Here is a 111,236-nt window from a genome sequence, read left to right as displayed (position 1 = left end):
GAGAACAAGCGCCTGACGACGGCCCTTGGCGCCGAGAGCGTAAAAGGAGACGGCGGTCGCATGGCGGCGGCGCTCGACCTGGCGACCAAGTCGCCTGCCATGACCGGTGAAGATGTCGCCGCGTTCGTCGTCGCCAACGTCGCGGCGTTCAAGCCGGTAGACGCAGGCGCCGAGGTCTATGAGAAATCGCGCCTTGCCGCGGCCGGCCTCGCGCAGCCCGGCGCTGGAAAGTCCGCGGCGGCATCGCAGGAAGCGGCCAACCGGATCCTGGCCAATTACCGCGCCTCGACGGGGGCACCGGCCAGGCAGGGCTGATGCCTCGCACCATCCAACCGCAACTACTCACCTGAAAGGGTCGATCATGACCAGCATTCCCTTTGCGCAGCCGAGCATGGCGGCACGTGAAGTATCCGAGACGTTCACCTCCGCCGAAATCTTCAATTCGGCCATACCGCACCCTGTCACCGAGGACTTTCCCGTGGCAGGGGATGTAGCGCTGCCGGCTTTCTCGGTTGTCGGCCTCGCGGCCACGGACACCCTGGCCATGGCGACTTTTGTCCATGTGCCCGGCAGCAAGGCGACCGGCCGACTGGTGTTCTCCGGTGTCGGAGCAGTTGACGACGCCATCACCATCGGCGCGACGGTCTATACCTTGAAGGCTGGGCCGACCACTGTCGCCGGTCAGGTCAAGATCGGTGCGACGGCGGCGGAGACCGCCAGCAATTTGATCGCGGCGATCAACGGCGGAGCTGGTGCCGGCTCCGCATACGGCTCGCTCACCACGCCCCATCCCGATGTCAGCGCTCAATCTGATGCCGCCGGCATCGTCGGTATCGTCGCCAAGGCCGCAGGAGCGCCCGGCAACGCGATCGCAACCACCGAGACCGGCGCGGCCATCGCATTTTCGAACACCACCCTCGTCGGCGGGGCGGATCAGATCGGTGTGGCGCCGCTCGGCATCACGACTGCTCCGGTGGTCGACACCGATGTCGCGCAGCGCGTCGCGATCTACCGGGCCGGCAATTTCAATCCGGATGCGCTCAATTGGGATGTCTCGTTCAACACGGATGACAAGCGCGAGGCGGCTTTCCGGAGCGCGCCGGCGCCCACCAACATCCTCGTCCGCAAGCGGCTCTGAGCGCAGGGCGCAAACCCTCAACCCAATCGCGGCCCCGGCCGCATCTTTCACAAGGGCCACGACCATGGCGGATTTCGACAACTACGAACTTTGGGATACGCACACCCTGCTCGGTGTGTTCCGCGAACTCGACATCGTGCCGAGCTACTGGCTCGATCTTCTCTTCCCCCACCAGATGTCATCGACCGACGAATATATCGACCTGGAGAAAATTCCGCGTTCGGGGCGGAAGCTCGCGCCCTTCGTCGCCCCGATGGCGCAGGGCCGGGCGATCTACGAGGAAGGCGCGCGCGTCGAGCGCTTCAAGCCGGGTTATGTCAAGGCCAGCGATCCGGTGTCGCCGCTGCGGGCTCTCACCCGCCGCCCGGGCACCTTGCTCGGTCCCAATGCGCAGAGCCCCGCGGCGCGCTACGATGCGGTCAAAGCCGACATCCTGCAGTTCCATCGCGTTGCGGTCGAAAGGCTCTGGGAATGGATGGCCGCCAAGGCCGTCATCGACGGCAAGGTCGTCATTGAAGGCAAGGACATGCCGCAGCGGCTGGTCGACTTCGGTCGCGCCGCCGGACACACCGTGGTGCTCGGCGCCGGCGCGCGCTGGGGCGATCCCGGGGTGTCCATCCTCGACGACATCCAGGGCTGGGCGGACACGATGCATTCGGCCGAATTCGGCGGCGCGCCGAACCGCATCACCGTCGGCACGGATGCCTGGGGTGTCATGCGACGCGACAGCGAGATCCTTGCCGAGATGGACTTGACCCGGCGCGGCAATGCCGACCTGACGATCAAGACCGGCCTCATGACCACCGGCGAGGTCCGCTATGGCGGCACGCTCGGTGGCGGTATCGAAGTCTGGGTCTATAAGGACTACTACACCGTCAACGGCTCGGTCACTCCGTTCATGTCGCCCAAGGATGTCGTGCTGACCGGTCCGAACGTGCAGGGCTATCGCTGCTTCGGAACGATCGTCGACGTGCATGCGCAGTTCGAGGCGCTGCCGATCTTCCCGCGCAACTACATCCCTGAAGGCGATGTGGCGATCGAGCAGATCCTCACCCAGTCGGCGCCGCTGATGGTGCCCGTCAATCCGAACGCGACGCTGAAGGCGACCGTCCTCGGCTGATTGCCCCGGTCCGACATCTTTTCTCGGCAATTCAACACAATTGGAGAAAGCATCATGGTCAAAGCCGTTGCTTTGAGCACCGTTCACCTGTGCAAGTCGCCGGGCGAGAAGAGCCTGGAAGGCAAGACAATCAAGCGCGCAGAAATCGAGGTGAAGGCGCCTGGATCAATCATCGACGTCGACAAGAAGCAGCTCGACGATCTTGTCGCAAAGGGTGCCGCGCGCCCAGCCAGCAAGGTTGACCTCGTGAAGGCGGACGAGGCCAGCCAGATGGACCTCGGCCAGGCCTGAGGCCTCACCTTTTCGGAGCCTTTCATGGATATTCGTGCAGCCCGATCGCGCCTTGTCCATGAGACGCGCTCCCGCATGGGCGACCTGATCACCATCCGCGCCAAGCTGCGTGGCGAGATGTCGGTGGCCGACGATCCGTCGCGCCCGGCCATGGTCGACCTGAAAGGCCGGTTCGACATCGACCCGGACCTTGAATTCCTCGGCGGCCGCGATCGCGGCATGGCCCCGACCCGCTACGCCGGCCGGCTGTGCACCGTTTCGATCCCGCGCGCCCACATGGCCTGGCTGCCGAAGGCCGGCGATCAGTGCGAGGTCACCAGCCGCCCGGCCGAGCCGATCTATTCGATCGAGCGCGTCGTCGATGACCTGCCCGAGGTCATCGTGTTCTATCTGTCGAACCTGAAGGCGGCGTCGTGATCTCCGCCGAAGGCGGCAACCGCGCGTCGGGCACGTTTGCCCGGCCGTCCGCAGCGAGCGGCGAAGCCGCGGCGAGCCAAGAACAGAACGGATGAGCCTGGTCAACGCCATGCTGCGCATGCTGGCCGTCCAGGCGCTGCGCGGCAACACCATCGCCGCCGACGGCGTCACCGATTCCTCGATCGAGGCGTTGTCTTCGATCATGAGCGACCGGCAGGCGCCGGTCATCCTGGTGCGCATCGACGAAACCAAGTATGCCGCCCAGAACGAAGGCTTCTTCGTCACCTCCGGCACCGTGACCTTCGCGCTCGACCTCATCGTTGCCTCGAGCGTCACCTATCAGACGACCGACGGCCAGGCGGTCAACCAGATCGAGATCGCGCCGACCGATGCCGGTCTTGAATTCTCGCTCGACATGCTCGACCGGCAGTGGCGGCGCGTGCTGTCCGATCCCAACAATGCCTTCGCGGAATGCTTTCGCTCGCTTGTCGCCGCGATCGGGCCGGTGAAGGCCGCTCGCGGCGTCGATCCGGAGGGCGGCCGCAAGCACGCCATCCGCATGGTCGAGATTGAGATCGAGCCGGTCTGCGATCCCGCTCCGGGCGCCGAGCTGCCTCCCGTCATTGACGCGGCACTGACCAAGCTGGCGACGGTCGCGGACTACCAGTCTGCGGTCGTCATCATGCGCGGCGAGTTCGCCAAGGGCGTCGACCTGATGAGTTGGCAGAAGATCCAGTCGACCCTGATGACGACGGCCGCGGTGCCGGCCATGCTGGGCGTCGCACCGCCCGATGCCGGCGAAGTCGTCGGGTTCGACCAGGTCGGCACCGTCATCAACGGCGAGCAGACCGAACTGACGGACGATATCCTGCCCGATCCCGATCTCGGCGGGTCCGCCTGATGCATGACACGGAACTGGTGAAGGTCATCCTCGGCCTGCAGGCCGATATCGCCGCGCTAAAGCGCATGGTCGCCGGCAACCTGCGGTTCGGCACGGTGAAGAAGGTCGATCACGACGCCAAGCGCGTGCAGCTCTTGCTGTCGGACGCCAATGGCCGCGAATTCCTGTCGCCGCTGCGGCCGTGGGGCGAGATCGCCGGCACCGAAAAGTCCTGGCGGCCGCCGACGCAAGGCCAGCAGATGATGCTGGTCGCGCCGCATGGCGACATGCGCCAGGCGGTCGCGCTGCCGATGACCTATTCGGACCAGAACGCATCCCCGTCGTCCGATCCGGGGACGCGGATCCTGTCGACCTTCGGCGGGGCGACGATGCTGTTCGACGGCGGCGGCTACCGCGCGGAACTGTCGGCATCCCGCGTCGACCTCGGCGCGGCCGAGGGCAAGAAGGTCGCCCGCATCGGCGATCGCGTCCATGTCATGTCGGGATCTTCGACCGGCCTTTGGCCGATCGTCGAGGGCTCCTCGAAAGTATTCGCCGCCGACTAGGAGGCCCCCATGAAACTCGTTGTCACCAAGCGCGCGCCGCACCTTGGCGTGGCCGGCACCGCCGTCGAAATGACGCCGTCGCAGGCGGCTTATGAGCGGCTGCGCGGCCATGTCGTCGAGCCGGCGCAGCCGAAGGCTGATGGATCGGCCGACGCTCCGGCGAAGGGCAGACGCGGGAAGCGCAAGTGACGCAATTCGGCATGGACCGCTCGACCGGGCTGCGGCAGAGCGGCTGGGACAACGTCATCCAGGCGATCGAGATCCTGCTGACGACACGCTATTTCGAGCGCGTCTTGCGTGAATATGTCGGCAGTCCGGTCCCGGCGCTGCTCGGCGAGCTCGCCAACGTCCAGACCGTCATCCGCTTCCAGTGGTGGGTCGCGGCCGTGATCCTGCTTTTCGAGCCGCGCCTCACGCCGACGCGCATCTCGCCGCTGACACTCGACCGCGCCGGCGCTTCCGCCTGGGTCATCGAAGGCATTTACCGGCCGCGCGCCCATCTCGGCGACTTCACGCCGGCCGGCACCGTCTCGCTGCGCCTCGGTCAGGCCGGCGGCCAACTGATCGTAACGGGGTAGCGATGCTCGATCTTTCCACGCTCGAGGGATTGCCGACACCGCAGGCGATCACCGTCACGTCGGAGGCCGACGCTCTCGCCGCGATCAAGGCCGTCTTCATCGACCTGGCGACCAGCTACGGGCTAGACGTCACCGGCATCATCGATCTCGAGGGAGAGCCCGGCAGCATCCAGCTGCAGGTCGGCGCCTTTCGCGAGGTGCTCTACAGGGCGGCGATCAACGACGCGGTCAAAGCCAACCTGCTGGCCTTCGCGGCCGGCGCCGATCTCGATCACCTGGCTGCGTTCTATGACGTCATCCGCCTGACCGGCGAAACTGATGCCAGGCTGCGCGCCCGCACTGTGGTCGCCATTTCCGGCCGCTCAACAGCCGGCTCCGAAGACTGGTACAAAAGCGCCGCCTTCCGGGCCAGCATCCGGGTCAAGGATGTCGCCGTCTATCGCGTCGGCACCGGACCGGACATCCGCATCGCCGTGCTTGCGACCGACAATTTCGGCGAGCCCGACGCAGCGCTTCTGGCGGGCGTGAACAACGAGGTGCAGAAGAACAGCGTCCGCGTCATTTCTGACCGCGTCACCGTGGTTTCCGCCACCAGCGCCACGGTCAATGTGGCGGCCGACATCTGGCTTCTGCCGACGACGCCGATCACAGTGTTCGACAGTCTCGAAACCCTGCTTCGGCAGGCGATGGCCGAGGAGGGCGGTCTCGGCTTCAACGTCACGCGCTCCTGGCTGACAGCCAAGCTGCAGGCGCCGGGCGTGCAGAGAGTGTCGCTGACCGTTCCGGTGACCGACACGACGGTGGATGACGGCGCCGCGGTGAAGCTTGGCACGGTGACGCTCACCTTCAAGGGCCGCGACCGGTGAGCGAACGGCAGAACCTGCTGCCGCAGAACGCGACGGCCTTCGAGCGCGCGCTCGCGGAATCGCTCGACCGGCTGCCGGAGCTTGAGCCCGGTTTCGACGAGCTGCGCGGCTTCAAATTCGCGCCGGTGCAGCCCTCGATCCTGCCCTGGCTCGTCGTGGAATACGGGCTCGGCGCGATTACGCAATATCTTCCCGATCTCGCCTCGGTTATCGAATACGGTCTCCGCTGGCAACGCGTGAAAGGCACGCCGCAGGGTGTGGCCGAAAGCCTGACATGGGTCGGCTACGCCTTCTCGACCTTCTACGAGGCGCCGGTGCGCCGCACGCGCTGGCACCTCTATGAGCTCGAGCTCGACCGTTTTCGCGACAACGAGGACGATCTCGGCACGATCGAGGCCGTGGTGCGCCTGTCGGACCCGGTCCGCTCCGAGTTCTACCGCGCCTGGAACGGCTAGAATGTGCGCGAGCACGACTGGGCCTACACCAGGTGGGGCGACGGCATCTGGGGCGACAACTCCGGCGTGTTCCTCCACGCCGGCGGCGTCAAATGGTCCTTCGGCCGCACCTTCGATGCCGGCCAGCACGATCTGACGGAAGCCGAGCTGACCGCGCTTGGCGCCTGGATCGAGCCGGTCGAGGGCGGGTCGATCGGCTGGGGACCGTTCCCCTGGAACACGCCCGGCCTGAAATGGGTCTCGGACGCCGCTCTGTCCCGGGCGCAGATCATCGCCACCGCGCTGCTCGCCAAGTCGTGCTGGATCGGCGTCTATCGTGAGGACGGCTCGCCGATCGGTTTCCGCAGGGCGCGAGTCTATAGGCCGGTCAGCGCTTCCTTCGGCGGCTACTACCATGCCGCCGGGCAAAGCTGGGTCGTGGCAAGTGGCGCCGGTCCGAACCTTTATGTCGAAGCCATGATGGATTTCGGCGAAGGCGAGGGCGAGACCATCCAATCCTGGAGCGTCACGCTCGGCGGCGCGCCCGTCGGCGCACACCCCGCCGGTATCCGGTGGCTGCCCGGCGCCGCAATCGCGGGTGGCGCCATGGTCGGCGGCTTCGATATCGCGCCGGCGCTTCTCGGCAAAACCTCGCGCGAACGCTTTCGTGCGCTCTTGAAAATCAGCTGAGGCAAAATGGCTTACGAGCACGAGTCGAACCTGACCGGCGCCTATGACCGCGCACCGCAGTTTCCGCTGTGGGACAGCGTGCTCAACCGTGAAGGCAAGATTGGTCAGGCGGCCGAGATGGTCGAGGCCCAGACCATCCTTCAGCGGAAGATCCGTTCGATCGGCAATCTGGTCGCGCGCGACGGCGACCGCGTCGAAGGCGCCGACATCATCATCGACGTTGAGGCGCAAACCGTCACGCTGATCGCCGGCAAGCTCTATGTGGCGGGCCGCGTTCTCGACGCGCCGGCGGCGGTGCTGACAAACGTGCCGATGACAGGTGCCGTGCACATCGGGGTGCGCCTGCTCAAAACCTATGTGACCGAACTGGAGGAGCCCGCTCTGCTGGGCCTGATGCCTGGCTCGCTCTCCGAGGGGGAAGCCGGCGCCGCGCGCGTCGTGTACGCGCTCGCCTGGGGCTTCTCCGGTGACGGCGGCGTGGGCGACCTCTACTCGGTCTACCTGCTCAAGGATGGCGTCGCGATAGACCAGACGCCGCCGCCGAACCTGACGGGCATCAACGCGCAGCTCGCGATCTACGACTTCGACGCCAACGGCAACTATATCGTCTCGGGCTGCTCGGTCTCCGCGCTTGGCAAGGATGGAACGGACCAGGTCTTCTCGATCGCCGAGGGCGTCGCCAACATCAAGGGCCAGAAGCGGACCCGCTATGCGGCGCTGCGCCACCGCGAGACGGAAACCTTCGATCTGTTCCGCATCCCGACCGAGGTGCATACATTCGGCGCGAACCCGACGATCGTCACCCTCAATCACGGGCCGATCGCCACGATCCGCGAAGTCCTGGTCCGAAGGAAGTCACCGAGACAGTCGTGCGCGGCGGCACGCCGAACGGCTCGGACGCGCTCACCAACACCGGCGTCACCGCGATCCTGGAAGTGAAGCAGGGCGCGACGACCTATGCGACGCCGGCCGACTATACCAAGGCCGGCGACCTGGTGTCCTGGGCGGCCGGCGGCGCCGAGCCCGCGACCGGGTCGAGCTACACCGTCAAATACCGCTATCTAGGCATCGTCTCGGCAACGGATATCACCGCAACCACCATCACCGTCGCCGGCGGCGTCAATGGCGGGCAAATCCAGGTCGACTATGACTTCAAGCTGCCGCGCGTCGACGTGCTCGGCTTGGATAGCGACGGCAATTCAGTCTACCTGAAGGGCGTTTCGAGCCGCACCAACGCGCTGCCGCCGACGGTGCCCGCCGACGTGCTGCCGCTCGCTTTGGTCGAGAACATCTGGACTGGCACGCCGAACGTCACCAACATCGGTGTGCGCGCCTATACCATGGCCAAGATCGACCGGATGTATAACAGCCTGGTCGACGCGCTTGATCTGATCGCCCTCGAGCGCCTGCAACGCGACATCGACAGCCGCGAGCCGATCTCGAAGAACGGCGTCTTCGTCGATCCCTTCACCTCCGATCGCTACCGTGACGAGGGCGAGCCGCAGACCGCGGCTGTGTTCGGCGGCCTGCTGCGGCTGGCGATCGACCCCAGCTTCCATTCGATCAACCTGGCGGGCGTGACGCTGCTCGGCTGGACGGAAGAAGTGGCGGTCGAGCAGGCGCTGGCCACTCGCTGCACCAAGATCAATCCCTATCAGAATTTCACGCCCCTGCCGGCGTCGATGACAATCAATCCGCCGGTCGACTACTGGACGGAGAGCGCCACCGAATGGGCCTCCGACAGCGCGGCGGCTCTGTCGTCGCCGGTTGTCATCACCACGTCGAGGTCGACCGCCGGCCGCACCACGACAACCACGACGACCACGCAGAAGGAGACCATCGAGAGCTCGACCCGCGAGGAGACGCTGGCCTATCTGCGCCAGATACCGCTGCAGTTCACGATCAAAGGCTTCGGTGCGGGCGAGAACCTGACCAAGCTCGAATTCGACGGCATCGACGTCAACCCTGGCGGCCTCGGCGCCGACGGCTCCGGCCAGATCGTCAGCAGCTTCACCATCCCGGCCAATGTGCCGGCGGGCTCAAAGGGACTGGTCGCGCAGGGCGCCGGCGGCTCGAAGGCTGCCGCCATCTTCGTCGGGCAGGGCACGATCGACATCGAGACGCTGCGTCGCGTCGTCACTACGACCGTGCAGCAGACCTCGGTGACAGCGCCGCGCGAGACCGGAGGTGTCGGCGGCGGTGGCGGCGGCAATGGCGGCAGCCGGTCCGACCCGCTGGCCCAGACCTTCACATTGACCGAAGGCCGACACATCGCCGGCGTCAACCTCAAGGTCTGCCTGGTCGGCGACCCGGACAGCCCGATCGTGCTCGAGCTGGTCGAGGTCGCCAACGGCATCCCGACCGTCAACGTGATCGCCCAGGCGTTCTACGACATGAACGACGCGGTGATCGGGCACTGGACCGAAATCCGCTTCCCTTACCCCATCTGGCTGGCCGGCGGCATCGAATACGCCTTTGTCGTGAAGACAAACGACGGCAATCATTCAATCAAGACCGCCAAGCTCGGCGACTTCGACGCCGACCTTCAGCAGCCAGTCGCGGCGCAGCCTTATTCGGTCGGCGTCATGTTGTCGTCGTCGAATGCCGTCACCTGGACGCCGCATCAGGACGAGGACATCTGCTTCCAGTTGATCGCCGCCAAGTTCGCGCCGACGACCAAGACCGTGAATGTCGGCACCTTCGCCGCCGCCGACATGAGCGATCTGCTTATTCGAGCCGAGGTCGAGCTGCCGACCGCCGCTGCCGCACTTCACTTCGAGGTCGAGCTCGATGACGGTTCGGTCACTCTGCTCAATCCGGGCCAGGCCTGGGAATTGCAGTCCTTCTACACCGGCAATGTCGAGGTCCGCGCCGTGCTCTCCGGTTCGGCCAAGGTCTCGGCTGTCGTCTTCCCGGTCATCCTGGCGATCGAGGGCGAGCTGCAGACGTCCGGCACCTATGTCACCCGCGCTTTCGACATGGGCACCGGCGTCGACATCCTGTCCTATCTGAAGACCAAGATCCCGACCGGCGCGACGATCGTAATGCACGCCGATGCCGCGAACGACGTCTGGACAGCGGTTCCTCAGGTGACGCAGACGCCGCTTCAGGATGCCGGCTGGGTCGAGCGCAAATACAGCGTCATTGGCTTCAACGCCAATCCCGTCGGCCGCATCCGCATCACGCTGACCGGCACGCCGGCGGCGCGGCCGATGGCCTACGACTTCCGGGCGATCTCCGCCCCGTAACCCTCGCCGAGGATCGCCATGCCAGTAGAAAACACGACGCCGAACCGGGGGTACCAGCTTCCCTTCGGCAGCAACGAGCTTGCGAATGACGTTCTTCGGCTGGTCGCGGCCTTCTCTGCGATCGACGTCGATGTTGCGGGGATCCTGGTCTCAGTCGCGAACCGGGCGCTCCTGTTGCATCAACACACGATTGCAGACACGACGGGGCTGCAGGCCGCTCTCGACAGCAAGCAGGACGCATCCGAAAAGGGCAACGCGAACGGCTATGCCGCTCTCGACGGGACCGGAAAGGTTCCGGCAGCTCAGCTTCCGTCGACGATCTTCGGCTCGCTCTCCTATCAAGGAACTTGGAACGCGAACACCAACACGCCAACCATCCCGGCGGCGTCGGCTGCGAACAAGGGCCAGTATTACAAGGTCGCCACGGCCGGCGCGACAATTGTCAGCGGTATCACGGATTGGCAAGTTGGCGACTGGATCGTTTCCAATGGCATCGGTTGGGACAAGATCGACAACACTGACCAAGTTTCTACCGTGGCCGGGCTTGTGGGCGTGATCACGGCCGCCGCGCTGAAGGCCGCGCTCGCGATCGCGGCGACCGATATCACCGACGCATCTGCCAACGGCCGGTCTCTTATCCAGGCAGCGAACTACGCGGCGATGAAAACGCTGCTCGCCATCACCGCCGCTGACATCACCAACGCGTCGGCCAACGGCCGATCGCTGATTACGGCCGCCGACTATGCCGCAATGCGCAGCCTTCTCGGGCTTGTGATAGGCACCAACGTGCAGGCGTTCGACGCCAACACTCTGAAATCGGACGCGGATAAGACCTTGACCGCAGGTTACCTCGGAACAGACGTTCCGGACGGAACGAAATCGTCAGGAACATACACGCCTACGCCGGCCGGCGGCAATTTCCGGTCGGCTACCAACAACGGCGCACACACCTTGGCGGCACCCACCGTCGCAGGTTCGTATTCGATTATCATCGACTATACCAATGGGGCCACGGCGGGAGTGCTCACGGTGTCCGGCTTCACGAAGGTCACCGGAGATGCCTTCACCACAACCAGTGGATCGAAGTTCCGTCTCTTCATTTCGAAGGGCCAGGCCGGAACTCATCTCCATGTGCAGGCCCTGCAATGACATTTCCAATGCCCGGCTTTTGTCCTGCAGCGGTCGTGGCCGCTGCGACCCAAGGGTCGAGCCTCAATGAAATTGTAACCGCAGACAGCACGTCTTTTACCTTTACCACGCTTACCGCTGGCGTGACTGCCGATGCCTATCCGATCATTGGGCTGATGGCGCGATCGGCCTCGTCGTTCGACATCATCTCTGTCACGCTCGGCGCCCAGCCCTGTATCGAATTGTACAAGCAGTTCAATGGGACAACGGCTTTGGCCTTCTTCTCTGCGCCGAGGGGCGCGACCGGAAATCTCGTCGTAACGTCTAGCGCGACGATGGTCCGCGGTGCGGCGTGCCTCACACCGGTCTTCAATCTGAAAAGCGCAACGACCCCCACTGCGGTCACAGTAAATCTAAGCGATCCTATGAACGCGACGATCAGTTGCGAAGCTGGCGGGTGGATCGGCGGTCTCGCCTACAATGGTTCGACCTCGGACAGCATATCGTGGACTAACTTGACCGAGAAATTCGACGTTCGCCCGGAGAGCGTTGCTGTGCTCAGCGGCGCTTCTGATGTCTTCGCGACTGCACAGACTAACCGCAGCATCACAGCGAATCCGCTGAATACTGGGAGCGGCCAGATCATGGTCCTGATGGCTTTGCGGTAAAAACTGGCCTTGCCATCTAAGCTTTAGCCGATCTCAAGGCGCGCTCGCCGGCTTTGGTGATCTCGAGAACATAGTTTTCACCGAAGTCGCCTTCGCCCTGAGTAATCTGGGCAAGATCGGAGTCGAGAAGAGGGCGCCACACTGCCCAGTCCTCGTTTGCCTTGGGATATCGTGGCAAGAGGCGGAGCTTTGCCAAATCGTCGGCCGTTACCACAGGCCGACGACGTAGAAATCTGGCGGCGAACTTCCATCCGATCACGGCCACCAACAGCGCTGCAAAGAGCCACGTCCACATGGCTCGTTCTTATCTGAAAACGGCCGAGCGTCCAACCGCTCCTGCTTCCCAACACTTTTTCCCGCATCCACAGGAGAGACTGTCATGACCGACCCCGTCTTCGGGATCACAATCCGCCGTGACGCCAACGAGGCGGCCGTGCCGTCGAATGCGCTGATGAGCGTCGTTGGCATCTGCATGCCCTTCGCCAAGGCGCCGACGGCTCTGCAGGCGGCTTTCGACGCGGCATTCCCGGCCGGTGTCGCCGTCCGGCTGAATTCGAACGACACGACCAGGCTGGCGCTCTGCGATCCCGATTCGCTGTTCGTCGACGCCGTTGAGGGCATCAATGCACAGCTCGGCCCCTACCAGGTGGCCGCCCAGCTCGTGGTCAACCGCGTCGCCGAGGGCGCCGACATCGCCGCCACCATCGCCAACATCGTCGGCTCGTCGGTCGCCGGCACCGGCATCAACGCTTTCGTCAATGCCGGCGCCGATCTCGGCGTCTATCCGCGTCTCATCCTGGCCCCCGGCTACACGACCCAGCAGTTCGGCGCGCTGACCGGCCTGACGCTGACCACGCAAGGCACCAACATGACCGCCGCCCCGGCCGTGGAGTTCACCGGCGGCGGCGCCGATCCGAACAAGGTGCTGCCGACCGCGCACGCCGTCATGGGCACCGGCCCGGAAGCTCAAAAGGTGGCTTCGCTCGTCATCGACACGCCGGGCGCCTATCTGTCCGCGCCGCTCAACGTCTCCTTCAGCGGCGGCGGCGTCGACGCCGGCAAGGTGCTGCCGACCGCGACGGCAGAAGTCGAGGAACTCGCCAACGCCGTCTGCGCGGCGCTGCCCGAGGTGCTGAACAAGATCCTCGCCGTTGCGATCGTCGATGGGCCGAACGGCCTTGCCGCCTTCACACAGTGGCGCGAGACCCTTTCGTCCGACCGGCTGATCCCGGTGACGCCCGGCATCAAGCGCCTCGACGCCTCCGGCGACGTCGTCACCAGGCCGGCCGCGCCCCGCATCGCCGGTGTCGCCGTTCGCCGCGACTACGAGAATGACGGGCGGCCGTTCCGCTCCTGGGCCAACCAGGCGCTCTACGGCATCGTCGGGCCCGAGCAGAACTATCGCTTCTCGCTCACCGACGGGTCGACGGAAGGGCAGGAAATCCTTGCTGCACAGGGCGGCATCATCGTGCGCGGCGACAGCGGCGACGATTTCGCCATCGCCGAAGGCGGCTTTGTTTATATCGGCACCGACAACCTGTCGGACCAGACGATCTGGCAGCAGTATCACAAGGTGCGCGGCCGCGACTTCATCGAGCTCACCTGCCTGCGCACGCTGCGGCAGTTCCTGGGCAAGTTCAACCTGACCACCCAGACCATCCAGTCGGTAGTGAACACCGTGCACGATATCCTCGCCAAGGCGGAAGCCAACGGCGACATCCTCGGCTTCAAATGCCGCTTCGACCCGCAGCTCAACAACGCTCAGGATCTGCGCGCCGGCCATATCTATATCGACGCGCAGTTCGAAGAGGCTCCGGTGTTCCGTCGCCTGACCATGACGAGCCGGCCTTATGCGCCCGCCCTGCAGGCGACGATCGACGAGCTTTTGGCTCGCCAAAATCTCGTTTCTTGACCTGCCTCACGCCGCGCACCGGCGGCTTCGCCGCCTGCGGCTCCGGCGGGGCGCGGCACGAGCCGCGACGCCCATCGGGCTTTGCGGGCTTCGCCCGTACACTCTGAAACCTCTCAAAAGGAACGCCAGTCATGGCCGAGAAATTGCTGCTGCTGGAACAGGTCAACCTCTTCGTCGGCGACCAGGACCCGGAAGATTCGAACCACATCAAGCTCCAATCGCTTGGTCTGCCGACGCTGGAGCAGGTGACCGTCGCCCATCTCGGCGGCGGCGCGCCCGGCGAGGTCGAATTCGGCATGAACGCCATCAAGGCGCTGCAGCCGACCTTCAAGCTCGCCGGCTTCGCCAAGTCGAGCTATCGCGCCGTGGGCGTCGGCACCGACCAGCCGCTGAACTTCACCGGCTACGGCGTCTTGAAGAACAAGCAGACCGGCGACGCCTTCCAGGCGAAGACGGTCATCCGCGGCATCGTCAGCCGCATCGCGCCCGACGCCTTCGACCGCGCCTCGGCTTTCGGCCATGATCACCAGATCGGCGAGGTGACGCACTACGAGCTCTCGGTCGACAACGAGGAATGGTTCTACTGGGACTATTTCACGACCCGTCGCCGCCAGTTCGGCGTCGATGAGCTGGCCAAGGCCCGCGTGCTGCTGGGCATTGAATGATGGCGCCCAAGAACGCGATAGAGGACTTCATGACGGGCGCCGACGAAGCGCCCGTCATGGCCGCCGAGGCGCCAGCAGAGGCCGCCGTCGAAGGGGAGGTCTCGCTCGACCTGTCCGATGCCGATTACCGGTATCTGACGCTGCGCCGCGCCATAAAGCGCGGCGGCGAGAAGATCGCGAGAATCAGGATGCGGCCGGCCATGCTCGAGGATATCGACGACTGGTCGAATGCCGAGATCAGCAATCGCGAGCTGCTCGCCCGACTCTGCGATCTTCCGCCTGAGGTTCTGAAGAAGCTCGCCTGGAATGACGCGGAAGCCTTGATGGAAATCTTCCACCAGGTCGTGCCGGAATTCGTTTTCGCCGCTGCAAAGGATGATGCCTGATGACGAGGATGTCGGCGGAGCTGATCGTCAGCCTGCTAGATCGCGTTTCGGGCCCTGCGGCAAAGGCGCGGACCAGCCTGACCGCGCTGCAGCGTGCCGAACGCGATGTCTACCTGGCGCGCAACAACACGCGCCTGACGCGCACGCAGGTGGCCGAGGAGCGGCTGCTGGCGGCGCAAGATGCCGAACGGCAGAAGCGGCTGGCGCAATGGGCGACCTTCGGCAAGGTAGCCGGCGTTGCCACCGCCGCTGCCGGTTATGTCGCGATCCGCACGGCGCGCGACTACGCGCAGCTCGAGCGCACGATCGGCCGCATCATCATCAATGCCGACAAGCCGGCGACCGCGATCAGGCCGACGATCGCCGTGCTGCAGGAGCTGGCCGATAAATCGAAGATGCCGTTCGACAATGTCGTGCAGGGGCTTGAGACGCTTATTGCTTCCGGCCGGTCGCTTGAGGACGGCCTCGCATTCCTGCCGGCTGTCGCCCGCACCGCGCAGGCATCCGGCGCCGAGATCTCCGACATCGCGCTCACAGCCGATGCGCTGGCCAACTCGCTCGGCATCACCGCCGAGAGGATGCAGGAGGCCTTCGACATCCTCGCCTTCGAGGGCAAGGCCGGCAAATTCGAGTTGAAGGACATGGCGGCGGAACTGCCGGCCATCGCGCCCGCCTTCGCCGCGCTCGGCTACAAGGGCACCGAAGGTCTCAAGCGCCTGGCGGCCATGCTGGAGATCGTGCGCAACCACACCGGATCCTCGGCGGAGGCCGCGACCAATTTCTCGAATATCTTGCAGAAGGCTTATGGCAACGAGGTCGCCAAGAACTTCAAGAAGTATCATATCGACATCCGCAAGGAACTCGACCGCACCAGAAAGGAGGGCGGCGACGTCATCCAGACGCTGGTCGAGCAGACGCAGAAGGCGCTCAAGGGCGACCTCTCGAAGCTGCCCCTGATCTTCACCGACATCCAGATGCAGCAGGGCATGCGCGCTTTGCTGACGCAAATGCCGGAGCTGCAGAAGCACCTCGACGCGCTCGGCAGCTCGGCCGGCACCGTCGCGAAGGATTTTGCCCAGATCACCGGCGATGCCGAAGGCAACTGGCAGCAGCTGATCAACAACATTCAGGAAACGGGGAGGGTGCTTGGCGACCTCTCCGGCAGGGCACTCAACCCGGTCCTCGAAAAGGTCAACAGCCGTCTGTCCGACATGATGGCCGTCGACAAGGGCTCTGAGACGCTGCGGGCAAGCGGCCGCGATCCGCTGGCCTATATGGGCGAGTTCAAGGATCGCTACAACAAGCAGCATCCCGAGCTTGGGTTCTTCGATCGCTTCACCGGCGCACCGGCCGAGAAGGCGTTCCGCGATGCGCTGGCGCAGCTCGGCCGCGGCGAGATCAAGAGTGTCTTCGATGCGCTGCAGACGAAGATCCTCGAAGATCGCCAGACGCGCGAGCCGAACACCGGCATGCCGGGCTCGAGCACGCCGATCCCCACGCCACGTCCGAGGAACTGGGCAGAGATGACCCCTGCCGAGCGGCAGTACCAGATTTACGCCCAGGGGCGGCATGCGCCAGCCAAGGGCGGCCAGGCCTATGTGCCGCCGTCTCCGGGCAACCCAGGCATCGGCCCGAACGTTGCCGGCTTCGACGCCGATGAATTCGAGCGCCGGCTGCAGTCCGGCGGCGCGAATGCCGGCGCCAAAATCGCCGAAGGCGGCATGCAAGCCGGCCAGAACGCCGCGCAAACGTTCAGCTCCGGCGTCGCCGGGGCCGGGTCGGCCTTCGGCAAGAGCGCGGCCGCGGCCTTCATCGCCGGCGTCAGCGGCTTACTCTCTTCCGCCAAGGCGGACCTGATGCGGCCCGTTGGGTCGCTCGGTGGCAGGACCACCGGCCAGCAGGTGCAGTCCGCCACGCGCGGGCAAGCGATCGACTTCGGAGGGTCGCGCTGATGCTGATGAAGATCGGGCTGGTCGAATGCGATCTCGCCTTCAACATCGACAGGCATGCGCGTGAGACGACGCACGACTATGCCGAGAAGCCGGTGGTCGGCGCGATGCCACCTCTCGAAGATGTCGGCGTGGGGTCGGAGACGTTCACCGTTTCCGGCCGCCTGATCCCCTCGAAGCTCGGCGGCCTTGGTACCTTGAACATCCTGCGCAATGCGCAGCTCACCGGCACGCCCCAACTGGTCACGCTTGGCGACGGCAGCGTGTTCGGCTTCTATGTCGTCCAGTCGATCAGCGACGAGCACGCATTCCTCGATCGCGACGGCGTCGGCCAGGTCGTCGACATCACCGTCAAGATGCAGAAATCGGCGGCGCCGGCGGCGAGCGATTTCTTCGCATCGCTGTTTTCGCTGCTCGGCTAAAGGCACGCGAAAACGATTACTTTCCTTGGAACCGAACCGCTGTCGAGAGCGTAGTAGACCAAATGAGGGAAGGGACCTTATGGGCGGCGGCACGATTCTGGTCGTTGAGGACGAACCTCTCATCCTCTTGGAAATCGAAACCGCATTGGAGGAAGCGGGCTTCACCGTGCTTAGCAGCAGGAATGCTGAAGAAGCTCTCAGCGCCTTCGATGCCAAGCCCGAAAAATTCAAGGCGCTCATCACCGATATTCGGCTGGGACCGGGCAAATCGGGGTGGGATTTGGCGCGACTCGTTCGCGAAGCCAGTCCAACCATGCCAGTAATTTATGTGAGCGGTGACAGCGCCATCCACTGGCCTGCAGAAGGCGTTCCCAACAGCATTATGATTGCTAAGCCTTTTTTCATGCCGCAGGTCATAACCGCTCTGGCTACGTTGCTCAATGAGCAGCCGCCAGTAGCCAAGAACTAGAGCAACTACCAATCTTGGAAGATATCGTCATGACAGAGACAGTCACCGTCAAGACGGAGGGCACCAGTCTGTCGACGTTGCTGGCACGCCACTATCGCATGGTCTTCGCCGGCATGGTGGCGAAGACCTTCGCCCTAAACCAGGATCTCGCCCGGTCCGGTCCATATCTCCCCGTGGGTCGAATCGTGACCGTGATGACGCCGCCGGAAATGGCAGCCGAAGGCGCGGCTTCCAGGCCAGTGATCGATCTCTTCGAATGACAGCGGGCAAAAAGCCCGCAAGCCCGACCGGGCGTCGCGGCCTATGCCGCGCCCCGCCGGAGCGCCTGCGGCGCGTGAGGCAAAATGAGAAAAGGTCATTTCCGCGTCGTGGTCGGTGGGCAGGATGTCACCTCCCGTTTCGTGCCGCTGCTGATCTCGCTTTCGATCACCAAGAACGGCACCGAGGCAACGCAATCGGCGACATTCATGCTCGACGATCATGATGCGACGGTGCGGTTTCCGAAGACCGGTACGCCGGTTTCGATCGAGCTCGGCTGGGAAGGCGGCGCGATGCGCCGCTTCGATGGCGAGGTCGATACCTGCGACTGGTCTCTTGATCGCGGCTCCGGCAGCGTGCTGACGGTCACTGCGCGCTCGGCCAGCCTCAAAGGCAAGGTCAAGCAGCCGACCGACCGCCATTGGGAAAGGACAACGCTCGGACGGGTGCTCCAGGATGCTGCCGGCGACGCCGGTCTGTCGATCAAGGTGCATTCCTCGCTTGCCGGCCGGCAGCTGGAATATGAGGCGCAGGACAATGAGAGCTTCTTCGCCTTCGCCGACCGGTTGGCGCGCGAGCACGGCGCGACGTTCGCCATCAAGGGCACGCAGGCGGGGTTCGTCCCGCGCAACGCCGGTGTATCGGCGACCGGCCAGCCTCTGCCGACCATCGTCATCACCCGAGGCATGGTGATATCGGCGAGCGGCCTGACGCCCGTGACCGACCGGCCGCGCTTCAAGAAGAAGAAGGGCCGCTGGTACGACATCAAGCGCGCCAAGCAGGTCATCGAAGAGGTCGAGACTGGCGACGATGTCGAGCCGGAAGACGTGCTGCGCTTCATGGAGCCGGACGAGGCCTCGGCGAAGACCCGCGCCGATTCCGATCGTGTCGACGGCGCGCGCAACAAGGGCTCCGGCTCGGTGACGATTGAGGGCGAGCCGACGGCCGAGCCGGAAGGCACGGCAATCATAGACCTGCGGGCCGGTGTCGACGGCAGCTACACCATCGCCTCGATCACCGACACGCTCGACCGCGGCAGCGGCTACACCACGCAGATCTCGCTAGGCAACCCGCAGGGCTCGGCCGGGACGGACAGCCGCTAGGCCGAGAGCAACTTGACCATCGTCAGCCGCCGATGCGCCAGTCGGCGTGCCGAGTCTTGAAATGCCTCTCGCTCGGCTTCGAGCAGGAAATCGAGCGTCATCATATCGAGCAGGAATTCGTCGACGGCCTCGGCCAGTACCTGCGACTTGGCCTTGAGATCAGCGAGAAGCGCGCGCGCTTCTCCCGCGGCGTTGGCGCCGCCGGCGTCGATCAGCGTTTCGAGCTTCCTGAAACATTCCATCCCGCAATCCCCCTGCCGCCGAGCCCCTCAATCGCCGACGGGCAGGAAAGTTCCCAACCCTCAGGAAAAGTCATGACCGGATCTCGCGAGCAGGAATCGCTCGCCCGCGTGCTCGCGCACGAGGGCGGCTACAGCAACCACCCGGCCGATCCGGGCGGCGCCACGATGAAGGGTGTGACCCAGCGTGTCTACGACGCCTATCGCAAGAGCAAGGGGCTGGCGCTTCGGTCGGTGAAGCGCATCACCGGCCAGGAACTCTTCGAGATCTACGATCGTCAATACTGGGACGCGGTGAAGGGCGATCTATTGCCGTCCGGGGTCGACTATGTCGTGTTCGACGGCGCGGTGAACTCCGGCCCGAAGCAGTCGATCATCTGGCTGCAACGCGCGCTCGGGCCGCTCTACAAGGGCCGGCTCGACGGCGTGATGGGGGTGGGCACCATCGCGGCCGTCCAGGCCTGCAACGACCACGATGCCCTGATCGATCGGATCTGCGATCAGCGCCTGATCTTTCTTCAGCACCTGAACACGTGGCCGGTGTTCGGTCGCGGCTGGTCTTCTCGCGTCGCGGAGGTTCGCTCGATCGGCCAGTCCTGGGCGACCGGCCTCACGCCGGAGATTGCGAGCTTCGTCGGCGGCGGCCAGGCGAAAGCCTTTATCGAGGACGCCAAGATCGCCCCATCGACCGCACCGGCCGATGCGGCCACCGGCGCCGGTGCCAGCGGGCTTGGCCTTTCCGGCTACCTCTACGATCTGCAGAACCAGCTTTCGCCGTTCTCCTATACCAGCGAATGGATCGGCAAGGTCGTCGTCGTCCTGGCAATCGCAAGCACGCTGCTCGCAATCGGCGGTCTCGCCTGGCGCTGGTGTGCGAACCGCAAGGCGAAGCGGCTCGCCACGGCTCTCGGGGCGGAGGCGACGTGATGGAAAACCTCGCTTCCGTCTTTGCCGTGATCCTTTCTCGCGCCCTGCGCACGGCCGCTGCCGTAAGCCTGGCTGCTATTGCCGGCTTCCTCATCTGGTGCCTGGTTTGACCCTCCTGATCACCCTGCTTGTCGGGCGCCTCGGCGTCTCGCGCCTAGTGGCCGGCGCTATCGCCTGGGCGACCATTGCGGCGCTCGTCTCGGGCGCCGCTTTCACCGTCTACGAAGTCGTCAAGCACCGCGGCGCCGAAGAGGTCCGCGCCAAGATCGAAAAGGAAAACCAGGATGCGATCAGAACCGGCATTGATGCTCGCATGTCTTTTGACGACTGCCTCGACGCTGGCGGCGTGTACGACTTCCGCCGTCAGCGGTGCGCCGGCGCTGCGCTCGGCCATCGGTAGCAGCCTCGCCGGAGCACAGGGCAAGACGATCGCCGATCAGAACAAGATCGACAGGACGATGGCGCCAAGCTGCGCGATCGGCCTCTACACGCCGGCGGAATGCGACCGTCACACCAGGGCCAGCGCCGCGCGTCGCAGCGAACTGAAATAGCGGGCATCGGATAATGCAGATGACGGACTTCAATTCAAACGTTGTGTTCCTGATCACTGTCATCGGCGCCGTTGGCGGGCTTTGGTGGCGCATCGAGGCCGCGATCAAGTCGGCGCGCGACGAGGTCAAAAAGGATGCGCGCGACGCGCACGTCCGCGCCGACACGGCGATGGCCTCGATCTCCTTGCTGACCGAGCAGCTTGCCGCCCACAAGCTACACGTTGCGGAGACCTACATCACCAAGGTCGGCCTTCGCGAATTCCGCGACGAGGTGATGACCGGCGTGCGCGACCTCAAAGGCAGCGTCTCGACGCTGCACGAGCGCATGGATCGCTTCATCGAGGGCGACAGGATGGTCGGGAAGCGAACACAGGAACCATAGCCGCAACTTGGGAACCAAACGTGAACGGATCATGGCTCTGGCACGTTCTCACGATCTCCTCGTGACGGGTGATTGGAAAGGTGTGAGCGTTTTCGAACTGCTCCTGTCTCAGACCAAACCGTTCGGCAACGAGGAACGGATAAACATGTCCGGACCGTCTATTAATCTCAACCCGATCGCGGTCCAGTATCTCGGGATTGCCTTCCACGAGTTAGCGACCAACTCCGCGAAATATGGCGTACTCTCCGGAGACGAAGGGTCCATCGCGGCCAGCTGGGAGGTGGCCGGCTCCGGGCCGTCACGAACCTTTCGCCTAACCTGGGCCGAAACAGACGGGCCGAAGGTCCAGACCATCGGCCAAAGCGGCTTCGGAAGCGTGGTGTTGAAGCGCGTGGCGCCTGAGGCGGTGGGGGGTACGAGCAATCTCGAATATGGCCCGCAAGGAATTGTCTGGACGCTTGAAGCGCCATTCTCCGGCGTGGAAGCGATCATTGCCGCCTAAGCGGGCGATAAGATCGGCCGGCTCCGCTCGTCGGCAGACTGACGCATCTATAGCGGCGTCACGTGCTTTTGGTGCAGGTAGGTCGTGTAAAAATCTCCTGCCCGGACTAATCCTTTCCAGTCGACCGCCTTGAGCCTCGAGCCCGAGGTGGAGATCAGACCATCGCGGCGAAGTTCTTGAAGCATTCGGTTGACGTGAACGGCGGACAGCCCCAATGCGTCGCCTAGCACAGCTTGGCTTATCGGCAATTCCGCCACATGGTCCTGAATCTGGCCGACTGCATGGAGACGCACGATGAGCTCACACAGGATGTGAGCCATGCGGACATAGGCATCCCGCCTTCCGACATTGGTGACCCATTCTCTGTAGATCGCTGCGTCGATCAGCGTCGAGCGCCAGAATACGTTGGCGATGGACGGGTGTCTGGCACAGATCGCGCGCAGCACATCGTGGCGCATGAACCCCACTCTGGCGGGCGTTAGTGGCGCGAAGGTGCAATCCATGACGGAAAGATGAATTCCGTGGAGATCAGGGAGGTCTCCCGGCACAAAGATCGATGTGATCTGCCGCTTTCCTTCGCCGGTGAACTTCGCAGACGCCACCAGCCCGTCCAGAACGGCGAAGGAATGGGACGGTCGGTCGCCCTCGGCCACAATATCCTGGCTCGCCCGGTAGTCGCGCTCCTGAACGCCGATGCCCTCCAGAATCGCGACGTCGGCTCGTGAAAGATCGGAGATGACCTGGAGCTTGCGGATAATCAGGTCAGAGGAAGAACCTGGCAACACTGAGCTGATCGACATAAGGCCGAACCGCTATCGGGCCCGAATGTTCCCCCTTGGGGCGCCTTACTCGACAACTGCAACCGACTGGGCCGACGGGATGTCTTTCATCCCAAGGCTCGAGCAGTTCTGTTTGATGGTCGTGCTGCCGGACCACTGGATAGTGTCGGCCACGACCTGGGTGCAGCCGCCGCTCCCTGAGAAGTTGCCGAGATAGTTGACCTGCTGCTTGGGGAAATAGATGGCGCCGGTCAAAAGCGAACTCGCCGTGCCGTTGAAGGTGCTCGATGCGCTGCTGCCGGTCCTGTCGCCGTAGAACAGCACGCCGGAATAGGTGCCGGAGGTCGGCGCGCTCAGCGTCACCGTGGCGTTGCCGTTCATGCTGACGGTGTGGCTGCCGGACATGAACATTGTCACACCGGTTCCGGATATGACGGCGCCGGCGTTGACCTTCAGATTGCCCTGGACGACATAGGTGCCGGGCTGGAGCGTCACATTGCCCTTGAGGTCCATGCCGCTGCAGTATGTTCCGGGCTGGAGTGTTTGCGACGTTTTGCTGCCGTTGACGGTCTTGCATGGGTTGCCAGCCGCTGGCGCTGGTAGGCTGGAGAAGGGGTCCGACGCCGGCAAAGCCTGGGTGATTGGAGACTTGCAGACGGTGGTCACCGGGTTGCTGAGCGAAACGCCGCCGACCGCGATCAGGCAGTCGGCCTGAAGCCCTGCCGACCCCTGGACCTTGACGGCGTCGGACTGCATCGAATTCGACATGACCGAGCAGCCGGTCAGCTTGACGCTGGTGTTGCCCGAGAAAAGCGCTGCTTGATAGGCGGACGGATTGAGCGCCAGCACGCAGGCCTTGGAGGCGTCGGTGATGAGCGCTACCGCCCTGGCTCGCTCCGGCACTTTGCTCTCGGAAAAGATCGAGGTGAAGACGCGATCGAGGTTCTGATTGAGGATGACCTCCACCGCCTTCTTGGCCGTGTTCGGCCCCGAGGTGGGCGGTGTGTGGACGGTGATGGTGCCATTGCCGAGGCCGTTGTCGGTCGCCGACTGGGTGGCGGCAGCAGTGATCGTCGCGGTGGAGGATCCCTGAATCTTCTCCAGCGCGCCGGCATAGGCGGCGGCATCCGCCGTCGCCTGCAGTTTCAGGCTCGAATAGTACCAGTAGGACGTCTCGACGCCGAGCCCCGCTCCGCCGACCACGATTGGCAGGGTGAGCGCGAAGATAATTGCAACGTTTCCACCCGCGTCCCGACCTGTCGCGCGCGCTAGTTGCCGAATGCGTATGAGGATGTTGATCACAATAACATTAGTAGTGGCTCATATATTAACTGACGGTAAAAGCAGGACTCAAATATGGCCGGAGAACCCGCCGGGTTCGTCGCCCAATAGCCTAGCCCTAAGCCCGACGAGTGTGCCGACCGGGGGGACCGGCATCAACGCTGGTGTCAGCTTTTTCCGTGCTCAAGTGGAAACAGAGATGAGTCAGCTCGCCTATGCAGATGGCAACGCCGGTGGCGAGGCTTCGTGCCAAGGGCAACCCAATGGCTCCCGCAGCGGCGCGACGCCAACAGCAGCTAGCTACTCCTGAAAGAAAGATCGCCGGGCGAGGAACCCCAAATCCTCAAGCCCGGCGCACTCATCCTGATCCCCATCAGGAGTCCGGTGGAGGAACCGGCAATCTCTTCGATGCAAGACTGGCGCCAGCATTCCCGTCCTAAAACGACACAGATGTGTTTGGTCTCAGCCGGCCAAGGCGTGCTGCGCACATGCTTTCATGATCGGCATACAGCTCCCTTGGCGAGCAATCAGGGGAGCGGGATCGGCTTGTCGCTGAGTGTGCGCAAGTAGGCAATCAGGTTGACCCGTTCAGTCTCGTCCGGAACGCCAGGCGTCTCCATCTTAACGCCCGGCGTGGTGAGCATGGGCCCGAAAAGATATCTGTTCAGGTCCTCATACGTCCACACACCTTCCCAGCTTAGCAAGGCGTCCGAATAATCCATATTTCCCGTGGAAGCCTTGTCGCGGCCGACGACCCCCCACAAGTTCGGTCCCGTTTTGCTCCCTGCCTGGGGCTCGCCATTGTGGCAACCGTGACACACATGGGTGAAGTAGGTTCGGCCATTCTCGACGTCGGCAGCAGCCAACTTCATCGAGATCGGAGCCGGTGTGGGCAAGACGACGCCGTGCGACATGAGATAGTCAGCGATTTCGCGTTGCCCCTTGCGTTTTGCGAGATGGATCGGTGTCTTGCCGTCCTTTGTCCTCGCATTCACGTCCGCGCCGGCCTCGACCAGTGCCTTAACGCAATCGATGCAACCGAGATTGACCGCGATGTGGATAGCGTTTTCGCGGCTGCGCTTCGAATTTGGATTCGCGCCGCCGTCCAGCAACAGATTGATCAGGTCGATCCTGCGTTTTGCCAAAGCTGGCATGAGGGCAGGACCCAAAACCTGTGTCGGGGCGGCGTTGACGTCCGCACCGCGTTCAATGAGCAGTTTTGCCGCTGCGAAATGCCCACCCTTGACCGCAAGATAGAGTGGCGTCGCTTTCCCGTCACTCTCATCGACGCCGGCACCTGCGTCGAGAGCTGCCGTGATCGCCCCGACATCGCCGTTCATGGCGGCGTCGTGGATGGCGGCGGCATACGATGCCGTCGGAATGGGCAGAAGCAGTAACAGAATGAAAAGCAAAACGTCGCGCATTCGGCATCCCCTGTGCAACCGGAGGACGTTGGCACGCTTCGAGAAGCGCAGAGTCTAGTTGGAATGCCAAATCGCGGCAAGGTGTTTCAGTAACTGCTAACGGAACCGAAGCCGCCATTCGATATTGAATCAAATTCGAGTTTTGCATTGGGGTTCGTATGCGTAAGCCTGCCGGGGAAGCCCGGCTGTCCTTTGTCAGGCCTCTTGAGCCAATCCGGGTTGAAACACCGCCAGTCAGCAATGATTGGCTGCACGAAATCAAATATGACGGCTACAGAACCCAGGTCGTCCTCGACTGGGCCGGCGCGCGCGCCTTCTCCCGCAATGGGAACGACTGGTCGCAAAGGTATTGGCCTATCGTCGCTGCCGCGGAAAAGCTTCCTGCCAAGGCCTTCATCATTGACGGGGAAATGATCGCGCCCGATCCCGATGGCCGGCCGAACTTTCATCAGATGCATTCGCGGATGGTATGGAATGCCGAACAACTCGCATTCGTCGCTTTCGACATCCTGCACCTCGACGGCCAGGATCTCTGTTCCGTGCCGCTGATCGAGCGCAAGGCGAAGCTCTGGGAACTGGTGAAACCGGCGAAGGGGATCATCCAATATAGCGACCACGTAGAAGGGAACGGCGCCGCATTCTTCGAAGCCGTTGAGAGGATGCGCCTGGAGGGCATGGTCTCGAAACGGCGCGAGAGTCCCTATCGAAGCGGGAAGGTCGATACCTGGGTTAAAACGAAGTGCTGGGATGTCGGCGACTTCGAACTTCTCGGCATCAAGCGCGAGCCAGGGAAGCCCGCCGCAGCGATCATGGCGCGCGGTGGCCGATATGCCGGCACGGCGTTCATAACGCTGCCCAGCGGCCTCAGGGAACGGCTTTGGAAGCGTGTCGAAGCGGCCAGGGCCTCGAAGCCTTCCCGGCGTGTCCCCAGCGCCTTCGCCGATGATGTCGAATGGCTGAAGCCAGGCATCATTGGCCGCGTGAAATTCCTTCGCGGCGAGCACACCCTACGCCATGCGAGCCTGCAGGACTTTCGCGAAGGATAGGAGGTCACCGCCATGGGTCACTTGAAGGCATACCTGTAAACAACCATGGCGGCCTCATCCGTCACCCGGACCCAGCGTTGTTCGTCCCCGCGTGTATTCGTCACTTCACTGCCGGTGGCCGTCTCCGCTGCCACCCACGGCGTATTTGCCTTGATGGTACGACGGGCAACAACACTATCACCATCCATCTCTTCGACCCGACAGGCCATCATGTGCGACCCCGCTCCCTCCATTCCTTATCTGAACAGAGATCGAGCACGCTTTGTTCCTGAGCAGAGCGGCGACGAGACTTTAGCTGCCGCTCGGCCGCTCCACGGGTTTGTGGAACCTCATCAGCTTCGCACAAACTGGCGTTTCTACCTCGGCTTGATACTGTGGTATGTAGACGCCGCAATTCCATTTGATGGAACCACGGATATTCTGCTCCAGCTGGCGTGGTGCGCATCGTCCGGCGCAAATGACGATCGATCAGGGAGGAATGCCATGCGCGCAATCGCACTTTTCATCGCCTCGGCGGCCACGATCTTCATTGCAAGCCCTTCGCGGGCGCAGGATGCAGCCGCAGGCGAGAAGGTCTTCACCAAGTGCAAGGTCTGCCACATTGCAGACCAGGACCAGAACAAGGTCGGCCCATCTCTGCACGGCGTCATCGGGCGCACGGCGGGCACGCATCCCGGTTTCACTTTTTCCCCTGCTATGATCGAGGCCGGAAAATCCGGCATCAAATGGGATGAGCCCACGCTGACAAAGTATCTTCATGACCCCAGGGGGATGGTCAAAGGAACGAAGATGGCGTTTCCCGGCCTCAAGAACGATCAGGACGTGGCCAACGTGATCGCTTACCTGAAACAGTTTTCCAAGTAAGGCCCGTCGGCTTCACGCTCATGAGCTGCGGCGGGCTTTCGTCACAAACTCATGATTCGCACGCTACACTCCACGAGATATGATTCACCGCCGCGCGGGGAATTGTTTTCGCCCCCGCCTGTGAGGGAAAAATGGCGAAATCACACTTGACGGCGTTGGACGCCGAAATCCTGAAGAAGGCCTTCCTAAACGAAGTTCGCTATAACAAGACGCCCGAAGCCGAGCGGCGAGAGCTGGCAGCGAAAATAATCCGGGCATATACCGGCTCTCAGACCGTCGATCCCAAATTGGTCGATTGGATGTGCACAGAGATGACATAGAGCGCTAAGCTCTGAACAGGGAACATCGCGACACGCGAGCGGTTATAGACTGGGCGGCACGGTTTTGTCCTCCGGTTTGCCGGCCGTCTGAAAGCAAGACGGAGCCCGCTCGGCCCTCACGAGCGGGCTCTAGGTCGATTCTGGCCCTGCGACCGAAGTCCAATTCTCATTCGCATTGGTCTTATCGGCGAAGCATGCCCCTCGACGTCCGTTCGCTTCCATCCCAAAATTGTAGCGGCAATGCACCGGTAAGGATGCTTAGTAAGAGTTGATTCAACCCTTGCTAGTATCGGTGGGTGGTGGCGGCTCCGGCCAGGGGTAGGGTTGCCTGAAAGCCGAAGCCGCCTGCGCGGCCGATGGGACAGACCGCGCTGTCTCAAAATAGGACAGCGCGGTCTATAATCAGTTAAGGCTAACGTATTCCCCGCCTCCCTCCTTCGTATATTTGCAAGGTTTCAACGGAACGGACGCTCTCGGTGTTACTTTGTGGCTGCAGGCAGTCCAGGTCACTGGGGATTTGCCGCTCAGCCCGTCGCCTGTTCCCCCATAGCCTGGCGGCGGGCTGTCGCTATCATCAGCACTGCGAGGGCCGGTCGGCAAACAGACAGATGCCCGCTGGACCTACATCATTTTTAAATGACGGCGCGCTGCTGCCCCGCCAGATCATGGCCAACTTCAACAAGGGGATTCGCCATGAAGCGCACCTATGAAAAACCTACCCTGGTCAAGCGTGACCGCCTGTCGGCCGTCACAGCCAACATCGTCGTCTCGCTCGCGAACGGCGCGTCGTCCCGATAGGACGATGCCCGCCACCCCAGGCAACGGGATGGCGGGCATCTATCCACTCTCTCTCATGCCGCCGAACGAAGGGACACATGTTCGCCGGCTCTATCAAATGATGTAGCGAGGCGAAGGTTTCAGCATAGGGACCAAAGCGCCAGCGTATCCGACTTCGGTCGCATCGAAGGGAACATTTCCACAAGTCGGCAGGTCAGGTTTCGCGGCGCGGTCTGCCCGACGTCGCGCCGTTGGGGTTGCGCAGACCCCGGAGCCCGTTCGTCATCCCTCAAGGCGGCGGGCTCGTGCATTGAAATTTCGGCTGCCGGGCTCTTCAACATTCCTTAGCCGGAACCATATTGCGTTGAGACGCTGAGAATGCCTGACAGGGACGTGCTCGAATTGTTGCAACAATCAGCGTTGGCCGTTCGGCGGTCGCGCGAACTGCTGGGAAGAACTGGCAATCACAAGACTGCGACACGGCCAAAAGCGACCAGACGAAACGAGCGGCAACGCGATACGTGTCGTGCGCAAGAAAGCGGCCGGTTGAGTGAGTCGCGAAATAGTTAGGGAACCGAACCGAGTTCCAGTAGGTTAACCACTATCGCCGGTAACGACCCATCGGACATCGGCGGCTGAGAGACAGCCATCTAGCGCTCCCGTCTGAACTAGACCGGAGCGACCCATGTCTCCCGATATCCCTCATCGTCCGTTGCAAACCGAACAGGATCGGCAGCTAATCGCGCAATCGAAGGATTGCGTCGAGCGCTCCCGACAGTTGCTCATCGAGACGGAGCCTCTGCTTGATCCGCACCGGCCGCGCCCGCAACCACGACAACGCCTTAAGGCCGATCAAATTTCAAACTGACCAACTACCGCCGGTTTCATGGCGCTTGCAAGGGCCGGAACATTCCACCAGTCGGCAGGTTGGGTTTGGCAACGCGATTTCTGCCGAGGTCGCGCCGCTGGGTTGCACAGACCGCGGAGCCCGCTCGTCCCCTCACGAGTGGGCTTTGGCTTTCGCTGGGATCGCTCAACGCAGCACGTGCGCGAGCGGCGTTTGCTTTCCTTATGAATGCCGGCTTCTAGATGGCATTCTGGCGGGAATTTGCAAGGCGGCGCGGCCGCAGCAAATAATCCGGCCTTGTCAGTAACGGCACACCCGCACGCGTTCCAGCACCCGGCGGTGATGATGCCAATGCCTCACCCACTTGACGTGGCAGTGGCGATAGTGGCGGTGCCGGTAGTGGTAGCGATGCGGATAGCGGGCCACGTAGCCGGGATAGTAATCGCCGTAATAGCGCGGGCCGTAGTAGCGGCCGCCATAGTCGTAAAACGGACCGCCGCCGTAGAAAGGACCACCGTTGAATGGGCCACCGTAGAACGGGCTGAAGCCGCCGAATGGACCGAAACCGAGACCGAAGAACCCCTGCGCATCCGCAGGCGCGACCGTGGCTGCCGCGGTGGCAACGGCGATCACTGAAGCAAGTAGCAGTTTTTTCATGGCAACCTCCTCCTGAAGGCTGATCATCGGTTAAACGCGGCGTAGCAAACCATGTTCCCGGTCGCTAATATTCCCGGTTGCACGAGGAGATTGCCGCGAAGCGGCGACAACGGGCCGGTATGGAGCCCGCTCGCCCCTCACGAGCGGACTCTTGGTCTTCTGACTCGGAAACCTATTTCGTCCGGATGAGCGACGGCTGGACCTTTCAGGAACTTATCGAGGCGGGCATGTCGGTCACTGGCGGCTGCCTCGATTGCCATCGTCACCACAAGCTCGATCTGCCCGCGCTACGCGACCGCTTCGGCGCCGATGCTCCGGCTATGGAATGGGACTTGCGGCCGAGGATGAAATGCGGCGTTTGCGGCGGCAAGCGGATCACGCTGACTTATTCGCCAGACACCAGCCCAAAAGAGCTTCACCGCAAAATAGTTCTTAGCAGAATATGGAGCGTGCTCTCGCGAACGCTCAAAGACTGACGCGAATGGGCGCCCGGCCTGCGAGGAGTCGGGGGACGCTTGAGCTAACAGGCCGGGCCGTTTGCCCTGTGTGAGGAAGGGAGGGCATGTCCGTACTATGCACCACCTTTCGACGGCCTGACAGTAGGACTTTAGTCGAAGCTAATAAAAAGCCCGTCGCAGCTAATGAGCGTAAGCGACGGGCTTCCTGCGATTACAGCGGCTACAGAGTCGGGGGAACACTCGACCGCTTATTTGTTAACCACTGATCCGGGTTTTCGTTCCATAATGGGACAGTAATGCCCGCTGAGGGCGGCCTGGCGGGCTAGCTTACCAAAGCCGGGCGACGGACCTGCTTTGCTATCCAGGCCGCGTTGAGTCGTTGCGCGTCGGAGTTTTCGATCTCATTTCAAGTGCGCGCCGGAACGCAATAGCACCCACATCGCAACCGTGCTTGGAGGGGCCGTTCGAGCTGATGACGATCTTGGCTTGCGCTACGGTCAAACCGTACTTCTCAGCGAGTGTCTCGGGATCGTAAGTGTCTTTCCAAAGTTCGATTGTCTTGGACATGCAGCCTCCAGGCGAAAATGCAATACCAAAGCCCGCCGCCGGGAGGATTTGGCGACGAGCTATGGAATGGACACAGTAGCGGAACATGACGCTGGGCTAATAAAGCGTCGGGCCTGGCTTTTGTTCCAACCCCTTGGCAAGCCTCCTATATCGCCCAGCATGACCGGCTGGACTCTCCAAGGGCTGATCGACGCGGGCATGTCCGTCACCGGGGGCTACCTCGACTGCCAATGGCATCATCGGTCATGCCAGGTACAGCCATACGCCAGAAAGCCCTAGCGCCAACTCTGAGCCCGATCCGGACGGACGTGCTCCGACCGCGCCATCTTCGGAGCCCGGCGGTCGTTCCGCTTGGCGTAGTATTGAAGATGCGGCGGGGGCGTCCGCCGCATCGACCTCTTTGCCCTTCGCGGCTTCAGTCGGTTTTCACCTCGATCCTCTTCACCCGCGAAAGTGCTTCTTGGGTCTTTGGAAGCGTCACCGTCAGGACGCCATTCTTGAATTCGGCGTTCGCCTTGTCCGTGTCCACGACGGAGGGCAGCGGGATCGAGCGATAAAACGAACCGTATGAGCGCTCCGACAGGTGGTAGCCCTTCTTGCTCTCCTCACGCTCGCTCTTCTTCTCGCCCTTGATGGTGAGGGTGTTGTCCGTCAGCGAGACATCGACGTCCTGCCGGTCAATGCCGGGAAGCTCGACCGAAACCTCCAGCGTGCTGTCGGTTTCGGCGATGTCGGTTCGTGGGCCCCCGACTTCCCGGCGGCCGAGCGCGCCGAAGGGTTGATCGAACCGTCTCCAGAAATCCTCGAAGATGCGGTTCACGTCGCGCTGCAGGGAAAAGACGGGGTTGTCCTCCTCCCGCTTCGCAATTTCGCCGCCCTTATTGTTGCTCCATGGAATCAGGTCTCTGATTTGCATCGTCAACCTCCTTTTACCCTCCATTGCTTAAGCCATCTTGAGTTGGATTTTGCGAGCCTTGGCCGGCGCCGCCTTGGGCAACACCAGTCGCAGGACGCCGTTCTTCTGCGACGCCTCGATGCCATCGCGGTCGATGTCCTCGGATAAGGTGAAGACGCGCTCATAATCGCCGGCGCTATATTCCGCATAGACCTGACGATAATTCTCATGCTGTTGATCGGCCGCGTAGCCGCGGATCGCCAGTGTCCGTTTCTCAAGGGTGATATCGACCCCATCCGAGGCGACGCCTGGCATATCGACGAGAAGGACCACGTTGTCCTGCGTCTCATAGATGTCGGCGCGCGGTATGAACATGGGCCGCGAGCGGGTCCGCTCCCCTCCGTCAAGCTTGCTGGGGACCTGGCGTTCGGTGGTCTTCAGTTCCTGAGCCATGTTTTCCTCCTCTCATCCCTTGATCTCGATCTTCTTCGGCCGATCGGCTTCGGGTCGCCGCAGCTCGACCTCGAGCAGCCCATTGGCAAAACGTGCCTCGACCTGTTCCGGATCGACGCGGAACGGCAATTGCACCGTCCGCGCGAAGCTTCCATAGGGGCGCTCGCGACGGTGCCACACGGATTTCTCGTCCTCCGCCCCCGCTTGGCATTCGCCCTTCAATGTGAGTGTGTTCTCGCGCACCGTAAGATCGACCTCATCGGGCGCGATCCCAGGCAGTTCGGCTGTCAGCGCTACGCTATCCTCTCCGACCCAAAGATTGACCGGGGGAAACTCCTGGGCCGCACTGGTCAGGCCGGCCAGGCGCTGATTCACTTCCTGTTGCATGCGCCGCATTTCCAGAAACGGATCGAATCCGACGCGGCCCAAATCCGATAGCAGCATGGGTATCCTCCTTCGATTGACACCAGACGTTGCAACGCACGGAGCGCGCGTGCACCGGAGCGAACTGGATCGAAGGCAATCGGGGCGCGATCAGGCATGACCGAGACGGCCGAAAGCGCCAACTCGCAATCGCGAGGAGGGAGGTTCGGGCAAACGCCGGAACACATCCTCTATGCGAGCGACATGAACCGAACTCGATCCATGATAGGACCGTCGTTCCCGTGCCAGGACCCGATAGCGGCATCCGGCAAAAATGAGTTAGGTAAGGCAAATTGCGTTTCAAGAGGTGATGAGACGCTCGGCGAAAGGCGCGGCGAGAGCCCGCCCGGAGATTTCCGGGCGACCCGAAGAGCAATCCTACATCACGAACGAATCAGCCCGCAGCAAGCCTACTCGGGCGCTGCAAACGATCGAGCGGGTTGGCGCCTCGCGGACACAAGGCCGGCTCGCTACAACTCCTTCGCATGGCCTGCTGGTCTGTGTGATCTATGGGACAGACCTAAAAGATTCCCACGGCGGTCTTGACGATCAAGGAAAATGTTCCTCTTTTGTTCTCATGCCCGAGACCTATGACCCGAAGCGGCGGGACTATCCGTTGTCGACCCTGAATGACACCATGCGCCTGGTTCGGGTGCGGTGCCGGTATTGCAAGCGGCAGCACAATTACCACCCGTCGGATCTGATCCAGATCTTCGGTGATGTCGACGTCGACTCGCTCGCCTACCGCATGAGATGCGAGAACGGCGGCGATCACGGCATGCTCGATGTCGAGGCCTTCGTCCCGACCGGCCGCGAAGGCGTCGGCTTGCGCATCCGGCGCCTGGTGGCGATCAAGATCAACCGGGTGCCGGTTTGGAAGGAGGAAGGTCCGAAATGACGAACGACCAATTCGAACGCGCGCTTGAGGCTCTGCTCGCAGCCGACCCCGGGCCGGTGTCGATCAAGGCCGGCGTAGCCGCGCTGCGCGCGATCGGGAGCGACGAGCCGGGTGGCGAGCTGCAATCGCTGGTCGGAACGTTCGCAGCCGAACGGGGCAGGGCGATACGTTTTGACCTCTGAAGCGAGCAGGGCGACACCATCATCGGGCCTGACCGTGAGTTTCAGGTGGGATATCAGGTGGGAGGTAAAATCGGGAGGAAGCTAACTGATTGTTTTTTCTGGTCGGAGTGGCAGGATTTGAACCTGCGACCCCATCGTCCCGAACGATGTGCGCTACCAGACTGCGCTACACTCCGTGACCAGACGGCGGGCTTATAGCCGCCACTTTCCGATCCTGCAAGCGTCAATGGCTGCACTTGTGTCGCATTTCTCGGCTTTCACCAATCTTGCCCGGATGGCATGCGATTTAGCCGTCGGATAAAGCCCGGCTTAAAGGCTTTCGTGATAAGCCGCGCCCTCTATAAATCGGCATTCCGGCTCTCTGGAGTTTCGACCATTGACCTTCACGATTGTTGGCGAAGCCCGGCCCAACAGCTTCGAATTCGAGACCTCGGCGCTGATCAAGGCGTCGGGCTTTCGCGAGTACGACGCGCGCTGGTGGGTCGGCCATCCCGGCTCGACCAAGGCGCCGGAGCTCAATTTGATCGGCGTCCAGGCGCTCGGTATGGGTCTGGGCACGCTGATCCGGCGCCTGGGCGTTGGGCCGGATATCGTCACCGGCCATGATTTCCGCTCCTATTCGCTGTCGATCAAGCTGGCGCTAGTCTCCGGCCTGATGGCGGCGGGCGCCCGGGTGAAGGATATCGGCCTGGCTTTGTCCCCCATGGCCTATTTCGCGCAGTTCGCGCTCGATACACCCTCGGTCGCCATGGTCACCGCCTCGCATAACGAGAATGGCTGGACCGGCGTCAAGATGGGGGCGGCGCGGCCGCTCACCTTCGGTCCGGAAGAGATGGGCGCGTTGAAGAAGATCGTGCTCGAAGCCGACTTCGACCTCCGCGGCGACGGTGCCTACGAGTTCATCTCCGGTTTCCGGGAGCTCTATGTCGATGATCTTACCAAGGGCAAACACATCTCGAAAAAGCTCAAGGTCGTTTGCGCTTGCGGCAACGGCACGGCCGGCGCCTTCGCGCCGGAAGCGCTGGCGCGTGTCGGCTGCGAGGTGATCCCGCTCGACGTCGAGCTCGACCACGCGTTCCCGCGCTACAATCCCAATCCCGAGGACATGCAGATGCTGCGTGCCATCAGCGAGAAGGTGCTGGAGACGGGCGCAGATGTCGGACTGGGCTTCGATGGCGACGGCGACCGCTGTGGCGTCGTCGACAACGAGGGCAACGAGATCTTCGCCGACAAGGTCGGCCTCATGCTCGCGCGCGATACTTCATCGCTCCATCCGGGCTCGGCCTTCGTCGTCGACGTCAAGTCGACGGGGCTCTTCGCCACCGACCATGTGCTCAAGGCGAACGGCGCCACAACTGACTATTGGAAGACCGGCCATTCCTACATGAAGCGCCGCGTTGCCGAGCTCGGTGCCGTCGCCGGCTTCGAGAAATCCGGGCATTTCTTCTTCAACCCGCCTATCGGCCGCGGCTATGACGACGGGCTGATCACTGCGATCGTCGTCTGCCAGATGCTCGACCGCAATCCGCGGAGCTCGATGGCCGATCTCTGGCGCGCGTTGCCGCTGACCTACGATACGCCGACCATGTCATCGCAATGCCCCGACGAGGTGAAGTACGGCGTGGTCGACCGCGTCGTGGCGGATTTTCAGACGATGCACCGCGAAGGTGCTGACTTTGCCGGCCAGAAGATCGTAAAGCTCATCACCGTCAACGGCGTGCGCGTCGTTGCGGAGGACGGCACCTGGGGCCTGGTGCGCGCCTCCTCGAACAAGCCCGAGCTTGTCGTGGTGGTGGAGAGCCCGGTATCGTCCGAGCGGCGCCGGCAGATGTTCGAAGCCGTCGACGCCGTGCTGCGCCGCAGTCCCGAAGTCGGCGCCTACAACCAGACCTTCTGACAGGGCAGCCATGAGCCAGCGCATCGTCAGTTTCGTCATGAGCGGCGGCGTCGGCTCGCGGTTATGGCCCCTGTCGCGCGAGGACAATCCCAAGCAATTCCACGACCTTTCCGGCGACGGTTCGATGCTGGCCAAGACCTTGCGCCGGCTGGCCGCGCGGCCTGAGGGGCAGACGCCGATCTTTCTCATCGCATCGGAGCGCCATGCCGACCGCGTCCATGCCGATCTTGCCGGCATTGATCTCGCCGGCGGCGGCCCATTGTTCGAGCCCACGGGGCGCAACACCGCCGCTGCCGTGGCGCTTGCCAGCCTGCGCACCCTCTCCGAATTTGGCGATGAGCTTGTTCTCGTGGTGCCCTCCGACCACGAAATCTCCACCGCGCGGCAGTTCTGGCGGAGCGTTGAAGCGGGTGCTGCGGCGGCGAGAACCGGTCGCTTGGTGGTGTTCGGGATTAAGCCGACGCAGCCCGAAACCGGCTATGGCTATATCGAGGTCGCGGCCGATCGCGACGGCGTGTTCGACGTCTCGCGCTTCGTCGAGAAGCCCGACCTCGCCACCGCGCGGGCTTATCTCGACGCCGGCAGCTTCTATTGGAATACCGGCATTTTCCTGTTTCGCGCCGGCGCCATGCGCGCTGCCTTCGCCGCCTTCGAGCCCAGGATCTGGCAGGCGACGGAAGCCGCTTATCACGCGGCGACCAACGATCTTTCCGGGCTCTACATGCCGCTGGAACTTTACTCGGCGATCCCGTCGACCTCGATCGACTACGCTATCATGGAGCGGGCCAAGGACATCGCCATGGTGGCGGCCGGATTCCGCTGGAACGATCTCGGTTCGTGGCAGTCGCTGCTCGATGTCGGCCCGTCCGACAGCCACGGTAACGTCATTCTCGGCGATGTCGTCGCCATCGATTGCGAGAACTCCTACATCCGCGGCGACGGCCGGCTGCTGTCGGCCATCGGCATGAAGGACGTGGCCATCGTCTCGACGGCAGACGCCACCTTCGTGGCGCCGGTCAGCCACAGCCAGCACGTCAAGAAGATCGTCGAGCAGCTGGAGAAATCCGGCCGGCTGGAGACGAGGTTCACGCCGGCGCATGACCGCGTCATCGAGAGCGGCGCCTGGCGGCGCCGCGTTCGGCACTGGCTGTTCGAGGAGACGCTGCCGCTGTGGTCGAGGTCAGGTGTCGATGAGCGCCATGGCGGCTTCCATGAGGCGCTGGGCTTCGACACCGCGCCGTTGATGAAGCCGAAACGCATGCGCACGCAGGCGCGCCAGATCTATGCCTTCGCCGTCGCCAAGGAGCGCGGCTGGGACGGCCCGGCGGATCGGCTGATCGCTCATGGCCTTGACTTCATGGCAGGCCGGGGCCGCACCGACAAAGGCGGCTGGGTGCGCACGCTCAATATCGACGGCTCGGTCGCCGATCCGGTCGAGGATGCCTACGACCATTCCTGCGTGCTGTTGGCGCTTGCGCACGCGCATATGTCGGGTCATCCCGATGCGTTGCGGCTCGCCGAGGAAACGTTTGCTTTCCTCGATGCTCATCTCGAGGACAGCCGCATGACAGGTTTTCTCGAAACCTCCGACGGCGAGGGCGAGCGTCGCTCCAACCCGCACATGCATCTGCTCGAAGCCTTTCTCGCTTGGCACAGAGCCACTGGCGAGCGCGCCTACCTGCGCCGCGCGGCGCGCGTCATAGATCTCTTCCGCAGTCATTTCTTCGATGCCGAAAGCTGGACGCTGGGCGAGTATTTCGACGACGGCTGGAAGCCCGTGGCGGGCGAGAAAGGAACATGGACCGAACCCGGCCACCATTTCGAATGGGCCTCGCTGCTCGCCGATTTCGCCGCCCGCAGCGGCCAGGCCGAACTCACCGGCTTCGCCCGCAAGCTCTATGCCTCGGCTGTCGCCAACGGCCTCAACCGCGCCACCGGCCTTGCCTATGGCGCCGTCTCGCGCCAGGGCCTTCCGCTCGACACGGTCTCGCGCAGCTGGCCGCAGGCCGAGGCGATCAAGGCTGCGATCGCGCTCGACGGCTCGGGTGGGCCGGACCTCAAGCCGGAGATCGAGGCGCGCGTCGGCCACCTGTTCCGCTGGCACATCGACCCGGCGCCGCTCGGCCTCTGGATTGACCGAATCGACGAGCGCGGCCGGTCATTGGCGAGCGACGTGCCAGCCAGCATCTTGTACCATCTGGTTTGCGCGCTGACGCAGTATCTGGACGGGACGGCCGAGAAGGGGTGAGGGGGCAACTGGCGGCAACGCAGAAGCTGCCAATCTACCCTTGCGGGGGAGATCGCTGTCACTGCGGGCTTTTGGCCAATCGCCAAGTCAATACGGGCTCGCCACATCCCCCGTCTCGACATAGATCGCCTTCAGCTGCGAATAGTGCGCGAGCGCCGCCAGCGAGTTCTCGCGGCCGATGCCGGACTGCTTGACGCCGCCGAAGGGCATTTCCACCGGCGTCAGATTGTAGGCGTTGATCCAGCAGGTGCCTGCCTGCAGCTCGGCGATGACCCGATGGGCGCGGGGCAGGTCGCGGGTGAAGACGCCCGCAGCGAGGCCGAATTCGGTATTGTTGGCGCGTTCGATCACCTCGTCCTCGCTATCGAATTTCAGCACGCTCATCACCGGTCCGAAGATTTCCTCGCACGCGATGCGCATGCCATCGGTCACGCCGGTGAACACGGTCGGTTCGATGAAGAAGCCACCTTCGAAGCCCTGCAGCGACGGCACGTTGCCGCCGCAGGCAAGCGTCGCACCCTCCTCTCTGCCGGCGGCGATGTAGGAAACAACCTTTTCCTGCTGCGCCTTGTTGACCAGCGGCCCCATTTGCGTTTCCGGATCGAGTGGATCGCCGATGCGGATTTTTTTGGTGCGCTCGATCAGCCGCTCGACGAAGCGGTCATGCAGGCCCTTCTGCACGAAGACGCGCGTGCCGTTGGAGCAGATCTGGCCGGTCGAATAGAAATTGCCGAGCATGGCGCCGCCGATGGCGTTTTCGAGATCGGCATCGTCGAAGACGATCAGCGGCGACTTGCCGCCGAGCTCCATCGTGGCGTGCTTCATTTTCGAACCGGCAAGCGACAGCACCTTGCGGCCGGTCGGCACCGAGCCGGTCACCGAGACCTTGGCCACGACATCATGGCCGACGAGTCCGGCGCCGACATCGCCATAGCCCTGCACGACGTTGAACAGCCCGTCGGGGAGGCCCGCCTCGCTGTAGATTTCGGCCAGCGCCAGTGCCGAGAGCGGCGTGTTCTCCGACGGCTTGAACACCATGGCGTTGCCCATGGCTAAAGCCGGCGCCGACTTCCAGCCGGCGATCTGGATCGGATAGTTCCAGGCGCCGATGCCGACGCACACACCAAGCGGATCGCGCCTTGTGTAAGCAAACGGTCCGCCGAGATCGATCATCTCGCCGTTGAAGGCCGCCACTGCGCCGGCGAAATATTCGAGGCAATCGGCGGCCGAAGGCGCGTCCGCCACCAGCGTCTCCTGGATCGCCTTGCCGGTGTCCAGGGTCTCGATGCGCGCCAGGTCGGCATTGCGGGCGCGCAGGATGTCAGCGGCGCGGCGCAGGACGCGGCCGCGCTCGACCGGCTTCATCCGTGCCCAGGCCGGCTGCGCCGCGCGCGCGGCCTCGATCGCCAACTCCAGCACGTTCGGCGTCGCCGAATGCAGCGTGGCGATGGTCTCGCCCGTCGCCGGATAGATCACCGGCAGTGGCGCGCCGCCTTCGTCCTCGATGTAGCGGCCGTTGACGTAGTGCGATGCCGTTGGCTGGGCGCGCATGGTCTTCTCCGTTCGTAATCGCCGGGGCGGGGAGGGCGCCCGCCGGATCATGCGCTATCTGTCTGCCACCTGCCAGCGCCGATTGATCCAGGGTTCCTGGTTGGATGGCGCGAGCGGCGTGCGGCCAAGGATGTGGTCGGACGCCTTCTCGCCGGTCATGATCGACGGCGCGTTCAGGTTGCCGTTGGTCACCCGCGGGAAGATCGAGGAATCGGCAACGCGCAGCCCCTCGACGCCGATCACCCGGCATTCCGGATCGACGACGCTGGTCAGGTCGTCGGCGCGGCCCATCCTGCAGGTGCCGCAAGGGTGATAGGCGCTCTCGGCGTGATCGCGGATGAAGGCGTCGAGCTCGTCGTCGGTCCGCACATGGGCGCCCGGCGAAATCTCCTTGCCGCGGAAGCCGTCGAAGGCCTTCTGGCCAAAAATCTCGCGCGTCAGCCGGATGCAGTGGCGGAACTCGCTCCAGTCGTCGGGATGCGACATGTAGTTGAAGCGGATCACCGGTTTCGCTTTCGGATCGGGCGAGCGCAGGCTCACCGAGCCGCGCGACTTCGACCGCATCGGCCCGACATGCGCCTGGAAGCCATGCGACTTCGCCGCCGCCTTGCCGTCATAGCGCACCGCCGCTGGGATGAAGTGATACTGGATATCGGGGTAGTCGACACCGGCCTGCGAACGCACGAAGGCCGCCGCCTCGAAATGGTTGGTGGCGCCGAGGCCGGTCTTGAAGAACAGCCACTGCGCGCCGATCATTGCCTTGGAGAACGGGTTGAGCACCGAATTCAGCGTGATCGGTCTGGTCGCTTCCTGCTGGATATAAAGCTCCAGATGGTCCTGCAGATTGCGGCCGACACCCTGCCGGTCGGCAATGACCTCTATGCCGTTTTCCTGCAGATGTGCGCCCGGACCGATGCCGGACAGCATAAGGATCTTCGGCGAATTGATCGACGACGCCGCCACAATCACCTCACGTCGCGCCTTAACGACCTGAATCTGTTTGTGAGCTTCGATCTCGACGCCGACGGCACGTTGATTCTCGATCACCACGCGCCGCGCGAAACCTTTGAGCAGGCTAACATTTTTTCGTTTGAGCGCCGGCTTCAGATAGGCATTGGCCGCGGACCAGCGGCGGCCGCGCCAGATGGTCTGCTCCATCGGCCCGAAGCCTTCCTGCTTCGATCCGTTATAGTCGTCGGTGAGCTCGAAGCCGGCCTGCCTGCCCGCCTCGAGGAAGGCGCCGTAAAGCGGGTTCTTGCGCGTGCCGCGCTGCACATGCAGCGGGCCGCCCTGACCGCGCCAGCCGTCCTCGCCGCCGTCGGAATCCTCCATGCGCTTGAAATAGGGAAGCACGTCGGCGAAGCCCCATCCGGCAGCACCCTGTTCGGCCCAATGGTCGAAGTCGCGCGCATGGCCGCGAACATAGACCATGCCGTTGATGGAGGACGAACCGCCGATCACCTTGCCGCGCGGGGTGGCGAGCACGCGGCCGCCGAGATGCGGCTCCGGCTCGCTGGCGAAGCCCCAGTCGTAAAGGCTCATGTTGAGCGGGATCGACAGCGCCGACGGCATCTGGATCAGCGGCCCCATATCGGTGCCGCCGAACTCGATGACGATCACCGAATGCTTGCCGTCTTCCGACAGCCGGTAGGCCATGGCCGAGCCGGCGGAGCCGGATCCGATGATGACGAAATCCGCTTCAAGCATTGTTCATATGCGCCATAAAGTCGGCGAGCGAGACATTGCCGCCGGTAGCCACCACAAGGACGGTTTTGCCCGCCACATCCACCTTGCCGCCGAGCAGCGCGGCAAGCGAGGCCGCGCCCGAAGGCTCCAGCACCAGCTTCAGCCGCTCGAACGCGATCTTCATTGCACCCCTCACCGCGGCATCCTCGACGGTGACGCCGCGAACCCCGGCAGCACTCACCGCCGCGAAGGGCGCCTCGCCTGGCTTGCGCGCCATCAGCCCGTCGCAGATCGATCTCGGCCCGATCGGCATCGTCTCGATCGCGCCATGCGCCAGCGACGCTCCCATGCCGTTGAAGCCTTCCGGTTCGACGGCGATGATCTCGGTGTTCGGCGACAGATAATGGAAGGCGAGCGAAACGCCGCCGATCAGCCCGCCGCCGCCGGCCGAGCAGAACACCAAATCGGCGTGGGCCTTCTTCGCCGCCAACTGGTCGAGCGCTTCCAGCCCGGCCCCTGCCTGGCCGGCGACGATCTCGGGATCGTCGAAGGGATGCAGCAAGGTGAGCTGCTCGGTCTCGGCGATCTCGCGCGCCTTGGCGGCGGCGACTTCCTCGCGGGCACGCTCGCCATGATCGGTCAGCACCACGCGCGCGCCATAGCCGGCGGTCGCGTCGCGCTTGGCGGCAGGCGCGTCGATCGGCATGACGATGGTGACGGGAATGCCGAGCGCCTGGCCGGCAGCCGCAAGCCCTTGCGCGAAATTGCCGGAGGAATAGGCGACCACGCCTTTCCTCGCTTCGTCCGGTGACAGCCGCTTAAGGCGCCAATAGGCGCCGCGCACCTTGAAGGACCCCGCCCATTGCAGCGATTCCGGCTTGACGAACACCCGCGCGGCGCCGGCTTCCCTCGCAAGTGCGGGCGACTCCAACAGCGGCGTGACTTGCGTCGCCGTCGAGGTCACCGCATAGGCCTGCTTCAGGCGGTCGAGGGTGGGAACCAGAACGTCTGCCATCATTCGCCTCGCGGATATCGTTTGCTCTCTTCGAGGTTGTCGAGATTCATGTGATTGCGCATGTAGCGCTCCGAGGCTTTCTGCAGCGGCTGGAAATCCCAGGGGTAATAGGCGCCGTTGCGCAGCGCCGGGTAGACGACCCAGCGGCGTGCCTGGCTTTCGCGCACCGCGGCATCGAACGCGGCCATGTCCCAGCGCGCCCGGACCTTTTCCATGAACGCCGCCACCAGGGCAGCGTTCGCCGGATCCTCAGCGAGGTTGTTCCGTTCGAGCGGGTCGGCCTCCAGGTCGAACAGCTGCGGCGCGTCGAGCTCGCAATGGACGAATTTGTATTTGCCGTCGCGGATCGCGGCCAGCGGCGCATAGGAGCCTTCGGCGGCATATTCCATGACAACGGGTGCGGTGCGCGGCTTGCCGCCGAGCAGCGGCAGCAGCGACTGGCCGTCGGTCCACGGCGCGATTGCAGCGATATCAATGCCGGCGAGGTCACAGAGCGTCGGCGTCACGTCGAGATTGGAGACGGGCGCCTCGATGAGGCCGGCTGGCACGCCGTTGCCGGCGATCATCAGCGGCACGCGCGCCGAGCCCTCGAAGAAGCTCATTTTGAACCACAGGCCGCGCTCGCCCAGCATGTCGCCGTGATCCGAGCAGAACAGGATGATGGTGTCGTCAAGCATGCGAGTGCGCTTGAGGACGTCCAGAAGCTCGCCGAGCTTATCGTCGACATAGGAAATGTTGGCGAAATAGCCGCGCCGGGAACGGCGCACCTGCTCGGACGTGATCTCGAAGGACTGATAGTCGCTTGCCCGGTAAAGGCGCTGCGAATGCGTGTCCTGTTCGTCATGCGGGATGAACGGCGTTTCGGGATCGAGCGTCTGGCAGTTCTCGTAAAGATCCCAGTACTGCCTGCGCGCGACATAGGGATCGTGCGGGTGCGATAGCGAAACGGTAAGGCACCAGGGCCGATGTCCCGCATCGTCCTGCTCGCGCGAAAGCTGGTACAGCTTTTGCTCGGCCAGAAACACCACCTCGTCGTCATACTCCATCTGGTTGGTGGTCTCGGCAACGCCGGCGCCGGTGACCGAGCCGAGATTGTGATACCACCAGTCGATGCGCTCGCCGGGCTTGCGGTAATCCGGCGTCCAGCCGAAATCGGCCGGATAGATATCGGTGGTCAGCCGCTCCTCGAAGCCGTGCAACTGGTCCGGTCCGACGAAATGCATCTTGCCGGACAGGCAGGTGTAATAGCCGGCGGAGCGCAGATGATGCGCGAAGGTCGGGATCGAGGAGGAGAATTCGGCGGCGTTGTCATAGACCCCGGTGCGCGACGGCAGCTGGCCGCTCATGAACGAGGCCCGGCCGGGCGCGCAAAGCGGCGAGGCGGTGTAGTTGTTGGCGAAACGCGCCGAGCGAGCGGCGAGCGCCTTGAGATGCGGCACGTGCAGGAAATCCGCCGGGCCGTCGGGGAAGAGCGTGCCGCTGAGCTGATCGACCATGACGATCAGGAAATTGGGTCGTTCGGTGGTCAAGGCAGGCTCCGTCCGCTGAGCTTGGTTTCGAGATAATCTTCGACGAGCGCGATCGCTGTCTGCGCATCGGGCACGCCGTCCTTCAGCGCGCGCCGAATGTAGAGTCCGTCGATCAGCGCCGCCGTCGCTTCCGCAGCGCGGTCCGCTTCGGCCCTCGGCAGAATGCCGGTCAGCCCGCTCATCAGGTTGGAATTGAGCCGCCGCGCATAGATACGAAGCAGCCGCCGCAACTCGGTCGATTTCTGCGCCTCGACATAGAAGGCGAGCCAGGCCGCGATGATCTCCGGCTGGAACTGCTCGTCGGAGAAACTGACCGCAACGACCGCCGAGACGCGCTGGCGCGGTGTCGCGGCGACGCGAAGCGCTCGTCTTGTATCGATGTTGAGCTCGGCAAGGATGTGCCGCATCGTGGCGAAGAGCAGCTCGTCCTTGGCGCCGAAATAGTGATGGGCGAGCGCCGACGACACGCCGGCGCGGCCGGCGATCTCCGACATGGTGACGTCCAGCGAACCGCGCTCGCCGATTGCCGAGATCGTCGCGTCGATCAGCGCCTTGCGGCGCAGCGGTTCCATTCCGATTTTCGGCATGCGAGGGGTCCGGTTCGAAGCGAGATTATTTTTTATTGACGCATCAATCAATAAAAAATCGGCATCGGATCAATCGATCGTATCGCTCTGGCCCCATCCCTTCGGCTGGAAAACGGTTCACTATTGAACAATATTGAATGTCATGCCGCGACCGGACGTGGTAGGCTGCGCGGCAGATGGAGGCTGTCATGACCGCATGCATCGTCGGCTGGGCGCATTCGCGTTTCGGCAAGCTCGAAGGCGAGACGCTGGAGGGCTTGATCACCAAGGTCGCCGTGGACGCGCTCGATCATGCCGGCATCGGCCCTGACGATGTCGACGAGATCGTGCTCGGCCATTTCAACGCCGGCTTCTCACCGCAGGATTTCACCGCGAGCCTGGTGCTGCAGGCCGACGATCGGCTGCGCTTCAAGTCGGCGACGCGCGTGGAGAATGCCTGCGCCACCGGTTCGGCTGCGGTGAGACAAGGCGTCCGCGCCATCGATTCCAACGCCGCCCGCGTCGTGTTGGTGGTCGGCGCCGAGCAGATGACCACCACACCTGGGCCCGAGATCGGCAAGAACCTGCTGAAAGCTTCCTACCTGCCCGAGGATGGCGAAACGCCGGCCGGCTTTGCCGGCGTCTTCGGCAAGATCGCGCAGGCCTATTTTCAGCGCTATGGCGACCAGTCGGATGCGCTCGCCATGATTGCCGCCAAGAACCACAAAAACGGCGTCGACAATCCCTATGCCCAAATGCGCAAGGATTTCGGCTACGAGTTCTGCCGTCAGGAAAGTGAGAAGAACCCCTTCGTCGCCGGTCCGCTGAAGCGCACCGACTGCTCGCTGGTCTCGGATGGCGCCGCCGCGCTCGTGCTCACCGACACCGCGACGGCGCTGAAGATGCGCCGCGCCGTGACCTTCCGCGCCAATGAGCACGTCCAGGATTTCCTGCCGATGTCGAAGCGCGACATCCTTTCCTTCGAGGGCTGCGAGCGGGCTTGGGGCCAGGCGCTGAAGAAGGCCGGCGTCACGCTCGACGACCTCTCCTTCGTCGAGACGCATGACTGCTTCACCATCGCCGAGCTTATCGAATACGAGGCGATGGGCCTGGCGAAGCCCGGCGGAGGCGCGAAGCTCGCACTGGAAGGCGTGACGGCCAAGGACGGCCGGCTGCCGGTCAATCCGTCCGGCGGGCTGAAGGCCAAGGGCCATCCGATCGGAGCCACCGGCGTCTCCATGCATGTGCTCACCGCCATGCAACTGACCGGCGAGGCCGGCGGCATTCAGGTGCCTGGGGCAAAACTCGGCGGCATCTTCAACATGGGCGGTGCTGCGGTGGCCAACTACGTTTCCATCCTCGATCGGATCAGGTAGAAGCGGCCCGCATTGAAGCGGCGCCCGGCGCGCGCTTGCGGGAGGCAGCATGGCAAATCCGGTTCTGGTCGAAGTCACGCGCGGCGCGGTGGTCGAAAGCGCCCATCGCGGCGCGGTTTCTGTCTTCGACGCCGACGGCAAGCCTGTCTGGGAGATCGGCGATACGGCGCGACCGGTGTTTCCGCGCTCGGCGGTGAAGGCGATCCAGGCGCTGCCGCTGCTCGAATCCGGTGCTGCCGACGCCTACGGCTTCGGCGATCGCGAATTGGCGCTGGCCTGCGCCTCGCATTCAGGCGAGCCGGCGCATGTCGAACTGACGCAAGCAATGCTCGCCAAGGCCGGTCTCGATAAGACGGCGCTCGAATGCGGCGCGCACTGGCCGTCGAGCCACGTTGCGACGATCGCGATGGCCCGCACCGGCAGCGCGCCCAACCCGCTCCACAACAATTGCTCCGGCAAGCATGCCGGTTTCCTCTGTACCTGCGTGCATTCCGGCATTGCCCATGGCGGCTACGTCAAGGCCGGCCATGCGCTGCAGGAGATGGTGCGCGACGCGATGCAATCGGTGACCGGCGCCGCGCATGATGTCGACCATTGCGGCACCGACGGCTGCTCGATCCCGACCTATGCCGTGCCGCTGAAGAGCTTTGCGCTGGGCTTTGCGCGTATGGCGACGGGCAGGGGCTTTGCGCCCGAACGCGCCAAGGCGGCGAAGCGCCTGCTCTCGGCCTGCATGGCCGAACCGTTCCTGGTGGCCGGCACCGGTAAGGCGGACCTCGCGCTGATGCGGGCCGCGCCCGGCCGCATCTTCGTCAAGACCGGCGCCGAGGGCGTCTATTGCGCGGCCTTGCCCGAGCTCGGTCTCGGCATCGCCTTGAAATGCGATGACGGCGCCAGCCGCGCCTCCGAGGTGATGATCGCCGCCGTGCTGGCCAAGCTGCTGCGCAGCGACGAAGCGCTCGCGGCAAAGCTTGCCGAACTCGCCCATCCGCCGGTCGAAAGCCGTATCGGCGCCAAGGTGGGCTTGCTGCGGCCGACGGCGGCGCTGGCCTAACTGACCTTGTTCCGCTCGACGGTCAGATGCGCGTAGCCGGTAAAGGTTGATCTTGCCAGATCGCCCGTCACCGGATTGGCCCAGCGCTGGCCGATGATGGCGCCGTTCTGCGCGGCGTCGATGATATTGTCCGAAATGACCGCGCTGCCGGAACCCTCGACGACGCTGACGACGATGCCCGTGCCGGACTTGCGGATGATGTTGCCCGTTGCAACCACATTGCGCAGATAAGGACCCCAGCCGAGCTGCATGCCGTAGAGGGGCGCGTTCTCCACGACATTGCCGCAGACGGAGGTTTCGGCCTCGGCGCTGATGCCGACGCCGAAGCCCGGCGGGTCGGCGGTGTAGGGGCCGACGGTCGAGAGGTTGCGCACGATATTGTTCGAGCACACGGCCATGCGGCCGCCTTCGTTGAAGTTTACGATCGAGATGCCATTGGCGGCACCGTCGACCAGATTGTTGCTGAGGATCGCACCCTCGAAGGAGAATTCCGAATAAATCCCCGTCTCGCCCGAGCGCGAGCAGGTGTTGCCGGTGATCTGCAGATTGCTGGAGCTGTTGGCGCGGATCGCCGAGAAGGCGCAGTCCGACACGACGTTGGCGGAGATAATGACATTGCCGGCGCGGAAGGCGTTGATACCGTTGCCGTTCTGGCCGGTGCCGCCGCTCCTCGCGCCGATGCGCTGCACGCGGTTGCCGCTGACGATGGTGCCGTCTTCCGCCTGCTGCCAGCGATGCACGAGAATGCCGCCATTGGCGCAATCCGAGACGGTATTGCCCGAGATCTCCAGCCCGCCGGCCTCGACCGAATAGATGCCGGCGTCTGCCGCACCCGAAATATCGCAGCGCCCGATGCGGCCTGAAACATGTTCCAGCGCCAGCCCGTTCTTGCCGCTGCCTGTGACCTGGCAATTGTCGATGGCGAGATGCGCGACGCGGCGCAGATCGAGCAGCCCTTGCGTATAGTCGGCCAGCCAGCGGTTGCTGCCGTCCAGCACCAGCCCGCTTAGCTCGATATGCTCGGCCTGTTCCGCCATCATCAGGTGGCCGTTGCCGCCATAGACGATGCGGGTCGCCCCCGGGACGCCCGAAAGGCGCACGCGGGCAGGCAGCTTCAGGTTGGAGACAAGATAGGTGCCGGGCGGCAGAAACACCGGCGCATCGCGGTCGCTGGCGTCGCTGAGCATCTTGGCGAAGGCCTTGCTCTGGTCGTCCAGCGCGCCCGGCTGCACGCCGATTTCGATGGCGTTGATCGAGCCGCGCATCGTGGCCTTTTCAATGCCGGGCAGCATCTTCGCCGACGCCTTGCCGGCAAGGAGGCCGGCAGCGGCGAGGCCGGTGGTGCGGGCAAGCAGCGTTCGTCTGTTCAACATCGGCACAGGTCCTGGCGTTTCAACCGCTCCATCGCAGGATTCGTGCCAAGGCAGGCTCGCAGGCAAACCGCTTGTGCAGTTGCCTCACCAAGCTTAAGTTCATGTTATGAGTAGAGCTTTCACCCGCGAGGAAGACAGCGAAAACGCCATTGCCGGTGTCGGCGAACGGCCGATCAGTCCGCACCGCAATCTGGTTACGGAGCGGGGACTCGCGATGATCGAAGAGAATCTCTCCGAATTGCGAGATCAGATGGCCAAGGCCGAAAGACGCGGCGATCGCGAGCGCCTCGCAATAGTGTCCCGCGACCTGCGCTACTGGACCGCGCGGCGCGAGAGCGCGGAGCTTTCGGTGCCGGAGTCCGGCAGCAATGTGGTCCGCTTCGGCATGGGCGTCACGCTGGAAAACGGCGACGGCAAGAAGGTCCACTGGCGCATCGTCGGCGAGGACGAGGCCAACCCGTCGAAAGGCAGCATCTCCCATGTCTCGCCGATGGCGATGGCCCTGTTCGGCAAGAAGGTCGGCGAGGTCGTTGCCGTCAACGGCAAGGAGTGGGAGATCGTCAAGCTGTCGGACAAGGCCGAGAACTAGGCCTTGAGCTTGACTGTATGGTCGCGGAAAAACGCCGCGGCTCCGGTCTCATCGATTTCACCTGCGGCGACCATCATCACCAACTGGATAACATCCTGCTGTTCGGCTTCTACGCTTAACCCGTTGAGATAGAGAAACAAATCGGCCGCGGCAAAAGCCGTGCGCTTGTTCCCGTCAACGAAGGGGTGGTTCTTCGCACTGCCGAAGAGGTAGGCCGCCGCGAGTTCACAAAGATCGGGCTCGCCATACGCTTCCTTCTGTTGGGGGCGGGCGAGGGCAGATTCTAGCAAGCCCTGGTCGCGTATACCGGAGGCTCCGCCATGGAGGCGCAACTGCTCAGCGTGCATCGCCTCCACGAATTCTCGCGAATGATGCTCGGTCATTTAGCGAGCGCGCGGTAGGCAACCTCGTATTTCTTCATCCGTTCGCGCGCGATCTTCATCTTACGCTCGAATTCTTCGGCAGAGGCTTCAAGACGGCGCAAGCGCAGCTCCTGGCCCTCCTGAACGACAATGACGTTGTCGCCCGCCTTCAGGTTTAGCCGGTCGAGAAGCTCTTTCGGCAAAATCAGACCTTCGGAGTTGCCAATCTTTCGAATGGTGATGTTCATGGTAGGTCGTCCTGTTGCAACGGCCATTATAACTGGAGGGCCTGTTGTTGCAACGGAAATTATAACAACCGATTGGGAACTACTGACATGGTCGCCATCAAGAAGCGGTTGAGGACGGGATCCTCTTCCTCTCTCGATTGGCGCATTAGCTGTGCCGATAAGCCTTAAGCAACGAGTTGCGTTTGACCAGTCCCGACACAGGGTATTCACTCGACCGACAGCAGCCTGTCCATCAGCCTGTCCGCCGCTTGCGGGATGACGGTCCCCGGCGGGAAGATTTCGGCCGCCCCAGCCTTCAGCACCGCGTCGTAATCCTGTGGCGGGATGACGCCGCCGGCGACGATCAGCATGTCGCCATGGCCGAGCTTCCTCAGCGCCTCCTTGAGCTCGGGGATCAGCGTCAGATGTCCGGCCGCGAGCGAGGACGCGCCGATGATGTCGACATCATGCTGCACCGCTAGCTTTGCGATCTCCTCGGGCGTCTGGAACATCGGTCCGACGGTGACGTCGAAGCCGAGATCGGCAAAGGCGCTGGCGATCACCTTCTGGCCGCGATCATGGCCGTCCTGGCCCATCTTGGCGACCAGGATGCGCGGCTTTGCACCGGACTTCTTCTCGAAGGCTTCGAGCTTGTCCTTGAGCCGATCGACCGCCGGATTGTCGCCGAGCGCGTCGCGATAGACGCCGGAGATGGTGTGCACGGTGGCTGCATGGCGCCCGAACACTTTCTCCAGCGCCAGCGAGATCTCGCCGACGGTCGCATTGGCCCGCGCCGCGCGGATCGCGAATTCGAGCAGGTTCTCGCCGCTTTCAGCCGCGCGGGTGAGGGCGGTTAGCGCATCCTCCAGGGCCGCGACGTCGCGCGTGCCTTTGAGCCGCTGCAGCTTCGCCAATTGCCGGGCCTTGACCTCGGCATTATCGATCTTCAGCACATCGACCTCGATATCGGCTTCCGGGCGATGCGCATTGACGCCGACCAGCACCTGCTCGCCGGAATCGATGCGTGCCTGGGTGCGCGCCGCCGCTTCCTCGATGCGCAGCTTCGGAATGCCTTTCTCGATCGCCGCCGCCATGCCGCCGAGGTTTTCGACCTCCTCGATATGAGCGAGCGCGCGGGCCGCCAGATCATGCGTCAGCCGCTCGACATAGGCCGAGCCGCCCCACGGGTCGATCATGCGCGTGGTGCCGGATTCCTGTTGCAGGATGAGCTGCGTGTTGCGGGCAACGCGGGCCGAATGGTCGGTCGGCAGCGCCATCGCCTCGTCGAAGGAATTGGTGTGCAGCGACTGCGTATGTCCCTGCGTTGCCGCCATCGCCTCGATCATCGTGCGCGTGATGTTGTTGTAGGGATCCTGCGCCGTCAGCGACCAGCCCGATGTCTGGCAATGGGTGCGCAGCGACAGCGAGCGCTCGTCCTTCGGCGCAAAATTCTTCTTCATCAGGCTCGACCAGAGCAGCCGCGCGGCCCTGAGCTTGGCGACCTCCATGAAGAAGTTCATGCCGATCGCCCAGAAGAAGGAAAGGCGCGGCGCGAACCGGTCGATGTCGAGACCCGCGGCGACGCCGGCGCGCGCATATTCGATACCGTCGGCGATCGTGTAGGCGAGTTCGAGGTCGGCCGTCGCGCCCGCCTCCTGCATATGATAGCCGGAGATCGAGATCGAATTGAATTTCGGCATGTGCCGAGAGGTATAGGCGAAGATGTCCGACACGATCCGCATCGAAGGCTTCGGCGGATAGATGTAGGTGTTGCGGACCATGAACTCCTTCAGAATGTCGTTCTGAATGGTCCCGGAGAGGTCCTTCTGCGCGACACCCTGTTCCTCCGCCGCCACGATATAGAGCGCCATGATCGGCAGCACGGCGCCGTTCATGGTCATCGACACCGTCATCTCGTTGAGCGGAATGCCGTCGAACAGCTGGCGCATGTCGAGGATGGAATCGATCGCCACGCCCGCCATGCCGACATCGCCGGCGACGCGCGGATGGTCGCTGTCATAGCCGCGATGGGTCGCGAGGTCGAAGGCGACCGACAGGCCCTTCTGGCCGGCCGCGAGGTTGCGCCGGTAGAAAGCGTTGGATTCCTCCGCCGTCGAGAAGCCGGCATATTGCCGGATCGTCCAGGGCTGCTGGACATACATGGTCGGGTAGGGGCCGCGCACGAAGGGCGGCAGGCCCGGATAGGTGTCGAGATTGGCCAGGCCCTTGAGGTCGGCCTGCGTGTAGAGGTGTTTCAGGGCGATGCCTTCCGGCGTCATCCGCTGGCCTTTGAGCTCGACCGGCGCGCGGCGCGGCGCCGACCAGCCGATCTGGCTGAAATCCGGGATCATGAGCCGGCTCCGATCGACTGATCGATGCGAACTGGAAACAGCGGCTCGCAGGTCGCCACACCTTCTGTCAGCGCGGGCCGGCGTTCGGCTTTCAATGTCTCGACGGGGCGCTCGCTGCCGGTGCGGAACAAGGTGGTGCCGATGATGCCTCGTTCGCCGGCCCGATAGACGGCATTGCGCTTCGCGGCGGCCGTCTGCACACGGTTCTGGATATAGCCCTGCTGCAGGCTGTTGAGCACGCCGCCCTCGGCCTCGATGCGCTGAAATTCTTCCCAGGCCGCCGCGCAAAGACCGTCGGTCAGCGCCTCGACCGCTCCGGAGCCGCTGGCCGGATCGGCCACGTGATGGAGATGGCTCTCATGCGCCAGGATCAGCTGCGCGTTGCGGGCGACGCGGCGCGCAAAACCGGCCGGCAGTCCATGCGCGATGGTATGCGGCAGGATCGAGACGGAATCAGCGCCGCCGGTCGCGGCGGCAAAAGCGGCAATCGCGGTGCGCAGAATGTTGGTTTCCGGATCCGCCATCGCCATCATGCGGTAGGAGGTCTCGGCGTGGACGTTCGCTGTCGAGGCCGGGATCGAGCAGGCTTCCTGGATCCGCGTCCAGAGCTTGCGCAACGCCCGCACCTTGGCCATCGACAGGAACTGGTCCTGGTCGACGCTGAGGGCAAAGCCGATATAGGGCGCGGCATAGACCAGCGGCTGACGCGCCTTCTCGAACATCCTGAGATAGGACACGGCGGAAGCCATCATCGTGCCGAGTTCCTGCGCTTCGGTGGCGCCGGCATTGTGGAAGACGCGGCCGTCCGCTTCGAGCAGCACGCCGGGCACGCCCATCGAGAAGAAATGCGCCAGCGATTGCGGCATTGACTCCTGCAGCGCCTCGATCGAGGTGCGCAGCCGTCCGGTGCCGGCGAAGATTGCCGCCGGGTCGATGCCGAAGGAAAGGTTGAGCTTCGCCGGATCGGAGCGGCGCCGGGTCAGGAAGGCGAGCAGCCAATCCGCCACGGCGCGGCTCCACGGATGCGCATCGATGCGCACCTGGACCCGGTTGAGCGGCACGCCGTCGAGCACCGTTTCCAGCGCCTCCGCGGTTCTCGGCAGCCCGTAGCCGAACGCATTCGGCGCACCCTCGAAAACCAGCGACAGGCCGGTCGCGCCCTCAGCGATGTCCTGCAGCGCCTGGGCGCTGGCGCGGGCGATATCGGGATCGTCGATGCGCTGGCTGACGATCCATGGCGACTTCGGATTGGTGCGCACCAGCGGCTCGGCTGTCGTCGAACGCTCGCTGAGCGGCTCGATGCGGATGCCGTCATCGGTGTGCGAAACAAGCTTCTGTTCGAAAGCGCCGCCGGCAAGCGCTTTTTCCGCCAGCGCCAGCCAGCGCTTGGCGTCCGGGTTGGGAAGGTCGACATCCCTAGTCAAGGCGCCGGCGCCCATCGCACTCCTCGTCTCTCGGCCGCATCAGTCACCAGTCTATGGTCCCCCGCCGCATATCACAATGCGACATCCGTCGCGGTTGTTCCGGAAGCCGCTAACCGATTGCCAAACATGCGCAAAATCCGCAAGCTAAGTAAGGTGGTTTCGCTGCCAGCGTCAAATTCGAATAGCGCCAAATTTGATGGTGGGCATTGTCGCCCGCCGATCGCGTTATTATCCTCCATGAGACCGGGCGTTTTTGGCGGAAGAGATTGCGGAGACCGGACATATGGCTGACCACACCAGCATCTTCATCGGCGCCAGCCGCAAGCCTGATGATTCCTACCAGCGCGCCGAGGAACTCCTGCTGCGCTACGGCAACCGCCACGGCCTGATTACCGGCGCCACAGGCACCGGCAAGACGGTCAGCCTGCAGGTCTTGGCCGAGGGCTTTTCAAATGCCGGCGTCCCGGTCTTCTGCGCCGACATCAAGGGCGACCTTTCCGGCATCGCCATGATGGGCGAGGCCAAGGATTTCCTGGTCAAGCGTGCAGAGCAGGTGAAGCTCGATCCCTATCAGTTTCAGGAATACCCGGTCATCTTCTGGGATCTGTTCGGCGAGCAGGGTCACCCGATCCGTGCCACCATCTCGGAAATGGGGCCGCTGCTTTTGTCGCGGCTGATGAACCTCACCGAAGCGCAGGAAGGTGTCATGAACATCGCCTTCCGCATCGCTGACGAAGAGGGCCTGCTGCTGCTTGATCTCAAAGATCTTCAGGCGCTGCTCGCCAACATCGCCGAGCGAGCCGACGAGCTCAGCGCACGCTACGGCAATGTCACCAAGCCTTCCGTCGGCGCCATCCAGCGCACGCTTCTGGTGCTTGAGCAGCAGGGCGCCGCGAACTTCTTCGGCGAGCCGGCGCTGCGCATCGCCGATTTGATGCGCACCACCCGCGACGGCCGCGGCGCGATCAGCGTTCTGGCCGCCGATAAGCTGATGATGAATCCCAGGCTCTACGCAACTTTCCTGCTCTGGCTGATGTCGGAGCTGTTTGAGGAACTGCCCGAGGTCGGCGATCTCGAGCGGCCGAAGCTGGTCTTCTTCTTCGACGAGGCGCACCTTTTGTTCGAGGACGCGCCGAAGGTGCTGGTTGATCGCGTCGAGCAGGTGGTGCGGCTGATCCGCTCCAAGGGTGTCGGCGTCTATTTCGTCACCCAGAACCCGCTCGACATTCCGGAAAAGGTTTTGGCCCAGCTCGGCAACCGCGTGCAGCACGCGTTGCGCGCCTATACGCCGCGCGAGCAGCAGGCGGTGCGGACGGCGGCCGACACCTTCCGGCCCAACCCGGATTTCGACTGCGCCACCGCGATTACCCAGCTCGCCACCGGCGAGGCGCTGGTCTCGATGCTGGAGGATAAGGGCGTGCCGGCCATGGTACAGCGCACATTGATTCGCCCGCCGTCGTCGCGGCTCGGGCCGATCACACCCGACGAGCGCCGCAAGGTCCTTGCCGAGAGCCCGGTCGCCGGGCAGTACGATCAAGCGGTCGATCGCGACTCGGCCTTCGAGATACTGCAGAAGAAGACCAGGGAGGCGCAGGAAGCCGAAGCGCAGGCGCAGCAGGCGGGCACCGGCGGCTCGCGCTGGACAATTCCGGGCTTCGACGATGTGTTGGGAGGGTCGGGCCGCCGGTCCTCCAACCGTCAGACAGTGGCCGAAGCCGCGATCAAGTCGGTGGTGCGTTCGGTGGGCTCTTCCGTCGGCCGCGCGATAGTGCGCGGGATACTAGGCAGCCTGGCGCGCGGGCGGTAGCGCCCAACTGAGGCGCGGCAATCAGAGGGCAGGGCGCTTGGCTACGGCAAGGCCGATGCCCAGCGCGATCATCGCGCCGCCGGACGCCTCCCGGAGCCGACGTATCATGCCGGACCGGCCTGCCGCGCCATCCCTGATGCGGCCGGCCGCGAATGCTACCACGACATCGGCCAGCGTGTTGAGCGTCACCGACACGAAGCCGAGCACCATGAACTGCAAGGCGACGTGGCCGGCGCCGAGATCCAGGAATTGCGGAATGAAGGCCAGGAAGAAGGCGGCCGTCTTCGGGTTCAACGCCTCGACCAGCACCCCTTCGCGAAACGCTCGGCCAGCGCCGACCGCAGGCGTCGGCGCGCCACCTTCCAGCATTGTCTTTGCCTCGCGGCGGGCGGACTGGAAGGTGCGCAAGCCGAGCCAGACGAGGTAGACGGCGCCGATCAGCTTCAGCGCCGTAAAGAGTTCGGCGCTCGCGAGCACGAGGGCGGAAACGCCCAGGCTTCCGGCAAGCACATGAACCATGCCGCCCAGGCCTGTCCCGAAACTGGAGGCGATGCCTTCAGCGCGGCCTCCGGCCAGGGTGCGCGCGGCGACATAGAAGATGCCCGGTCCGGGCGTGATGGCGAGCAGCAGCGCCGCGGCGAAGTACAAGGCGAATTGTGTCAGGTCCGGCATGATCGGCTCGCTGGCAATTGGACTGGGTCGGATGTCAAGACGGGATCAGTTGGGCGACGTCGCGATCCGAAGGCCGGTCGCTCGCTGCTAGACCAGTGGCGACACCGGCGCGATCGGCCGCGTTGCGGTTCTGGCTCATCTTGCGCTTGCCTTGGAGCCGCGTGATCGGCATGCGCAAGCCGACAATGCCTTTGAGTTGCGCCTGGATGAAATCCGGCGGCGCATCCGATACGGACCATGGCGAGGGGCGTCCGCCTTCGTGGAGATTGGTCAGGCGCGTGACGATCTCGAGCAGCCTTTCGGCGTCCTCGAAGAAGTCGATCGGCCCATAGGCATGAACGGCCAGGTAGTTCCAAGTCGGCACTACCTTTCCGGTCTCCTGCTTGGTCTGGTACCAGGCCGGCGTCACGTAGGCGTCGGGGCCCATGAAGATCGCCAGGCCATCGCCCAGCACCGGTGCGCGCCACTGCGGATTTGCCTTCGCGACATGGCCGTAGATCGTTCCATGCTCGCCCTCGCTCTCGTTGAGCAAGAGCGGCAATGGCGTCGCCTGCGGTCCTTCCGCCGTGGCGGTGACCAGCGTCGCCAGCCGTGCTGCGCGGATCGTCGCCATGAGGCTCTCCCTGTTGTCATCGCGGAAGGCGGGCGGAATGTACATGGCGGAAACTCCTTGCGTTGCATTTAAAGATGCAGGAAAGCTGGCTTGCTTGGAACATCCAGTTTTGCAGGTTTTCGATGGTCCAGTTGGAGCAGGAAGGCGTGGCGCGCCGGATCATCGCGGCGATCAAGGCGCAAATCCACAGCGGCGTTTACCGGCCCGGCGATCGGCTGCCGTCGTCGCGGGCCTTTGCCGCCGAATGGGGCGCGTCGCGAACCACGGTGACGGCGGCCTACAACCAGCTCGACGCCGAAGGCTATCTGATCATCCGGCAGGGCGCGCGTGCCATCGTGGCTCCGGGACTGGAGAGGCCGTCAGGGGCGGCTTCCATCGCGGCTGCCTCGCCACGCAACCTCTCGACCTTCGCGCGCAGGCTGCTGGCTCTGCCTTCGCCGGTGGAACAGCAGCCGGCCAAGGTTGCGGATTTCCGCTATGGCGACCTGTCCGGGGCGGACTTCCCGGTCCTGGCTTGGCGACGGGCCTCGAACAAAGCCATTCTGCGGCGCGGCGCACGGTTGCGCTATGGCGACCCGCAGGGATCGCTTGTTCTTCGCAGCGCCCTTCAAACCTATCTCTGGCGCGCACGCGGCATCAACTGCGCGCCGGACCAGATCGCCATCGTCAACGGCTCCCAGCAAGGGCTCGACCTCTGCGCGCGGCTGCTGCTCGACTCCGGCGACCCGTTCGTGATCGAGAATCCGGGCTATCTGCTGGCCCGCCATGCCTTCACGGCCGCGGGCGGCGTCGCCGTGCCAGTTGCAGTCGACGCTGACGGGCTGAGGACGGATGCGCTGCCGCCGGCCCGTCTGGCTTACGTCACGCCATCGCACCAGTTTCCGCTCGGCGGCGTGCTTTCGGCGGCGCGGCGGCATTCCCTCCTGGCCTGGGCCACGGCATCAGGCGCCTATGTCGTCGAAGACGATTACGACGGCGAATACCGCCACGACATAGCCCCCATCCCGCCTCTGCAGACGCTCGATCCAGGCTCCGTCATTTATGTCGGTACGCTGTCCAAAACGCTCTCGCCCACCTTGCGGCTCGGTTATCTGGTCGTCCCCGCCGGCCTGCGTCGGGCCTTCAGCGAGGCAAAGCGCCTGACCGACCGGCATGCTCCGATGCTGGAGCAGGACGTGTTGGCCGACCTGCTGACGAGCGGCGCTTACGAGCGCCACGTCCGCAGCATCCGCAGGAAAAATGCCGAGCGCCGAAAAGTCCTGCTGCGGGCGCTCGCCGATCATATCGGGCCAAAGGTGACTGTTGCTGGGGCCGACACGGGCCTGCACGTCGTGGCCTGGTTGAACGGCATCGATTCTGGATGCGAGCCGGCGATCATCGCCGACGCACGTGCTGCGGGGATCGGCCTCTATCCGGTATCGCCGCTCTATGATCCGGCCGAGCCGCGGCCCGAAACGGCGGGCTTCATCATGGGATATGCTGGTCTCGACGCGGAGGCGTTGCGCCGCGGCGTTGCGGTGCTGGCGGACATCCTCGCCAAGCACCGCTGACGAACGCCGGATCAAAAGATCTCGTCACTCTCCTGCGGCACCGGCCCCAGCAGGACAGAGTCGTCCGGCACGCCGTTGTCGATCGGAATGGCCCGGCGCTCGGGCATATCGGCCATCGGCTGGCCAACATCTGCTGTGACCACGACCGGCGTCTTGTTGGGCACGCGGTCATAGAGGTCGATGATGTCCTGATTGATCAGGCGCACGCAGCCCGACGAGACCGACTTGCCGATCGACCACCACTCCGGCGACCCGTGCAGACGATAGAGCGTATCCTGGTTGCCTTTGAAGAGGTAGAGCGCACGCGCCCCGAGCGGGTTCTTGAGCCCGCCGGGCATACCGCCGTTCTTGGCGCTGTATTCCGTCAGTTCCGGCTGGCGCGCGACCATCTCGTCCGGCGGCGTCCATTTCGGCCACTTCTGCTTCCATTGCACCACCGCATCGCCCGACCATTCGAAGCCGGCGCGGCCGAGACCGACGCCGTAGCGGATCGCCTGGCCACCCTCACGCACCAGATAGAGGAAGTGGTTGGTGGTATCGACGACGATGGTGCCCGGGCGCTGTCCGGTCGGATCGGGAACGATCTGGCGCAAATATCTGTGATCGATCTTGTTTACCGGGATGGCCGGCAGGTCGAAGCCGTTGTCGGACATCGGCCCATATATGGTGGCGTAGTCGCCGAGCGGCGGCTCCACAGAGGCCGGCGCCGGCTGCACGGCTGCCGGGCGAGGACCGGTGGTGGAGCAGGCGGAAATCGCCGAAGCAGCGCCAAGGGCCGTGAGATTGAGGAAGCCACGGCGGCTGATGCGGAAGGAAGCGTCTGACATGGTTGCCTTTTCTAGGTCTTGAATTCGCAAGAATGCATGAATCCGCTGGCCGGCGCCGACAGCTGCAATAACAGTCGGCGGTGATAGGCGGTTCCAATTCTGGCCTCAGGGTGGACAAACAAAGGCGAAGCTGTGACCGCGACACATCTGTTGCGCGGCAGCAACAGCACCTCAAACCCCTGCCAGAAGGCCTTCGAGCGAGGGCAGGATCAGCCCCGGCGGAAAATCCCGGTATTCGTCTGGCTGATTGGCGCGATTGATCCAGACGGTGCGGAAGCCGAACCTAGCGGCGCCCGCGACGTCCCAGCGGTTGGAGGACTGGAACGACACCGCCCCCGGATAGAGCCGCCAGCCAGTGACCACCATGTCGTAGACCGAAGGATCGGTCTTGAAGCGCTTGATCTCGTCGACCGAGAAGACGTCGTCCAGGATCTGGTCGAGGGCGGCCGATTTCACCGCCGCCCGCAGCATTTCCGGCGAGCCGTTGGACAGGATTGCGAGCTTCGCTCCCGCTGCTTTCAGCGCCTTCAATACCGCCGGCACCTCCGGATAGCAGTCGAGCCGCCAATAGGCTTCCAGCAGCCTTGCCCTGAGCGCCGGATCGGCCGACGGCACCTTGCGCAGCGCGAAGTCCAGCGCCTGCTCGGTCAGTTGCCAGAAATCGGCATAGGCGCCCATCAGCGTCCGCACCCAGGAATATTCGAGCTGCTTGGCGCGCCAGATTTCGGAGAGAAGCTGGCCGTCCGGCCCGATCTCGCCCGCATGGCGGCGCACGGCGGCGTGCACGTCGAACAACGTGCCATAGGCGTCGAAGACATAGGCTGCATGGTGCATAGGAAGAGTTTTGCGGCGCCCGGCCCTGCCGCGCAAGCGCTGATTGCGGTTAATGCATGTCGCCCAAAAGTGGGCAGCGGTTTTCGGAAAGGATCGCATAACACAAGAACCCAACACACATGGCCCATCCCTTTCCGTGCGCCGTGCTTTAAGTGCCTCTGGCCTCAAGGATTTTTTCCGATGTCGGTTGACGCCGGCCGTCAAAGCGTCGTCCTATGGCGGCCGGAACTCATCCATACGGACGGCAAACGATGACACTGGCGGCGGCGGCGCAGTCCGCGACATGGACCTATGTGGACGGCGACTGGTACGAGGGCAATGTTGCCATTCTGGGACCGCGCAGCCACGCCATGTGGCTGGGCACCAGCGTGTTCGACGGCGCCCGCTGGTTCGAAGGCGTGGCGCCCGATCTCGATCGTCACGCCGGCCGCGTCAACGCCTCGGCGATCGCGCTCGGCCTGAAGCCTTCCATGACGACGGAGCAGATCGTCGGGCTGACCTGGGACGGCCTGAAGAAATTCGACGGCAAGACCGCCGTCTATATCAGGCCGATGTACTGGGCCGAGCATGGCGGCTATATGGGCGTGCCGGCCGACCCGTCCTCGACCCGCTTCTGTCTCTGCCTTTACGAGTCACCGATGATTCCGCCTTCGGGCTTTTCGATCGGCGTCTCGCCGTTCCGGCGGCCGACCATCGAGACCATGCCGACCAACGCCAAGGCCGGCTGCCTCTATCCCAACAATGGCCGCGCCATCCTCGAGGCCAAGATGCGCGGCTTCGACAACGCGCTGGTGCTCGATATGCTGGGCAATGTCGCCGAGACCGGCACCTCCAACATCTTCCTGGTTAAGGACGGCCATGTGATGACGCCCGCCGCGAACGGCACCTTCCTCTCCGGCATCACCCGCTCGCGCACGATCAACCTGCTCGGCGACTATGGTTTCAGGACCACCGAGAAGACGCTGTCGATCCGCGATTTCCTCGAGGCGGACGAGATCTTCTCGACCGGCAACCATTCGAAGGTGGTGCCGATCACGCGCATCGAGAACCGTAGCATTCAGCCTGGACCGGTCGCCAAGAAGGCGCGGGAGCTCTATTGGGATTGGGCGCATTCGACTTCCGCCGCCTGAGCGGATAAAAAGGCGTTCGGCGCTTCGTTCCGGAGTTGTCCCAACCCATTCCAGACCTATCTTAGTCCGGTAGTTTCACCGGACTTTTCCTGAGGGAGTACCATCCATGGCTTTTGAGTTGCCCGCTTTGCCCTACGACTACGAGGCCTTGCAGCCTTACATGTCGAAGGAGACGCTGGAGTATCACCACGACAAGCACCACAAAGCCTATGTCGACAACGGCAACAAGCTGGCCGCCGAGGCCGGAATGGGCGACCTGTCGGTCGAAGAGGTCGTGAAACAGTCCTTCGGCAAGAATGCCGGGCTCTTCAACAATGCCGCCCAGCACTACAACCATATCCATTTCTGGAAATGGATGAAGAAGGGCGGCGGCGGCAACAAGCTGCCGGGCGCGCTGCAGAAGGCCGTCGATGCCGATCTCGGCGGCTACGACAAGTTCAAGGCGGACTTCGTCGCCGCCGGCACCACCCAGTTCGGCTCCGGCTGGGCATGGCTTTCGGTCAAGGACGGCAAGCTCGCGATCTCGAAGACCCCCAATGGCGAGAACCCGCTGGTTCATGGCGCTTCGCCGATCCTCGGCGTCGACGTGTGGGAACACTCCTATTACATCGACTACCGCAACGCGCGGCCGAAATATCTCGAAGCCTTCGTCGACAGCCTGATCAACTGGGATTATGTCCTGGAACTCTACGAGAAGGCGAAAGCTTGATCGACCCTTCCGAAAAGCCCCGGCATGACCGGGGCTTTTCTTTTGCCGGCGCAGGAGGGCAATTCCAGTCAAGAAAATCGTTGCGGCGCGGAGGGAATAATTCCACTGCATCGCCCGTTAACGTCTAGTCGCGAACTCTCTTCACCATGGAGCCAATTGAATGAGAAAGCTTGTCATCGCCATCTCTTTGCTCGCTTTTGCCGGCTCGGCCGCTTATGCCGACCCGATCAAGGATCGCCAGGCCCTGATGAAGGAACGCGGCAAGCTCGCCGGCCAGTTGTCCAAGGTCGTCAAAGGCGAGGAGGCTTTCGACGCCGCCGCTGTGCTGACGGCGCTAAAGGCGCTGGAGGCGAACGCCGAAAAATTCGATGCCGAGAAACTTTTCCCGGCCGGCAGCGACAAGGGCGACACCACGGCGGCGCCGAAGATCTGGGAAGACATGCCAGGCTTCAAGGCGGCCGGGGACAAGTTCCTGGCCGACGTCAAGGCGGCAGTGGCTTCGCCGCCGGCCGATGTCGATGCGCTCAAGGCGCAGCTCAACACCATCGGCGGCGACTGCGGCACCTGTCATGAGACCTACAGGATCAAGAAGGGCTGATCGCCTGATATGGCGTGGCTGAAGAAGCTCGTCGGCGCTGTCATCGTGCTGGGCGGCGCCGGCGCGGTCGCCGGCTGGGCGTTGTCAGCGCCCGTCAGGCTTGATGCCGCGACGGTCGCGCAGCTTGGCCCCGGTGATGCTGCGAAAGGCAAGCGCATCTTCTTTGCTGGCGGCTGCACATCCTGCCACGCCAAACCGGGATCCAAGGGTGATGCCCGCCTGGAGCTTGCCGGCGGGCTGGAGCTGAAGACGCCGTTCGGCACCTTCGTACCGCCCAACATCTCGCAGGATCAAAAGGACGGCATCGGCGCCTGGAGCGAGGAGGACTTCGCCAATGCGATGCTGAAAGGCGTTTCGCCCTCCGGCGAGCATTTTTATCCGGCCTTCCCTTATGCCTCTTATGCTCGCATGAAGCCGGCCGATATCGCCGACCTCTATGCTTTTATGAAGACGCTGCCGGCGGTCGCCGGCAAGGCGCCCGGCCACAAACTCTCCTTCCCCTTCAACATCCGTCGCGGCATTGGTCTTTGGAAGCGGCTCTATGTCAGCCCTGAACCGGTCATTGCCTTGCCCGGGGGCGCGCCCGACAAGGTGCTGGCCGGCCGCTATCTGGTCGAGGGCCCCGGGCATTGCGGCGAATGCCACACGCCGCGCGACTTTGCCGGCGGCGTCAAGAAGGCCGAATGGCTGGCGGGAGCCGTGGCCGCCGAGGGCTCGGGCGTGGTGCCCAATATCACCCCGCAGGGCGGCACGAAGGACTGGTCGGAGGCCGACATCGCCAACTATCTCGAAACCGGCTTCACGCCGGATTTCGATTCCGTCGGCGGTGCCATGGTCGACGTGCAGCGCAACATAGCTCAGTTGACGGCCGATGACCGCGCCGCGATCGCGGCCTATCTGAAGGCCGTCCCGCCGCATCCCAACAGCTATCCGGCGCGCAAGCCGGCGAGCTGACCGATGCATATCGGCTGCGCGACACCATCGATGCGATCTGCCTGTGATGTCTCAAGTCCATATTAGTTGACTTTAATAGTCATGTATCATACGCGCTTCGGCCAGTTTCCAGGCGGACCGAAGCCTTGCCCATGCACTCTCTCGACCTTGTGTCTGAATTCGCCCGTGGCGAGCAGCGCGCAGCACTTCTCTTCGCCGACGGGCGCAGCCTGTCTTATGCGGAGCTTGACGACCTTGCGCAGCACTTCGCCACACGTCTGGGGGATGAGGTAAAGCACTCGTCGCTATCTCAGCGGAACCCTCCGAGCATGCGGTCGTCGCCTATCTTGGAGCCCTGCGGGCGGGTCATGCGGTGGCCATGCTGCCGGCTTGCGACAAAAGGGTCTGGGACGATTTCCTGGCGGCCTTCCAGCCGGATTTCACCTATCGCCGAGCCGATGGCCGCTGGCGTCTCGTGAAGGAAGCCTGGCCCGCGAGGGACATTGAGCCGCTGCATCCCGATCTCGCGCTGCTGCTGATGACGTCCGGCAGCTCGGGCGCCGCCAAGGCGGTCAGGCTCTCCTATGCCAATCTCGAAGCCAATGCGCGCGCGATAACGACCTATCTCGAACTCTCGTCCGCCGACAGGGCCGCTCTCATGCTGCCGCTGCATTATTCCTACGGACTGTCGGTTCTCAATTCGCATCTGATTGCCGGCGGCAGCATCCTCTTCCCCGGTGTTTCGGCCATGGACGGCGATTTCCTGCAGATAATCGCCGACGGTGGCTGCACCAATCTGTCCGGCGTCCCGTATTCCTACGAACTCCTGGAACGGATGCGTTTCCGCGACAATAAGCTCAGGGGTTTGCGCATGATGACGGTGGCGGGTGGACAGCTCAGCCCCGACGTCATCCGCCTGTACAGGGATCATTTGCGCGCCGCGGGTGGGCGTTTCTTCGTCATGTATGGTCAAACCGAGGCGACAGCGCGTATCGCCTTCGTGCCGCCGGAGAGCCTGTCCGACCGGGAGGAGCGGATCGGCGTCGCCATCCCAGGCGGCAGCCTCGGCCTTGTCGACGACAAGGGGGAGCCGGTCAACCGCTCGGGCATCCCGGGAGAACTTGTCTATCGCGGCCCGAACGTCATGATGGGTTACGCCGAGCAGCGTTGTGATCTGGCGCGCGGGGCTGAGGTCGAGATCCTGAACACCGGCGATATTGCCGTCCAGGACGAGCAAGGTTTCTTCCGCATCGTCGGGCGCAAGAGCCGCTTTGCCAAGATTGCCGGCCTCAGGATCGGCTTCGATATCATGGAGCGGGCCCTGGAGCGGGCGGGCATTGCGTCCGCGGTGCTCGGCGACGATCGAGGCCTAGAAGCCTATGTGACCGGCCCCGGCTCGGCAGGCCGGGCACAGCGTATCCTGGCCGAAGTCAGCCGCTTGCCCGCCAATCTGATTCGAGTTTCGACGCGTGTCGACGTTCCCAGGCTAGCCTCGGGCAAGATCGACTATGGCTGCCTGCAGCGCGAGATGTTGCTGGGACGGGCCGAAATCCGCTCCGAACGTGGCGGCGTGCCTGGAGCCTATGCCCGCGTGTTCTATCCGCTTCCGGTCGGCCGCGCTGACAGCTTTGTCTCCCTCGGCGGAGATTCCCTTCGCTTTTTGCAATTGGCTCTGGAACTCGAACGGCTCGGCTTGGAACTGCCGGACGGCTGGGAACGACTAAGCGTTGGAGACCTGACAAATCTTTATTCGGCGAAACGGTCTTTCATGCGGGACCAGGCAAACGAGACGCCTGTCGATATCGTGCTGAGGGCCTTCGCCATCCTGCTGGTGGTCGTGCATCACGAGACCCTGTGGCCTATCCCGGGCGGCTCCGGCATCATGATGCTGCTTGTCGGCTACAGCCTTGCGCGTTTTCAGTCGGTCCATTTGCTTGCCGGTCGGATCCGGCACGCGCTGAAACCTGCGATTAGCGTCCTGATCCCTTATTTTCTCATAGTCGCCGCTTACTCCCTCGCCTGGCAGGCGATCCCTTGGGCCTCGATGACCCTTACCGGCAACTTCGGCTATGCCGAACCGGAACGTCACGAGATGATCCCGTATCTCTACTGGTTCATCGAGGCCTATGCGCAGACGCTGTTGGTCTTCGCCCTCGCCTTTGCCGTTCCGGTTCTACGCAAGTTCGCCCAGGCTCGACCCTTTGCCTTCTCGATCGGACTATTGGCGTTTGCCGCCGCTGCGCGCTTTGCAGTCCCATTGTTCGTGGACTTAGGCAGCCGCCAGATCTTCGCGATCTACTGGGTCTTCCACCTTGCGGTCTTCGGCTGGTGCGCCGGTTTGGCCGACACTCCCGCCAGAAAACTCCTCGTGACCGCATTTGCCACTGCCGTATTGGGGTATCTAGCCTTTTGGGAGTCGGTCTGGCTGGGGACGACGGTCAAGTATTTGACGATCTTCGCGGCGCTCTCGGCTCTTCTTTACCTGCCGCGTGTTCGCCTGCCTGCTGGGGTGGGGCGGGCGGTTACGCAGGTCGCCGTCGCGGCTTTCCCGATCTACTTGGTCCATCGCTTCGTCCCGGAGCTTTTGATGGCACCTGTCGCAGGCTGGCTCCCGGCTCCAGGCTTCCAACTGCTTGCGATCGCCGGCGGCGTCGCTTTAGGCGTCATCGCCGGCAAAGCCTTGGCCGCCATCCGACACCTGCGCGGCAGATTGGCCATGGAGCGCTTGCCGGAATTGCTCTCGGCGTGAGACGCTTCGACCGCGGTCGCTCCGATTACGCGTGGCGGTCGCCCAAAAAATCGAAGCCGTTTTCGAAGAAGTGGTTGTAGTCGCAGGTCAGTTCCTCGCCGGGCGCGATGTCGCGCAGCGCGTAGGTTTCTTCCGGCGAGGAGACGTCGCAGTTCGGCTCGTCGGCATGGTTCATGTAGCGCGCATCGTCCGCCTCGAAGACGATATAATTCCGGTCGCGCCTGTCCGGATAGGAGTACCGATCGAGGTAGGACTTCACCGGGCCGCTTTCGTTCTCATAAGTGTCGACCGAAATGCGGCGGTCGAATCTTGGATCGAGCTTCCAGATCAACGTGCCCTTTGGAATGCGGTGTTTGGCGAAGACACCGATGCCCTGGATGGGCGATTTGTCGAGATAGACGTCGACGAGCAGCATGACGAACCCTGCGAATGACGGATGGCGCGGCCCGAACCGGCCGCGACCAAAAACGAGGCGCATTGCGTAGCGCGAGGTGCTCGCGATTGCGAGGGAAAAATCAGGCCGTGCCGGTCAATTTCAACGCAAAGGCGTAGATATACGCGATCTCCTCCAGGCGCGAGAACCGGCCCGAGGCGCCGGCATGGCCGGACTCCATGTTGATCTTGAACAGCACCGGATTGTCGCCCGCTTTGCGGTCGCGCAGCCGCGCCACCCATTTGGCCGGCTCCCAATAAGTGACGCGTGGGTCGGTCAGACCTGCCAGCGCCAGGATCGGCGGATAGTCGAGCGCCGCGACATTGTCGTAGGGCGAATAGGCAGCGATCGTCCCGTAGTCCTCGGCCGAGGCGATCGGATTGCCCCATTCGGGCCATTCCGGCGGCGTCAGCGGCAGGCTGGCGTCGAGCATGGTGGTGAGCACGTCGACGAACGGCACCTCGGCGACGATGCCGCCGAAGCTTTCGGGTGCCATGTTGGCGATCGCCCCCATCAGCATGCCGCCGGCCGAGCCGCCCTGCGCGACGATGCGATCGTGCGACGTGTAGCGCTCGGCCACGAGATGGCGCGCTGAGGCGATGAAATCGGTGAAGGTGTTCATCTTGTGCCGACGCTTGCCGTCGTCATACCAGCCGTAGCCCTTGTCCTTGCCGCCGCGCACATGGGCAATGGCGTAGACGAAGCCGCGGTCGACCAGCGACAGGCAATTGGTGTTGAATGCGGCGGGAACCGTGATGCCATAGGAGCCGTAGCCGTAGAGCAGGCAGGGCGCCGAGCCATCAAGGGGCGTATCGCGATGGTGGATCAGCGAGATCGGCACCAGCTCGCCGTCGGCAGCCGGCGCCATCAGCCGGCGCGTGACATAATGCTCCGGATCGTGGCCCGATGGCACCTCCTGCGTCTTCAAGAGAACGCGCTCGCGGCTGCGCATGTTGTAGTCGAACACCTGTGCCGGTGTCGTCATCGACGAATAGGTGAAGCGCATGACTTCGGTGTCGTATTCGTAGGAGCCGGAAAGGCCGAGCGAGAAGGCCTCCTCGTCGAAGGCAATGAGGTGCTCCTCGCCGTTTGCCCGATCGCGCACCACGATGCGCGGCAGGCCCTCCTTGCGTTCCAGCCTGACCATGTGGTGCCTGAAGCCGAGCACCGACAGGATCAGCCGGCCGGGCTCGTGCGGCACCAGTTCCTTCCAGTTGGCCTGCACCGGATCTTCGACCGGCGCGGTCATGATCTTGAAGTCCTTGGCGCCGTCGGCATTGGTGAGGATGAAAAAGACGTCACCACCTTCCTCCAGGTCATATTGCAGGCCGGTCTCGCGCGCCGCCACCAGCTTCGGCTCGGCGAACGGCTCGTCGGCGCGCAGAAGCCGGTATTCGGAGGTTTCATGATCGTTGATGCCGATCATGATCCAGTCGTTGGAACGCGTGCCGCTGACATCCATGAAGAAGCCGGCATCTGTCTCTTCGTAAATCAGCCGATCGTTCTCCGGATTGTCGCCAAGCGCGTGGAAGAACACTTTTGACGGGCGGTGGCTGTCGTCGAGGCGGGTGTAGAAAAAGCCGTCGTCTCCGGCATTCCACACGCCGCCGCCACCCGTATCCGGAATCTGATCGGTGAGTTCTTTCCCGCTGGCGATGTCCCGCACGCGCAGCGCGAAGAACTCCGAGCCCTTGTCGTCGAAAGCCCAGAGCAGCTTGCGATGGTCGGCCGAATGGTCGAATCCGCCAAGACGGAAATAGGGCTTGCCTTCGGCTTCCGCATCGCCGTCGAGCAGGATCTCCTCAATGCCGCCATCACGCGGCGTGCGGAAGTAGCGCGGTTGCTCGCCGCCGAGCTTGAACGACGAGCCATAGGCGTAGGGACCGTCCTTCATCGGAACGGTGGAGTCGTCCTCCTTGATGCGCCCCTTCATCTCGGCGAACAGCTTGCGGCGCAGCTCGGCCGTGTCGGCCATCAGCGTTGCCTGGTAGGCATTCTCGGCCTCGAGATGAGCGCGGATCGCGCCGTCGAGCAGTGCAGGGTCCCTGAACATCGCCTGCCAGTTGGCGGCCCGCATCCAGGCATAGTCGTCGGTGCGGGTGATGCCGTGATGAACGTCGAAGATGGGGCGTTTCTCGGGCCGCGGCGGGATGGCGGTCGGGAAGACGGAGGTTGTGGTCATTGCGTCTCGCTGTGGAATTGCCTGAAAATTTGCTTGAATGGCGAATGAACGCGTCGCTCAGCAGCGGTTCAAAGGGCGGGGTTCAAGGTGGTCTACACAAAGTAAGTCGAAAGGGGAAAAGATGAAATCCTATGTTCGAGCCGCCGTGGCTTTCGCTGTCGCTTCGGCGGTCCTGACCTTTTCCGGCCAGTCTCATGCAACCGTGTTCGCGGCCTGGCAAGTGGCTGGCGTGCCGTTCGGCGACACGCTCAACGCGCGCAAGTATCCGTCAAACACATCGCAAAGACAGGCGGCCTATCCGAATGGCACCGTCTTGCAGATGACCGGTCGTTGCACGGGCGGGATAGATCTGCTCGACATTGCCGGCCAACCGCACTGGAAGCAGCGGCAGGCGATCCGCTACCGCTGGTGCGAGGTCTGGCACGATCCGGCGCAGAACGGTGATTTTGTTACCGGCTGGGTCTACGGCAAGTACATCACACCCCACTGAGAGGTTCGTCGAGGCGACTTGGCTGTTCGACGCGAGGATGAATGTCCGCGCCATGATCCATAGGATTCTTCGCCCACCGGGCGGCCAAACATTAGTTTAGCCAAGCATAAAGAACCTGTTTTGACGCGACCAGAGGTGTAAAAGCGTGCTTGGCGCCACGTCAGGCTGCACTGGTCCGGCCAAAAAAATCTCGCTAAGTTACACGACACACGAATTTTTGAAGCTGAATCGGCAATATTTGATGAATATCGCCGAATATAATTCAATAGGTGAATTGACTTACTTGCAGCACAGGGTCATTAAGATGACGCGACGCGAATCGCAGGGCTTGCCTGCATGAATTTCGCGCGATGCCCGATCCAGAAAAAGGGCGCAGTCTAGAAAACAAACTCTCGTTGGGGCCTGAGCACAATGGATATCGTCGAAACACCTTCAAGGAATGGGGACGCGCTAATCGAGCTGACTGCCGATGTCGTCGCGGCCTATGTCAGCAACAACCCGGTGCCGGTCGGCGAACTACCGAACCTGATTGCCGACGTCCATGCCGCGCTCGGCCGCGTCGGCGGCACGACGGAGCAGCCTTCGGCCGAGAAGCAGAAGCCGGCCGTCAACCCGAAGCGCTCCGTCCATGACGACTACATCGTCTGTCTCGAAGACGGCAAGAAGTTCAAGTCGCTGAAGCGCCACCTTATGACACATTACAATCTCACCCCGGAAGAATACCGCGAGAAGTGGGGCCTGGACGCCAACTATCCGATGGTTGCTCCCAACTACGCAGCCGCCCGTTCGCAGTTGGCCAAGAAGATGGGCCTCGGCCGCAAGCCCAAGGGTCGCCGGTAGCAGCTTCCGCAAGTCGGCAAAAGCGACGGCGCCCGCGGGGCGCCGTTTTGCTTTTGAGGTATTTCAGGGATGTCTTGCTGCGAACGGGTGAACCCGCCGCAGTGCGGCTTGTTGCCGGGCTTGGGGCAGAGTCAGGCGGTTTGCTTCAAGGCGGCTTCGGCGTCGCGCTTGATGCGCTTGACCATCGAGCGAAGGCCGTTGGCGCGCTGCGGCGACAGATGCTCGTCGAGGCCGAGCTCTTTCAGCGTCACTTCCGCATCGGTGTTCTGGATTTCACTGGCCGGCCGGCCCGAGAACAGCGCCAGCATGATGGCGACAAGGCCGCGCACGATGTGGGCGTCGGAATCGCCGCGAAAGCTGACCACCGGATCGACGCCTTCTCCCTGCTCGGTGGTCAGCCACACCTGGCTGACGCAGCCCGGCACCTTGTTGGCCGGTGTGCGTTCCGCCTCGGGAAACGGAGGCAGCGCCTCGCCCAGCTCGATCACATAGCGGTAGCGGTCCTCCCACTCGTCGAGCAGGGAGAAATCGTCGCGGATCGTTTCGATCGAGGTCGTCATTGCCCGCATATAGTGACCCGGCGCCGCCACGTCACGGAAAAAGAAAGACGCCGCGGGCGTCGAGAGGTCGGGCGGGCCCGCGGCGTTAGAGCATTTCCAGAAAAAGCAATCTCAGTTCTTCGCCGTCAGCATCGCCGGAATGTTGACCTTGGCGGGCAGCACGATGTCCTCGGCGACGCTGCCGGTGGTCTCGCCAGACGTCTGCGCTGCCTTCGCAGCGGGCGCGGCCGTCTTTTCCGACTGCTGGTCATCAAGCATGGCGGCGGCGATCTTGGCTGTCTCCTTGGCGCGCACGGTGATGGTGTGCATGGCCGATTTGCCGGTCTCGCAAACATCCGGCTTGCGCTCGCAGATGCCGGCGATGTCGCCGACCGCCTCGCGCGCCGCAAACAGCGCCTGGATCGGCCCGACTGCCTCGCGGCCATCCTCGTCGGGGCCGACGCTGAGCGGCAGCGCCAAGAGCACCAGCGAAAACCAGAAAGCCATCCTGATCAGAAAGCCCATCTCGATGCCTCGTCGTGATCGGATCATGCATCCATCGGCATGACCTCTTTTTATGGACATGACAATGGCACGAAGGCGCGAAGCGTGGCTTGCGCCGAAGCCGCGAATTTTCTTCAAATTTTAGATGAATTGGAAAGGATTGGTTTTCGCTATTGATCTAACTCAAATCTGATCCACTGTATTAACTTTGAAATAGCCATCTATGCGGCTGTTTCAAAAGAAAAATTCTGGAAAGGGCGAGCATCGGCACTGGGTTTTCAGGAAGCCAGGCGAGCCGCGCTGTGGCTAACGCTCCATTTACCATGGCGGCAGATCGACGGGCTTTGGGGTGTCGGCCTCCCGATATTTGCCGCGGGCAGGGCGCTCGCCTTCTCTGCCTTATCCATTCCTTAAACGCTGGATGCGACTTTCAATCCAATCAAGAGTCACCTGCAGAAGCAGGGCAATTCACGACCGGGTCCGAGTGCGTTGAGTTCGATTACGGCCAGATACGTTCCTCTGCCTGGCGCGGTTGCCGCCGGCTGCGAACGCATGGTTCATCCGACCGTCACGGACGAGGCTGAGCGCCAGCGCCAGCGCCGCTTCATCGGCGTCATGCTCGCCACTCCCTTCCTCGCCGCGGGTGCGGCGGTGACGCTGGTCACCTCAAGTCTGGGCGCCGCCGTTACCGTGGCTGCGATCTTCGGCGCTTTCGGTCTGTGCTGGTTCGCAGCGCTTCTGGTTGCCGCCACCGGACGCATGACGCTCGCCGGCCGTGCCTCGGTGGCGACGGGCGGCCTCGCGCTTGCTGGCGCAATTGCCGCGGCGGGTGGTCTGGCGTCGCCAGTCGCGCTGCTTGCCGTGGCTTTGCCGGTCGAGTCTTGGTGGATCGCCGGGTCGCGCCGCGCAGCAATTTCGGGCGCGCTGGCGGCATTCGGCGCCATCCTGCTGCAGCCTTTCGCAAACCAGTTCCTGCCGCTCGGCGAGTCCGCGATCGCCGGTTGGCACTGGCTGTTGCCGCTTGCCTGGGCGCTTACGCTCCTGCCGCGCGCGGCGGCCTTCGCCAATCCCGCCGACGCGCGTCAGGCTGAGCCTGCGGTGGACCGTCTCGAAGAGACGATCGATGCCGTCGTGCTGCGCGTCGGCCGCCAGGGCGAGGTGCTCGACGCTTCGGCCAAGGCGCGTTCCATTCTGAAGTTGGCGCCGGAGCTCCTGCTCGGCGCGGGCTTGTTCGAGCGCGTCCATCTTTCCGATCGCGTCGCCTATCTCACCGCGCTCGCGGACATGCGCGAGGGCGCGCCGAAGCGCCGGCTCGACCTGCGCATCCGCTTGCCGCGCGACGGTGGCGGCTCGGCCGACAATTTCCGCCCGTTCCGCCTTGAATTGCTGCGCGGCGCGCGAGAGCAGGACATCTTCACCTTCGTCCTTCGTGAGAATGACGAGATCGCCGCGCTCCGCGAAGAGCTTGCCACGGCGAGGGAGGCTGCGGCTGCCGCCGAAGTGGCCAAGGGGCGTTTCCTGGCGGTGGTCAGCCACGAGCTGCGCACGCCGCTCAATGCCATCATCGGCTTCTCCGACATGCTGCTGCACGAGATGTTCGGCGCCTTCCGCGATCCGCGCCAGAAGGAATATGTCGCCCTGGTCAGGGAGTCCGGCCAGCATCTTTTGTCCGTCGTCACCTCGATCCTCGATGTCTCGCGCATAGAGGCAGGCGCCTATGCCACCGAGCTCGAGCCGTTCCGCTTCGCCGATGCCGCCGACATGTGCCGCTCGATGATGCGGCCCCTGGCGGAGGCCAAGAGCATCGCGCTTGGCGCGCAGATCGCGCCTGACGCCGGCGAGATCAATGCCGATCGCCGCGCCGTGCAGCAGATCCTGATCAATCTCGTTTCGAACGCCGTGAAGTTCACGCCTGATGGCGGCAGCGTGGTGATCGGCGCCAAGCGGGTCGGCTCGCGGCTGCATTTCTGGGTGAGTGACACCGGCATCGGCATCGCCGACGAGGATATGGCCAACCTCGGCAAGCCGTTCATGCAGATCCAGAACGACTATACGCGCCGCTTCGAGGGAACCGGGCTCGGCCTGTCGCTGGTCAAGGGGCTGGTGGCGCTGCATGAGGGCACGATGTCGATCGAGAGCGCCCCGGGCGAAGGCACGACGGTGACGATCAGCCTGCCGGTGAACGGACCGAAGCGGCGCTCGGGCGCGCCGGCCGACGTGCTGCCGGTGCCGATTGCAAAGCCGAAGGGGGATGCAAATGGGGACAGCAATGGCTCGCTCCGCAAGACGGCCTAAAGTGGTCGAACCCGAGCGCGGGTTGCTTGCCGAGAGCGCTGGGGCGCTCGGCCAGATGATCTCGCGCAATCCGGTTCTGGTCGGCGGCTCGACCGCCTTCCTGGTGACGCTCTTCTACGTTTCGGCCAACGCGCTCTGGTACCAGCCTTTTCCGCACACGGGCGCCTTCTTCGCCACCAGGAGCATCGAGAATTTCCCGCATGCCGTCTCGGATGAGCCGGAGACCACCATCAACATCGTGCGGCAGGCGCAGCCCGCTCCCAAGCCCGATCCGGTCGTCCAGCAGGTGCAGGGCATATTGAAGGACCTCAATTTCTACGACGGCACCGTCGACGGCCTCACGGGCCCAGCCACGCGCAAGGCCATCCAGGCCTATCAGCTCAAGGTCGGGCTGCCCGCCTCCGGCGATGTCGACGGCGCGCTGCTCGCTCAGCTTGGCGCCAGGCAAACGACTGCGGCCATTCCGCATCCGGCCCCGAGACCGGCCGATAGGGCGACGGCCCAGGCCGCCGGACCAGCGGCCATTCCGGTCGCCGCCCAGGCCAGCGGCGCAACGCAGGCGCCCGACGCCCGCATCGTCAAGATCCAGGCTGGCCTGAAGGCCTTCGGCAATGACGATATGCAGCTCGACGGCGTCGTAGGCGCCCGCACCAAGTCTGCGATCAAGGAATTCCAGGCGCTGTTCGGCCTGCCCGAGACCGGCGAGCCGGACGAAGTGGTCTATGCCAAGATGCGCGAGATCGGCCTGACAAACTGAGGGCTGCCGGCTTTTCGGTTCCATTGCCGATGCTGTAAGGAACCGGGCATGCCATCCGGAACCCTGCCATGCGCGTGACTACCGATCTGTGGGTATCGGCCCTTCTGCGCCGTGTCTTCACCGCCGGCGGTTTTGCTGCCGTGGTCAAGCGCGGCGCGACCGAGGCCGGCGCCGTCTTCGTGTTGTCGCGCGACCGGCTCGGCGAAGTGGCTCTGTACGGACCGGCGCCGCAAACGAGCTACGATTCGGCCAAGCCCGACGAGCGCTTCTTCACCTTGCTCGATTCTGGCGACGATAGCTCGGCATTCGATGCAAGGCTGGAAAAGGAAAAGAGATTCGATCCCGACATCTGGGTGGTCGAGATCGAGGCCGGCTCCGTTCCGGTCGAGGAGCTTGTGTCCGTGAAGGCGGAATAGAGGCGGCGGCCCGGCGTCCCGACCGGCCACGGAAACGCTGTGCACTTCCCTGGAATTGGGTCAGGACGCCTTGCGGCCGGCGGCCTTGTCATCGCTGTTCGATGCGTGGCGCCCTGTCTCGATGGCATTGCCGCGGATCGCCCGAGACAGCGTTTCGGCTTTCCAGGCCCGCACCTTGTCGAGCGCTGCCTCGCGATGCAGCAGCCGATAGCGGTCGAGGAACAGACGGATTGCCTGGGGATGCGGAAACTCGCCGGGATGGACCGCGACCGCGATCAGGAAGGCCCTGTCTTCGCTTAGGTCGAGCGCCTTGAGCGCCGCAAGCAGCGCTGCGTAGCCCGATTGCTCTGTGATTGAGCGGGCTGTGGCAAAATCGATGTCGAGCGCATCGGCAAGCGCTGTCTGGAAGAAAGCAAGGTTGCCCGTCAGCGCCGTCTCGCGCAGCTTCAGATAAGTCGGCTGTCCGAGGAACAGGTTGACAGCGGCACTTTCGCCGGCGGGCCGCATCATCGAGCGCAGGCGTCGCCGCGCGTTTTCCTCAGGCACGCCGGGATCCGGGCGGTTGTCTTCTGTTGCGGAAGCTGGCGCCGGTTTCACCGGCGCGAGCTTCGTGACCGTCTCCGGCGGCCGCGTGTTGACCAGCGTCGGCTTCTCCAGCGCGCGGATCAGGTGGGCGATGGTTGCGTTGAGTTCCTTGCGGCGAGCGATTGCGCGCGCGTGCGGCAGGCCATGGCGGCCGATCAGCGCGATGAGGTCGATGTCGCTCAGCGCGTCCGAGCGGGTAAGCAGCGGCGCCGCGATCTCGACCGGCTCCTCGGCCAGCCGCCGCACCAACGCGGCCGGCGCATATTCGCATTCGGAAAGGGCGGCGGCGACATAGCGGCGCGATTCGACCGACACTTCGTCGAACAGCGGCAGCGTCAGATCCTCGAGTTGGGCGATTTCGCGCCGCGACGGGCGCGTCAGCGAGCAGAAGGCCGACACGGCGGCGCGGAACAGCCTTTCGGCTTTTCCCGCTTCGGTCCGGATAGCGATGTGCCTGAAATCCGAAGAAGACACGGAGGATACGCCCGATACTCGACACAGACCCGGCCCCGCGCCTCCGGCCGGGCCGGTTTCGCGTCTCCAGGGAACAAACATCAAATTAGCCGCGATCCGTTAGCGCTCCGTTAACCCTCTGCCCGCCTTAATCGACTTTGGAGGCGTTGCGTTGTGCTCCGGTCAAACCGAGAGGAATACGCGAACCATGGGCATGGTCTTGTCTTTCGTGCCGCGAGCGGCACCCGTCAATCGAGTAACCCACGACACCGACACGGCAGCGGCTGTCATCATCTTCCCCGGCGTCCGCTATGAGCCACAGCCGCAGGTCGGCGCGGCGCGTCCGGACGGCCCGGACAAGCCTGGGTCGCCACGGCCACTAGTGCCGCATCACTGAGCTGACTCTTCAGTATTCCTGCAGCTCGCAGGCACTCTGTTCGAGAAAGCGCGACACGATCGGCTTCCAGCTATCGTCCGGCACGAAGGCGCGGACGACAAAGATTCCCTCCTCGATCGGCGCCTCGACAAAGATCGCGCCCTGCAAGTCCTCGGGAAGATCTCGCCGCACGTCGATCATCTGCGCCGGTGTCAGCACCACGGCATCGAGCTTCTCGCTGTTCGCATTGTGGTCGTTGAAGGAATAGATGTTGTGGCCGCTGCGGTCATACACCGAGGCCGACCAGAACGGCACGTCGCCGGGCGCCCGGATCCGCACCAGCCCGTCGGCGAGATTGAAGCGGCAGGCGGCCGCGTAGAACATGGGGTCGACCGACTTCACCACAGGCGCACCAGCGACCTCGGCGTCCAGGCGCGTCATCTTGTAGAGGTCGGAGGCCATTGCCAGCCGCGACCAGGCATCGCGCTCGGAAAATTCCGGCACCAAAAACAGCACCGCGATATGCACGATACCGGCGCCGAGCAGGCCGAGGACCAGGGCGTGCAGCAGGCTACGCATGGCAGCCCGCCTTCAGAATGCGCGGCAGCGTCACGTCGGAAAGCCCGGTGCTGCTCGCGATCGGCGTGTCGTAGAAGGTCAGCACGAAATACATCTTGCCGAAGCCAGCCGTCAGGAGCCAGTTGCCCGGGGCAGGGCGGTCGCCGACGGAGATGACGACCGAATTGTCGGGCCGGCGCAGCACTTCGTAGGATTGCAGGGCCGCCTGTCTCGCCTTGCCGGTGTCGATGACGCCAAGCGACTGGTCGGCGGCATAAAGCGTCCAGAACCGGGCCGTCGGGTAGCCGCCTTCGATCGAATAGGCGCATTCCCGCTTCAGCGGCTGGCCGGCTGCGTCGCGCTCGGCGACGAAGGACAACCCCTCCGCCCGGCCGAGCGCCAGCACGCCCTCACGCGCCACGCGCGCCTTGGAGTAGGGGTCGGAGCCTTCCGTGCCGATTTCAGGAAAAGCTGTCCATTGGCCGATGCGGATCGCGCCGACGCCGTCCTGCGCGTTGAGCGCGTACCAGACGCTGCCGCCGCCAAGGCCGATGGCCATGGCAAGCGAAAGCAGCGTGAGGGAGACGGTCTTGAGCATGGAAGGCCGGAACTGAGGAGGTTGCCCGGGATATCGCGGCGCGGGGCCTCGTGGCAAGCCGGCTTGCCTTGGGCATGGCGATATTCAGGTGGTTGCGGCCTGCAGTAGTATGACGTTCCCATGTCGGCGACCGGCCTGTCACGGACAAGTCCGCACCGCGCCCCTTCTGATTCTCGGCGGCGCTGCACGTGGCCATCCAATCACTGACTTGTCAGGCGCCGATCCGATGCCTGTGCTTGCAGCCGCCGCCATTTCGTTCCACATCGGTCGGGATGAAGGGCGAGACAGGAGAGCGGCGTCGGAATTTGGCGTGGGCTTTGCCCGCATCGCTGATGCTGCATGCGCTCATCGCAGCGTTTCTGGTCTATACCTTGCCCAAGCCCGCCCAACAGCCGGATGAGGAACAGCCGGTCAATGTCGCGCTTGTGCCTCCGCCCGAGCAACCTAAGCCGAAGCCTCCGCCCGCACCGCAGCCGAACGAACTCAAGGCCGAGAAGCCCCCGGAACCGAAAGCCGAAAAACCGCCCGAGCAAAAAGTCGAAAAGCCTCCAGTGCCGGAAAAGCAGCCGCCGAAGCCACCGCCGATCGCGGTGCTAAAGCCCGTTTTCCAGTATGGCAACAAGGACACCGGCCCCAGGAAATCCCTGGATGGAGCCGGCAACCGGGACAACACGCCGTCGCCGGCCAAGGATAGCGATAGCAAGCCGCCCGCCGTGGCGAAGCCTGCACAGAAGCAATCTGCCGCGCCGGCAGATGCCGATCAGCCGGCGGATCAAAGCACGGCTGACGAGAAGCCGGTAATCGCCGCGACGGACGCCGAGCCCACGCAAAGTGAGGAGAAGGCAGCCCAGGACACGGATAAACAGCAGGCTGCCGAGCAAGAGGCAGGAGCGCCAACCGCCGAAAAGCAAACAGCCGCGGCGCCGACGCCGATGGATGCCAAGAGCGGCGATAAGGTCGATCTTCCGGCCGTGACCGAAAAGCAAAAGCCCAAGCAAGCAAATGCGCTGAAGTTCAGGCCTGCAAAAATCTCGAAGTTCCGAAGCAAGAGCGCCGGGACGCCAAGTTCTACCAACGCCGCCGTTGCTGCGTCGCCGATCTATTCCGGCCTTCCGGGTGTTCGAAAGCTCTATTCGCAGGGCGCTACCGGCGACGCGCTGGCCACAAACTCTATGAGCGAGGTGCCTCGCGACCAGCGGGTTGCCAATCTTTGCGGCAGCGTTTTGAACGAGGAATTGCAGGGCGCCTCCTATTCTCCCAAATGGCTGCCATCCATTCCGCTGAAGGTGGGCAATGTCCTTAACCCTCCGGTGGCCGCCTTCAGCACGGCAACCACATGGTACCGCCTAAGCTTCCGGTGCGAGGTCGACACCGATGCGACAAGGGTCTTGTCGTTCAACTTCCGTGTCGGGGCTGAGATCCCACCCGGCGAATGGGCCGGACTCAGATTGCCTAGTCTCCGCTAAGCATTTCACTCGAAAGAGGGACCGGTTTCGGGGCAAGCGCATGCGTCGAACGAAGGTTCAAAGCGCGGACAGCGTCTCCGGCAGGGTAGGTGCGTTGAGAGCGGGTGCCGCCTGGAAGGCTTTGGTCATTGCCCTCAGCGTCTGCGTGGTGCGGCTGGAAAGCACTGGCGGGCGCTCGGCCTCTGCCTGCGCCGCGGCATCGGCAGCCTCCTTCTTCGCCTCTTCCTCGGCCTTGGCCGCGACCTCCGGGTCGACCCAGGGATGATCGAGGCCAGGGATCGGCTTCAGATCGATGTTCTGGTGTGCATAGGCCATCAGCCGCTGCCAAACCATCGCCGGCAGCGACCCGCCGGTCATGTTGTTGGTCGGCGTGAAATCGTCATTGCCGAGCCAGACGGCGGCCGTGTAGTTGCCGGTGAAACCGACGAACCAGGCGTCTCGGTAGGACTGCGTGGTGCCGGTCTTGCCCGCGACGACGATGTTGGGAAGCTGCGCGCGCCGCGCCGTGCCGATCGCCGGCACCGCGGCCAGCATGGTGTTCATGTATTTCAGAGCTTTTTCCGACAGCACACGGTGCGGCGGCGGCGCGTCCTTGGCCCAGTCATAGACGACGTCGCCGGTGCGGGTGACGAGCTGCGTGATGCCGTGCCGGGAACCGACAAAGCCGTTCTGCGCGAAGACGCTGTAGCCTGTCGCCTGGTCCATCACCGTCATGAGGGACGTGCCGAGCACCATGGTCTTGTGCGATTCCAGCGGCGATTCGACACCCATGGATTCGGCCATCGCCTTGATCGGCCCGATACCGAGATAGTCCTTGGCGAGCCGCACCGGCACGGTGTTGATCGACTTGGCGATAGCCGTGAGCAGCGTGACGTTGCCGGCCGAGCCGCCATTGTAATTGTGTGGCGACCAACTGCCCCAACTGACGGCGCCGCCGGAAACCACCGAGTCCGGCGTGAAGCCGTGCTCCATCGCGGTGGCATAGACATAAGGCTTGAACGACGACCCGGTCTGCCGCAGCGCCTTGGTGGCGCGGTTGAACTGGCTGGCGCCATAATCGCGGCCGCCGACAATGGCGCGCACCGCGCCGTTGGTCTCGATCACCACCACCGCGCCCTCGGTAACGTTGTATTCCTTGCCGAACTGGCGGAGATGGAATTCGACCGACTCTTCGGCCGCTTTCTGGATATTGGCGTCGAAGGTCGTATGGGCGACCAGCGAGTGTTGGCCGGGCTTGGCGATCTTCTTGACCTCGTCGAAGGCCCAGTCGAGGAAATAGTCGGGGCTCTTCTGCTCGCCGCGGTCGACGACATCTGCCGGATGCAGCCGCGCCTGCAGCACCTGGCCCTCGGTCATGAAGCCGGCGTCGACAAGGTTGGAGAGCACCACATTGGCGCGCGCACGGGCGGCCGGCAGGTTGATGTGCGGGGCGTATTTGGTGGGCGCCTTGAACAGGCCGGCCAGCATTGCCGCCTCGGCGAGGTTCAGGTCCTTGACGCTCTTGCCGAAATAGAAATCCGCCGCCGCCTCGATGCCGAACGTGCCGCCGCCCATATAGGCGCGGTCGAGATAGAGCTGGAGGATCTCCTTCTTGGAGAGATTGGCCTCCAGCCAGAGCGACAGGAAAGCTTCCTTGATCTTGCGCTCCAAGGTGCGCTCGTTGGACAGGAACAGGTTCTTGGCCAGCTGCTGGGTGATGCTGGAGCCGCCCTGGACCACCGAATTGGCGCGCACATTCTCGAAGATCGCGCGCGACAGGCCGAGAACGTCGATGCCGTAGTGATCGAAGAAGCGGCGGTCCTCGGTCGCCAGCACCGCCTTGATGACGATATCCGGCATCTCGTCGACCGGCACGGAATCGCGCTGAATGATGCCGCGCTGGCCGATCTCGTTGCCGTAGCGGTCGAGGAAGGTGACGGCGAAATCGCCCTGGTTGCGCCAATCGCCGGCGGTGATCTCAAACGCCGGCATGGCCAGCGCCAACAGCACCACGAAGCCGCCGGCTCCCATGGTGAACCCTTCACTCAGCACCTCGATGATGGCGCGCCGCCAGCCATGCAGGCGGAAGCGGCGGGAAAAGATGGTTGCGGCCTCCCAGAATTCGCGCGCTTTGAAGCTGATCTCGTAGAGCGAGGAATCGAGCCACGCATCGACGGCAAGAGCCGCCGAGGCGATCCGGCCTCTTCTCTTGCGTGGTTTCGAAGGAGTTGGCATTCCAGACTTCCGCCCCAATGCGCTTTCGCCCGAAAACAGCATGCGGGCAGTTTCAGGTGGCACCCTGCCAAACTATTCGACCATTTTATCACTGCTCACAAGGGCAGCGAAGCCACAGCACAAGCTTTGTTGAATGGAGGTCAATCGGCCGTGAACGGCGGGTAGTCATCAGCGCGCCGCGATGAAGCGCATGAAATGCGCCACATCCGCTTCGGTCGGCTCCTGGCCGGTGAAGGAGCGCAGATAGGCGGCGAGATGGCTGACGCGGGCCTCGACCGGTTCCTTGAGGTCGAGCACGTAATAGCCGATCTGCATGTAGTAGAGCACACGCGCTCGGATGAAGGCGTCCTCGTCGTCGTAGCCGTGCCGGCGGTACATGTCGCGGATGGCGCTGAGGCGCTCGTCGTCGGCCTGGTCGATCATCTGCCGCACGTCTGCCGAGCGCCTCGCCCATTCGCGCACGGCGAAATCGAGCCTCGGGTCGAAGAGGCGCTCGTCGGCCCAGCATTCGAATACGTTCATCACGCCCATGATGATGGTTTCGGCGGGGCGCCGGGCGCGCTCGACGATCGCAGTGGTATTGGTGTCGTGCCAATGCTTGAGCAACTGGTCGAGCAGATCCTGCCGGCTTTCGAAATACCAGTAGAAGCTTGAGCGCGACACGCCGAGCTTCTGGCCGAGGGTGAGCACGCGCACGCTCTCGATACCGTCTGAAACCAGCGTCTCAAGCGCCAGATTGATCCAGTCCGAGCGCGTGACCTTGATGTTGCCGAGAACCGGTTCGGCCTGCGGGGCGGTCATGATCATGGCCGCACAATAGGCATGGCGGGAAGCGGCGCGCAAGCGATCTGTACACTTGTGTCTAGACACTCCTGTACAGGACGTGTATCGTAAGGCTCTCCAACGAGAGGGAGAGGCTCGTGAAATCGCATTACCGGGCAGTCGTCATCGGGGGAGGCGTGGTCGGCGCCTCGGTGCTCTATCACCTGACGCGCTTCGGCTGGAGCGACGTGGCGCTTATCGAGCGCGCCGAGCTGACGGCCGGCTCGACTTGGCACGCGGCGGCCGGCTTCCATGCGCTGAACGCCGATCCCAATGTCGCGGCGCTGCAGGACTACACGATCAAGCTCTACCGCGAGATCGAGGCCGAGTCCGGCCAGGATGCCGGGTTGCACATGACCGGTGGCGTCAACATGGCAAGCGATCCGCAGCGCTGGGAATGGCTGAAATCGGCCTGGGCGGTGTTCCAGTCGGTCGGCATCGAGACGGCCCGCCTGGTGACGCCCGAGGAGATCAAGGAGATCTGCCCGATCGTCGACGTCAGCGATGTGCTGGGTGGCCTTTACGATTCCAACGAAGGCCATCTCGACCCTTACGGCACGACGCACGCCTATGCGGGCGCCGCAAAGAAGCGCGGCGCCGATGTGATCCTGCGCAACCGCGTGATCGAGCTCAGCCAGCGCGCCGACGGCGGCTGGGATGTGGTTACGGAGAAGGGCGCGATTGTCGCCGAGCATGTCGTCAACGCCGGCGGCCTGTGGGCCAAGCAGGTCGGCCTCATGGCAGGCGTCGACCTGCCGGTGACGCCGATGGAGCACCATTATTTCGTCACCGAGGACATTCCGGAGGTCGCTGCCCTGGACAACGAGCTCGGCCTTGCCGTCGATCTCGACGGCTTCTCCTATCTTCGGCAGGAGCGCAAAGGCGTGCTGCTAGGTGTCTACGAGCAGAATCCAAAACATTGGAACATGGACGGTGCGCCCTGGGACTACGGCATCGAGCTGATCCCCGAGGACATCGACCGCATCAGCCCGGAGCTTTCGAAGGCGTATCAGCGCTTCCCCTGCCTGGCCAAGGCGGGCATCCGCAAATGGGTCAATGGCGCCTTCACCTTCACCCCCGACGGCAATCCACTGGTTGGCCCGGTGCGTGGCTTGAAGAACTACTGGGTCGCCTGCGGCGTCATGGCCGGCTTCAGCCAGGGTGGCGGCGTCGGCAAGTCGCTGGCCGAATGGATGATCTACGGCGAGCCGCAGGCCGATATCTTCGGCATGGACATCGCCCGCTACGGCGCCTTCGCCGCCAACCGCGAGTATCTCCGACAGACCACGCGCCAGTTCTACGCCCGGCGCTTCGTCATGACCTTCCCCAACGAGCGGCTGCCGGCGGGCCGGCCGCTGAAGCGGCCCGGCGCCTATGACGGCATGAGCGCGGCCGGCGCCGAGTGGACGGCCTCATGGGGGCTGGAAATCCCGGCCTATTTCGCGCCAATGGGTTTTCGCGAGGAGACGACGCTGAAGCGCTCCAACGCCTTCGACATCGTTGGCGATGAGGTGCTGCAGGTGCGCCGCGCCGCCGGCCTCGTCGACACCACGGCCTTCTCGCGCTATGCCGTGTCCGGTCCCGGCGCCGAGGCCTGGCTCGACCGGCTGCTTGCCTGCAAACTGCCGAAGCCTCGGCGCGCGAAGCTTGCCCCGATGCTCGGCCATGACGGCAGGCTGAAGGGCGACCTTACCGTGCTCAACTGGGGCGGCGGCGACTACTGGATCATGGGCTCCTATTACCTGCGCGAATTCCACATGCGCTGGTTCGAGGCGCACATGGCGGACGGCGTCTCGGTTAACGACATCTCGGACGCGATGTCCGGCTTCCTGGTGACCGGGCCGAATGCAAGGAAGGTCGTCGAACGCACCACGCACCAGGACGTCTCCGCCAAAACCCTGCCGTTCATGGCCTGCGCCGAGTTCGACATCGGCATGGTTCGCGCCCGGGTCGCCCGGTTGTCGATCGCCGGCGAGCTCGGCTTCGAAATCAATTGCCCGGCCACCCTGCACGGGACGCTGCGCGAGACGCTGCTCGTCGCCGGCGAAGATCTTGGTCTCGCCGAGATCGGCTACTACGCGCTCAACGCGCTGCGGCTGGAGAAGAGTTTCGGCATCTGGTCGCGCGAGTTCACGCAGGGCTACACGCCCGGCCTGACCGGCCTTGACCGGTTCGTCGCCTTCGACAAGGGCGATTTTGTCGGCCGCGAAGCAGCTCTCAAGGAGCGCAAGGCGGGCGTCGCCCGGCGGATCGTGACCCTGGAAGTCGATGCCGTCGACGCCGACGCCAGCGGTTTCGAGCCTGTCTGGCACAAGGGCCGGCGCGTCGGTTTCGTCACTTCCGGCGGCTACGGCTACACGGTTGGCAAGAGCGTCGCCCTGGCGTTGCTCGATGACGATTTCGCCGGGGAGGGGACGCAACTTTCCGTACACATTGTCGGCGTCGAACGGCCGGCGCGCGTCATCGCGGCCTCGCCCTATGACCCCAAGGGCGAGGCAATGCGGCAATAGGGAGGATTGGGCATGATTGATGAGGCCGCACGCGATCAGAGGCGCGAACGCCGGCGCGGACGCACCGGCGAGGCCGGCAGCGAGTCCAGCCGCCGCCCGAACTATCGTTCGCTGAAGAACCCCTTCCTGCCGCAGCCGGTCTTTTCCGACGATCAGGTCGCCGCAATCCACGACACGGCGCTGCGCGTGCTGGAAGAACTCGGCATCAAGGTGCTGCTGCCGGAGGTGCGCGCCATTCTTGCCAAGGCCGGCGCCCTGGTCGACGAGGACAGCCAGATGGTGCGGATCGGCCGCGACATGGTCGAGGCAGGCTTGGCGTCCGCGCCGCGCTCGATCCCGGCCTATGGCGGCGCCCGCTCCCGTGACCTTATCCTCGAGCTTGGGTCCATGACATTCCTCGCCGGCTCCGGCGCCCCCAACGTTACCGATCTCGAGCGCGGAAGGCGGCCCGGCACGCTCGCCGCCTTCGAGGAATTCATGAAGCTGCTGCAGCATTTCGACGTGCTGCATATGCTCGGCCCCTGCATCGAGCCGCAGGACGTCGACACGCGCTTTCGCCACTTTGCCACCGGCCGCGCGCAGCTCACCTTGTCCGACAAGTTCCCCTTCGTCTTCGCCCGCGGCACACCGCAGGTCGAGGACAGCTTCGAGATGGTCCGGCTGGCGCGCGGCCTCTCGCAGGAGGAATTTCGTAACGGCGCCTACTGCTACACCGTCATCAACACCAATTCGCCGCGCCAGCTCGATATCCCGATGGCGCAAGGCATCATCGACTTCGCCAGGTTCGGCCAGGTGTCGATCATCACGCCCTTCTGCCTGGCGGGCGCCATGGCGCCGATCACGGTCGCCGGCGCGCTGACCCTGCAGCATGCGGAGGCGCTGGCGGGGCTGACGCTCGCCCAGATCGTGCGCCCCGGCGCTCCGGTGGTCTATGGCTCGTTTTCCTCAAATGTCGACATGAGGTCGGGCGCGCCGGCCTTCGGCACGCCGGAGCACATCAAGGCGACCTTGGGCGCCGGCCAGCTCGCGCGCTTCACCGGCTTGCCTTGGCGTTCCGGCGGCGGCAGCGCCGCCAATGTCTCCGACGCGCAGGCGGCGCATGAGACGCAGTTCGCGCTATGGGGCTCGGTGCTTGCCGGCGCCACCGTCTGCATCCATGCCGCAGGCTGGCTGGAAGGCGGCTTGAGCGTCTCCTTCGAAAAGCTGCTCACTGACATCGAGGCGCTGCAGACCGTCGCCGAGCTTTGCGCCACGACACCGGGTGATGCCGACGCCATTGGTTTCGACGCTATTGCCGAGGTGCAGCCCGGCGGCCATTTCTTCTCGGCCGCCCACACCATGGCCCGCTACCGTACCGCCTTTTACGAACCGCTGGTGGCCGACTGGTCGAATTTCGGCAACTGGACGCAATCCGGCGGCAAGACCGCGACGGAGCGCGCCACCGGCATCTGGAAGCAGATTCTTTCCGATTTCCAGCCGCCGGCATCCGCTGCCGCCACCGCCGGCGTGCTCGACGAGTTCATCGCACGTCGCACCGAAGAGGGCGGCGCGGCGCCGGTGTCGTGAGGTCAAGGCAGCAGGGCAACCGCTGTACGCGAATAGGTCTTGTCGCTGACCTGGGAAAGCATGAAGGCCGCCACGTCGGCGCGCGCCAGCGTCGGCAACAAAGATGTCGCTCGGATGCCGTCGCCGTGGCGGAACCGGCCGGTAGCTGGACCCTTGCCGAGCTTTGGTGGTCGCACGATCGTCCAGTCGAGGCCGGACTGCGCGATGAGCCTTTCCTTCGCTTCGTGATCCGCCGCTTCATGGCGCAGCACGAGCGGCACGACGATGCCGCCGAGCAGCGGCCCCAATTGCCGCCGGCTGTCGCGGACGCCGAGGAAGGATTGATAGATGAGCCGGGTTGGCCCGCTCCGTTGCATAGCCTCGACGATGAAGCCGATACCGGCAATCACCGCCGCGTCGTGCTTCAGTGGCACGCCGACACCGAGGCAGCTCAACACCGCGTCGTGACCGGCAATCGCGCCCTCCACCGCCTTGCAGTCGGCGACGTCTCCGACGATCACACTCAGACGGTCGTGGCTGATGGCGAGCTTGCGCGGCGTGCGGACGAAGGCGGTGACCAGATGGCCTTCTGCCAGCGCCGCCGAGACGAGGGCGCGGCCGGTCGCGCCCGAGGCGCCAAAGATCAGAAGTTTCATTTCCGGCCTCCCTGGCCAGTCTGCCCCGCTTCGTCAGCCAGGCTTGCGCCCCGCGACGAAAGCGACCGGCGCTCCAGCCGGGCCGGGCAGCAGCCTTGTGTAGACGTAGTCGCATTGCTCCACCAGACCCTGCGCGACGCCTTCCTCAAAAACCGTGCCGCCCCACACCGTGACACCCGTGATTCCCTGCATGCCCGCCGAACCGGAACGGCGCATGGTGCGGCTCGCCCCCGAAACTCTCGGCAGCCGCCCGGTTTTGCTTGTCTATCGCCGCGAGATCGGTGATGAGGCGCCTGTGCGCCGTCATCCGTTTCGTAACTGTGGTGATCAGGGATCAGGCAACGGTGATCAGCGGCAAGGCTTGATGGCATTGCCTCAAGCCGCCGTCCGACGATCTGGCGAAACGGGTGCAAGGCGGCTACGCTGCGATGAGGACAAGGCAGGCGAGAGGAACCACATATGACGGCGCCTGGCGATTTGATGCAGGCCTTGTTCCTGCGATTGAAGACCGATGCGTCGCTGTCGGCGCTGCTGGGCGGCGCCGGCCTGCTCGAGCGCGCCGACGCCAAAGCCGCATTTCCGCACGTCACATACGGCCGCACTAGCGCCTTCGACCTGGACACCGGCGCCGACGACAACGACGACCAACTCATCACGCTCCACATCTGGTCGAAGGCGCAGGGAGAGGCCGAGACGCGGCTCATCATGGACAGCATCAAGGCGCGCCTCGACGGCGCGGCCCTCTCGATCGGCCCGCGTGGCCAGACGCGGCTGTCGCTGGAATTCGCCGAGGCGCGCTATGACGACGACCTCGCGGTGCACCACGGGCTGCTGCGCTTCCGCGCGCTGACGCAAGAAAGTGTCTGAGAGACCAGCTTTTCCTTGTGCAATTCCAGGAAAGTGCGCACCTGTTTTCCGTCCGGAAGTGCGAAAAAACAAAGAGTTAGAGCAATTCCGCGTTTCCTTGAAGCGATGAACGTCTCTAGAGCTGGGCCTGGATGGCGGCCTTGTCGATGACGGACCAGACCTCGCGTATTCGCCCGTCCTGGATTTCATAAAAGACGTTCTCCGCGAAGGTGACTCGCCTGCCGTTCACCGCTAGGCCGAACAGCATGCCCTTGGGCCTGCAGTCGAAATGCAGGCGGGCCGCCACGCGTGGTGGCTCTGAAACCAGAAGCTCGATGTTGAAACGCAGATCGGGAATGGCCTGAAAATCGCCTTCCAGCATGCGGCGATAGCCCGAAAGCCCCACCGTCTCGCCATTATACTGCACCTCCTCGCCGACAAACTGGCCGAGATTATCCCAATCCTGTTCGTTGAGGCAGGCAATGTAGCCCTTGTAGAGATTGGCAAGGTCGTCATGGCTCATCGCATTCTCCCCGTCCTCAACTGCTTCACAGCGCAGATTAGAGCATATGCTAGCCGCGAAAACCGTAGCCGCGCCGGTGATTTTCCGGCTATCAATCCATGCCTAGTGTTGATGGGCCCAGGCAGTTGGACTCGCATTTGTTCGTCTCGCGGGCAGGGGGTATGGCGGGCATGGATTTTCGGCCGTTCACCGTTCATTTCATGTTCAGCACAAATGCGTTAGTACCGTGATCATGAAAACGTTCCGCTCCCTTACTCGCGCCGCGGCGCTGGCGCTTGCCGCAGCCGGGCTTTTTGCGTCGCAGGCGACGGCGATGCCACTCGTCGAGCCATCGGTCGACCAGCCGGTCGTACTTGCTGCCAGCGATTGCTATGCGATCGGCCAGCAGATCGCCGCGCAGAACGGCGGCACGCTCGCCAAGGCCTCCCAGGCGACCCGCGGCGGGCAGCAGGTCTGCGTGATCGTGGTGCTGGTCCCCGGCAAGGAGGGCCAGCGGCCGCGCCGTACCGAGATCGTGGTGCCGCTGGACTGACGCCCAATTCCCTTTAACAGGCTTAAGTTTCCTGGCCGGCGGAATCGGCCTATACCTCCACCCTTCAACAGGCTCCGAACCATGCGCGTGCTCGTCGTCGAGGATGACAAGGATCTCAACCGGCAGCTGACGGATGCGCTGGTCGATGCCGGCTATGTCGTCGACCGCGCCTATGACGGCGAAGAGGGGCATTTCCTCGGCGACACCGAGCCTTACGACGCCGTCGTCCTCGACATCGGCCTGCCGCAGATGGACGGCATCAGCGTCGTTGAGCGCTGGCGCCGCGGCGGGCGCAAGATGCCTGTGCTGATCCTGACCGCGCGCGACCGCTGGAGCGACAAGGTTGCCGGTATCGACGCGGGCGCCGACGACTACGTCACCAAGCCTTTTCACATCGAGGAGGTGCTGGCCAGAGTGAGGGCGCTGATCCGCCGCGCCGCCGGCCATGCCTCATCCGAGCTCACCTGCGGGCCGCTGAGGCTCGACACCAAGGCCTCCAAGGCCGACGTCAACGGCGTGCCGCTGAAGCTCACTTCCCACGAGTTTCGGCTGCTTGCCTATCTGATGCATCATATGGGCGAGGTGGTATCGCGCACCGAATTGGTCGAACATCTCTACGACCAGGACTTCGACCGCGACTCCAACACCATCGAGGTGTTCGTCGGACGGCTTCGCAAGAAGATGGGCATCGACATGATCGAAACCGTGCGAGGCATGGGCTATCGCATGCGAGAGCCGGAGGCGTGACGCGGAACCGCTGAAGCCGACGATGAGAACGTGGCTTTCAAAGCTGCGGCTCTGGCCGCGCTCGCTGACCTTCCGCGTCATCGCCTTTTCCACGATTTGGGCGATCCTGACGCTCGTCGTCATCTTCACGCTCATAACCACGCTCTACCGCCAGGCCAGCGAGCGCGGCTTCGACAGTCTGCTTTCGGCGCATCTGTTCAACCTGATCGGCTCCGTCGGCATTTCCGACAATGGCGCGCTCATCGGCTCGCCCGACCTTGGCGATCTGCGCTTCTCGGAGCCGAATTCCGGCTGGTACTGGTCGGTCGAGCCGGCCTCCGAAGACGTTCACGGCGAACTCCATTCCTCCTCGATGACCTCCTCGATCCTGTCGCCGAGCGTCGCCGAGGTGCCGTTCAACGCGAACTTCCAGCGCAGCTATTCGACCGAGGGCATCAAGGGCGAGGAGTTGGAGGTTTTCGAGAGCGAGTTCGTGCTCGATGCCAAGAACCGCGCCGCGCGCTTCCGCGTCATGGGCAATCACAGCGAGCTCGAGCAGGAGATCGCGAGCTTCCAGCGCCGGCTGCTCACTTATCTGTCGCTGTTCGGCGTCGGCATGATCGCCATCAACGCCATCGCCATCCTTTTCGGCTTGCAGCCTTTGCGCCGCGTGCGCAACGCGCTGGCCATGGTGCGCGAGGGCACGGCGCAGCGGCTCGACGGGCGCTTTCCGGCCGAGATCGAGCCTCTGGCCAGCGAGACCAATGCGCTGATCGAGAACAACAGGCGCATCGTCGAGCGCTCGCGCACCCAGGTCGGCAACCTCGCCCATTCCCTGAAGACGCCGCTTGCCGTCCTGATCAACGAGGGCCGCGCGCTCGGCGGCGCCAAGGGAGAGCTCATCGCCGAGCAGGCTGCCTCGATGCAAAAGCAGGTCGACCATTATCTGCAGCGCGCCCGCGTCGCTGCCCAGCGCGACAGCGTCGTGTTCCGCACGCCGGTGGCGCCGCTGGTCGGCCGCATGGTGCGCGTGCTGCGCAAGCTCAACCCGCAGACACAGCTTTCGCTGTCGCCGCCGGCCACCGGGATCGTCTTTGCCGGCGAGCGCGAGGATCTTGAGGAATTGCTCGGCAACCTCCTCGACAATGCCATGAAATGGGCGAAAAGCGCCGTTGCCGTCTCGGTCGCCGCCGTTCCGGGAAGCCCCAACCTTTTTGAAATCGTCATAGAGGACGACGGCCCCGGCATTCCCGAGGACAGCGCGCGGGAAGTGTTGAAACGCGGCAAGAGACTCGACGAGACGAAGCCGGGAACGGGGCTTGGATTGGCCATTGTCGCCGACCTCGTCAACGAGTATGGAGGCGCCCTTGCGCTGGAACGGTCCAGCATGGGCGGCTTGAGGGCAGTGGTAAGATTGCGGAGCCTTCAATAATGTTTTTATCGATTTCCGTGCGGCCGCTTGCGGCCAAATTTCCGACAAATATCAATACTATGGGCTCGCTATCCTTCCCGCTGGCGCGGTTCCCGATCCATCTCGCTCCAGAAGTGCTTTTCGCCCAAGAAGCCCATCCCGCTCAAGAGAACCGGTTGCTGGTATGAAGATTCGCGTTGCGCTCGTTTCCGCCCTGATGGCCGTGTCGGGCTGCACCACGCTGGGCAGGACCGGCCCGACCTCTCCGGTCACGCCCGTCGCCACGCCGCCGGCCGCCAGTAAGGTGGGAGCCGGCATCGTCGCGGCCATGAATGGCGGGCTCATCGGCGGCTCGATCGGTTCGGGTCTGAGCGATGCTGAAAAGCGCAAAGGCCTCGAGGCCGAGTACAAGGCGCTGGAATACAACGCCAGCGGCCAGAAGGTGACGTGGAAGGGCGACAGCTCGACCCATTATGGCGAGGTCGTTGCCGCCCAGCCCTACCGGGTCGGCTCGCAGGACTGCCGCCAATACACCCACACCGTTTACACGAGCGGTTCGGGCGTCACGGCGCGCGGCACCGCCTGCCGCAATGCCGACGGCAGCTGGACGCCGCTGACCTGAATTAGCAACGATCGGCGCAATTTGACATTGATCAAGGACGGCCGGCGCGTCTGCCGCCAAAGCGTCGCAGGGCGTCCGTGTTGGCAGGGCAGGGCTCTGCCTTTATTGGAATAGCCATGCTGTTCTGGGTCATAGCTGCAATCCTTACGCTGGGCGCCAGCCTGGCGGTGCTTTTGCCGCTGGCCGGCGGCACGAAAGCCGCATCGACCGCCGGCGATCACGATCTCGAAGTCTATCGCGACCAGCTTTCGGAACTCGACCGCGACATGGCGCGCGGTCTCATCCAGCCGGGCGAGGCGGAGGAAGCGCGCGCCGAGATCGGCCGCCGCATTCTGCGTCTCGGCTCGCACAGCCAGGCAAGCGCGCGAGCGCCGCGCCCTGCGCGCGCCGCGAAGCTGGTCGCCACCGCCGCCGTGCTGGCGGTGCCGCTGGTTAGCTGGGGGCTTTACGGCTCACTCGGCTCGCCGGATCTGCCCTCGCAGCCGCTGGCCGAACGGCTGGCCAAGAACCCTGCCGAGTCCTCGGTCGACGAGCTGGTTGCCCGCGCCGAGGCGCATCTCGCCGCCAATCCCTCGGACGGCAAGGGCTGGGACGTGCTGGCGCCGGTTTATCTGCGCCTGCAGCGCTACGCCGACGCGGTGACCGCCTATCGCAACGCCATCCGCCTCGACGGCGACAGCGCCGTGCGCCAGGCCGGCCTTGGCGAGGCGATCGCCAACGCTGCCGGCGGGATCGTCACGGCCGAGGCTCAGGGCGCCTTCGACGCGGCCTTGAAGCTCGATCCCGCCAACGCCAAGGCCAATTTCTATCTGGCGATGGGCCTGGCCCAGGAAGGCAGGAAGGCGGAAGCCGCCGCCGCTTGGCAAAAGATGCTCGGTCAGCTTGCGCCCGATTCGCCCTGGCGCAGCGCCGTCCAGCAGGCGCTCGCCGAAACGGCCGAGCCGCCGGCGGCGGCAGGCAAGCCGGCGACCGGCCCGGATGCCGGGCAGGTCGAGGCGGCGCGGCAGATGGCGCCGCAGGACCGGCAGGCAATGATCGAGACCATGGTCGCCAGCCTCGACGACCGGCTGAAACAAAATCCGCGCGACGAGGAAGGGTGGATGCGGCTCATTCGTTCCTATGTCGTGCTCGGCAAGGCCGACCGGGCGCGCGACGCGCTCGGCCGCGCGGTTGCCGTCTTCGGCGCCGACAGCGAGCAGGCCAAGAAATTCACCGCCTTTGCCGCCTCCCTCGGCGTGACGGCGACGGAGTAGGCCATGACGCGCAAGCAGAAGCGATTGTCGGTGATCCTCGCAGGGTTGGCCTTCCTCGGCGCTGCTGCCGGTCTTACCTTCTACGCGCTCGGCCAGAAGGCTTCGTATTTCTACATGCCCGCCGACCTCGCCGCCGCAACCGTCCAGCCCGGACAGCGCATTCGCCTTGGCGGGCTCGTCGAAAAAAACACCATCGTTCGCGGTCAGGGCGCGACCGTCGCCTTTTCGGTCACCGACATGCAGAAATCGGTCAAGGTCACTTATACCGGCATCCTGCCCGACCTCTTCCGCGAGGAGCAGGGGGTCATCACCGAAGGCGCTTTCGGCCCGGACGGCGTCTTCGTTGCCGATAGCGTTTTAGCCAAGCACGACGAGCGCTATATGCCCAAGGAAGTCGCCGACCGCTTGAAAGCCAAGGGCGTGTGGCAGGAGAGCAAGAGCCAATAATGGTTGAGACCGGACATTTCGCGCTCGTCCTCGCCTTCGCGCTGTCGCTGGTGCAGATGCTGGTGCCGTTGGTCGGCGCCCGCACCGGCAACCAGCGGCTGATGGCGGTCGGCGGCCCGGTCGCGGTCACCGGCTTTGCGCTGACCGCGCTGTCCTTCACCGCTCTTGCCACCGCCTATGCCGGCTCCGATTTCTCGGTGGCGAGCGTCTGGGAAAACTCCCATTCGCTGCAGCCGATGATCTACAAGATCACCGGCACCTGGGGAAACCACGAAGGCTCGATGCTGCTCTGGGTGCTGATCCTGACCTTCTTCGGCGCGCTCGTCGCTGTCTTCGGTTCCAACTTGCCAGCGACGCTCAAAGCCAATGTTCTGGCCGTGCAGGGCATGATCGGCGCCGCCTTCTTCCTGTTTATCCTGGCGACGTCCAATCCCTTCATCCGGCTGAACCCGGCGCCGATCCAGGGCCGCGATCTCAACCCGATCCTGCAGGACCTCGGCCTCGCCATCCATCCGCCGCTGCTCTATCTCGGCTATGTCGGTTTCTCGATCTGCTTCTCCTTCTCGGTCGCAGCCCTGATCGAAGGCCGCATCGACGCCTCCTGGGCGCGCTGGGTGCGGCCCTGGACGCTGGTCGCCTGGATGTTTTTGACCGGCGGCATCGCCATGGGCTCCTATTGGGCCTATTACGAGCTTGGCTGGGGCGGCTTCTGGTTCTGGGACCCGGTCGAGAACGCTTCCTTCATGCCCTGGCTCGCCGGCACGGCGCTCCTCCATTCGGCAATCGTCATGGAAAAGCGCTCGGCGCTGAAGATCTGGACGCTGCTGCTTGCCATCCTCACCTTCTCGCTGTCGCTGCTCGGCACCTTTCTTGTCCGCTCTGGCGTGCTGACTTCCGTGCATGCCTTCGCCACCGATCCGGCGCGCGGCGTCTTTATCCTCTGCATCCTGATGCTGTTCATCGGCGGCTCGCTGGCGCTGTTTGCGCTGCGCGCTTCCACCCTGACCGCAGGTGGCCTGTTCCAGCCGATCTCGCGCGAAGGCGCGCTCGTGCTCAACAATCTGTTCCTGACCACGGCGACCGCGACGGTGCTCGTCGGCACGCTCTACCCGCTGGCGCTTGAGGCCATCACCGGCGGCAAGATCTCGGTCGGCGCGCCCTTCTTCGACCTGACCTTCGGCCCGCTGATGCTGCCGCTGCTCGCCATCGTGCCGTTTGGTCCGCTGCTTGCCTGGAAGCGCGGCGACGTCCTTGCCGCCTCGCAGCGCCTGATGGCGGCCTTCGGGCTGGCGATCGCCGCGATGCTGGTCACCGGCCTGTTTATCGATGGCGCCTCGGTCTTCGCTGCGCTTGGCGTCGGCCTCGCCGTCTGGCTTGTCGCCGGCGCGCTGACCGACCTTGCCGTCAAGTCGGGCATCGGCTCGGTGGCGCCGGCCGACGTGCTGAGACGCTTTGCCGGCCTGCCGCGCTCGGTCTTCGGCACCGCGCTTGCCCATCTCGGCCTCGGGCTCACCTTGCTCGGCATCGTCGGCACGCTTTCGTTTGGCACGGAGAAGATTCTCACCATGCGCCTCGGCGAGACGGTGGAACTTTCCGGCCACACGCTGCGCTTCGAAGGACTGTTTCCTCAGAAAGGCCCAAACTTCACCGAGGAGCGCGGCCGCTTCCTGCTGATTGGCGCCGATGGCAATGCCGATGGCGAGATCACCTCTGCAAAACGCTTCTATCCGGTGCGGCAGACGGTAACGACCGAGTCCGGCATCAGGACGCTGGGTGTGAGCCAGCTCTATCTGTCGCTCGGCGATGAGGGCAAGGACGGCTCGGTCGTCGTGCGCCTGTGGTGGAAGCCGTTGGTGACGCTGATCTGGGGCGGCGGACTGGTGATGATGGCGGGCGCCGCCGTGTCGCTGCTCGACCGCCGCCTGCGCGTTGGCGCCCCCGCGAGGCGCCGCAAGCCGGCTGCCGCTGCCTTACCCGCGAGCCCGACATGAAAGCGAAGTTTTCGCTCGCCTCGCTGATCCTCCTGCTGGCGTTGGTCTTCGCCGGCGCGGCACAGGCGGTGAAGCCCGATGAGGTGCTGCCCGATCCGGCGCTGGAGGCTCGCGCACGCGCGCTTTCCGAAGGCTTGCGCTGCATGGTCTGCCAGAACCAGTCGATCGACGAATCCGACGCCGATCTGGCCCGCGACCTGCGCGTCCTCGTGCGCCAGCGCCTCGTCGCCGGCGATACCGACCAGCAGGTGATGGATTACATCGTGTCGCGCTACGGCGAGTTCGTTCTCTTGAAGCCGCGCTTCAGCCTGCGCAACGCGCTTTTGTGGGGCACCCCGGCGCTTTTGCTTCTGGCCGGCGGCATCTTCATCGTGCTCAGCACCCGTTCACGCCGCGCGCCGGGCAGCACGCTCAGCGCCGAGGAACAGGCGGCGCTGGACAAGCTGCTGCGCGATTAAAGCGCCAACATTACAAAATTTTCATATATCGGAAATGGCGCCGTAATGTGCGCCTCACTAAGTCTCTTTTCCGAGGATGCTCTCCTGAGCGCATCCACTTCGAAAGAGGAAACGAGACCCATGAATATTGCCCCCGATTCATATTCAAGCACCCGCAAGCGCCTGATGGCGGCTGTCGCGTCCCTGGCCGTGATTGGTGCTGTCGGCGCAGGCGCGCTTGCCACCGGCACTGCGCCCGTGCTGGCCGATGCTGTGCGTGTCGAGGCTCCGCAGGTTCCGAGCTTCGCCGACGTCGTCGAGCGCGTCTCGCCGGCGGTGGTCAGCGTCAAGGTGAAGGCCAAGATCCAGCCGACGGCCGATGACGGCTCCGACGATCAGAACGGCTTCGACAACCTGCCGGATAATCCGCAGCTGCGCCGCTTCTTCAGGGAGTTCCGCGGCTTCGGCGATCAGGGCGGCCAGTTCGGCATGCCCCGGTTCAACCACCGCAACCACGGCAATGGCGAGCCGCGCCCCGTGGCTCAAGGTTCGGGCTTCTTCATTTCTGAGGACGGCTACCTCGTCACCAACAATCACGTGGTTTCGGAAGGCTCCGACTTCACCGTCGTCACCAATGACGGCAAGGAGCTCGACGCCAAGCTGATCGGCACCGATCCGCGCACCGACCTCGCCGTGCTGAAGGTCGATGGCGGTGGCAAGTTCACCTATGTCGACTTCGCCGACGACTCCAAGATCCGCATCGGCGACTGGGTCGTGGCGGTCGGCAACCCGTTCGGCCTCGGCGGCACCGTCACCGCAGGCATCGTTTCGGCCCGCGGCCGCGACATCGGCGCCGGCCCCTATGACGACTTCATCCAGATCGACGCCTCGGTCAACCGCGGCAATTCGGGCGGTCCGACCTTCAACCTCAACGGCCAGGTGATCGGCATCAACACCGCCATCTTCTCGCCGTCGGGCGGCAGCGTCGGCATCGCCTTCGACATCCCGGCCTCGACCGCCAAGCAAGTGGTCGAAGACCTGATGAAGAACGGCTCAGTCCAGCGCGGCTGGCTCGGCGTCGAGATCCAGCCGGTCACCTCCGACATTGCCGAGTCGCTCGGCCTGAAGTCGGACAAAGGCGCGCTGGTTTCGAGCGCGCAGGACGCTGGTCCCGGCAAGAAGGCAGGCATCGTCGCCGGCGATGTCATCACCCAGGTCGACGGCAAGGACGTCGCCTCGCCGAAGGAACTCGCCCGCATGATCGGCGCTTATGCGCCGGGCAAGTCGGTTGATGTCACTGTCTGGCGCAACGGCAAGAACGAGACGGTCAAGGTGGACCTCGGCACGCTGCCTTCGAGCGACAAGCAGGCCTCGAACGAAGACGGCAACAAGCAGGCGGCTCCCGCCAAGGCCGATACGCTTGCCGATCTCGGCCTCACCGTCACCAAGTCGGAAAACGGCAAGGGCCTGGTGGTCACCGATGTCGATCCGGACAGCGATGCGGCCGACCGCGGCATTCAGCCCGGCGACGTCATCACCTCGATCAATTCGAACGAGGTGAACACTACCGACGACGTTTCCAAGGCCATGACCGATGCCTCCAAGTCGGGCCGCAAGGCCGTGCTGATGCAGATCACCCGCGACGATAGCAACCGCTTCGTCGCGCTGCCGGTCGGCAAGGGCTGATCAGATAGAGCGGTTCAAGCGCTCCTCGAGAACGCAGAACCGCTCTAACTCTCTGTTTGACGCAATTCCGGACGGAAACCCGCTTCACGCCTTTCCTGGAATTGCTCAGCGACTTTTCCTTGCGGCGGTTTCAACACCCCCGAGCCGCCGCCGGGAAAACATGGGGCCGAGCACGTCAGTCAGTCACCGTGTTTCGCTCCGCGGCAGCGGGTTTCCCATCACCCGCTGCCGCTTGCCAAGCACGGTGCCCGCAAGTGGGTACCGGTCTGGGATCACGACATGCGGCTGGCGAACGCAAAGGCGCTGAGTCATGGCTGCCCCTCAACCCTCCAGTGAAATCGCGTATAACGGCTCCATGAAGATTCTCGTCATGGAAGACGACCGCGAGGCTGCGGACTACCTGCAGAAAGCCTTCGCCGAGGCGGGCCACACCGCCCATGTCGCCGGCGACGGCGAGACCGGCTTCGCGCTTGCCGACGCCGGCGACTATGACGTGATGGTGGTCGACCGCATGATGCCGCGCCGCGACGGGCTGTCGGTGATCGCAGCGCTCCGCTCGCGCGGCAACACCACGCCGGTGCTGATCCTGTCGGCGCTGGGCGAGGTCGACGACCGCGTCACGGGGCTGCGTGCCGGCGGCGACGATTATCTCACCAAACCCTACGCATTTTCCGAATTGCTTGCCCGCGTCGAGGTGTTGAACCGTCGCGCCGGCGCCCGGGAAACCGAGACCGTCTACCGCGTCGGCGATCTCGAGCTCGACCGTCTGTCGCATTCGGTCAAGCGCGCCGGCCGCGAGATCACGCTGCAGCCGCGCGAGTTCCGCCTGCTGGAATATCTGATGCGCCACGCCGGCCAGGTGGTGACGCGCACCATGCTGCTGGAAAATGTCTGGGACTATCATTTCGATCCGCAGACCAACGTCATCGACGTTCATGTCTCGCGCCTGCGCGGCAAGATCGAAAAGGGTTTCGACAAACCGATCCTGCACACCATCCGCGGCGCGGGCTACATGCTGAAAGGCGGCTAGAGCATGATCCCAAACCGAAAGTCAGGGAACGTTTCGGAAAAGATGCTGCAACAAGGGGTTACCGTGCAGCCAATCGTCATCCTGATCTAGGCGAACATGGCTCTTTCCCTGCCGGCCATCATGAAGACGACGGCGGCCCGGCTCTCGGCGCTTTACCTTCTGCTTTTCGCTCTCTGCGCCGTGCTGCTCGTCTTTTACATGACGTCGCTCTCGGCGCGCATGCTGACGGCGCAGACCCAGGACACGATCAATGACGAGATCCTCGGCTTGGCTCGCGCATACAAAAATGGCGGCCTGCCGTTGCTGGTGCGCGTGGTTGAAGCCCGCTCGCGCCAGCCTGGCGCCAACCTCTATCTGATCGCCGACGCCAACGGCCAGATCCTGACCGGCAATGTGCAGAGCCTGGAGCCGGGAATCATCGAAACCGAGGGCTGGACGACGGAGCCCTTTTCGTACCATCGCTTCGGCGAGGGCGAACTCGACCGGTTGCGTGGTGGTGGCACCGATCAGAGCGCGCCGTCCCCGGGCGACAGCAGCGCTCGGTCGGAAGGCGAAGAAGGCCACAACGCTATCGCGCTGGTGCTGCGACTGCCCAATCAGATGATCTTGCTGGTCGGCCGCGATCTTGGCGAGCCCGAGCGCTTCCGCGCCGTCATCCGCCGCGCGCTGATGCTGGCGCTGGGCATGATGGGGCTCGGCGGCCTCTTGATCTGGTTCTTCGTCGGGCGCGCCGCGCTGAAACGCATCGACAGCGTCTCCGACGCAAGTCGCCGCATCATGGGCGGCGACCTTAGCGGACGGCTGCCGGTGACCGGCGCCGGTGACGAATTCGACCGCCTGTCCGAAAACCTCAACACGATGCTTGCCCGTATCGCCATGCTGAACGAGGGGCTGAAGCAGGTCTCCGACAACATCGCTCACGATCTGAAGACGCCGCTGACCAGGCTGCGCAACCGCGCCGAAGCCACCCTTGCCGGCAAGCGCAAGACGACGGACTACCGTCAGGCGCTGGAGGGAACGATCGCTGAGTCCGACCAGCTCATCAAGACCTTCAACGCCATCCTGATGATCTCGCGGCTGGAGGCCGGCTATTCCTCCGAGACAACCGGCCCGGTCGACCTCGCCGCCACGGTGAGCGATGTCGTCGAGCTCTACGAGCCGGTGGCGGAAGAGGCGGGCGTCGTGCTGGAAACCGCGGTGCCGGAAGCGGTGACCATCAACGGCAATCGCGAGCTGATCGGCCAGGCGCTGTCGAACATCGTCGACAACGCCATCAAATACTCGACCGGCGCCGCCGAGAGCCCGAAGGTGCGGGTCACGCTGGAGCGCATCGGCGGCGACGTCAAGCTCGCCGTTTCCGACAATGGCCTTGGTATAGCCGATGATGCCGACCGCGCCAGGGTCACCGAGCGTTTCGTGCGGCTGGAGAAGAGCCGTTCGCAGCCGGGCTCGGGCCTGGGCCTTAGCCTCGCCAAGGCGATCATGACTTTCCACAACGGCAGGCTTGATCTTCTGCCCGCCAATCCCGGATTGTCCGTAGTCATGAGTTTCCCGGCCCGGGAGACGCATTGATGGCGGCCAGGATGGCAAAAAAGAAGATCGATACGGAATGGCAACTCCGACCGACGCTGGCGCTTCGCCCGCTCGGCGGCGACCATGCCCGGAGGGAATTGTCCGAGATCGCCGACGCGGCCGAGCAAGACGGCCTTCCGCGTCTGGCCGCGTTCCTCGCCGGCCAGGGAGCACTGCAGGAATTGCTCGCCGCCATCTTCGACCTGTCGCCGTTCCTGCGTGATACGGCCCGCCGCCGACCGGCCATTCTGGACACGCTGTTCGACCAGACGATCGAAGCGCGTCTCAACGAGATCGGCGAGGCGATCGATCGCGCGGCGCGGGCCGATAATGTTTCGGAATCGAGCCTGATGATGGAACTCAGGCAGTTCAAGGTCGAAGCGCATTTCCTGGTCGCGCTGGCCGATCTGTCCGGCGAAGCCGAAACCGCGCTGACGGTGCGCCGTCTGAGCGACCTGGCGGATGCTTGCACACGCGCCGCGGTCGATTTCCTGCTGCTCGACGCGCACGGGCAAGGAAAGCTCAAGCTGCCCCATCCGGAAGACCCGGCGCGCGGCTCGGGCTGGATTGTGCTCGGCATGGGCAAGCTCGGCGCGCATGAGCTGAATTTTTCCTCCGACATAGACCTCGTCGTCTTCTTCGATCCGGAGGCGCCGGCGGTGGTCGATCCGCTCGATGCGACGGAGCTGTTCTCGCGCCTTACCCGCCGTCTCGTGCGCATCCTGCAGGACCGCACCGAGCATGGCTATGTCTTCCGCACCGATCTGAGGCTGCGCCCCGATCCCGGCTCGACCCCGCTGGCGATTCCGGTCGAGGCGGCGCTTCGTTATTACGAGGCTCGCGGCCAGAACTGGGAGCGCGCCGCCATGATCAAGGCGCGGCCGGTGGCCGGAGACCTTGCCTCGGGCTCGGCCTTCCTCAAGGAATTGCAGCCCTACGTCTGGCGGAAATACATGGATTACGCCGCGATCGCCGACGTCCATTCGATCAAGCGCCAGATCCATGCCCACAAGGGCCACGGCGAGATCGCGGTGAAAGGCCATAACGTCAAGCTCGGCCGCGGCGGCATCCGCGAGATCGAGTTCTTCGTCCAGACGCAGCAGCTGATTGCCGGCGGCCGCTTCCCGGAACTGCGGGGCCGCGAAACGGTGCCGATGCTGGACGCGCTCGCAGCGCGCGGCTGGATCACCGCCGATGCGCGCGATGCGCTCACCCGACAATACTGGTTCCTGCGCCGTGTCGAGCATGCCGTCCAGATGGTGGCCGACGAGCAGACACATGTCCTGCCGGAAGAGGACGAGGAACTGGAGCGTATCGCGCTGATGCTCGGCTTCACCGGCGAGGCGGAATTCGCGGAAGCTTTCCGCGCCTCGCTGCAGCAGGTCGAGCGCCATTATGCGGCGCTGTTCGAGACGGCACCCGAACTGTCGGCCGGCGTCGGCAATCTGGTCTTCACCGGTGATGTCGACGATCCCGACACGCTGCAGACCTTGCATCGCCTCGGCTTTCAGCGGCCGAGCGACATCTGCCGTGTCATTCGCGGCTGGCATTTCGGCCGCTACCGCGTCACCCAGTCGGCGGAGGCGCGCGAGCGGCTGACGGAACTGACGCCGGCGCTGCTGAAAGCCTTCGGCCAGACGCGCCGCGCCGACGAGGCGCTGATCCGCTTCGACGAGTTCCTCGCCGGCCTGCCCGCTGGCATCCAGCTCTTCTCGCTTTTGCAGTCCAATCCGGCACTGCTCAAGCTGATGGCGACGATCATGGGCGCCGCTCCGCGGCTCGCCGCCATCATCACGCGCCGCCCGCATGTGTTCGACGGTCTGCTCGATCCGGCGTTGCTCGCGGAACTGCCCGACCGTGCCTATCTGTCGGCGCGGCTTGCGGCTTTCATCGACGGAGACCGCGCCTATGAGGATGTGCTTGACCGGCTGCGCATCTTCGCCTCCGAGCAGAAATTCCTGATCGGCGTGCGGTTGCTTGCGGGCACCATCGATCCCGGGCGCGCCGGTCGCGCCTTCTCGGACCTGGCCGACCTCACGATCGAAGCGGCGCTCAACGCGGTCATCGCCGAGTTCGCTTTGCGCCATGGCAGGATTGCCGGAGGCAGGGTCGCGCTCCTCGGCATGGGCAAGCTGGGCAGCCGCGAGCTCACTGCCGGCTCGGATGTCGATCTGATCCTGCTTTATGACCACGACGCGGATGCGGAAGACTCCGATGGCGAGAAGCCGCTGGCGCCCTCACACTACTACACCCGCATGACGCAACGGCTGATCGCCGCCGTCTCGGCGCCGACGGCCGAGGGGGTACTTTACGAGCTCGACCTCCGCTTGCGCCCTTCCGGCAACAAGGGGCCGGTCGCCACCCATGTCGACGCCTATAAGAAATATCAGCGGCAGGATGCCTGGACCTGGGAGCATATGGCGCTGGCGCGAGCACGCGCCATCGGCGGTGACGCAGCGCTTTGCGCCGAGGTCGAGGACGAGGTCGCGGCGGTTCTCGCCCAGCCGCGCGACGGCGCCAAGGTGAAGGCGGATGCCTCCGAGATGCGGGCGCTGATCGACACGGAAAAGCCGCCGCGCGATCTCTGGGACATCAAGCTGATCCCCGGCGGCCTGATCGACCTTGAATTCATCGCCCAGGTCGCGGTCATCACCGGCGCGGTCGAGGCTGGTAGGCGGGCAACCGCGACGGCGGAAGTGCTGGCGCGGCTGGCCCCCGGTTACGCGGCGCCTGATGTTCGGCAGGAGCTTTGCGAGGCCTGGAGGCTCTATCTCGCGCTGACTCAGATGATCAGGCTCTGCCTTACCGGCGAGTTCCAGCGCGACGATGTTCCGCCTGGGCTTTCTGATCTGCTTCTGGCGGCCACCGACCTGCCGGATTTCGGTGTGCTCGAAGCGCATCTCAAAGAGACGTCGCAAAAGGTTCGGAAGGATTTCGACCTTCTGCTTCGCGCGGGAGCGTCGATCTCGCGAGGTTAATCCACGCGTCATTCCTTGGCGCCGGCGTTTCGAATTTCAGCGCGCAAATTAAGCCGCCACCTTGACCATGGGCGGCGCCTTCTTCAGCGGGATGCGCACCGAAACGATGGTGCCGACGCCTTCGGTGGAGCGAATCTTCAGCGCGCCCCCCTGCAGTTCGGCGAGCGAACGCGAGATGGCGAGGCCCAGGCCGGAACCGGTGTGGTTCTTGGAGAACTGGTTTTGCACCTGCTCGAACGGCCGCCCGAGCTTGCTCAGCGCCTGCTTCGGGATACCGCAGCCATTGTCCTCGATGGTGAGCACCAGCGCGCCTGAGGCGCTGCGCGCCCTGACCGTGATCTTGCCGCCCTGTCCGGTGAACTTCACCGCGTTGGAGAGCAGATTGATTGCGATCTGCTTGATCGCGCGGCGGTCGGCGTAGAGCCGCATCGCATCGGCGATGCGCGTCTCTACCGTGATCGACTTCTCCGCCGCCTGCAGCGAGATGACGCGAACCGTTTCCCTGATCAGCGGGCAGAGGTCGATTTCCTCGCGGTCAAGCGAGAACTGGCCGGCCTCGATCTTCGACATGTCGAGAATGTCGTTGATGACGCCGAGCAGGTATTTGCCGCTGCCGTTGATGTCGCTGGCATATTCCTCGTAGCGCTCGGAACCAAGCGGTCCGAACAGGCCTTGCTGCATCAGCTCGGAGAAGCCGATGATGGCGTTGAGCGGCGTGCGCAGTTCATGCGACATATTGGCGAGGAATTCGGACTTCGCCCGGTTGGCGGCCTCGGCGCGCTCGGTTTCCTTCATGTATTTGCGATTGAGCTCGACAAGCTCCTTGGCGCGTTCCTCCTCGGCGCGGCGGGCGAGGCTAAGATCGTGGATCGTCGCCATCAGGCGGCGCTCGCTGTCGACCAGCTTTTCCTGATGCAGCTTGATCTGGGTGATGTCGGAGCCGACTGAGACGATGCCGCCGTCTCTGGTCCTGAGCTCGTTGACCTGCAGCCAGCGTCCGTCGGCAAGCTGGCGCTCCAGCGTGACACCGCCATGCGGCCCGTTGGCGTTGGCCAGCCTGCGCTCCGAGGCGAAGGCGAGCATGCGCTCCTCCAGCATGTCGCGGGTCGCGCCCGGCATCACGTCACGGTCCGAGAGCCCGTTGTCCTGCTGGAATTTGGAGTTGCACATGATCAGCCGTTCGGCGGCATCCCACAGCACGAAGGATTCGTTGATGTTCTCGATCGCCGTGCGCAGCCGCATGTCCGCCGCTTCCGAGCGCAGCGCGAGATGCCGCTGCTCGGTGACGTCGACGGCGATGCCGATCAGTTGGATCTCGGGCGCTTCCGGGTCGATCACCTGGGCGCGGGCGCGCATCCACACCCATTGGCCGTCGGCGTGGCGCATACGGAACACCTGGTCGATATGGTGGATCTCGCGCTCGACGATGCGGTTGGCGAGCTCGAAGAGGTCGCCGTCGTCGGGATGGATGATCTCGTCGACCTCGCCGAAGGACAGCATTGTGTCGCAAGGCTCGTAGCCCAGCATGTCGTACATCGAGCGCGACCAGTACATCTTGCCGCGCACCATGTCCCAGTCCCACAACCCGCAGCGGCCGCGCACCAGCGCCATGTCGATGCGCTGATGCGCTTCGAGATAGATGCGGTCGGCCGCCTGGGCGCGCGCCGCCTGGCCGAAATAGGCGTAAAGGATGACGATCAGCACGCCGGCCGTCAGCACGAACAACGTGACGTTGAGCGACACCGTCTTGCGCCAGCTGTCGAACACCGCCTCCTTGGGCACCAGCACCGCCGCGGCGTTGTTGCGGTCGCCGGTGAGGCTGACGGCGGCGAACCAGTCCTTGCCGCCGATGCTGACATCCATAACGCCGGCGCGGTCGCCGAACATGAACAGCGGCTGGCCGCCGAGCACGAGGCTGTCCAGCGAGCGTCCCTGCCAGCCGGTCGACAATGGCGATACCGCGACGATCTTGAAAGCGCCGTCGGTGATGGCTAGCACGTGGCTGCGACCCATGGCGCCCTGGCGGCTGGTCTTCTCCAGAAGGTCCGTCGCATTCACGCCGGCTGCGTTCGGGTCGGCCGTAATCGCCTGTGCCATCTGGCCGGCGGCTAACGCCAGCACCGACTTGGCGTCGCGTTCGACCTCGTCGCGGTCGTTCACCAGCGACAGGAAGCGCAGTGCGGCGATGACGATCAGGAAGATGATGATCAGTGCGGGGATGGAGCGGCGCAGCAGCGGTTCCGCCGCCAGCAGCCGCTGGTAGGCGGGTTCGGCGATCAGACGCGCATTGCCGGCAGGCCCGCCGCTCCTTGCCTCGCGACGCGCAAAAGCTCTCCCTCCGGGCGCGCCCCACGCGTCCGTCTTGGCCATAAATGGCACTCCCCGATTTGCCGCATACTTGACGATCCGGCTACGCCGCACGTCCGAATCGTCAATAAGGAATCAAAGGTGATTCGCCTTGTCCAGAGGCGCGGCCAAAAAAGATTAAAAGTTGATTGAAATTCGTCGAAACTGCTGATCTCCCCCACGAGGGAGATTGCTAATCACACCAGCGTCCGCTCCACGATGTCGCGCAGGTCGGCCGACAGGTTGTCGGCGTTCGCGATCTGCAGCAGTGCCTGCCTTGCCTTGTTCTGTCGGACCGGTTCCAGCGAGCGCCAGGACCTGAGCGCCGTCGCCAGCCGTGCTGCCACTTGCGGGTTGCGCTTCTCGACCTCCAGCACGGTCTCGGCGAAGAAGCGGTAGCCCTGGCCGTCGGCGAGATGGAAGCCGGTCTGGTTGGCGCTGGAGAAGGTGCCGATCAGCGAGCGCACCCGGTTCGGATTCGCGATCGAGAAGGCAGGGTGCTGCATCAGCGCGCGCACCTTTTCGACGGTCAGCGGTCCCGGCACTCCGGCCTGGATCTGGAACCATTTGTCGAGCACCAGCGCATCGCCGCTGTATCTCGTTTCGAAGGCCGACAGCGCCTCCTCGGCTTGCGCGGAGCCGGCATGGCGGTGCGCCAGCACGGTCAGCGCCGCGGCGCGGTCGGTCATGTTGGTGGCGGCGTTGAAATGCCGCGCGGCAAGCGCCGCGCCTTCGGGCAGGAGCGACAGGTAATCGAGCAGGATGTTGCGCAGCGCGCGGCGCCCAGCGCTTGCCGAGTCGGGCGTGAACGGACCGTTGTCGGCCAGGCTGGCGTAAAGGGCCGAGAAGATCTCGCGATTCGCCATGGCAATCGTCCGCGCCAGCGCCTCGCGGGCGACGAAAATGGCGTCGGGATCGATGCCCTGGCCGATGTCGCGCGCAATATCGGCCTCGCCGGGCAGCGACAGAGCCAGCGCCCGGTAGGCCGGCTCCAGCGTCTCGTCGCGGGCAATGCTTCCGGCAAGCTCGGCGAGCTTTGCGTCGAAGGCCGACTCTTTGCCGCCCAGCAGCTGGCGGAACGCCGCTATGAGCGCGTCGGTGAGCAGCGTGTTGAAGGCCTGCCAGCGCGAGAAAGGATCGCTGTCATGGCTGGCCAGGAAGAACTGGTCGTCGGCCTTCTGCTGCACCGAGAGCGTGATCGGCGTCGAGAAGCCGCGGTTGAGCGACACCGAAGGCCGCTCCGAAACCCCCGAGAAGCGCACCGTGTGCCGCCGCTTTCGGACATGGATGATGCCGTCCTCGACGGTGGCGCCATCGACGGCTGCCCAGGCGACAGGCTTGCCGCCGGCGCCGACCAGGCCGAAGGCCAGGGGAATATGCATCAGCCGCTTGCGGCTTTCCGACGGCGTCGGCGGCACCGACTGTTCGATCTCCAGCGTGAATGCCTTGGCCGCCGCATTGTAGGAGGAACTCACCGTCAGGTTCGGCGTGCCGGCCTGATGGTACCAGAGCGCGAACTGCCCGAGGTCTCGGCCCGAGACGTCCTCGAACACTTTGAGGAAGTCCTCGATCGTCGCCGCTTCGCCGTCATGCCGCTCGAAATAGAGGTCCATACCGGCTCGGAAGGTTTCCGCTCCGAGGATGGTGCGGATCATGCGCACCACTTCCGAGCCCTTCTCGTAGACTGTTGCCGTGTAGAAGTTGTTGATCTCGCGGTAGCGGCGCGGCCTGACCGGATGCGCCAATGGCCCCTGGTCCTCGGGGAACTGATGCGCGCGCAGCGTGCGCACCTCGGCGATGCGCTTTACCGCGCGCGAGCGCTGGTCGGCCGAGAATTCGTGGTCGCGGTAAACCGTCAGCCCTTCCTTCAGGCAGAGCTGGAACCAGTCGCGGCAAGTGATTCTGTTGCCGGTCCAATTGTGGAAATATTCATGCGCGATGATCGCCTCGATGTTGGCGAAATCGGCATCGGTCGCCGTCTCCTCGTCGGCCAGCACATATTTGTCGTTGAAGATGTTGAGGCCCTTGTTCTCCATGGCGCCCATGTTGAAGTCTGACACGGCGACGATGTTGAAGACGTCGAGGTCGTATTCGCGGCCGAAGACCTCCTCGTCCCATTTCATCGAGCGCTTCAGCGCATCCATCGCGTAGCCGGCGAGCCGCTCCTTGCCGGGCTCGACATAGATGCCGAGCTCGACCTTGCGGCCGGATAGGGTGGTGAAGCTTCCCGCGACCTTGCCGAGCGCGCCAGCCACCAGCGCAAAGAGATAGGAAGGCTTCGGGAAGGGGTCGTGCCAGACGGCATAGTGCCGGCCATCCGCGAGCGCCCCGCTTTCTACGGGGTTGCCGTTGGACAGCAGCAGCGGCGCCTCGTTGTGCGGCGCCTCGATGCGCACGGTGTAGACCGAGAGGACGTCTGGACGATCGAGGAAATAGGTAATGCGGCGAAACCCCTCCGCCTCGCATTGGGTGCAATAGACATTGTTGGAGCGATAAAGGCCCATCAGCGCCTCGTTGCTGGACGGCGCGCTCTCGGTCTCGAGACGAAGCTCGAAGCGCCGTGCCGCCGGCGGCGTCGGAATGGTCAGCTGGTCGGGCGTGGCCTGATAGTCGGCTTCCGGGAGAACCTGCCCGTCGATGGCAACGCCGAGCAGCTTCAGCCCGTCGCCGTCGAGCGCCAGCGGCGTAGAAGCGGCGACCCCCTGGCGTCGCTCGACGGTGAGCACGGCAGTGACGCGGGTGGCATCCGGAGACAGACGGAAATCGAGGCTGGTCCGCGGAATGAGATAGTCGCTGGGGCGGTAGTCTTCGAGCTTGAAGACATGGCCGGTATCTGTGCGCATTCCGTCGTTTTTCCTATCAATTCGGGTGGGCAGTAGGCTTTGCTGGTGAGGGAATTCTAAAGTCCGCGCTCTTTACACCAAACGGTCACTCGACAAAACTGCGCCAAGGTCTATTTCTGGGCTTCGTTTTCCGACCATCGTCACGAGGCAAGATGACCGTCGATCATGCCGTCGGCCACAATATGCTGCGCGGCATTGCGCTGAAGATTGTCTCCGTGGCGGTCTTTGTCGGCATGCAGACCTGTATCAAGGCGGCCGGCGCCGTGCCCGCCGGACAGATCGTCTTCTTCCGCTCCTTCTTTGCCATCTTGCCGATCATCGCCTTTCTGGCCTTCAAGGGCCAGTTCGCCACCGCATTCACCACGAAACGGCCGTTCAACCACATCGCGCGCGGCGTCGTCGGCGTCGGCGCTATGGGGCTCGGCTTCTTCGCGCTGACCAGGTTGCCACTTCCCGAAGCGATCACGCTGAATTATGCCCAGCCGCTGCTGGTCGTGGTGTTCTCTTCGATCTTCCTGGGCGAGACGATCCGCGTCTATCGCTGGAGCGCGGTCGCCTTCGGCCTCGTCGGCGTGTTGATCGTTTCCTGGCCGGAACTGACGCTGTTGCATTCCGACGAGGCGCTCGACGACCAGGAGGTGCTTGGCGTCATGGCGGCGCTGATCGCCGCGGCGATCTCGGCCGTCGCCATGCTTCTGGTACGCAATCTCGTGCAGACCGAGAAGACGGCGACCATCGTGCTGTGGTTTTCCTCGACGGCGAGCGTGCTGGCGCTGCTCACCCTGCCTTTCGGCTGGCAGATGCTGACGCCGATGCAAGCCGCGCTGCTTGTCATGGCCGGCTTCTGCGGCGGGCTCGGTCAGATCCTGATGACGGCCGCCTACCGCCACGCCGAGGCTTCGGTCGTGGCGCCTTTCGAATATAGCTCGATGATTCTCGGCGTCGTCATCGGCTATCTTGTGTTCGGCGATGTGACGTCGCTCAACACGCTGATCGGCGGCATGATTGTGGTTGCCGCCGGCATCTTCATCATCTGGCGCGAAAGGCAACTTGGCCTCGAGCGCACGCGCACCCGAAGGGCGACGCCGCCGCAGGGGTAAGCCTACGAAGCGGCCGTCCGCTCCTTCGCCAGCCGCACCAGCACGGTCCGCGTCTGGTCGTCGGCGGGGAAGAAGGATTCGATCGCCAGCTCCGACAGCGTCACGTCGAGCGGCGTACCGAAGACGGTGATCGTGCTGATGAAGGACAGCACCTGATCGCCATGCGCGAGCCTGAGCGGATGGACGATGCCGCTTGGCTCGACCGGCGCCGGCCGGCTGCTCCTCAGCCCGGACGGATAGCCGTGCAATTCCTTCTCCAACTCGATCAGCATGGAGTCGCCGGTGGCGTCGTTCTGGTGCTTGAGGCGCTCGAGCAGATGCGCGCGCCATTCCGCGAGGTTGACGATGCGCGGCGCGACGCCACCGGGATGCAGGCTGAGCCTCAGCACATTGACCGGCGGCTTGAGCAGCCACGGCTCCGAGACGTCGGCCAGGAACGGGCCGATCGCCGCGTTGGCGCAAACGAGGTTCCAGTGCCGGTCGACCGCCAGCGCCGGGAAGGGCTCGTGGCCCTTGAGCACCGTCTCGACCGCAGCCATCGCCGGCGCCAGCGTCGTATCGGTCAGCGGCCTTTCGCTGAAGCTCGGCGCGAAGCCGGCCGCGAGCAAAAGCTGGTTGCGCTGGCGTAGAGGAATGGCAAGCTGCTCGGCCAGATGCAGCACCATCTCGCGCGAAGGCTGGGCGCGGCCGCTTTCGACGAAGGAGAGATGCCGCTGCGAGATATCGGCTTCCATGGCGAGGTCGAGCTGGCTCATGCGCCGGCGCGTGCGCCACTCGCGAATGAGGCTGCCGGCGGAGACGTCGGGTGTTGTCATGGGGGATGAGTAGGCCGGCGAGGGGAGTAATTCAATTACCTGAGAGGTTATCGCTCCCCTTCTCCCTTGTTGTGGGAGAAGGGAAGGTGCTTCACCCCAACGCCCTCAGTTTCGCCTTCACCTCGAGAAAATCCCGCCACGCCAGCTTCTTGTGTGCAGGCGTGCGAAGCAGATACGCCGGATGCAGCGTCGGCATCGCTGGAATGGCAATGCCCGACTGGGTGGTGTGGACGCGCCAATTGCCGCGCAGGCGCAGGATGCCCTCGGTCGTGTTGAGCAGCGTCTTGGCGGAAGGGCCGCCGAGATTGACCAGCACCTTCGGATTGACCAGCTCGATCTGCCTTTCGATGAACGGGCGGCAGATCTCGGTCTCGTGCGGCGTCGGCGTTCGGTTGCCCGGCGGGCGCCACGGAATGACGTTGGCAATATAGGCCGATGTCCGGTCGAGGCCGATCGCTGCCAGCATGCTGTCGAGCAGCCGTCCGGAGCGGCCGACGAAGGGCAGCCCTTCGAGGTCCTCGTCGCGGCCCGGCGCCTCGCCGACGAGCATCAGGTCGGCATTCGGGTTGCCGTCGGCGAAGACCAGGTTCTTGGCGGTGAATTTGAGATTGCAGCCGTCGAACGCCGCCATCTGCTGGCGCAGTTCGTCAAGCGTCGAGGCGCTCGCCGCCAGCTGCCGCGCGAGCTTGATCTGCCCCTCGTCGGGGACCGTGGCGGTGGTGAGCGTCGGGCGCCGCGGCGCATCGGGCACTTGGCTTGCGTCAAGTCCCGTCGATGCCGCCGGCCGTTCCGCCGCCCGGCCTGCCTCCAATCCGGGCTCCGATGCCGGCCGCTCCAGGGGCATGCTTTCACGCGCGGTTGCGGCCTGCGCCGGCGCGCGCTCGGCTTGCTTCGGCTTGGCCTCGGCGAAGCGGTTGACAGGTGTGTCTTCCAGCGCCTCGTCAACGCCGGCGCTGGCATAGAAGGCCAGCAGCTCTGCGATATCGATCGGGTTGTTGGGGGAGGCGGCAGTCATGGCGCCACCATCGTCCGCGCGGCAAAGATTTGCAACCGCCCGGAATTCGCCAGTCAGCGCAATGTCTGTCAGCCCGTCGGTATGCGCGGATCCTGCACCAGGAAAAATGTCCAGCGCGGCGTGTAGTCGGTGATCAGGAACTCGAACGTCGCCGTCTTCAGCGGGTCGACCTTGCCGTTCTTGAACAAGAGCCGGTCATAGGGTTCGAACTGGCGGTCGAAATCGGCGAAGTTGCTCGAGACGATGTTGTCGGGATTCTTGTTGCGCTGGTCGAAGGAGAGACCGTCGCCGAACACGCTCGGCTGGTCGAGGATTTCCTGCAGCTCGAACTGGAACTCGACCCAGGGCAGGGAGCTGTTGTTGAGCACGTCGATGCGCATGTACATAACCCCATTGGCCACGTTGCCGGCCCTGCCGAAGGCTTCGATCGGCCGGATCGCGCGGATGGTCAGCGTCACTGGCGTCGCCGAATTCAGCTCCTCGGTGATGACCAGCGGGTCATCCTTGGTGCCAATTCCGGAAGCGCCGGTGATGCGGAAGCCGCCGAGCTCGTCGGAAAAGGAGTAGGCGCCGGCCGCCCAGACTTTTTGCGGATCGGCCTGGGCGGCGCCGAGCGAAAAGAGGAGCGGAAGAACCGCGCGGCAGAGCACGCCGAGCGTGAAGAGTAAGCGCTTCAATGAAAAGCCGATTGGCTCGGGAGTGCGCATGGGGCCAAGTATTGCCGATAAGCAAGCCGTCGAACAATTAAAAACGTGCCGGACAGGCCTGGCCTTCCAACTGCATGGCCCTGGCCTATGCTTCGCCGTCGCCTGTCCGATGGCCGTTTCGTATGGAACACCGCGACTTTTTGTCGAAATCGGCTTTGTCACGTCAGCGCCGGTTTCGCGTCGCGAATTGATGCGCTATGCAGCGCGTGAGCCAGCAAAATGCGAGAATAGGGCAAGCCAGCGAGGGGCAGATGAGCGAAATCGAACGCGAGAGCATGGAATTCGACGTGGTCATCGTCGGCGCCGGTCCGGCCGGCCTTGCCGCGGCGATCCGTCTGAAGCAGCTCAACCCCGACCTTTCCGTCGTCGTGCTGGAAAAGGGCGGCGAGGTCGGCGCCCATATCCTATCCGGCGCCGTCGTCGACCCGATCGGCATCGACCGCCTTTTGCCGGGCTGGCGCGAGGAGGAAGGGCACCCTTTCAAGACGCCTGTCACCGACGATCATTTTCTGGTGCTCGGCCCCGCCGGGTCCTTCCGCCTACCCAACTTCCTGATGCCGCCGCTGATGAACAATCACGGCAACTACATCGTCTCGCTCGGCAATGTCTGCCGCTGGCTGGCGACCAAGGCCGAGGCGCTCGGCGTCGAGATTTATCCGGGCTTTGCCGCGGCGAGCCTTGTCTACAACGAAGCCGGCGCCGTGACCGGCGTGATCACTGGCGACATGGGCGTCGAGAAGGACGGCACGCGTGGCCCGGCCTACGCTCCGGGCATGGCGCTGATGGG

Annotated in this window: 112 protein-coding genes and 1 tRNA gene (2 of these 113 running past the window's edge); 71 read left to right on the top strand and 42 right to left on the bottom strand. The window is 64.0% G+C overall.

The features are described from left to right. The 16 genes from EOD29_RS07560 to EOD29_RS07495 form a co-directional block, all read left to right on the top strand. Positions 1-315, top strand: partial view of a S49 family peptidase gene (locus EOD29_RS07560; RefSeq protein ID WP_127246328.1) — the 3' portion only. The gene continues 1,020 nt to the left of window position 1, outside the view; only the last 315 of its 1,335 coding nucleotides appear in the window; its start codon lies beyond the left edge, outside the window; its stop codon occupies positions 313-315. 46 nt (positions 316-361) lie between these two features. After that, positions 362-1,138 carry a hypothetical protein gene (locus EOD29_RS35855; RefSeq protein ID WP_164763708.1) on the top strand — a complete coding sequence of 259 codons (777 nt, stop codon included), beginning with the start codon at positions 362-364 and terminating at the stop codon, positions 1,136-1,138. 64 nt (positions 1,139-1,202) lie between these two features. After that, positions 1,203-2,258: a major capsid protein gene (locus EOD29_RS07555; protein WP_164748238.1), complete on the top strand. Its 1,056-nt coding sequence runs from the start codon at positions 1,203-1,205 to the stop codon at positions 2,256-2,258. A 54-nt stretch (positions 2,259-2,312) separates the two neighbouring features. Further along, entirely contained in the window at positions 2,313-2,549 is a 237-nt protein-coding gene (locus tag EOD29_RS07550; protein ID WP_127246326.1) for a hypothetical protein, read from the top strand. A 24-nt stretch (positions 2,550-2,573) separates the two neighbouring features. Then, positions 2,574-2,966, top strand: coding sequence for a hypothetical protein (locus EOD29_RS07545; RefSeq protein ID WP_127246325.1), 393 nt, complete (start codon positions 2,574-2,576; stop codon positions 2,964-2,966). Between the two features lie 91 nt (positions 2,967-3,057). Then, positions 3,058-3,867 (top strand): hypothetical protein, encoded by an 810-nt coding sequence (locus EOD29_RS07540; protein ID WP_095781610.1) that lies wholly within the window; start codon positions 3,058-3,060, stop codon positions 3,865-3,867. Further along, on the top strand, positions 3,867-4,412 hold the full coding sequence (locus tag EOD29_RS07535) for a phage baseplate assembly protein V (protein ID WP_127215574.1): 546 nt from the start codon (positions 3,867-3,869) through the stop codon (positions 4,410-4,412). The genes EOD29_RS07540 and EOD29_RS07535 overlap by 1 nt, the downstream gene beginning before the upstream one ends. A gap of 9 nt (positions 4,413-4,421) precedes the next feature. Beyond that, positions 4,422-4,601, top strand: a complete 180-nt coding sequence (locus EOD29_RS07530) for a hypothetical protein (protein ID WP_127215575.1) — start codon at positions 4,422-4,424, stop codon at positions 4,599-4,601. Continuing rightward, the gene (locus tag EOD29_RS07525) at positions 4,598-4,990 is read left to right on the top strand and encodes a GPW/gp25 family protein (RefSeq protein ID WP_127246324.1); all 393 of its coding nucleotides are present in this window, start codon (positions 4,598-4,600) and stop codon (positions 4,988-4,990) included. The genes EOD29_RS07530 and EOD29_RS07525 overlap by 4 nt, the downstream gene beginning before the upstream one ends. 2 nt (positions 4,991-4,992) lie before the next feature. Then, positions 4,993-5,856, top strand: a complete 864-nt coding sequence (locus tag EOD29_RS07520) for a baseplate J/gp47 family protein (RefSeq protein ID WP_127246323.1) — start codon at positions 4,993-4,995, stop codon at positions 5,854-5,856. Further along, the gene (locus tag EOD29_RS07515) at positions 5,853-6,311 is read left to right on the top strand and encodes a phage tail protein (RefSeq protein WP_127246322.1); all 459 of its coding nucleotides are present in this window, start codon (positions 5,853-5,855) and stop codon (positions 6,309-6,311) included. The genes EOD29_RS07520 and EOD29_RS07515 overlap by 4 nt, the downstream gene beginning before the upstream one ends. Before the next feature lie 3 nt (positions 6,312-6,314). After that, complete coding sequence (locus tag EOD29_RS07510) at positions 6,315-6,980, top strand: hypothetical protein (RefSeq protein ID WP_127246321.1); 666 nt, start codon at positions 6,315-6,317, stop codon at positions 6,978-6,980. Positions 6,981-6,986: 6 nt separating this feature from the next. After that, complete coding sequence (locus tag EOD29_RS35850; protein ID WP_128203329.1) at positions 6,987-7,919, top strand: DUF4815 domain-containing protein; 933 nt, start codon at positions 6,987-6,989, stop codon at positions 7,917-7,919. Beyond that, positions 7,850-10,228, top strand: a complete 2,379-nt coding sequence (locus tag EOD29_RS07505) for a DUF4815 domain-containing protein (protein WP_128203330.1) — start codon at positions 7,850-7,852, stop codon at positions 10,226-10,228. The genes EOD29_RS35850 and EOD29_RS07505 overlap by 70 nt, the downstream gene beginning before the upstream one ends. Before the next feature lie 18 nt (positions 10,229-10,246). Beyond that, positions 10,247-11,377: a hypothetical protein gene (locus EOD29_RS07500; protein WP_127246319.1), complete on the top strand. Its 1,131-nt coding sequence runs from the start codon at positions 10,247-10,249 to the stop codon at positions 11,375-11,377. Then, positions 11,374-12,024, top strand: a complete 651-nt coding sequence (locus EOD29_RS07495; RefSeq protein ID WP_127246318.1) for a hypothetical protein — start codon at positions 11,374-11,376, stop codon at positions 12,022-12,024. The genes EOD29_RS07500 and EOD29_RS07495 overlap by 4 nt, the downstream gene beginning before the upstream one ends. Before the next feature lie 16 nt (positions 12,025-12,040). Here the strand turns inward: EOD29_RS07495 and EOD29_RS07490 are convergent, their stop codons facing one another. Further along, the gene (locus tag EOD29_RS07490) at positions 12,041-12,319 is read right to left on the bottom strand and encodes a hypothetical protein (protein ID WP_127246317.1); all 279 of its coding nucleotides are present in this window, start codon (positions 12,317-12,319) and stop codon (positions 12,041-12,043) included. A gap of 84 nt (positions 12,320-12,403) precedes the next feature. On the opposite strand from EOD29_RS07490, the gene EOD29_RS07485 reads away from it, so the two are divergent. The 8 genes from EOD29_RS07485 to EOD29_RS07450 all read left to right on the top strand — a co-directional run bounded on the left by EOD29_RS07485 (position 12,404) and on the right by EOD29_RS07450 (position 19,188). Next, positions 12,404-13,936, top strand: coding sequence for a phage tail protein (locus tag EOD29_RS07485; RefSeq protein ID WP_127246316.1), 1,533 nt, complete (start codon positions 12,404-12,406; stop codon positions 13,934-13,936). 131 nt (positions 13,937-14,067) lie between these two features. Continuing rightward, on the top strand, positions 14,068-14,601 hold the full coding sequence (locus tag EOD29_RS07480; RefSeq protein WP_127246315.1) for a phage major tail tube protein: 534 nt from the start codon (positions 14,068-14,070) through the stop codon (positions 14,599-14,601). Further along, on the top strand, positions 14,601-14,987 hold the full coding sequence (locus EOD29_RS07475; RefSeq protein WP_164763707.1) for a phage tail assembly protein: 387 nt from the start codon (positions 14,601-14,603) through the stop codon (positions 14,985-14,987). Before EOD29_RS07480 ends, EOD29_RS07475 begins: the two co-directional genes overlap by 1 nt. Next, the gene (locus EOD29_RS07470) at positions 14,987-16,939 is read left to right on the top strand and encodes a phage tail tape measure protein (RefSeq protein WP_127246313.1); all 1,953 of its coding nucleotides are present in this window, start codon (positions 14,987-14,989) and stop codon (positions 16,937-16,939) included. Before EOD29_RS07475 ends, EOD29_RS07470 begins: the two co-directional genes overlap by 1 nt. Next, the gene (locus EOD29_RS07465) at positions 16,939-17,358 is read left to right on the top strand and encodes a phage tail protein (protein WP_127246312.1); all 420 of its coding nucleotides are present in this window, start codon (positions 16,939-16,941) and stop codon (positions 17,356-17,358) included. Before EOD29_RS07470 ends, EOD29_RS07465 begins: the two co-directional genes overlap by 1 nt. A gap of 79 nt (positions 17,359-17,437) precedes the next feature. Next, positions 17,438-17,827, top strand: coding sequence for a response regulator (locus tag EOD29_RS07460; protein ID WP_127246311.1), 390 nt, complete (start codon positions 17,438-17,440; stop codon positions 17,825-17,827). Between the two features lie 29 nt (positions 17,828-17,856). After that, positions 17,857-18,087: a tail protein X gene (locus EOD29_RS07455; protein WP_127246310.1), complete on the top strand. Its 231-nt coding sequence runs from the start codon at positions 17,857-17,859 to the stop codon at positions 18,085-18,087. A gap of 84 nt (positions 18,088-18,171) precedes the next feature. Then, positions 18,172-19,188, top strand: a complete 1,017-nt coding sequence (locus EOD29_RS07450) for a contractile injection system protein, VgrG/Pvc8 family (protein ID WP_127246309.1) — start codon at positions 18,172-18,174, stop codon at positions 19,186-19,188. Here EOD29_RS07450 and EOD29_RS07445 read toward each other — a convergent pair. Next, entirely contained in the window at positions 19,185-19,430 is a 246-nt protein-coding gene (locus tag EOD29_RS07445; RefSeq protein WP_127246308.1) for a hypothetical protein, read from the bottom strand. The two genes, EOD29_RS07450 and EOD29_RS07445, sit on opposite strands and share 4 nt — an antisense overlap. A gap of 72 nt (positions 19,431-19,502) precedes the next feature. Between EOD29_RS07445 and EOD29_RS07440 the strand changes: the two genes are divergently transcribed. The 4 genes from EOD29_RS07440 to EOD29_RS07420 all read left to right on the top strand — a co-directional run bounded on the left by EOD29_RS07440 (position 19,503) and on the right by EOD29_RS07420 (position 21,789). After that, the gene (locus EOD29_RS07440; RefSeq protein ID WP_127246307.1) at positions 19,503-20,354 is read left to right on the top strand and encodes a glycoside hydrolase family 108 protein; all 852 of its coding nucleotides are present in this window, start codon (positions 19,503-19,505) and stop codon (positions 20,352-20,354) included. Between the two features lie 106 nt (positions 20,355-20,460). Next, complete coding sequence (locus EOD29_RS07435) at positions 20,461-20,754, top strand: hypothetical protein (protein ID WP_127246306.1); 294 nt, start codon at positions 20,461-20,463, stop codon at positions 20,752-20,754. A 170-nt stretch (positions 20,755-20,924) separates the two neighbouring features. After that, positions 20,925-21,287: a hypothetical protein gene (locus EOD29_RS07425; RefSeq protein WP_127246304.1), complete on the top strand. Its 363-nt coding sequence runs from the start codon at positions 20,925-20,927 to the stop codon at positions 21,285-21,287. 7 nt (positions 21,288-21,294) lie between these two features. Continuing rightward, complete coding sequence (locus tag EOD29_RS07420) at positions 21,295-21,789, top strand: sensor histidine kinase (RefSeq protein WP_281059208.1); 495 nt, start codon at positions 21,295-21,297, stop codon at positions 21,787-21,789. A 47-nt stretch (positions 21,790-21,836) separates the two neighbouring features. Here the strand turns inward: EOD29_RS07420 and EOD29_RS07415 are convergent, their stop codons facing one another. From EOD29_RS07415 to EOD29_RS07405, 3 genes are all read right to left on the bottom strand, one after another. Beyond that, positions 21,837-22,589, bottom strand: coding sequence for a Crp/Fnr family transcriptional regulator (locus EOD29_RS07415; protein ID WP_245475272.1), 753 nt, complete (start codon positions 22,587-22,589; stop codon positions 21,837-21,839). A 45-nt stretch (positions 22,590-22,634) separates the two neighbouring features. Further along, positions 22,635-23,870: a pilus assembly protein TadG-related protein gene (locus tag EOD29_RS07410; protein WP_281059207.1), complete on the bottom strand. Its 1,236-nt coding sequence runs from the start codon at positions 23,868-23,870 to the stop codon at positions 22,635-22,637. A gap of 506 nt (positions 23,871-24,376) precedes the next feature. Continuing rightward, positions 24,377-25,273 (bottom strand): ankyrin repeat domain-containing protein, encoded by an 897-nt coding sequence (locus EOD29_RS07405; protein ID WP_127246302.1) that lies wholly within the window; start codon positions 25,271-25,273, stop codon positions 24,377-24,379. A 158-nt stretch (positions 25,274-25,431) separates the two neighbouring features. Between EOD29_RS07405 and EOD29_RS07400 the strand changes: the two genes are divergently transcribed. The 3 genes from EOD29_RS07400 to EOD29_RS07390 all read left to right on the top strand — a co-directional run bounded on the left by EOD29_RS07400 (position 25,432) and on the right by EOD29_RS07390 (position 28,301). Next, a complete protein-coding gene (locus EOD29_RS07400) occupies positions 25,432-26,319 on the top strand; it encodes an RNA ligase family protein (protein WP_127246301.1) in 888 nt (295 codons plus the stop codon). A 483-nt stretch (positions 26,320-26,802) separates the two neighbouring features. Continuing rightward, positions 26,803-27,183, top strand: a complete 381-nt coding sequence (locus tag EOD29_RS07395; RefSeq protein WP_127246300.1) for a cytochrome c family protein — start codon at positions 26,803-26,805, stop codon at positions 27,181-27,183. Between the two features lie 1,013 nt (positions 27,184-28,196). Continuing rightward, complete coding sequence (locus EOD29_RS07390) at positions 28,197-28,301, top strand: putative RiPP precursor (RefSeq protein ID WP_127246299.1); 105 nt, start codon at positions 28,197-28,199, stop codon at positions 28,299-28,301. A gap of 1,126 nt (positions 28,302-29,427) precedes the next feature. Here EOD29_RS07390 and EOD29_RS07385 read toward each other — a convergent pair. Further along, complete coding sequence (locus tag EOD29_RS07385) at positions 29,428-29,784, bottom strand: hypothetical protein (protein WP_127246298.1); 357 nt, start codon at positions 29,782-29,784, stop codon at positions 29,428-29,430. Between the two features lie 185 nt (positions 29,785-29,969). On the opposite strand from EOD29_RS07385, the gene EOD29_RS07380 reads away from it, so the two are divergent. Next, positions 29,970-30,260 carry a hypothetical protein gene (locus EOD29_RS07380; RefSeq protein WP_206520455.1) on the top strand — a complete coding sequence of 97 codons (291 nt, stop codon included), beginning with the start codon at positions 29,970-29,972 and terminating at the stop codon, positions 30,258-30,260. A gap of 339 nt (positions 30,261-30,599) precedes the next feature. Here the strand turns inward: EOD29_RS07380 and EOD29_RS07375 are convergent, their stop codons facing one another. The 4 genes from EOD29_RS07375 to EOD29_RS07360 form a co-directional block, all read right to left on the bottom strand. Next, positions 30,600-30,809 (bottom strand): hypothetical protein, encoded by a 210-nt coding sequence (locus EOD29_RS07375; RefSeq protein ID WP_127246297.1) that lies wholly within the window; start codon positions 30,807-30,809, stop codon positions 30,600-30,602. A 415-nt stretch (positions 30,810-31,224) separates the two neighbouring features. Continuing rightward, positions 31,225-31,725, bottom strand: a complete 501-nt coding sequence (locus EOD29_RS07370; protein ID WP_127246296.1) for an Hsp20/alpha crystallin family protein — start codon at positions 31,723-31,725, stop codon at positions 31,225-31,227. Positions 31,726-31,752: 27 nt separating this feature from the next. Then, entirely contained in the window at positions 31,753-32,157 is a 405-nt protein-coding gene (locus EOD29_RS07365; RefSeq protein WP_127246295.1) for an Hsp20/alpha crystallin family protein, read from the bottom strand. A gap of 12 nt (positions 32,158-32,169) precedes the next feature. Continuing rightward, positions 32,170-32,601 (bottom strand): Hsp20/alpha crystallin family protein, encoded by a 432-nt coding sequence (locus EOD29_RS07360; RefSeq protein ID WP_127246294.1) that lies wholly within the window; start codon positions 32,599-32,601, stop codon positions 32,170-32,172. Between the two features lie 289 nt (positions 32,602-32,890). Between EOD29_RS07360 and EOD29_RS07355 the strand changes: the two genes are divergently transcribed. Together EOD29_RS07355 and EOD29_RS07350 are read left to right on the top strand one after the other, a co-directional pair. Continuing rightward, complete coding sequence (locus tag EOD29_RS07355; RefSeq protein WP_127246293.1) at positions 32,891-33,478, top strand: hypothetical protein; 588 nt, start codon at positions 32,891-32,893, stop codon at positions 33,476-33,478. Further along, complete coding sequence (locus EOD29_RS07350) at positions 33,475-33,660, top strand: hypothetical protein (RefSeq protein ID WP_127246292.1); 186 nt, start codon at positions 33,475-33,477, stop codon at positions 33,658-33,660. The genes EOD29_RS07355 and EOD29_RS07350 overlap by 4 nt, the downstream gene beginning before the upstream one ends. Before the next feature lie 99 nt (positions 33,661-33,759). On the opposite strand, the gene EOD29_RS07345 is transcribed toward EOD29_RS07350, so the two are convergent. Further along, positions 33,760-33,836: transfer RNA gene (locus EOD29_RS07345), tRNA-Pro, on the bottom strand. Positions 33,837-34,036: 200 nt separating this feature from the next. On the opposite strand from EOD29_RS07345, the gene EOD29_RS07340 reads away from it, so the two are divergent. Together EOD29_RS07340 and EOD29_RS07335 are read left to right on the top strand one after the other, a co-directional pair. Next, on the top strand, positions 34,037-35,557 hold the full coding sequence (locus EOD29_RS07340; RefSeq protein ID WP_127246291.1) for a phosphomannomutase/phosphoglucomutase: 1,521 nt from the start codon (positions 34,037-34,039) through the stop codon (positions 35,555-35,557). Positions 35,558-35,567: 10 nt separating this feature from the next. Continuing rightward, positions 35,568-37,805: an AGE family epimerase/isomerase gene (locus EOD29_RS07335; protein WP_127246290.1), complete on the top strand. Its 2,238-nt coding sequence runs from the start codon at positions 35,568-35,570 to the stop codon at positions 37,803-37,805. An 87-nt stretch (positions 37,806-37,892) separates the two neighbouring features. On the opposite strand, the gene betB is transcribed toward EOD29_RS07335, so the two are convergent. Genes betB through betI form a run of 5 tightly spaced genes read right to left on the bottom strand, consistent with a single transcriptional unit; the run spans position 37,893 to position 44,173 of the window. Beyond that, positions 37,893-39,356 (bottom strand): betaine-aldehyde dehydrogenase, encoded by a 1,464-nt coding sequence (gene betB / locus EOD29_RS07330; RefSeq protein WP_127246289.1) that lies wholly within the window; start codon positions 39,354-39,356, stop codon positions 37,893-37,895. A gap of 54 nt (positions 39,357-39,410) precedes the next feature. Then, on the bottom strand, positions 39,411-41,063 hold the full coding sequence (betA, locus tag EOD29_RS07325; RefSeq protein WP_127246288.1) for a choline dehydrogenase: 1,653 nt from the start codon (positions 41,061-41,063) through the stop codon (positions 39,411-39,413). Then, positions 41,056-42,060 carry a threonine/serine dehydratase gene (locus tag EOD29_RS07320; protein WP_164763706.1) on the bottom strand — a complete coding sequence of 335 codons (1,005 nt, stop codon included), beginning with the start codon at positions 42,058-42,060 and terminating at the stop codon, positions 41,056-41,058. Before EOD29_RS07320 ends, betA begins: the two co-directional genes overlap by 8 nt. Continuing rightward, positions 42,057-43,586 (bottom strand): choline-sulfatase, encoded by a 1,530-nt coding sequence (gene betC, locus EOD29_RS07315; RefSeq protein ID WP_067320852.1) that lies wholly within the window; start codon positions 43,584-43,586, stop codon positions 42,057-42,059. The genes EOD29_RS07320 and betC overlap by 4 nt, the downstream gene beginning before the upstream one ends. Then, positions 43,583-44,173: a transcriptional regulator BetI gene (gene betI / locus EOD29_RS07310; RefSeq protein WP_067320854.1), complete on the bottom strand. Its 591-nt coding sequence runs from the start codon at positions 44,171-44,173 to the stop codon at positions 43,583-43,585. The genes betC and betI overlap by 4 nt, the downstream gene beginning before the upstream one ends. Positions 44,174-44,361: 188 nt before the next feature. On the opposite strand from betI, the gene EOD29_RS07305 reads away from it, so the two are divergent. Next, positions 44,362-45,528, top strand: a complete 1,167-nt coding sequence (locus EOD29_RS07305) for an acetyl-CoA acetyltransferase (protein WP_067321232.1) — start codon at positions 44,362-44,364, stop codon at positions 45,526-45,528. A gap of 49 nt (positions 45,529-45,577) precedes the next feature. Beyond that, positions 45,578-46,582, top strand: coding sequence for an asparaginase (locus EOD29_RS07300; protein ID WP_127246286.1), 1,005 nt, complete (start codon positions 45,578-45,580; stop codon positions 46,580-46,582). Here EOD29_RS07300 and EOD29_RS07295 read toward each other — a convergent pair. Continuing rightward, the gene (locus tag EOD29_RS07295; protein WP_127246285.1) at positions 46,579-47,955 is read right to left on the bottom strand and encodes a TIGR03808 family TAT-translocated repetitive protein; all 1,377 of its coding nucleotides are present in this window, start codon (positions 47,953-47,955) and stop codon (positions 46,579-46,581) included. The two genes, EOD29_RS07300 and EOD29_RS07295, sit on opposite strands and share 4 nt — an antisense overlap. Positions 47,956-48,061: 106 nt before the next feature. Between EOD29_RS07295 and greA the strand changes: the two genes are divergently transcribed. Next, entirely contained in the window at positions 48,062-48,544 is a 483-nt protein-coding gene (gene greA, locus EOD29_RS07290; RefSeq protein ID WP_066997710.1) for a transcription elongation factor GreA, read from the top strand. Here the strand turns inward: greA and EOD29_RS07285 are convergent. From EOD29_RS07285 to EOD29_RS07270, 4 genes are all read right to left on the bottom strand, one after another. Further along, positions 48,541-48,927 carry a type II toxin-antitoxin system death-on-curing family toxin gene (locus EOD29_RS07285; RefSeq protein WP_127246284.1) on the bottom strand — a complete coding sequence of 129 codons (387 nt, stop codon included), beginning with the start codon at positions 48,925-48,927 and terminating at the stop codon, positions 48,541-48,543. The two genes, greA and EOD29_RS07285, sit on opposite strands and share 4 nt — an antisense overlap. Further along, positions 48,924-49,154 carry an AbrB/MazE/SpoVT family DNA-binding domain-containing protein gene (locus tag EOD29_RS07280; RefSeq protein ID WP_127246283.1) on the bottom strand — a complete coding sequence of 77 codons (231 nt, stop codon included), beginning with the start codon at positions 49,152-49,154 and terminating at the stop codon, positions 48,924-48,926. Before EOD29_RS07280 ends, EOD29_RS07285 begins: the two co-directional genes overlap by 4 nt. Before the next feature lie 206 nt (positions 49,155-49,360). Further along, entirely contained in the window at positions 49,361-51,484 is a 2,124-nt protein-coding gene (gene scpA, locus EOD29_RS07275) for a methylmalonyl-CoA mutase (protein WP_127246282.1), read from the bottom strand. Further along, on the bottom strand, positions 51,481-52,923 hold the full coding sequence (locus EOD29_RS07270) for a methylmalonyl-CoA mutase family protein (RefSeq protein ID WP_127246281.1): 1,443 nt from the start codon (positions 52,921-52,923) through the stop codon (positions 51,481-51,483). Before EOD29_RS07270 ends, scpA begins: the two co-directional genes overlap by 4 nt. 268 nt (positions 52,924-53,191) lie before the next feature. Between EOD29_RS07270 and EOD29_RS07265 the strand changes: the two genes are divergently transcribed. Beyond that, positions 53,192-54,715, top strand: a complete 1,524-nt coding sequence (locus tag EOD29_RS07265) for a helicase HerA-like C-terminal domain-containing protein (protein ID WP_095800180.1) — start codon at positions 53,192-53,194, stop codon at positions 54,713-54,715. A 21-nt stretch (positions 54,716-54,736) separates the two neighbouring features. Here EOD29_RS07265 and EOD29_RS07260 read toward each other — a convergent pair whose 3' ends face one another. Both EOD29_RS07260 and EOD29_RS07255 read right to left on the bottom strand, forming a co-directional pair. Beyond that, positions 54,737-55,387 carry a LysE family translocator gene (locus EOD29_RS07260; RefSeq protein ID WP_127216793.1) on the bottom strand — a complete coding sequence of 217 codons (651 nt, stop codon included), beginning with the start codon at positions 55,385-55,387 and terminating at the stop codon, positions 54,737-54,739. Between the two features lie 34 nt (positions 55,388-55,421). Next, positions 55,422-56,045, bottom strand: a complete 624-nt coding sequence (locus EOD29_RS07255; protein WP_127246280.1) for an FMN-binding negative transcriptional regulator — start codon at positions 56,043-56,045, stop codon at positions 55,422-55,424. A gap of 77 nt (positions 56,046-56,122) precedes the next feature. On the opposite strand from EOD29_RS07255, the gene EOD29_RS07250 reads away from it, so the two are divergent. After that, entirely contained in the window at positions 56,123-57,550 is a 1,428-nt protein-coding gene (locus EOD29_RS07250) for a PLP-dependent aminotransferase family protein (protein ID WP_127246279.1), read from the top strand. An 11-nt stretch (positions 57,551-57,561) separates the two neighbouring features. On the opposite strand, the gene EOD29_RS07245 is transcribed toward EOD29_RS07250, so the two are convergent. Next, positions 57,562-58,377 (bottom strand): L,D-transpeptidase, encoded by an 816-nt coding sequence (locus EOD29_RS07245; protein WP_127246278.1) that lies wholly within the window; start codon positions 58,375-58,377, stop codon positions 57,562-57,564. 171 nt (positions 58,378-58,548) lie between these two features. Then, complete coding sequence (locus EOD29_RS07240) at positions 58,549-59,211, bottom strand: haloacid dehalogenase type II (protein WP_067320889.1); 663 nt, start codon at positions 59,209-59,211, stop codon at positions 58,549-58,551. Between the two features lie 251 nt (positions 59,212-59,462). Between EOD29_RS07240 and EOD29_RS07235 the strand changes: the two genes are divergently transcribed. From EOD29_RS07235 to EOD29_RS07215, 5 genes are all read left to right on the top strand, one after another. Beyond that, complete coding sequence (locus EOD29_RS07235; protein WP_127246277.1) at positions 59,463-60,341, top strand: branched-chain amino acid aminotransferase; 879 nt, start codon at positions 59,463-59,465, stop codon at positions 60,339-60,341. Between the two features lie 106 nt (positions 60,342-60,447). After that, complete coding sequence (locus EOD29_RS07230; protein WP_066997682.1) at positions 60,448-61,050, top strand: superoxide dismutase; 603 nt, start codon at positions 60,448-60,450, stop codon at positions 61,048-61,050. A gap of 160 nt (positions 61,051-61,210) precedes the next feature. Beyond that, the gene (locus EOD29_RS07225; protein WP_067320896.1) at positions 61,211-61,648 is read left to right on the top strand and encodes a cytochrome c; all 438 of its coding nucleotides are present in this window, start codon (positions 61,211-61,213) and stop codon (positions 61,646-61,648) included. 9 nt (positions 61,649-61,657) lie between these two features. Then, a complete protein-coding gene (locus tag EOD29_RS07220) occupies positions 61,658-62,602 on the top strand; it encodes a cytochrome c (RefSeq protein WP_067320899.1) in 945 nt (314 codons plus the stop codon). 358 nt (positions 62,603-62,960) lie between these two features. After that, positions 62,961-65,330: an AMP-binding protein gene (locus EOD29_RS07215; protein ID WP_245475268.1), complete on the top strand. Its 2,370-nt coding sequence runs from the start codon at positions 62,961-62,963 to the stop codon at positions 65,328-65,330. 25 nt (positions 65,331-65,355) lie between these two features. Here the strand turns inward: EOD29_RS07215 and EOD29_RS07210 are convergent, their stop codons facing one another. Both EOD29_RS07210 and EOD29_RS07205 read right to left on the bottom strand, forming a co-directional pair. Continuing rightward, the gene (locus tag EOD29_RS07210) at positions 65,356-65,745 is read right to left on the bottom strand and encodes an SET domain-containing protein-lysine N-methyltransferase (RefSeq protein WP_066998147.1); all 390 of its coding nucleotides are present in this window, start codon (positions 65,743-65,745) and stop codon (positions 65,356-65,358) included. Positions 65,746-65,845: 100 nt separating this feature from the next. Then, entirely contained in the window at positions 65,846-67,945 is a 2,100-nt protein-coding gene (locus EOD29_RS07205; protein ID WP_127246276.1) for a S9 family peptidase, read from the bottom strand. Positions 67,946-68,066: 121 nt separating this feature from the next. On the opposite strand from EOD29_RS07205, the gene EOD29_RS07200 reads away from it, so the two are divergent. Both EOD29_RS07200 and EOD29_RS07195 read left to right on the top strand, forming a co-directional pair. Then, positions 68,067-68,435, top strand: a complete 369-nt coding sequence (locus EOD29_RS07200) for an SH3 domain-containing protein (protein ID WP_127246275.1) — start codon at positions 68,067-68,069, stop codon at positions 68,433-68,435. A 411-nt stretch (positions 68,436-68,846) separates the two neighbouring features. Continuing rightward, a complete protein-coding gene (locus EOD29_RS07195; protein ID WP_067320912.1) occupies positions 68,847-69,275 on the top strand; it encodes a MucR family transcriptional regulator in 429 nt (142 codons plus the stop codon). Positions 69,276-69,406: 131 nt separating this feature from the next. Here EOD29_RS07195 and EOD29_RS07190 read toward each other — a convergent pair whose 3' ends face one another. Further along, positions 69,407-69,835, bottom strand: a complete 429-nt coding sequence (locus EOD29_RS07190; RefSeq protein ID WP_066997661.1) for a SufE family protein — start codon at positions 69,833-69,835, stop codon at positions 69,407-69,409. 111 nt (positions 69,836-69,946) lie between these two features. After that, entirely contained in the window at positions 69,947-70,339 is a 393-nt protein-coding gene (locus tag EOD29_RS07185; RefSeq protein WP_127246610.1) for a DUF5330 domain-containing protein, read from the bottom strand. A gap of 531 nt (positions 70,340-70,870) precedes the next feature. Here EOD29_RS07185 and EOD29_RS07180 point away from each other — a divergent pair. The 3 genes from EOD29_RS07180 to EOD29_RS07170 all read left to right on the top strand — a co-directional run bounded on the left by EOD29_RS07180 (position 70,871) and on the right by EOD29_RS07170 (position 73,786). Next, positions 70,871-72,613: a PAS domain-containing sensor histidine kinase gene (locus tag EOD29_RS07180; RefSeq protein WP_127246274.1), complete on the top strand. Its 1,743-nt coding sequence runs from the start codon at positions 70,871-70,873 to the stop codon at positions 72,611-72,613. Then, entirely contained in the window at positions 72,588-73,370 is a 783-nt protein-coding gene (locus EOD29_RS07175; RefSeq protein ID WP_127246273.1) for a peptidoglycan-binding protein, read from the top strand. The genes EOD29_RS07180 and EOD29_RS07175 overlap by 26 nt, the downstream gene beginning before the upstream one ends. 68 nt (positions 73,371-73,438) lie before the next feature. Then, positions 73,439-73,786, top strand: a complete 348-nt coding sequence (locus EOD29_RS07170) for a DUF1491 family protein (RefSeq protein ID WP_067320924.1) — start codon at positions 73,439-73,441, stop codon at positions 73,784-73,786. A gap of 60 nt (positions 73,787-73,846) precedes the next feature. Here EOD29_RS07170 and EOD29_RS07165 read toward each other — a convergent pair whose 3' ends face one another. Next, positions 73,847-74,845, bottom strand: a complete 999-nt coding sequence (locus EOD29_RS07165) for a DUF2336 domain-containing protein (RefSeq protein WP_095800165.1) — start codon at positions 74,843-74,845, stop codon at positions 73,847-73,849. A 187-nt stretch (positions 74,846-75,032) separates the two neighbouring features. Here EOD29_RS07165 and EOD29_RS07160 point away from each other — a divergent pair, with 187 nt between their 5' ends. Then, complete coding sequence (locus EOD29_RS07160; RefSeq protein WP_082953733.1) at positions 75,033-75,221, top strand: hypothetical protein; 189 nt, start codon at positions 75,033-75,035, stop codon at positions 75,219-75,221. A gap of 9 nt (positions 75,222-75,230) precedes the next feature. Here the strand turns inward: EOD29_RS07160 and EOD29_RS07155 are convergent, their stop codons facing one another. Next, the gene (locus tag EOD29_RS07155) at positions 75,231-75,779 is read right to left on the bottom strand and encodes a DUF1254 domain-containing protein (RefSeq protein ID WP_067320929.1); all 549 of its coding nucleotides are present in this window, start codon (positions 75,777-75,779) and stop codon (positions 75,231-75,233) included. Continuing rightward, positions 75,772-76,356: a DUF1214 domain-containing protein gene (locus EOD29_RS07150; RefSeq protein WP_067320932.1), complete on the bottom strand. Its 585-nt coding sequence runs from the start codon at positions 76,354-76,356 to the stop codon at positions 75,772-75,774. The genes EOD29_RS07155 and EOD29_RS07150 overlap by 8 nt, the downstream gene beginning before the upstream one ends. A gap of 272 nt (positions 76,357-76,628) precedes the next feature. Between EOD29_RS07150 and EOD29_RS07145 the strand changes: the two genes are divergently transcribed. Beyond that, entirely contained in the window at positions 76,629-77,822 is a 1,194-nt protein-coding gene (locus EOD29_RS07145) for a DUF930 domain-containing protein (protein WP_127246272.1), read from the top strand. A gap of 57 nt (positions 77,823-77,879) precedes the next feature. Here EOD29_RS07145 and EOD29_RS07140 read toward each other — a convergent pair whose 3' ends face one another. Both EOD29_RS07140 and EOD29_RS07135 read right to left on the bottom strand, forming a co-directional pair. Further along, entirely contained in the window at positions 77,880-80,036 is a 2,157-nt protein-coding gene (locus EOD29_RS07140) for a penicillin-binding protein 1A (RefSeq protein ID WP_095800162.1), read from the bottom strand. Between the two features lie 168 nt (positions 80,037-80,204). After that, positions 80,205-80,843: a TetR/AcrR family transcriptional regulator gene (locus EOD29_RS07135; RefSeq protein ID WP_067320941.1), complete on the bottom strand. Its 639-nt coding sequence runs from the start codon at positions 80,841-80,843 to the stop codon at positions 80,205-80,207. Between the two features lie 113 nt (positions 80,844-80,956). On the opposite strand from EOD29_RS07135, the gene EOD29_RS07130 reads away from it, so the two are divergent. Beyond that, positions 80,957-83,368, top strand: a complete 2,412-nt coding sequence (locus tag EOD29_RS07130) for an FAD-dependent oxidoreductase (protein ID WP_127246271.1) — start codon at positions 80,957-80,959, stop codon at positions 83,366-83,368. A gap of 12 nt (positions 83,369-83,380) precedes the next feature. Further along, a complete protein-coding gene (locus EOD29_RS07125) occupies positions 83,381-84,934 on the top strand; it encodes a trimethylamine methyltransferase family protein (RefSeq protein ID WP_127246270.1) in 1,554 nt (517 codons plus the stop codon). A gap of 2 nt (positions 84,935-84,936) precedes the next feature. Here the strand turns inward: EOD29_RS07125 and EOD29_RS07120 are convergent, their stop codons facing one another. Both EOD29_RS07120 and EOD29_RS35845 read right to left on the bottom strand, forming a co-directional pair. Continuing rightward, positions 84,937-85,569, bottom strand: coding sequence for an NAD(P)H-binding protein (locus tag EOD29_RS07120; RefSeq protein WP_127246269.1), 633 nt, complete (start codon positions 85,567-85,569; stop codon positions 84,937-84,939). Between the two features lie 33 nt (positions 85,570-85,602). After that, entirely contained in the window at positions 85,603-85,761 is a 159-nt protein-coding gene (locus tag EOD29_RS35845; RefSeq protein WP_164763705.1) for a hypothetical protein, read from the bottom strand. Positions 85,762-86,028: 267 nt separating this feature from the next. Here EOD29_RS35845 and EOD29_RS07115 point away from each other — a divergent pair, with 267 nt between their 5' ends. Further along, positions 86,029-86,436, top strand: a complete 408-nt coding sequence (locus EOD29_RS07115) for a DUF3168 domain-containing protein (protein WP_095800157.1) — start codon at positions 86,029-86,031, stop codon at positions 86,434-86,436. 115 nt (positions 86,437-86,551) lie between these two features. Here the strand turns inward: EOD29_RS07115 and EOD29_RS07110 are convergent, their stop codons facing one another. Next, positions 86,552-86,938 (bottom strand): ester cyclase, encoded by a 387-nt coding sequence (locus EOD29_RS07110; RefSeq protein WP_127246268.1) that lies wholly within the window; start codon positions 86,936-86,938, stop codon positions 86,552-86,554. A 232-nt stretch (positions 86,939-87,170) separates the two neighbouring features. Between EOD29_RS07110 and EOD29_RS07105 the strand changes: the two genes are divergently transcribed. From EOD29_RS07105 to EOD29_RS07050, 13 genes are all read left to right on the top strand, one after another. Beyond that, on the top strand, positions 87,171-87,470 hold the full coding sequence (locus EOD29_RS07105; protein WP_095823716.1) for a hypothetical protein: 300 nt from the start codon (positions 87,171-87,173) through the stop codon (positions 87,468-87,470). Positions 87,471-87,551: 81 nt separating this feature from the next. Further along, positions 87,552-88,217: a response regulator transcription factor gene (locus tag EOD29_RS07100; RefSeq protein WP_067320964.1), complete on the top strand. Its 666-nt coding sequence runs from the start codon at positions 87,552-87,554 to the stop codon at positions 88,215-88,217. A gap of 22 nt (positions 88,218-88,239) precedes the next feature. Beyond that, entirely contained in the window at positions 88,240-89,628 is a 1,389-nt protein-coding gene (locus EOD29_RS07095) for an ATP-binding protein (protein WP_127246267.1), read from the top strand. Then, positions 89,628-89,795 (top strand): hypothetical protein, encoded by a 168-nt coding sequence (locus EOD29_RS36495; protein WP_179293607.1) that lies wholly within the window; start codon positions 89,628-89,630, stop codon positions 89,793-89,795. Before EOD29_RS07095 ends, EOD29_RS36495 begins: the two co-directional genes overlap by 1 nt. After that, a complete protein-coding gene (locus EOD29_RS07090) occupies positions 89,792-90,229 on the top strand; it encodes a hypothetical protein (RefSeq protein ID WP_127246266.1) in 438 nt (145 codons plus the stop codon). The genes EOD29_RS36495 and EOD29_RS07090 overlap by 4 nt, the downstream gene beginning before the upstream one ends. Positions 90,230-90,345: 116 nt before the next feature. After that, entirely contained in the window at positions 90,346-91,482 is a 1,137-nt protein-coding gene (ccmI, locus tag EOD29_RS07085) for a c-type cytochrome biogenesis protein CcmI (RefSeq protein ID WP_127241378.1), read from the top strand. 3 nt (positions 91,483-91,485) lie between these two features. Continuing rightward, positions 91,486-91,929, top strand: a complete 444-nt coding sequence (gene ccmE, locus EOD29_RS07080) for a cytochrome c maturation protein CcmE (RefSeq protein WP_127246265.1) — start codon at positions 91,486-91,488, stop codon at positions 91,927-91,929. Then, positions 91,929-93,920, top strand: coding sequence for a heme lyase CcmF/NrfE family subunit (locus tag EOD29_RS07075; RefSeq protein WP_127246264.1), 1,992 nt, complete (start codon positions 91,929-91,931; stop codon positions 93,918-93,920). Before ccmE ends, EOD29_RS07075 begins: the two co-directional genes overlap by 1 nt. Beyond that, on the top strand, positions 93,917-94,378 hold the full coding sequence (locus EOD29_RS07070; RefSeq protein ID WP_127216812.1) for a cytochrome c-type biogenesis protein: 462 nt from the start codon (positions 93,917-93,919) through the stop codon (positions 94,376-94,378). The genes EOD29_RS07075 and EOD29_RS07070 overlap by 4 nt, the downstream gene beginning before the upstream one ends. A 120-nt stretch (positions 94,379-94,498) precedes the next feature. Then, positions 94,499-96,043: a Do family serine endopeptidase gene (locus EOD29_RS07065; protein ID WP_067320983.1), complete on the top strand. Its 1,545-nt coding sequence runs from the start codon at positions 94,499-94,501 to the stop codon at positions 96,041-96,043. 355 nt (positions 96,044-96,398) lie between these two features. Beyond that, positions 96,399-97,073, top strand: a complete 675-nt coding sequence (locus tag EOD29_RS07060) for a response regulator transcription factor (protein WP_066997584.1) — start codon at positions 96,399-96,401, stop codon at positions 97,071-97,073. Positions 97,074-97,169: 96 nt separating this feature from the next. Next, complete coding sequence (locus EOD29_RS07055; protein WP_127246263.1) at positions 97,170-98,645, top strand: HAMP domain-containing sensor histidine kinase; 1,476 nt, start codon at positions 97,170-97,172, stop codon at positions 98,643-98,645. Further along, on the top strand, positions 98,645-101,623 hold the full coding sequence (locus tag EOD29_RS07050; RefSeq protein ID WP_164763704.1) for a bifunctional [glutamine synthetase] adenylyltransferase/[glutamine synthetase]-adenylyl-L-tyrosine phosphorylase: 2,979 nt from the start codon (positions 98,645-98,647) through the stop codon (positions 101,621-101,623). The genes EOD29_RS07055 and EOD29_RS07050 overlap by 1 nt, the downstream gene beginning before the upstream one ends. A gap of 48 nt (positions 101,624-101,671) precedes the next feature. On the opposite strand, the gene EOD29_RS07045 is transcribed toward EOD29_RS07050, so the two are convergent. Then, on the bottom strand, positions 101,672-103,993 hold the full coding sequence (locus EOD29_RS07045) for a PAS domain-containing sensor histidine kinase (protein ID WP_127246261.1): 2,322 nt from the start codon (positions 103,991-103,993) through the stop codon (positions 101,672-101,674). 173 nt (positions 103,994-104,166) lie between these two features. Continuing rightward, entirely contained in the window at positions 104,167-106,812 is a 2,646-nt protein-coding gene (gene pepN / locus EOD29_RS07040; RefSeq protein WP_127246260.1) for an aminopeptidase N, read from the bottom strand. Positions 106,813-106,964: 152 nt separating this feature from the next. Between pepN and EOD29_RS07035 the strand changes: the two genes are divergently transcribed. Beyond that, positions 106,965-107,912 carry a DMT family transporter gene (locus EOD29_RS07035; RefSeq protein WP_127246259.1) on the top strand — a complete coding sequence of 316 codons (948 nt, stop codon included), beginning with the start codon at positions 106,965-106,967 and terminating at the stop codon, positions 107,910-107,912. A 2-nt stretch (positions 107,913-107,914) separates the two neighbouring features. On the opposite strand, the gene EOD29_RS07030 is transcribed toward EOD29_RS07035, so the two are convergent. The 3 genes from EOD29_RS07030 to EOD29_RS07020 form a co-directional block, all read right to left on the bottom strand. Beyond that, positions 107,915-108,727, bottom strand: a complete 813-nt coding sequence (locus tag EOD29_RS07030; RefSeq protein WP_095823703.1) for a helix-turn-helix transcriptional regulator — start codon at positions 108,725-108,727, stop codon at positions 107,915-107,917. A 91-nt stretch (positions 108,728-108,818) separates the two neighbouring features. Next, complete coding sequence (locus EOD29_RS07025; RefSeq protein ID WP_095823702.1) at positions 108,819-109,742, bottom strand: uracil-DNA glycosylase; 924 nt, start codon at positions 109,740-109,742, stop codon at positions 108,819-108,821. Positions 109,743-109,810: 68 nt separating this feature from the next. Then, entirely contained in the window at positions 109,811-110,449 is a 639-nt protein-coding gene (locus EOD29_RS07020) for a hypothetical protein (protein ID WP_067321008.1), read from the bottom strand. 251 nt (positions 110,450-110,700) lie between these two features. Here EOD29_RS07020 and EOD29_RS07015 point away from each other — a divergent pair, with 251 nt between their 5' ends. Next, positions 110,701-111,236 carry the beginning of an electron transfer flavoprotein-ubiquinone oxidoreductase gene (locus EOD29_RS07015; protein WP_127246258.1) on the top strand. It continues 1,144 nt past the right edge of the window, so 536 of the gene's 1,680 nt are visible here — the first part of the coding sequence; its start codon is at positions 110,701-110,703; its stop codon lies off the right edge, out of view.

The organism is Mesorhizobium sp. M1A.T.Ca.IN.004.03.1.1 (genome assembly GCF_003997555.1).
Lineage (GTDB): Bacteria > Pseudomonadota > Alphaproteobacteria > Rhizobiales > Rhizobiaceae > Mesorhizobium.
The sequence above is the reverse complement of the archived record's forward strand: the minus strand, read 5'-3'. Positions and strand labels throughout refer to the sequence as shown.

Bases quoted from the DNA above. Each gene is read 5' to 3' on its own strand.
- EOD29_RS35855 (WP_164763708.1), top strand. From the start codon at position 362: ATGACCAGCATTCCCTTTGCGCAGCCGAGCATGGCGGCACGTGAAGTA.
- EOD29_RS07555 (WP_164748238.1), top strand. From the start codon at position 1,203: ATGGCGGATTTCGACAACTACGAACTTTGGGATACGCACACCCTGCTC.
- EOD29_RS07550 (WP_127246326.1), top strand. From the start codon at position 2,313: ATGGTCAAAGCCGTTGCTTTGAGCACCGTTCACCTGTGCAAGTCGCCG.
- EOD29_RS07545 (WP_127246325.1), top strand. From the start codon at position 2,574: ATGGATATTCGTGCAGCCCGATCGCGCCTTGTCCATGAGACGCGCTCC.
- EOD29_RS07540 (WP_095781610.1), top strand. From the start codon at position 3,058: ATGAGCCTGGTCAACGCCATGCTGCGCATGCTGGCCGTCCAGGCGCTG.
- EOD29_RS07535 (WP_127215574.1), top strand. From the start codon at position 3,867: ATGCATGACACGGAACTGGTGAAGGTCATCCTCGGCCTGCAGGCCGAT.
- EOD29_RS07530 (WP_127215575.1), top strand. From the start codon at position 4,422: ATGAAACTCGTTGTCACCAAGCGCGCGCCGCACCTTGGCGTGGCCGGC.
- EOD29_RS07520 (WP_127246323.1), top strand. From the start codon at position 4,993: ATGCTCGATCTTTCCACGCTCGAGGGATTGCCGACACCGCAGGCGATC.
- EOD29_RS35850 (WP_128203329.1), top strand. From the start codon at position 6,987: ATGGCTTACGAGCACGAGTCGAACCTGACCGGCGCCTATGACCGCGCA.
- EOD29_RS07500 (WP_127246319.1), top strand. From the start codon at position 10,247: ATGCCAGTAGAAAACACGACGCCGAACCGGGGGTACCAGCTTCCCTTC.
- EOD29_RS07495 (WP_127246318.1), top strand. From the start codon at position 11,374: ATGACATTTCCAATGCCCGGCTTTTGTCCTGCAGCGGTCGTGGCCGCT.
- EOD29_RS07490 (WP_127246317.1), bottom strand. From the start codon at position 12,319: ATGTGGACGTGGCTCTTTGCAGCGCTGTTGGTGGCCGTGATCGGATGG.
- EOD29_RS07485 (WP_127246316.1), top strand. From the start codon at position 12,404: ATGACCGACCCCGTCTTCGGGATCACAATCCGCCGTGACGCCAACGAG.
- EOD29_RS07480 (WP_127246315.1), top strand. From the start codon at position 14,068: ATGGCCGAGAAATTGCTGCTGCTGGAACAGGTCAACCTCTTCGTCGGC.
- EOD29_RS07475 (WP_164763707.1), top strand. From the start codon at position 14,601: ATGGCGCCCAAGAACGCGATAGAGGACTTCATGACGGGCGCCGACGAA.
- EOD29_RS07470 (WP_127246313.1), top strand. From the start codon at position 14,987: ATGACGAGGATGTCGGCGGAGCTGATCGTCAGCCTGCTAGATCGCGTT.
- EOD29_RS07465 (WP_127246312.1), top strand. From the start codon at position 16,939: ATGCTGATGAAGATCGGGCTGGTCGAATGCGATCTCGCCTTCAACATC.
- EOD29_RS07460 (WP_127246311.1), top strand. From the start codon at position 17,438: ATGGGCGGCGGCACGATTCTGGTCGTTGAGGACGAACCTCTCATCCTC.
- EOD29_RS07455 (WP_127246310.1), top strand. From the start codon at position 17,857: ATGACAGAGACAGTCACCGTCAAGACGGAGGGCACCAGTCTGTCGACG.
- EOD29_RS07450 (WP_127246309.1), top strand. From the start codon at position 18,172: ATGAGAAAAGGTCATTTCCGCGTCGTGGTCGGTGGGCAGGATGTCACC.
- EOD29_RS07445 (WP_127246308.1), bottom strand. From the start codon at position 19,430: ATGGAATGTTTCAGGAAGCTCGAAACGCTGATCGACGCCGGCGGCGCC.
- EOD29_RS07440 (WP_127246307.1), top strand. From the start codon at position 19,503: ATGACCGGATCTCGCGAGCAGGAATCGCTCGCCCGCGTGCTCGCGCAC.
- EOD29_RS07425 (WP_127246304.1), top strand. From the start codon at position 20,925: ATGACGGACTTCAATTCAAACGTTGTGTTCCTGATCACTGTCATCGGC.
- EOD29_RS07415 (WP_245475272.1), bottom strand. From the start codon at position 22,589: ATGTCGATCAGCTCAGTGTTGCCAGGTTCTTCCTCTGACCTGATTATC.
- EOD29_RS07405 (WP_127246302.1), bottom strand. From the start codon at position 25,273: ATGCGCGACGTTTTGCTTTTCATTCTGTTACTGCTTCTGCCCATTCCG.
- EOD29_RS07400 (WP_127246301.1), top strand. From the start codon at position 25,432: ATGCGTAAGCCTGCCGGGGAAGCCCGGCTGTCCTTTGTCAGGCCTCTT.
- EOD29_RS07395 (WP_127246300.1), top strand. From the start codon at position 26,803: ATGCGCGCAATCGCACTTTTCATCGCCTCGGCGGCCACGATCTTCATT.
- EOD29_RS07390 (WP_127246299.1), top strand. From the start codon at position 28,197: ATGAAGCGCACCTATGAAAAACCTACCCTGGTCAAGCGTGACCGCCTG.
- EOD29_RS07385 (WP_127246298.1), bottom strand. From the start codon at position 29,784: ATGAAAAAACTGCTACTTGCTTCAGTGATCGCCGTTGCCACCGCGGCA.
- EOD29_RS07380 (WP_206520455.1), top strand. From the start codon at position 29,970: ATGAGCGACGGCTGGACCTTTCAGGAACTTATCGAGGCGGGCATGTCG.
- EOD29_RS07375 (WP_127246297.1), bottom strand. From the start codon at position 30,809: ATGTCCAAGACAATCGAACTTTGGAAAGACACTTACGATCCCGAGACA.
- EOD29_RS07370 (WP_127246296.1), bottom strand. From the start codon at position 31,725: ATGCAAATCAGAGACCTGATTCCATGGAGCAACAATAAGGGCGGCGAA.
- EOD29_RS07365 (WP_127246295.1), bottom strand. From the start codon at position 32,157: ATGGCTCAGGAACTGAAGACCACCGAACGCCAGGTCCCCAGCAAGCTT.
- EOD29_RS07360 (WP_127246294.1), bottom strand. From the start codon at position 32,601: ATGCTGCTATCGGATTTGGGCCGCGTCGGATTCGATCCGTTTCTGGAA.
- EOD29_RS07355 (WP_127246293.1), top strand. From the start codon at position 32,891: ATGAGACGCTCGGCGAAAGGCGCGGCGAGAGCCCGCCCGGAGATTTCC.
- EOD29_RS07350 (WP_127246292.1), top strand. From the start codon at position 33,475: ATGACGAACGACCAATTCGAACGCGCGCTTGAGGCTCTGCTCGCAGCC.
- EOD29_RS07335 (WP_127246290.1), top strand. From the start codon at position 35,568: ATGAGCCAGCGCATCGTCAGTTTCGTCATGAGCGGCGGCGTCGGCTCG.
- betB (WP_127246289.1), bottom strand. From the start codon at position 39,356: ATGCGCGCCCAGCCAACGGCATCGCACTACGTCAACGGCCGCTACATC.
- betA (WP_127246288.1), bottom strand. From the start codon at position 41,063: ATGCTTGAAGCGGATTTCGTCATCATCGGATCCGGCTCCGCCGGCTCG.
- EOD29_RS07320 (WP_164763706.1), bottom strand. From the start codon at position 42,060: ATGATGGCAGACGTTCTGGTTCCCACCCTCGACCGCCTGAAGCAGGCC.
- betI (WP_067320854.1), bottom strand. From the start codon at position 44,173: ATGCCGAAAATCGGAATGGAACCGCTGCGCCGCAAGGCGCTGATCGAC.
- EOD29_RS07305 (WP_067321232.1), top strand. From the start codon at position 44,362: ATGACCGCATGCATCGTCGGCTGGGCGCATTCGCGTTTCGGCAAGCTC.
- EOD29_RS07300 (WP_127246286.1), top strand. From the start codon at position 45,578: ATGGCAAATCCGGTTCTGGTCGAAGTCACGCGCGGCGCGGTGGTCGAA.
- EOD29_RS07295 (WP_127246285.1), bottom strand. From the start codon at position 47,955: ATGTTGAACAGACGAACGCTGCTTGCCCGCACCACCGGCCTCGCCGCT.
- greA (WP_066997710.1), top strand. From the start codon at position 48,062: ATGAGTAGAGCTTTCACCCGCGAGGAAGACAGCGAAAACGCCATTGCC.
- EOD29_RS07285 (WP_127246284.1), bottom strand. From the start codon at position 48,927: ATGACCGAGCATCATTCGCGAGAATTCGTGGAGGCGATGCACGCTGAG.
- EOD29_RS07280 (WP_127246283.1), bottom strand. From the start codon at position 49,154: ATGAACATCACCATTCGAAAGATTGGCAACTCCGAAGGTCTGATTTTG.
- scpA (WP_127246282.1), bottom strand. From the start codon at position 51,484: ATGATCCCGGATTTCAGCCAGATCGGCTGGTCGGCGCCGCGCCGCGCG.
- EOD29_RS07270 (WP_127246281.1), bottom strand. From the start codon at position 52,923: ATGGGCGCCGGCGCCTTGACTAGGGATGTCGACCTTCCCAACCCGGAC.
- EOD29_RS07265 (WP_095800180.1), top strand. From the start codon at position 53,192: ATGGCTGACCACACCAGCATCTTCATCGGCGCCAGCCGCAAGCCTGAT.
- EOD29_RS07260 (WP_127216793.1), bottom strand. From the start codon at position 55,387: ATGCCGGACCTGACACAATTCGCCTTGTACTTCGCCGCGGCGCTGCTG.
- EOD29_RS07255 (WP_127246280.1), bottom strand. From the start codon at position 56,045: ATGTACATTCCGCCCGCCTTCCGCGATGACAACAGGGAGAGCCTCATG.
- EOD29_RS07250 (WP_127246279.1), top strand. From the start codon at position 56,123: ATGGTCCAGTTGGAGCAGGAAGGCGTGGCGCGCCGGATCATCGCGGCG.
- EOD29_RS07245 (WP_127246278.1), bottom strand. From the start codon at position 58,377: ATGTCAGACGCTTCCTTCCGCATCAGCCGCCGTGGCTTCCTCAATCTC.
- EOD29_RS07240 (WP_067320889.1), bottom strand. From the start codon at position 59,211: ATGCACCATGCAGCCTATGTCTTCGACGCCTATGGCACGTTGTTCGAC.
- EOD29_RS07235 (WP_127246277.1), top strand. From the start codon at position 59,463: ATGACACTGGCGGCGGCGGCGCAGTCCGCGACATGGACCTATGTGGAC.
- EOD29_RS07230 (WP_066997682.1), top strand. From the start codon at position 60,448: ATGGCTTTTGAGTTGCCCGCTTTGCCCTACGACTACGAGGCCTTGCAG.
- EOD29_RS07225 (WP_067320896.1), top strand. From the start codon at position 61,211: ATGAGAAAGCTTGTCATCGCCATCTCTTTGCTCGCTTTTGCCGGCTCG.
- EOD29_RS07220 (WP_067320899.1), top strand. From the start codon at position 61,658: ATGGCGTGGCTGAAGAAGCTCGTCGGCGCTGTCATCGTGCTGGGCGGC.
- EOD29_RS07215 (WP_245475268.1), top strand. From the start codon at position 62,961: ATGCTGCCGGCTTGCGACAAAAGGGTCTGGGACGATTTCCTGGCGGCC.
- EOD29_RS07210 (WP_066998147.1), bottom strand. From the start codon at position 65,745: ATGCTGCTCGTCGACGTCTATCTCGACAAATCGCCCATCCAGGGCATC.
- EOD29_RS07205 (WP_127246276.1), bottom strand. From the start codon at position 67,945: ATGACCACAACCTCCGTCTTCCCGACCGCCATCCCGCCGCGGCCCGAG.
- EOD29_RS07200 (WP_127246275.1), top strand. From the start codon at position 68,067: ATGAAATCCTATGTTCGAGCCGCCGTGGCTTTCGCTGTCGCTTCGGCG.
- EOD29_RS07195 (WP_067320912.1), top strand. From the start codon at position 68,847: ATGGATATCGTCGAAACACCTTCAAGGAATGGGGACGCGCTAATCGAG.
- EOD29_RS07190 (WP_066997661.1), bottom strand. From the start codon at position 69,835: ATGACGACCTCGATCGAAACGATCCGCGACGATTTCTCCCTGCTCGAC.
- EOD29_RS07185 (WP_127246610.1), bottom strand. From the start codon at position 70,339: ATGGGCTTTCTGATCAGGATGGCTTTCTGGTTTTCGCTGGTGCTCTTG.
- EOD29_RS07180 (WP_127246274.1), top strand. From the start codon at position 70,871: ATGGTTCATCCGACCGTCACGGACGAGGCTGAGCGCCAGCGCCAGCGC.
- EOD29_RS07175 (WP_127246273.1), top strand. From the start codon at position 72,588: ATGGCTCGCTCCGCAAGACGGCCTAAAGTGGTCGAACCCGAGCGCGGG.
- EOD29_RS07170 (WP_067320924.1), top strand. From the start codon at position 73,439: ATGCGCGTGACTACCGATCTGTGGGTATCGGCCCTTCTGCGCCGTGTC.
- EOD29_RS07160 (WP_082953733.1), top strand. From the start codon at position 75,033: ATGGGCATGGTCTTGTCTTTCGTGCCGCGAGCGGCACCCGTCAATCGA.
- EOD29_RS07155 (WP_067320929.1), bottom strand. From the start codon at position 75,779: ATGCGTAGCCTGCTGCACGCCCTGGTCCTCGGCCTGCTCGGCGCCGGT.
- EOD29_RS07150 (WP_067320932.1), bottom strand. From the start codon at position 76,356: ATGCTCAAGACCGTCTCCCTCACGCTGCTTTCGCTTGCCATGGCCATC.
- EOD29_RS07145 (WP_127246272.1), top strand. From the start codon at position 76,629: ATGAAGGGCGAGACAGGAGAGCGGCGTCGGAATTTGGCGTGGGCTTTG.
- EOD29_RS07140 (WP_095800162.1), bottom strand. From the start codon at position 80,036: ATGCCAACTCCTTCGAAACCACGCAAGAGAAGAGGCCGGATCGCCTCG.
- EOD29_RS07135 (WP_067320941.1), bottom strand. From the start codon at position 80,843: ATGATCATGACCGCCCCGCAGGCCGAACCGGTTCTCGGCAACATCAAG.
- EOD29_RS07125 (WP_127246270.1), top strand. From the start codon at position 83,381: ATGATTGATGAGGCCGCACGCGATCAGAGGCGCGAACGCCGGCGCGGA.
- EOD29_RS07120 (WP_127246269.1), bottom strand. From the start codon at position 85,569: ATGAAACTTCTGATCTTTGGCGCCTCGGGCGCGACCGGCCGCGCCCTC.
- EOD29_RS35845 (WP_164763705.1), bottom strand. From the start codon at position 85,761: ATGCAGGGAATCACGGGTGTCACGGTGTGGGGCGGCACGGTTTTTGAG.
- EOD29_RS07115 (WP_095800157.1), top strand. From the start codon at position 86,029: ATGACGGCGCCTGGCGATTTGATGCAGGCCTTGTTCCTGCGATTGAAG.
- EOD29_RS07110 (WP_127246268.1), bottom strand. From the start codon at position 86,938: ATGAGCCATGACGACCTTGCCAATCTCTACAAGGGCTACATTGCCTGC.
- EOD29_RS07105 (WP_095823716.1), top strand. From the start codon at position 87,171: ATGAAAACGTTCCGCTCCCTTACTCGCGCCGCGGCGCTGGCGCTTGCC.
- EOD29_RS07100 (WP_067320964.1), top strand. From the start codon at position 87,552: ATGCGCGTGCTCGTCGTCGAGGATGACAAGGATCTCAACCGGCAGCTG.
- EOD29_RS07095 (WP_127246267.1), top strand. From the start codon at position 88,240: ATGAGAACGTGGCTTTCAAAGCTGCGGCTCTGGCCGCGCTCGCTGACC.
- EOD29_RS36495 (WP_179293607.1), top strand. From the start codon at position 89,628: ATGTTTTTATCGATTTCCGTGCGGCCGCTTGCGGCCAAATTTCCGACA.
- EOD29_RS07090 (WP_127246266.1), top strand. From the start codon at position 89,792: ATGAAGATTCGCGTTGCGCTCGTTTCCGCCCTGATGGCCGTGTCGGGC.
- ccmI (WP_127241378.1), top strand. From the start codon at position 90,346: ATGCTGTTCTGGGTCATAGCTGCAATCCTTACGCTGGGCGCCAGCCTG.
- ccmE (WP_127246265.1), top strand. From the start codon at position 91,486: ATGACGCGCAAGCAGAAGCGATTGTCGGTGATCCTCGCAGGGTTGGCC.
- EOD29_RS07075 (WP_127246264.1), top strand. From the start codon at position 91,929: ATGGTTGAGACCGGACATTTCGCGCTCGTCCTCGCCTTCGCGCTGTCG.
- EOD29_RS07070 (WP_127216812.1), top strand. From the start codon at position 93,917: ATGAAAGCGAAGTTTTCGCTCGCCTCGCTGATCCTCCTGCTGGCGTTG.
- EOD29_RS07065 (WP_067320983.1), top strand. From the start codon at position 94,499: ATGAATATTGCCCCCGATTCATATTCAAGCACCCGCAAGCGCCTGATG.
- EOD29_RS07060 (WP_066997584.1), top strand. From the start codon at position 96,399: ATGAAGATTCTCGTCATGGAAGACGACCGCGAGGCTGCGGACTACCTG.
- EOD29_RS07055 (WP_127246263.1), top strand. From the start codon at position 97,170: ATGGCTCTTTCCCTGCCGGCCATCATGAAGACGACGGCGGCCCGGCTC.
- EOD29_RS07050 (WP_164763704.1), top strand. From the start codon at position 98,645: ATGGCGGCCAGGATGGCAAAAAAGAAGATCGATACGGAATGGCAACTC.
- EOD29_RS07045 (WP_127246261.1), bottom strand. From the start codon at position 103,993: ATGGCCAAGACGGACGCGTGGGGCGCGCCCGGAGGGAGAGCTTTTGCG.
- pepN (WP_127246260.1), bottom strand. From the start codon at position 106,812: ATGCGCACAGATACCGGCCATGTCTTCAAGCTCGAAGACTACCGCCCC.
- EOD29_RS07035 (WP_127246259.1), top strand. From the start codon at position 106,965: ATGACCGTCGATCATGCCGTCGGCCACAATATGCTGCGCGGCATTGCG.
- EOD29_RS07030 (WP_095823703.1), bottom strand. From the start codon at position 108,727: ATGACAACACCCGACGTCTCCGCCGGCAGCCTCATTCGCGAGTGGCGC.
- EOD29_RS07025 (WP_095823702.1), bottom strand. From the start codon at position 109,742: ATGACTGCCGCCTCCCCCAACAACCCGATCGATATCGCAGAGCTGCTG.
- EOD29_RS07020 (WP_067321008.1), bottom strand. From the start codon at position 110,449: ATGCGCACTCCCGAGCCAATCGGCTTTTCATTGAAGCGCTTACTCTTC.